92 protein-coding genes and 2 tRNA genes (2 of these 94 only partly in view) are annotated in these 115,343 nt (G+C 42.6%); 71 read left to right on the top strand and 23 right to left on the bottom strand.

Annotation, left to right across the window (positions count from 1 at the left end; genetic code table 11):
• From QK890_RS04090 to QK890_RS04070, 5 genes are all read left to right on the top strand, one after another.
• Positions 1 to 1,861 carry the 3' portion of a family 20 glycosylhydrolase gene (locus QK890_RS04090; protein WP_044299626.1) on the top strand. The gene continues 212 nt to the left of window position 1, outside the view, so only the last 1,861 of its 2,073 coding nucleotides appear in the window; its start codon lies beyond the left edge, outside the window; its stop codon occupies positions 1,859 to 1,861.
• Positions 1,862 to 1,923: 62 nt separating this feature from the next.
• Positions 1,924 to 4,173 carry a GH92 family glycosyl hydrolase gene (locus QK890_RS04085; RefSeq protein WP_005819547.1) on the top strand — a complete coding sequence of 750 codons (2,250 nt, stop codon included), beginning with the start codon at positions 1,924 to 1,926 and terminating at the stop codon, positions 4,171 to 4,173.
• A gap of 13 nt (positions 4,174 to 4,186) precedes the next feature.
• On the top strand, positions 4,187 to 6,688 hold the full coding sequence (gene galB, locus QK890_RS04080) for a beta-galactosidase GalB (protein WP_122296355.1): 2,502 nt from the start codon (positions 4,187 to 4,189) through the stop codon (positions 6,686 to 6,688).
• Between the two features lie 95 nt (positions 6,689 to 6,783).
• A complete protein-coding gene (locus QK890_RS04075) occupies positions 6,784 to 9,528 on the top strand; it encodes a SusC/RagA family TonB-linked outer membrane protein (RefSeq protein ID WP_220575862.1) in 2,745 nt (914 codons plus the stop codon).
• Between the two features lie 15 nt (positions 9,529 to 9,543).
• Positions 9,544 to 11,175, top strand: coding sequence for a RagB/SusD family nutrient uptake outer membrane protein (locus QK890_RS04070; RefSeq protein WP_032530392.1), 1,632 nt, complete (start codon positions 9,544 to 9,546; stop codon positions 11,173 to 11,175).
• Between the two features lie 735 nt (positions 11,176 to 11,910).
• Here the strand turns inward: QK890_RS04070 and dnaJ are convergent.
• Entirely contained in the window at positions 11,911 to 13,095 is a 1,185-nt protein-coding gene (gene dnaJ / locus QK890_RS04065; RefSeq protein ID WP_367627207.1) for a molecular chaperone DnaJ, read from the bottom strand.
• A 50-nt stretch (positions 13,096 to 13,145) separates the two neighbouring features.
• Positions 13,146 to 13,733 (bottom strand): nucleotide exchange factor GrpE, encoded by a 588-nt coding sequence (locus QK890_RS04060; RefSeq protein WP_005776532.1) that lies wholly within the window; start codon positions 13,731 to 13,733, stop codon positions 13,146 to 13,148.
• A 234-nt stretch (positions 13,734 to 13,967) separates the two neighbouring features.
• Between QK890_RS04060 and QK890_RS04055 the strand changes: the two genes are divergently transcribed.
• The 4 genes from QK890_RS04055 (at position 13,968) to QK890_RS04040 (ending at position 17,848) form a co-directional block, all read left to right on the top strand.
• A complete protein-coding gene (locus tag QK890_RS04055; protein WP_005776533.1) occupies positions 13,968 to 15,581 on the top strand; it encodes an ABC-F family ATP-binding cassette domain-containing protein in 1,614 nt (537 codons plus the stop codon).
• Positions 15,582 to 15,777: 196 nt separating this feature from the next.
• On the top strand, positions 15,778 to 16,341 hold the full coding sequence (locus tag QK890_RS04050) for an RNA polymerase sigma factor (protein ID WP_005776534.1): 564 nt from the start codon (positions 15,778 to 15,780) through the stop codon (positions 16,339 to 16,341).
• Complete coding sequence (locus QK890_RS04045) at positions 16,338 to 16,760, top strand: hypothetical protein (protein ID WP_005808978.1); 423 nt, start codon at positions 16,338 to 16,340, stop codon at positions 16,758 to 16,760. Before QK890_RS04050 ends, QK890_RS04045 begins: the two co-directional genes overlap by 4 nt.
• Positions 16,761 to 16,780: 20 nt before the next feature.
• Positions 16,781 to 17,848: a hypothetical protein gene (locus QK890_RS04040; RefSeq protein ID WP_032544027.1), complete on the top strand. Its 1,068-nt coding sequence runs from the start codon at positions 16,781 to 16,783 to the stop codon at positions 17,846 to 17,848.
• Between the two features lie 137 nt (positions 17,849 to 17,985).
• Here the strand turns inward: QK890_RS04040 and QK890_RS04035 are convergent, their stop codons facing one another.
• Complete coding sequence (locus QK890_RS04035; RefSeq protein WP_005808974.1) at positions 17,986 to 19,032, bottom strand: leucine-rich repeat protein; 1,047 nt, start codon at positions 19,030 to 19,032, stop codon at positions 17,986 to 17,988.
• Between the two features lie 104 nt (positions 19,033 to 19,136).
• On the opposite strand from QK890_RS04035, the gene QK890_RS04030 reads away from it, so the two are divergent.
• Entirely contained in the window at positions 19,137 to 19,988 is an 852-nt protein-coding gene (locus QK890_RS04030; protein ID WP_122200316.1) for a CPBP family intramembrane glutamic endopeptidase, read from the top strand.
• Positions 19,989 to 20,233: 245 nt separating this feature from the next.
• Here the strand turns inward: QK890_RS04030 and QK890_RS04025 are convergent, their stop codons facing one another.
• The 4 genes from QK890_RS04025 to QK890_RS04010 form a co-directional block, all read right to left on the bottom strand.
• On the bottom strand, positions 20,234 to 21,400 hold the full coding sequence (locus QK890_RS04025; RefSeq protein WP_032536352.1) for a hypothetical protein: 1,167 nt from the start codon (positions 21,398 to 21,400) through the stop codon (positions 20,234 to 20,236).
• Positions 21,401 to 21,405: 5 nt separating this feature from the next.
• Complete coding sequence (locus QK890_RS04020) at positions 21,406 to 23,535, bottom strand: hypothetical protein (protein WP_367627206.1); 2,130 nt, start codon at positions 23,533 to 23,535, stop codon at positions 21,406 to 21,408.
• Positions 23,536 to 23,545: 10 nt separating this feature from the next.
• Positions 23,546 to 24,151 carry a DUF3575 domain-containing protein gene (locus QK890_RS04015; protein ID WP_005808963.1) on the bottom strand — a complete coding sequence of 202 codons (606 nt, stop codon included), beginning with the start codon at positions 24,149 to 24,151 and terminating at the stop codon, positions 23,546 to 23,548.
• 83 nt (positions 24,152 to 24,234) lie between these two features.
• Positions 24,235 to 25,086 (bottom strand): LuxR C-terminal-related transcriptional regulator, encoded by an 852-nt coding sequence (locus QK890_RS04010; protein ID WP_005808961.1) that lies wholly within the window; start codon positions 25,084 to 25,086, stop codon positions 24,235 to 24,237.
• A gap of 1,655 nt (positions 25,087 to 26,741) precedes the next feature.
• Here QK890_RS04010 and QK890_RS04005 point away from each other — a divergent pair.
• The 25 genes from QK890_RS04005 (at position 26,742) to QK890_RS03885 (ending at position 56,117) form a co-directional block, all read left to right on the top strand.
• Positions 26,742 to 27,956, top strand: coding sequence for a site-specific integrase (locus tag QK890_RS04005; protein WP_005808960.1), 1,215 nt, complete (start codon positions 26,742 to 26,744; stop codon positions 27,954 to 27,956).
• A 623-nt stretch (positions 27,957 to 28,579) separates the two neighbouring features.
• Positions 28,580 to 29,146, top strand: a complete 567-nt coding sequence (locus QK890_RS04000) for a DUF3575 domain-containing protein (RefSeq protein WP_005808958.1) — start codon at positions 28,580 to 28,582, stop codon at positions 29,144 to 29,146.
• A 14-nt stretch (positions 29,147 to 29,160) separates the two neighbouring features.
• Entirely contained in the window at positions 29,161 to 30,273 is a 1,113-nt protein-coding gene (locus QK890_RS03995; protein ID WP_367627205.1) for a DUF3868 domain-containing protein, read from the top strand.
• Between the two features lie 4 nt (positions 30,274 to 30,277).
• The gene (locus tag QK890_RS03990; RefSeq protein WP_336377466.1) at positions 30,278 to 31,414 is read left to right on the top strand and encodes a clostripain-related cysteine peptidase; all 1,137 of its coding nucleotides are present in this window, start codon (positions 30,278 to 30,280) and stop codon (positions 31,412 to 31,414) included.
• A 234-nt stretch (positions 31,415 to 31,648) separates the two neighbouring features.
• Entirely contained in the window at positions 31,649 to 33,298 is a 1,650-nt protein-coding gene (locus QK890_RS03985; protein WP_367627204.1) for a DUF5029 domain-containing protein, read from the top strand.
• A 96-nt stretch (positions 33,299 to 33,394) separates the two neighbouring features.
• On the top strand, positions 33,395 to 34,318 hold the full coding sequence (locus tag QK890_RS03980) for a FimB/Mfa2 family fimbrial subunit (RefSeq protein WP_005808954.1): 924 nt from the start codon (positions 33,395 to 33,397) through the stop codon (positions 34,316 to 34,318).
• A gap of 26 nt (positions 34,319 to 34,344) precedes the next feature.
• Complete coding sequence (locus QK890_RS03975) at positions 34,345 to 35,916, top strand: fimbrial protein (protein ID WP_367627203.1); 1,572 nt, start codon at positions 34,345 to 34,347, stop codon at positions 35,914 to 35,916.
• Positions 35,917 to 35,934: 18 nt separating this feature from the next.
• Positions 35,935 to 37,047, top strand: a complete 1,113-nt coding sequence (locus QK890_RS03970) for a hypothetical protein (RefSeq protein ID WP_234191070.1) — start codon at positions 35,935 to 35,937, stop codon at positions 37,045 to 37,047.
• A 26-nt stretch (positions 37,048 to 37,073) separates the two neighbouring features.
• Positions 37,074 to 38,042 carry a fimbrillin family protein gene (locus QK890_RS03965; RefSeq protein WP_367627202.1) on the top strand — a complete coding sequence of 323 codons (969 nt, stop codon included), beginning with the start codon at positions 37,074 to 37,076 and terminating at the stop codon, positions 38,040 to 38,042.
• 20 nt (positions 38,043 to 38,062) lie between these two features.
• Complete coding sequence (locus QK890_RS03960; protein ID WP_367627201.1) at positions 38,063 to 39,040, top strand: fimbrillin family protein; 978 nt, start codon at positions 38,063 to 38,065, stop codon at positions 39,038 to 39,040.
• 27 nt (positions 39,041 to 39,067) lie between these two features.
• A complete protein-coding gene (locus QK890_RS03955) occupies positions 39,068 to 40,006 on the top strand; it encodes a fimbrillin family protein (RefSeq protein ID WP_330221817.1) in 939 nt (312 codons plus the stop codon).
• A 16-nt stretch (positions 40,007 to 40,022) separates the two neighbouring features.
• On the top strand, positions 40,023 to 41,024 hold the full coding sequence (locus tag QK890_RS03950; RefSeq protein WP_367627200.1) for a fimbrillin family protein: 1,002 nt from the start codon (positions 40,023 to 40,025) through the stop codon (positions 41,022 to 41,024).
• A 12-nt stretch (positions 41,025 to 41,036) separates the two neighbouring features.
• Positions 41,037 to 41,996: a fimbrillin family protein gene (locus QK890_RS03945; RefSeq protein WP_234191072.1), complete on the top strand. Its 960-nt coding sequence runs from the start codon at positions 41,037 to 41,039 to the stop codon at positions 41,994 to 41,996.
• Between the two features lie 24 nt (positions 41,997 to 42,020).
• The gene (locus QK890_RS03940; protein ID WP_223129504.1) at positions 42,021 to 43,013 is read left to right on the top strand and encodes a fimbrillin family protein; all 993 of its coding nucleotides are present in this window, start codon (positions 42,021 to 42,023) and stop codon (positions 43,011 to 43,013) included.
• 22 nt (positions 43,014 to 43,035) lie between these two features.
• Positions 43,036 to 44,091, top strand: a complete 1,056-nt coding sequence (locus tag QK890_RS03935; protein WP_223129503.1) for a fimbrillin family protein — start codon at positions 43,036 to 43,038, stop codon at positions 44,089 to 44,091.
• Between the two features lie 15 nt (positions 44,092 to 44,106).
• Positions 44,107 to 45,036: a fimbrillin family protein gene (locus tag QK890_RS03930; protein ID WP_367627199.1), complete on the top strand. Its 930-nt coding sequence runs from the start codon at positions 44,107 to 44,109 to the stop codon at positions 45,034 to 45,036.
• Positions 45,037 to 45,054: 18 nt separating this feature from the next.
• The gene (locus QK890_RS03925) at positions 45,055 to 46,626 is read left to right on the top strand and encodes a hypothetical protein (protein ID WP_367627198.1); all 1,572 of its coding nucleotides are present in this window, start codon (positions 45,055 to 45,057) and stop codon (positions 46,624 to 46,626) included.
• A 43-nt stretch (positions 46,627 to 46,669) separates the two neighbouring features.
• A complete protein-coding gene (locus QK890_RS03920; RefSeq protein ID WP_223129500.1) occupies positions 46,670 to 47,737 on the top strand; it encodes a fimbrillin family protein in 1,068 nt (355 codons plus the stop codon).
• Complete coding sequence (locus QK890_RS03915) at positions 47,734 to 48,690, top strand: fimbrillin family protein (RefSeq protein WP_032543979.1); 957 nt, start codon at positions 47,734 to 47,736, stop codon at positions 48,688 to 48,690. The genes QK890_RS03920 and QK890_RS03915 overlap by 4 nt, the downstream gene beginning before the upstream one ends.
• Before the next feature lie 40 nt (positions 48,691 to 48,730).
• Positions 48,731 to 50,263 (top strand): hypothetical protein, encoded by a 1,533-nt coding sequence (locus QK890_RS03910; protein WP_182423880.1) that lies wholly within the window; start codon positions 48,731 to 48,733, stop codon positions 50,261 to 50,263.
• Between the two features lie 12 nt (positions 50,264 to 50,275).
• Complete coding sequence (locus tag QK890_RS03905) at positions 50,276 to 51,211, top strand: fimbrillin family protein (protein ID WP_223129499.1); 936 nt, start codon at positions 50,276 to 50,278, stop codon at positions 51,209 to 51,211.
• 87 nt (positions 51,212 to 51,298) lie between these two features.
• Complete coding sequence (locus tag QK890_RS03900; protein WP_220575857.1) at positions 51,299 to 52,483, top strand: hypothetical protein; 1,185 nt, start codon at positions 51,299 to 51,301, stop codon at positions 52,481 to 52,483.
• Between the two features lie 146 nt (positions 52,484 to 52,629).
• A complete protein-coding gene (locus tag QK890_RS03895; RefSeq protein ID WP_032544024.1) occupies positions 52,630 to 54,603 on the top strand; it encodes a BACON domain-containing protein in 1,974 nt (657 codons plus the stop codon).
• Between the two features lie 19 nt (positions 54,604 to 54,622).
• Positions 54,623 to 54,991: a hypothetical protein gene (locus tag QK890_RS03890; RefSeq protein WP_005808921.1), complete on the top strand. Its 369-nt coding sequence runs from the start codon at positions 54,623 to 54,625 to the stop codon at positions 54,989 to 54,991.
• A gap of 118 nt (positions 54,992 to 55,109) precedes the next feature.
• Positions 55,110 to 56,117 carry a DUF5106 domain-containing protein gene (locus QK890_RS03885; RefSeq protein WP_223129617.1) on the top strand — a complete coding sequence of 336 codons (1,008 nt, stop codon included), beginning with the start codon at positions 55,110 to 55,112 and terminating at the stop codon, positions 56,115 to 56,117.
• Positions 56,118 to 56,262: 145 nt separating this feature from the next.
• Here QK890_RS03885 and QK890_RS03880 read toward each other — a convergent pair whose 3' ends face one another.
• Entirely contained in the window at positions 56,263 to 58,386 is a 2,124-nt protein-coding gene (locus QK890_RS03880; protein WP_220575855.1) for a Tex family protein, read from the bottom strand.
• Between the two features lie 115 nt (positions 58,387 to 58,501).
• Here QK890_RS03880 and QK890_RS03875 point away from each other — a divergent pair, with 115 nt between their 5' ends.
• The 6 genes from QK890_RS03875 to QK890_RS03850 all read left to right on the top strand — a co-directional run bounded on the left by QK890_RS03875 (position 58,502) and on the right by QK890_RS03850 (position 66,400).
• A complete protein-coding gene (locus QK890_RS03875) occupies positions 58,502 to 60,415 on the top strand; it encodes an ATP-binding protein (RefSeq protein WP_367627263.1) in 1,914 nt (637 codons plus the stop codon).
• A gap of 96 nt (positions 60,416 to 60,511) precedes the next feature.
• A complete protein-coding gene (locus tag QK890_RS03870) occupies positions 60,512 to 62,251 on the top strand; it encodes a bifunctional UDP-sugar hydrolase/5'-nucleotidase (protein ID WP_005808913.1) in 1,740 nt (579 codons plus the stop codon).
• A 6-nt stretch (positions 62,252 to 62,257) separates the two neighbouring features.
• Positions 62,258 to 62,725 carry a GAF domain-containing protein gene (locus tag QK890_RS03865; RefSeq protein WP_005776577.1) on the top strand — a complete coding sequence of 156 codons (468 nt, stop codon included), beginning with the start codon at positions 62,258 to 62,260 and terminating at the stop codon, positions 62,723 to 62,725.
• Between the two features lie 44 nt (positions 62,726 to 62,769).
• Positions 62,770 to 63,108: a hypothetical protein gene (locus tag QK890_RS03860; RefSeq protein WP_005776578.1), complete on the top strand. Its 339-nt coding sequence runs from the start codon at positions 62,770 to 62,772 to the stop codon at positions 63,106 to 63,108.
• 68 nt (positions 63,109 to 63,176) lie between these two features.
• A complete protein-coding gene (locus tag QK890_RS03855; protein WP_005776579.1) occupies positions 63,177 to 65,468 on the top strand; it encodes a TonB-dependent receptor in 2,292 nt (763 codons plus the stop codon).
• A 170-nt stretch (positions 65,469 to 65,638) separates the two neighbouring features.
• Complete coding sequence (locus QK890_RS03850; RefSeq protein WP_005776580.1) at positions 65,639 to 66,400, top strand: creatininase family protein; 762 nt, start codon at positions 65,639 to 65,641, stop codon at positions 66,398 to 66,400.
• Between the two features lie 175 nt (positions 66,401 to 66,575).
• Here the strand turns inward: QK890_RS03850 and QK890_RS03845 are convergent, their stop codons facing one another.
• Entirely contained in the window at positions 66,576 to 67,157 is a 582-nt protein-coding gene (locus QK890_RS03845) for a Crp/Fnr family transcriptional regulator (RefSeq protein ID WP_032530433.1), read from the bottom strand.
• A gap of 277 nt (positions 67,158 to 67,434) precedes the next feature.
• On the opposite strand from QK890_RS03845, the gene QK890_RS03840 reads away from it, so the two are divergent.
• The 3 genes from QK890_RS03840 to QK890_RS03830 all read left to right on the top strand — a co-directional run bounded on the left by QK890_RS03840 (position 67,435) and on the right by QK890_RS03830 (position 69,087).
• Positions 67,435 to 67,521, top strand: a tRNA-Ser gene (locus tag QK890_RS03840).
• 78 nt (positions 67,522 to 67,599) lie between these two features.
• Positions 67,600 to 67,671 (top strand) — tRNA-Glu (locus tag QK890_RS03835).
• A 57-nt stretch (positions 67,672 to 67,728) separates the two neighbouring features.
• A complete protein-coding gene (locus tag QK890_RS03830) occupies positions 67,729 to 69,087 on the top strand; it encodes an MATE family efflux transporter (RefSeq protein WP_005776582.1) in 1,359 nt (452 codons plus the stop codon).
• Here the strand turns inward: QK890_RS03830 and QK890_RS03825 are convergent, their stop codons facing one another.
• The 7 genes from QK890_RS03825 to QK890_RS03795 form a co-directional block, all read right to left on the bottom strand.
• Entirely contained in the window at positions 69,088 to 69,975 is an 888-nt protein-coding gene (locus QK890_RS03825) for a hypothetical protein (protein ID WP_233484001.1), read from the bottom strand. It abuts the gene before it with no gap.
• Between the two features lie 27 nt (positions 69,976 to 70,002).
• Positions 70,003 to 70,716, bottom strand: a complete 714-nt coding sequence (locus QK890_RS03820) for an HmuY family protein (protein ID WP_186993286.1) — start codon at positions 70,714 to 70,716, stop codon at positions 70,003 to 70,005.
• The gene (locus QK890_RS03815; protein ID WP_186993285.1) at positions 70,713 to 73,067 is read right to left on the bottom strand and encodes a TonB-dependent receptor; all 2,355 of its coding nucleotides are present in this window, start codon (positions 73,065 to 73,067) and stop codon (positions 70,713 to 70,715) included. Before QK890_RS03815 ends, QK890_RS03820 begins: the two co-directional genes overlap by 4 nt.
• Positions 73,068 to 73,095: 28 nt before the next feature.
• Complete coding sequence (locus QK890_RS03810) at positions 73,096 to 73,731, bottom strand: DUF4903 domain-containing protein (RefSeq protein ID WP_044299639.1); 636 nt, start codon at positions 73,729 to 73,731, stop codon at positions 73,096 to 73,098.
• A 162-nt stretch (positions 73,732 to 73,893) separates the two neighbouring features.
• Positions 73,894 to 74,388: a calycin-like domain-containing protein gene (locus tag QK890_RS03805; protein WP_005776588.1), complete on the bottom strand. Its 495-nt coding sequence runs from the start codon at positions 74,386 to 74,388 to the stop codon at positions 73,894 to 73,896.
• A 57-nt stretch (positions 74,389 to 74,445) separates the two neighbouring features.
• Positions 74,446 to 75,846 carry a hypothetical protein gene (locus QK890_RS03800; RefSeq protein WP_186993284.1) on the bottom strand — a complete coding sequence of 467 codons (1,401 nt, stop codon included), beginning with the start codon at positions 75,844 to 75,846 and terminating at the stop codon, positions 74,446 to 74,448.
• A 214-nt stretch (positions 75,847 to 76,060) separates the two neighbouring features.
• Positions 76,061 to 78,832 (bottom strand): outer membrane beta-barrel protein, encoded by a 2,772-nt coding sequence (locus tag QK890_RS03795; protein WP_234164710.1) that lies wholly within the window; start codon positions 78,830 to 78,832, stop codon positions 76,061 to 76,063.
• A gap of 479 nt (positions 78,833 to 79,311) precedes the next feature.
• On the opposite strand from QK890_RS03795, the gene QK890_RS03790 reads away from it, so the two are divergent.
• The 4 genes from QK890_RS03790 (at position 79,312) to QK890_RS03775 (ending at position 85,014) form a co-directional block, all read left to right on the top strand.
• A complete protein-coding gene (locus tag QK890_RS03790; protein ID WP_005776592.1) occupies positions 79,312 to 79,758 on the top strand; it encodes a hypothetical protein in 447 nt (148 codons plus the stop codon).
• A gap of 112 nt (positions 79,759 to 79,870) precedes the next feature.
• Positions 79,871 to 81,223 carry an MATE family efflux transporter gene (locus QK890_RS03785; RefSeq protein ID WP_005776593.1) on the top strand — a complete coding sequence of 451 codons (1,353 nt, stop codon included), beginning with the start codon at positions 79,871 to 79,873 and terminating at the stop codon, positions 81,221 to 81,223.
• Between the two features lie 85 nt (positions 81,224 to 81,308).
• Entirely contained in the window at positions 81,309 to 82,970 is a 1,662-nt protein-coding gene (locus QK890_RS03780) for a putative transporter (protein ID WP_005776594.1), read from the top strand.
• Between the two features lie 49 nt (positions 82,971 to 83,019).
• Positions 83,020 to 85,014: a fructose-bisphosphatase class III gene (locus QK890_RS03775; RefSeq protein ID WP_005776595.1), complete on the top strand. Its 1,995-nt coding sequence runs from the start codon at positions 83,020 to 83,022 to the stop codon at positions 85,012 to 85,014.
• Positions 85,015 to 85,085: 71 nt separating this feature from the next.
• On the opposite strand, the gene QK890_RS03770 is transcribed toward QK890_RS03775, so the two are convergent.
• The 4 genes from QK890_RS03770 to gmd all read right to left on the bottom strand — a co-directional run bounded on the left by QK890_RS03770 (position 85,086) and on the right by gmd (position 90,349).
• The gene (locus QK890_RS03770; protein WP_193683701.1) at positions 85,086 to 86,243 is read right to left on the bottom strand and encodes a hypothetical protein; all 1,158 of its coding nucleotides are present in this window, start codon (positions 86,241 to 86,243) and stop codon (positions 85,086 to 85,088) included.
• A 108-nt stretch (positions 86,244 to 86,351) separates the two neighbouring features.
• Entirely contained in the window at positions 86,352 to 88,010 is a 1,659-nt protein-coding gene (locus QK890_RS03765; protein WP_367627197.1) for an AMP-binding protein, read from the bottom strand.
• A gap of 190 nt (positions 88,011 to 88,200) precedes the next feature.
• Positions 88,201 to 89,271, bottom strand: coding sequence for a GDP-L-fucose synthase (locus QK890_RS03760; protein WP_032539465.1), 1,071 nt, complete (start codon positions 89,269 to 89,271; stop codon positions 88,201 to 88,203).
• Positions 89,272 to 89,275: 4 nt separating this feature from the next.
• Complete coding sequence (gene gmd, locus QK890_RS03755) at positions 89,276 to 90,349, bottom strand: GDP-mannose 4,6-dehydratase (protein WP_005786803.1); 1,074 nt, start codon at positions 90,347 to 90,349, stop codon at positions 89,276 to 89,278.
• 213 nt (positions 90,350 to 90,562) lie between these two features.
• Here gmd and QK890_RS03750 point away from each other — a divergent pair, with 213 nt between their 5' ends.
• Positions 90,563 to 91,834, top strand: coding sequence for an ATP-binding protein (locus QK890_RS03750; protein WP_032543969.1), 1,272 nt, complete (start codon positions 90,563 to 90,565; stop codon positions 91,832 to 91,834).
• Between the two features lie 298 nt (positions 91,835 to 92,132).
• Here QK890_RS03750 and QK890_RS03745 read toward each other — a convergent pair whose 3' ends face one another.
• The 3 genes from QK890_RS03745 to QK890_RS03735 form a co-directional block, all read right to left on the bottom strand.
• Positions 92,133 to 92,936: a DUF4373 domain-containing protein gene (locus QK890_RS03745; RefSeq protein WP_032536259.1), complete on the bottom strand. Its 804-nt coding sequence runs from the start codon at positions 92,934 to 92,936 to the stop codon at positions 92,133 to 92,135.
• A 49-nt stretch (positions 92,937 to 92,985) separates the two neighbouring features.
• Positions 92,986 to 93,333, bottom strand: coding sequence for an SH3 beta-barrel fold-containing protein (locus QK890_RS03740; RefSeq protein WP_032536258.1), 348 nt, complete (start codon positions 93,331 to 93,333; stop codon positions 92,986 to 92,988).
• Between the two features lie 140 nt (positions 93,334 to 93,473).
• On the bottom strand, positions 93,474 to 93,812 hold the full coding sequence (locus QK890_RS03735) for a hypothetical protein (RefSeq protein WP_032536257.1): 339 nt from the start codon (positions 93,810 to 93,812) through the stop codon (positions 93,474 to 93,476).
• A gap of 520 nt (positions 93,813 to 94,332) precedes the next feature.
• On the opposite strand from QK890_RS03735, the gene upbY reads away from it, so the two are divergent.
• The 22 genes from upbY to QK890_RS03625 all read left to right on the top strand — a co-directional run.
• The gene (gene upbY / locus QK890_RS03730) at positions 94,333 to 94,857 is read left to right on the top strand and encodes a capsular polysaccharide transcription antiterminator UpbY (protein WP_005786813.1); all 525 of its coding nucleotides are present in this window, start codon (positions 94,333 to 94,335) and stop codon (positions 94,855 to 94,857) included.
• A 3-nt stretch (positions 94,858 to 94,860) separates the two neighbouring features.
• On the top strand, positions 94,861 to 95,343 hold the full coding sequence (locus QK890_RS03725) for a UpxZ family transcription anti-terminator antagonist (RefSeq protein ID WP_234164707.1): 483 nt from the start codon (positions 94,861 to 94,863) through the stop codon (positions 95,341 to 95,343).
• A gap of 153 nt (positions 95,344 to 95,496) precedes the next feature.
• Positions 95,497 to 96,216, top strand: coding sequence for a phosphocholine cytidylyltransferase family protein (locus tag QK890_RS03720; protein ID WP_234190779.1), 720 nt, complete (start codon positions 95,497 to 95,499; stop codon positions 96,214 to 96,216).
• 19 nt (positions 96,217 to 96,235) lie between these two features.
• Complete coding sequence (gene aepX, locus QK890_RS03715) at positions 96,236 to 97,537, top strand: phosphoenolpyruvate mutase (RefSeq protein ID WP_032541233.1); 1,302 nt, start codon at positions 96,236 to 96,238, stop codon at positions 97,535 to 97,537.
• 11 nt (positions 97,538 to 97,548) lie between these two features.
• Positions 97,549 to 98,679: a phosphonopyruvate decarboxylase gene (gene aepY, locus QK890_RS03710; protein ID WP_269096757.1), complete on the top strand. Its 1,131-nt coding sequence runs from the start codon at positions 97,549 to 97,551 to the stop codon at positions 98,677 to 98,679.
• Positions 98,672 to 99,406, top strand: coding sequence for a metallophosphoesterase family protein (locus QK890_RS03705; RefSeq protein ID WP_234165293.1), 735 nt, complete (start codon positions 98,672 to 98,674; stop codon positions 99,404 to 99,406). The genes aepY and QK890_RS03705 overlap by 8 nt, the downstream gene beginning before the upstream one ends.
• A 13-nt stretch (positions 99,407 to 99,419) precedes the next feature.
• The gene (locus tag QK890_RS03700) at positions 99,420 to 100,412 is read left to right on the top strand and encodes an NAD(P)-dependent oxidoreductase (protein ID WP_234190780.1); all 993 of its coding nucleotides are present in this window, start codon (positions 99,420 to 99,422) and stop codon (positions 100,410 to 100,412) included.
• Positions 100,409 to 101,158: a DUF6564 domain-containing protein gene (locus tag QK890_RS03695; RefSeq protein ID WP_234165295.1), complete on the top strand. Its 750-nt coding sequence runs from the start codon at positions 100,409 to 100,411 to the stop codon at positions 101,156 to 101,158. Before QK890_RS03700 ends, QK890_RS03695 begins: the two co-directional genes overlap by 4 nt.
• The gene (locus QK890_RS03690; RefSeq protein ID WP_234165297.1) at positions 101,155 to 102,336 is read left to right on the top strand and encodes a saccharopine dehydrogenase NADP-binding domain-containing protein; all 1,182 of its coding nucleotides are present in this window, start codon (positions 101,155 to 101,157) and stop codon (positions 102,334 to 102,336) included. Before QK890_RS03695 ends, QK890_RS03690 begins: the two co-directional genes overlap by 4 nt.
• Positions 102,337 to 102,363: 27 nt before the next feature.
• A complete protein-coding gene (gene rfbA, locus QK890_RS03685; RefSeq protein ID WP_234059091.1) occupies positions 102,364 to 103,251 on the top strand; it encodes a glucose-1-phosphate thymidylyltransferase RfbA in 888 nt (295 codons plus the stop codon).
• Positions 103,248 to 103,658 (top strand): FdtA/QdtA family cupin domain-containing protein, encoded by a 411-nt coding sequence (locus tag QK890_RS03680; protein WP_234059090.1) that lies wholly within the window; start codon positions 103,248 to 103,250, stop codon positions 103,656 to 103,658. The genes rfbA and QK890_RS03680 overlap by 4 nt, the downstream gene beginning before the upstream one ends.
• A gap of 66 nt (positions 103,659 to 103,724) precedes the next feature.
• Positions 103,725 to 104,141, top strand: a complete 417-nt coding sequence (locus QK890_RS03675) for an FdtA/QdtA family cupin domain-containing protein (protein ID WP_146352946.1) — start codon at positions 103,725 to 103,727, stop codon at positions 104,139 to 104,141.
• Positions 104,134 to 104,655: an acyltransferase gene (locus QK890_RS03670; protein ID WP_146352948.1), complete on the top strand. Its 522-nt coding sequence runs from the start codon at positions 104,134 to 104,136 to the stop codon at positions 104,653 to 104,655. The genes QK890_RS03675 and QK890_RS03670 overlap by 8 nt, the downstream gene beginning before the upstream one ends.
• Positions 104,656 to 104,659: 4 nt before the next feature.
• Complete coding sequence (locus QK890_RS03665; protein WP_234059089.1) at positions 104,660 to 105,757, top strand: DegT/DnrJ/EryC1/StrS family aminotransferase; 1,098 nt, start codon at positions 104,660 to 104,662, stop codon at positions 105,755 to 105,757.
• Positions 105,758 to 105,897: 140 nt separating this feature from the next.
• Complete coding sequence (locus QK890_RS03660) at positions 105,898 to 107,061, top strand: CDP-glycerol glycerophosphotransferase family protein (protein ID WP_234165300.1); 1,164 nt, start codon at positions 105,898 to 105,900, stop codon at positions 107,059 to 107,061.
• Between the two features lie 15 nt (positions 107,062 to 107,076).
• Positions 107,077 to 108,504, top strand: a complete 1,428-nt coding sequence (locus tag QK890_RS03655; RefSeq protein WP_234165302.1) for a lipopolysaccharide biosynthesis protein — start codon at positions 107,077 to 107,079, stop codon at positions 108,502 to 108,504.
• A gap of 35 nt (positions 108,505 to 108,539) precedes the next feature.
• Positions 108,540 to 109,457: a glycosyltransferase family 2 protein gene (locus tag QK890_RS03650; RefSeq protein ID WP_234165306.1), complete on the top strand. Its 918-nt coding sequence runs from the start codon at positions 108,540 to 108,542 to the stop codon at positions 109,455 to 109,457.
• 34 nt (positions 109,458 to 109,491) lie between these two features.
• Positions 109,492 to 110,691, top strand: coding sequence for a glycosyltransferase (locus QK890_RS03645; protein ID WP_234165308.1), 1,200 nt, complete (start codon positions 109,492 to 109,494; stop codon positions 110,689 to 110,691).
• Between the two features lie 327 nt (positions 110,692 to 111,018).
• Positions 111,019 to 112,032, top strand: a complete 1,014-nt coding sequence (locus QK890_RS03640; protein WP_269096194.1) for a hypothetical protein — start codon at positions 111,019 to 111,021, stop codon at positions 112,030 to 112,032.
• Positions 112,033 to 112,036: 4 nt separating this feature from the next.
• Positions 112,037 to 112,930, top strand: a complete 894-nt coding sequence (locus QK890_RS03635) for an acyltransferase family protein (protein ID WP_234060511.1) — start codon at positions 112,037 to 112,039, stop codon at positions 112,928 to 112,930.
• A 38-nt stretch (positions 112,931 to 112,968) separates the two neighbouring features.
• Positions 112,969 to 114,246 (top strand): nucleotide sugar dehydrogenase, encoded by a 1,278-nt coding sequence (locus tag QK890_RS03630; protein WP_234165315.1) that lies wholly within the window; start codon positions 112,969 to 112,971, stop codon positions 114,244 to 114,246.
• Positions 114,233 to 115,343 carry the 5' portion of a glycosyltransferase gene (locus tag QK890_RS03625; protein WP_367627196.1) on the top strand. 23 nt of this gene lie beyond the right edge of the window, so 1,111 of the gene's 1,134 nt are visible here — the first part of the coding sequence; it begins with the start codon at positions 114,233 to 114,235; its stop codon lies off the right edge, out of view. The genes QK890_RS03630 and QK890_RS03625 overlap by 14 nt, the downstream gene beginning before the upstream one ends.

Here is a 115,343-nt window from a genome sequence, read left to right as displayed (position 1 = left end):
TATCCATTTCAAAAACGGTAAAAAGCAAACGAAAGATAACGTGGTCTCTCTTATGATAACGAAGGCTAATCCTCAGTTATCTTCTCCCGAGAGCTATACACTGGAGGTAACTCCGCATAAAATAACAGTGCAGGCTACTTCCGGTGCCGGATTATTCTATGGTGTTCAGACTCTTTTGCAAATGGCTCAACCTGCAATGGAGGGTGCCTGGTCAGTTCAGGCTACAACGATTCAGGATTCGCCACGTTTCGAATACCGTGGGCTGATGCTCGATGTTTCACGGCATTTTCGCTCTAAGGAGTTTGTGAAAAAGCAGATAGACGCTTTAGCCTATTATAAACTCAATCGCCTGCATTTGCATCTTACCGATGCTGCCGGTTGGCGTATCGAGATTAAGAAATATCCTTTATTGACGGAACTTGCTGCCTGGCGTCCGGAAGCCAACTGGAAAAGATGGTGGAATGAAGGTGGGCGGAAATATTGTCGTTTTGATGCTCCCGGTGCTTCCGGAGGTTATTATACGCAGGATGATATTCGTGAATTGGTCAATTATGCCCGTGAACGTCATATTACTATTATTCCTGAGATAGAGATGCCTGCCCATTCGGAAGAGGTTCTGACTGCCTATCCGGAACTGTCTTGTTCAGGAGAGCCTTATAAGAATGCCGATTTTTGTGTCGGAAACGAGAAAACCTTTACTTTTCTTGAAGATGTGTTGACGGAAGTTATGGAGCTTTTCCCTTCCCAATACATTCATGTTGGAGGTGATGAGGCCGGAAAAGCTGCTTGGAAAACCTGCCCTAAATGCCAAAAACGCATGAAGGATGAGCAACTGGATAATGTAGATGAGTTACAGAGTTATCTGATTCATCGTGTGGAGGTATTCCTCAATGCCCATGGCCGCAAGTTACTGGGATGGGATGAAATTCTGCAAGGTGGATTGGCACCTAATGCCACTGTAATGTCATGGCGTGGTGAACAAGGTGGTATCGATGCCGTAAAATCCGGTCATCAGGCGATTATGACTCCCGGTTCGCACTGTTATATAGATAGTTATCAGGATGCTCCTTATTCTCAGCCCGAAGCCATCGGAGGATATCTGCCATTGGAAAAAGTATACTCTTACAATCCGATTCCCGCTTCGCTTACACCCGATGAAGCAAAATTGATTTATGGTGTTCAAGCCAATCTTTGGGCAGAATATATTCAGACTGACGAGCATTGTGAATACATGATTTATCCTCGTATTCTTGCGTTGGCCGAAGTGGCTTGGTCTGCACCTGAACGGAAATCATGGACTGATTTTCGTCCCCGTGCTTTAAAGGCTGTAGGATATTTACAATCCAAAGGATATCATCCGTTCGATTTGAAAAAGGAGATCGGCAATCGGCCGGAAGCAGCGCAACCGGTTCAGCATCTTGCATTGGGCAAGACCGTAAAATATAATGCTCCCTACAATTCGTCTTATCCGGCACAAGGTGATAAAACCCTGACTGATGGAATCCGTGGGAGTTGGACCTATAGCGACGGGGCATGGCAGGGATTTATTTCCCGCGATCGTTTGGACGTAACTATCGATATGGGAGAATCGACAGATCTGCATTTGATTGGTGCTGATTTTATGCAGGTAGTGGGTCCTGAAGTATTTCTGCCTGTCGAAGTGATAATTTCTGTCTCGGAAGATGGAGAAAACTTCACTGAGCTGAGCCGTCAGACGCATGAAGTGGTTAAATCGGATGCTGTAGTATTTAAGAACTATGCATGGAACGGAAATGCCAAAGGACGTTATGTCCGTTACCAGGCTCGTGCCGGAGAGGAATTCGGGGGATGGGTGTTTACAGACGAAATCGTTGTAAAGTAACTCTTTCCGCAGGTCCGGTAAAACCGAACGTATAAATTAGATAAATATAGAGTATTGAAAGAATGAAGAAACTACCTTATTTAGTATCACTTGCAGCCGTTTGGCTGTCCATAGCAGTAGCTTCTGCGCAAGAGAGTCCGGTGGATTATGTGAACCCGTTTATCGGAACAACGAATTACGGAACAACGAATCCCGGAGCCATCTGTCCTCAAGGCATGATGTCGGTTGTCCCTTTCAATGTGATGGGAGGAAAGTCCGTTGGTAATAAAATAGATAAAGACAGCCAATGGTGGTCTACTCCTTATGAACATACCAATGCTTATTTTACCGGATTTTCACACGTCAATCTGAGTGGAGTGGGATGTCCGGAGTTGGGCTCTCTACTGTTGATGCCTACAACCGGAAAGCTGAACGTCGATTATTTACAGTACGGAAGTGCTTATAAAGACGAAAAGGCCACGCCCGGTTATTACTCGAATATCCTGACTAAATACGGAATCAAGAATGAGGTTTCGGCCACTTTACGTACCGGAATCACTCGTTTCACTTTTCCTAAAGGAGAAAGTAATATTTTGCTGAATCTTGGCGAAGGGTTGACTAATGAAACGGGAGCTACCGTCCGTTTTGTCAATGAGCGTGAGATAGAGGGGACTAAACTGCTGGGTACTTTTTGCTACAATCCGCAAGCTGTGTTTCCCATTTATTTTGTAATGCGTATCAATAAGGTCCCTCGTGCCCGTGGCTATTGGAAAAAGATGCGTCCGATGACAGTAGAAGCCCAGTGGGACAATACGTCCGGCAAGAATAAATTGTATACTGCTTATACCAAGGAGATGAGTGGCGATGACATTGGTACATGGTTTACTTTCGATACCGAAGAAGGCGAAACCATCGAGGTAAGCATGGGAGTGTCCTTTGTCAGCATAGCCAATGCCCGTCTTAATCTGGATAAGGAACAGGCTGGTAAAGGATTTGATCAGATTCGTGCCGAAGCACGTTCCATGTGGGAGGACGATCTCTCGCGTATCCTCGTTGAAGGTGGCACGAAAGAGCAGAAGACAGTATTCTATACCGCTATGTATCACTTGCTGATCCATCCGAATATTTTGCAGGATGTGAACGGACAATATCCGGCTATGGAAGGCAGTGAGATCCTTACAACAAAGGGAAATCGTTATACCGTGTTTTCTCTTTGGGATACCTATCGTAATGTACATCAGCTGATGACCCTGCTTTTCCCTGATCGCCAACTGGATATGGTTCGCACGATGGTCGATATGTATAAAGAACACGGCTGGCTGCCCAAATGGGAACTTTACGGCCGTGAAACGCTTACTATGGAGGGTGATCCGAGTATTCCTGTTATCGTAGATACCTGGATGAAAGGCTTACGTGACTTTGATGTACAGGCAGCTTATGAAGCCATGTATAAGTCCGCTACGACTCCGGGTAAAGATAATCTGATGCGTCCCGATATCGATGATTACATTGCTAAAGGATATGTACCTTTGACAGAGCAGTATGACAATTCTGTTTCGCATGCACTTGAATATTATATTGCCGATTATGCCTTGTCTCGTTTTGCTCAGGCTTTAGGAAAGAAAGAAGATGCAAAATTGTTCTATGACCGTTCATTGGGCTATAAACATTATTACAGCAAAGAATTTGGTACATTGCGTCCTATTTTACCCGATGGAACATTTTACTCTCCGTTCGACCCGATGGAGGGTGCCAATTTTGCTCCCAGTCCCGGTTTTCATGAAGGCAATTCCTGGAACTACACTTTTTATGTTCCCCATGACATTGCAGGTTTAACCCGTCTGATGGGAGGTAAGAAGAAGTTTGTGGATAAATTGCAGAAAGTCTTTGATGAGGGGCTATACGATCCGGCTAATGAACCGGATATTGCCTATCCTTATTTGTTCAGCTACTTCAAGGGAGAAGAGTGGCGTACTCAGAAACAGGTGAAACGGCTGCTTGCTGAATATTTCACTGACCAGCCTAATGGTATTCCCGGTAATGATGACACCGGAACTATGTCGGCATGGGCCATTTTCAGTATGATAGGCCTTTATCCCGACTGTCCGGGAATGCCCGACTATACACTGACTACACCTACTTTCGACAAAGTGACTATTCGGCTTGACCCGAAGTATTACAAAGAAAAAGAATTGGTTATTACGGCAGTACGTCCCGGAAATGATGCCGATTTGATCAAAGAGGTGAAGTTGAATGGAAAGAAACATGCAGGCTATCGTATCAGCCATGATGAGTTGGTACATGCCGGAACGATGGAATTTATATTAAAATAAAAACAGATCAATCATGAACAAGAAAATCAAAATTGCATTTGTTTCGATGCTCGCTGTGCCACTGTTGGTATGTGCACAGGTCCGTACGGAACAAACCTTTGAAAAAGGGTGGAAGTTTACCCGTGAAGACAGTAAGGACTTCAGTAATTCCACTTATGATGATGCAAAGTGGCAGTCGGTAACGGTACCCCATGATTGGGCTATTTACGGGCCATTCAGCATTAATAACGATAAGCAGAATGTGGCTATTTCGCAAGATGGACAAAAAGAGGCGATGGAGCATGCCGGACGTACCGGTGGGCTTCCTTTTGTAGGTGTAGGATGGTATCGTCTCGATTTTGAGGCTCCTTCATTCAGTAAAGGTAAGAAGGCTACTTTGGTTTTTGATGGTGCTATGAGCCATGCTCATGTCTATATCAACGGACAAGAGGCCGGTTACTGGCCTTACGGTTACAATAGTTTTTATGTGGATGCCACCCCTTATTTGAAGCCGGGTGAAAAGAATACACTGGCTGTCCGTCTTGAAAACGAAAACGAATCTTCACGCTGGTACCCCGGTGCGGGATTGTATCGCAATGTACATCTGGTAGTGAATGAAGACGCTCATATTCCTACTTGGGGTACTCAGTTGACCACTCCGGTAGTGAAGGACGAATTTGCTAAGGTCAATCTGAAGACAAAACTCGATATACCTGCAGGCAAAACATTTGAAGGATACCGTATTGTCACCGAATTGAAGGATAAGAATGGTAAGGTTGTGGCAACTAATGAAAAGCAGGGCAGTCAGTTCGACGGCAATGTTTTTGAACAGGATTTTGTTGTTACTGCTCCGGCTTTGTGGACTCCCGATACTCCTAACCTTTACAATGCGGTTTCAAAAGTGTACGAAGGCAACACTTTGAAGGATGAATATACTACTCCGTTCGGTATCCGTTCCATTGAGATCATTCCGAACAAAGGCTTTTTCCTCAATGGAAAGAAAACCATGTTCAAGGGTGTTTGCAATCATCATGACCTCGGTCCGTTGGGAGGTATCGCCAATGAAGCCGGTATTCGCCGTCAGATCCGTATCCTAAAGGATATGGGGTGTAACGCCATCCGTACTTCACACAATATGCCCGCTCCTGAGTTGATTAAGGCTTGTGATGAGATGGGTATGATGATTATGGCGGAATCATTCGATGAATGGAAAGCGGCCAAAGTGCAGAACGGTTATCATAAAGTTTTTGATGAATGGGCAGAAAAAGATCTGGTGAATCTGATTCATCAGTATCGTAACAATCCAAGTGTGGTTATGTGGTGTATCGGTAATGAAGTGCCGGATCAGTGGAACGGCGATCGTGGACCGAAGCTTTCACGTTTCCTGCAAGACATCTGCCATCGTGAAGACCCTACACGTCCCGTTACTCAGGGTATGGATGCGCCTGATGCTGTGGTTAATAACAACATGGCTGCCGTGATGGATGTAGCCGGTTTCAATTACCGCCCTCACAAATATCAGGAAAATTACAAGAAACTTCCGCAACAGATTATTTTGGGTAGCGAAACTGCTTCTACTGTCAGTTCACGTGGGGTTTACAAGTTCCCGGTGGTACGTCGTGCCATGCAGAAATATGACGACCACCAGTCTTCATCGTATGATGTAGAACACTGTGGTTGGTCCAATCTTCCTGAAGATGATTTTATCCAGCATGAAGATCTGCCTTATTGCATTGGTGAATTTGTATGGACCGGATTCGATTATTTAGGTGAGCCTACTCCGTATTATACTGATTGGCCCAGTCACTCTTCATTGTTTGGGATTATCGACCTTGCCGGACTTCCGAAAGACCGTTATTACCTCTACCGCAGCCACTGGAATAAAGATGCGGAAACCTTGCACATCCTGCCTCACTGGAATTGGGAAGGACGTGAAGGTGAAGTGACCCCTGTATTTGTATATACCAACTATCCTTCGGCCGAGCTGTTTATCAACGGTAAGAGCCAGGGTAAACGCACAAAAGACCTTTCGGTTACGGTACATAATAGTGGTGATTCTGCTTCTGTCGCCAATTTCAAACGTCAGCAGCGTTATCGTCTGATGTGGATGGATACGAAGTATGAACCGGGTACCGTGAAAGTAGTCGCTTATGACAAGGATGGTAAGGCCGTTGCGGAAAAAGAAATTCATACTGCCGGCAAGCCCGATCATATTGAGTTGGTGGCAGACCGCAGTGTGATCGATGCTAATGGTAAGGACCTCTCGTTTGTAACGGTTAAGGTGGTTGATAAAGATGGTAATCTTTGCCCGTTGGCCGACAATGAAATCAGCTTCAAGGTGAAAGGGGCAGGTACCTATCGTGCAGGAGCCAATGGTAATCCGGCTTCACTCGAGTCATTCCAGACTCCGAAGATGAAAGTGTTCAGTGGCATGATGACAGCTATTGTGCAATCTACCGAGAAAGCAGGAAAGATTACACTCGAGGCTGCCGCGAAGGGCCTGAAAAAAGGTACATTGGTGATCGAGAGTAAATAATCCGTTCAGATAAAGATAAGAAAGGAGGGGATCCGGGCAACCAGATACCCTCTTTTTTTGTTATATTTTATATGCAAACCTTAAATAATGATAGTATGAAACAATACCGGATCATTCACATACCAACATTCGTCTTAGCTTTATTTTTGATGTTTACCAGCTCTGTTTTGCAAGCACAGGATAAGCCTGTTTGGCTGGCAGATTCTCTTATTACTGTAGGATACGCCACCGGGAATAAAAAGAATATTTCCGGTTCGGTAGAAAAAATTACGGGGTTAGGAATGAATAAGGACCAGATTACCAATCCTCTGGAGGCTATCCGTGGACGTGTTCCCGGACTCACCATAGAAAAAGGAACCAATGGTCCGGCTGCTTTGGATGCCGTACGTTTGCGGGGAACCACTTCACTGACCAGTGGTAACGACCCTCTGATTATTGTTGACGGTGTGTTTGGTGATCTCAGTATGTTGACTTCTATATATCCTACCGATATAGAAAGCTTTACTATCTTGAAAGATGCTTCGGAGACAGCACAATATGGTTCCCGTGGTGCTTCAGGTGTTATCGAGATCACTACCAAGAAGGGAATTCGGGGCAAAACCAGAGTCAGCTATAACGGTAGTTTCGGCATATCCTCCGTATACAAAAATCTGGAGATGCTTTCCGGCAGTGAGTTTCGCAATCTGGCGCAGCAACAGGGCATTTCAATACTTGATAAAGGGAATGAAACCAATTTTTTGAAGGAGATAGAGCAAACAGGTCTGCAACAGAATCATCATGTTGCATTTTATGGTGGGACGGATGCTTCAAGCTATCGTGTTTCGTTGGGCTTTATGGATCGTCAGGGCATTATATTGAACGAGGATATGAAGAACTTCACTTCGAATATGAACATGACCCAGCATGTTTTTGATGATTTCTTGGTGTGCGAGTTAGGTATGTTTGGCTCTATCCAAAAGAACCATAATTTGTTTGACCTTCAAAAAACATTCTATTCGGCTGCAACTTTTAATCCTACATATCCCAATCACCGTAATCCGGAAACCAGTTCCTGGGATCAGATTACCAATGCCAGCCAGATCACTAACCCTTTGGCCTGGATGGAAGTGAAAGATCATGATGCGACTTCACATATCAGTACTCATGCCCGGCTGACCTTTAACTTACTGCGCGAGCTTAAACTAATTCTTTTTGGTTCTTATACTTATAATATTGTTGAAAATTCCCAGTATCTGCCTACATCTGTATGGGCACACGGACAAGCATATAAAGGTACCCGGAAAATGGAATCACTGCTTGGCAATCTGATGTTGACCTATAAAAAGAACCGGAATAAACATTATTTTGATGTGCTGGCCCTGGCGGAACTTCAAAAAGAGACTTATAGCGGTTTTTACACCACTGTGACCAATTTCAATTCCGATCAGTTTGGTTATAACAACCTTCAGGCAGGTGCCATTCGCCTTTGGGAAGGAACGAACTCTTATTTTGAACAGCCGCGGTTGGCATCTTTTCTCGGTCGCTTCAATTATACGTTTGACGATCGGTACATCCTTACGGTGAATGCCCGTACCGATGCTTCTTCCAAGTTTGGTGCCAATCATAAATGGGGCTTTTTTCCATCCGTGTCGGCTGCCTGGGTTGTCAGTGAAGAGAAGTTTATGAAACGTATTTCATTGGTGGATAATCTGAAATTCCGTATCGGTTACGGGCTGGCCGGCAATCAGAGTGGCATCGACTCTTATACGACGCTTAATCTGGTAAAGCCTAACGGAGTTGTTCCTGTTGGTAGTTCACAGGTGGTTACTTTGGGTAATATGCGTAATACCAATCCCGATTTGAAATGGGAAGTAAAGCGTACTTTTAATGCAGGTGCGGATCTTGGTATGTTTGGCAACCGGTTACTCTTTTCTTTGAACTACTATAATTCCAAGACCTCTGATATGCTTTATCTTTATAATGTCAGTGTGCCGCCTTTTACCTATAACACTCTTTTGGCAAATATAGGTTCCATGCGCAACAGCGGTACGGAGATTGCTGTCGGCATCACTCCTTTGAAGACCCGCGACATGGAATTGAACATTAATGTTAATGTCACTTTCCAGCAAAATAAATTGCTTTCATTAAGTGGAATGTATGGTGGAGAGAATATTTCGGCACCTGAGTATAAAAGCCTGGCAAGTCTGGACGGAGCCGGATTTCATGGTGGATATAATCATATTGTGTATCAGATGATAGGACAACCCTTAGGGGTATTCTACCTGCCTCATTGCAAAGGGCTTATTTCCGATGGCAATGGTGGGTATACGTATGACATTGCCGATTTGAACGGAGGAGGGGTGAGCCTTGAAGATGGAGAAGACCGCTATGTGGCAGGTCAGGCGGTGCCCAAGACTTTGCTTGGCTCCAATATCAGTTTTCGCTATAAGCGTTTCGATCTCTCAGTACAGATAAACGGGGCGTTCGGTCATAAAATCTATAACGGTACTTCACTGACCTACATGAATATGAATATTTTCCCTGATTACAATGTAATGAAGAAAGCTCCCGGACGTAATATCAAAGACCAGACCGCTACGGACTATTGGCTGGAGAAAGGTGATTATGTAAACTTCGATTATGTTACGATAGGCTGGAATGTTCCTGTGTCGAAGTGGAAAAAATACGTCCAGTCCCTCCGTCTCGCACTGACTGTCAATAATCTGGCTACTATTACCGGATATTCCGGTCTGTCACCTATGATCAACAGTTCTACCGTTAATTCTACTTTGGGAGTGGATGACAAACGGGGATATCCTTTAACACGTACCTATACGCTTGGTTTGAGTATTAACTTTTAATTTGGAGGATTAATTATGAAAAGGCACTATATATATTCCTTTGTCTGTATCCTGATGTTTAGTCTGCTGTTTTCATGCGATGACTTTCTGAATGAAAATCCTAAAGACAAGATTCCCGAAGAGGATGCTTACAAGAGTCTCACCGATTTGTATTATAATGCAGTGGCTTCCTTATACAATAACATAGGAGGTTATAGTGATAGTCAGGGGTTGCAGGGCACCGGCAGGGGAATTTACGATCTGAATACCTTTACCACCGATGAGGCTATTATGCCTACCCGTGGAGGTGACTGGTATGATGGAGGATTCTGGCAGGGACTTTTTCTTCATCGTTGGGGAGTCGATAATGATGCTATTCAGGCTACGTGGGAATATTTATATAAGGTTATAGGTCTTTGCAATCAGTCACTTGAACGAATCGATACTTATCAGGAGACTCACCATGACACGGAACTTCCTGCTTACCGGGCAGAGGTTCGTGCTTTCCGTGCTTTGTATTACTATCATTTAATGGACTTGTTCGGACGTGTTCCTCTAATTCTCTCATCTGCTATACCTTTGAAAGAGGTGAAACAAAACAACCGTAAAGAAGTTTTTGATTTTATTGTGAAGGAGTTACAGGAGTCTGCCCCTTTATTGGCGCAAACATATAGCAATCGTTCCGGCAGTTATTATGGGCGGATTACCCGTCCTGTAGTCCATTTCTTGCTTGCCAAACTTGTCTTGAATGCTGAGATATATGCGGATGATAACTGGACCGATACACAATATCCCGATGGAAGAGACATCTATTTTGAAGTAGATGGCAACCGGCTCAATGCTTGGCAAACGGTGGAGGCATATTGTGATTCCATTACTGCGGCGGGATATCGTCTGGAAGATAACTATGAAGCAAACTTTGCTGTTTACAATGAATCTTCTGCCGAGAATATTTTTACCATTCCAATGAGTAAGACTTTATATACTAACCAGATGCAATATCTTTTCCGTTCCCGTCACTATAATCATGCCAAGGCCTACGGATTGGGAGGAGAGAATGGTTCAAGCGCTACTGTGGAAGTACTTCGAACCTTTGGGTATGATACCCAAACTGTCGATCCCCGTTTTGATAAATGTTATTTTGCAGGTGTTGTTTACGATTTGAAGGGAAAGGTCATCACACTCGATGACGGTACTTTGCTGGAGTATTTTCCTTGGAAGGTGGATGTCGATATCTCTAATACCTCCTATGAAAAGACCGCAGGCGCACGGATGAAAAAGTATGAGATTGATGAAACCGCCACAAAAGATGGTAAACTGATGGAAAATGATATTGTACTCTATCGTTATGCCGATGTTTTATTAATGAAGAGTGAGGCCAAAGTCCGTAACGGAGAAAATGGAGATGTAGAACTGAATCTTGTTCGCGCCCGTGTGAATGCTCCTTTCCGGACAGCTACATTAGAAAGTTTGCTTTCGGAACGTCAATTAGAGTTTGCCTGGGAGGGTTGGCGCAGGCAAGATTTGGTTCGTTTTCGCCAATATACCCGTGCTTATACAAGCAGGCCCCGGCTTCCGGGTGAGGAAAGTGGATATACCACAGTATTTCCTATTCCGGAGAAAATCCGTTTGATGAATCCCAATCTGACACAGAATCCGGGGTATTAAAATTGCAAAACACACAAACGGTTTCTGACATTTTGCCAAAATGATATTTCAACTTCTCCTGGATTGCTCTTTTTCGGCCCATTCTTAAACAGTGTGGCTAAAAACGTCTCCCAAGGAAATCAGTGATTTTACTTCTGTCATCTGAATGGAGAAACAAGTAGATAAAATCACGTTACTTTCGGTGAAAGTCAGAACCTATAGACAGTAATTATCCCGAATATCCGCTTATTTGTCATTTTTGCTTTGTTCGTTTCGGAGTAGCAACCAGGGAAATTTTCGTCACTTTTCGGCTTTCGACTGTGAAGAATATGGGTAATATGGAAAAACATGGGGAGATTTTTCTGAAAGAAGTAGGCATTTGTCCCGAAAGAAGTAAGCGTTTTGTGAAAATGCTTACTTCTTTTTCCGGAAAGCCCGGCGCTATTCTCTCAAAATCCCGGCTTTCGAAGCCTTCAATCCCGGCTTTTCGGCTTGCAAAGTCCCCTTGAGGGAACTTCCTTCTCCCAGATGTGTCTCAAAAAAGAAATGTGGCGTTTTTCAAACAGCATGTTTTATGTCTTTTTGAAGCCGGGATGTAATAAAGGGTGGCAGATTGATAAATCATCGGGATACTATCCAACTATCCGGTATTCTGTTTTATATAAATTTGCCCGGGCTTACATCTTTCGACGTATACCCGGGCAGATTTTATGAGATATTCTCTGTGTAGATCAGTGTGATCGGTGGTGAAACTTCTTAGTCGAAAAGACTTCTGAACTTCTTGAATATCTTTTCTTTAATTGAAGTACTTGGCTTGAAGTTCTTCGATTCTTCCAGCTTTTCCAAAGTACTTTTTTCGTCTTTACTCAGTGTCTCCGGCACATATACACTTACGTTAACCAGCAGGTCTCCTGTGCCGTAACCGTTTACACTTGGCAACCCTTTACCGCGGAGTCGGAGCACTTTTCCCGGTTGTGTACCTGCTTCGATTTTTACCTTCACTTTTCCGTCGATGGTTGGAATTTCTACCGCACCTCCGATAGCTGCTGTAGGGAAACTCAGCAATAAGTTGTATACCAGATCGTTTTCATCACGAATCAGCTCCGGATGTGGCTCTTCTTCCACCAAAATCAATAGGTCGCCCGGGATACCGTTATGTTTTCCGGCATTTCCTTTGCCGCCCATAGAGAGTTGCATGCCTTCTGCTACTCCGGCAGGAATTTTTACTGTTACTACTTCCTCACCGTATTCGATACCTTCTCCACCACAAATCTTACACTTGTCTTTAATGATTTTTCCCTCGCCATTACAAGTAGGACACGTAGTACGTGTCTGCATGGTTCCTAAGATGGTTTGCTGGTTACGGATTACCGAACCGCTGCCTTTACAGGTCGGACAAGTTTCAGAACCGCCATTACCTTCTGCCCCTGTTCCGTGACAGTGCGAACAAGGTACATATTTTTTTAGTTTGAATTTCTTTTCAACTCCTGTAGAGATCTCTTTCAAATTCAGCTTCACCTTCACCCGGAGGTCTGAGCCACGGAATTTTCTCTGTTGAGAACCTCCGCCTCCAAATCCGCCGAAGCCTCCGAAACCACCACCGAATCCGCCGCCGCTATGGCCGCCGAAAATATCACCGAACATAGAGAAGATGTCGTCCATAGACATTCCGCCACCGAATCCTCCGAACGGTCCGCCGTTTCCGGCTGCTCCACTCATTCCTGCATGACCAAACTGGTCGTAGCGGGCACGTTTATCCGGATTGCTCAGTACGTCATACGCTTCGGCTGCTTCTTTAAACTTTTCTTCTGCTTCCTTGTCACCCGGGTTTTTGTCCGGGTGATATTGGATGGCTTTTTTCCGGTATGCTTTCTTTATTTCTTCGACTGTTGCCTCTTTCGTGACTTCCAGCACTTCGTAATAATCTCTTTTTTCTGCCATATTTTAGTTTCGTTGATTTTAATTATGTTAGCAAGTTTGTCGTGTTCCGGTTATTCACCCACAACTACTTTTGCATGGCGGATTACTTTGCCGTTAAGGGTATATCCGGTCTGTACACAATCCAGTATTTTACCTTTCTGTTCTTCTGTCGGAGCAGGGATCACAGCGATGGCTTCGTGATAATCCGTATCCAGCGGTTGGTCTTTGGTTTCGATAACCTTTACTCCATCCTGCGACAGGATAGACAGGAACTTATTATATATCAACTCAACACCCTCTTTTACGGCAGCTACGTCCGTAGCCGTTTCCATAGTTGTCAGTGCACGTTCCATGTCGTCGATTACCGGCAGAATACTTTTGATGCTCTTCTCACCACCGTTCAGAATCAACTCTGCTTTTTCTTTGATGGTCCGTTTACGGTAGTTATCGAATTCAGCCGAAAGACGGAGATATTTGTCCTTCTGATCTTCGATCTGGCTATGGGCTTCTTCCAGTTCTTTTTCCAGTTTCTCCTCTGCGGTCAGCGGTGTGCTTTCCTCAGTGGTTTCTTCGTTTTGCGACTGTCCTTCAACGGTATCCTGAATATCGTCTACTGTCAACTCTTCTTCTTTCTTGGTTTTTTTTTCTTTTGGGTCCATATCTATTCTGTTTTTATTCTTGTTAAACGGATTTAGTTTCATGTCAATACGGCATTTTAATGTATTGGCTTTGCAGCAAAAACTTTGCCAGTTTGTTTGTTTTGCCAAAAAACGCAGCAAAGGTAATACTTTTATGTCAGATTGACACATTACTGATAGTTCGTTATTCACTAAAAATGTCTACCTTTGTCACCGCATTATTTGATAATAAATAAATTAAGGAATAATAATAGAATGATTACAGTTTCAAACGTTTCGGTACAGTTTGGTAAAAGGGTATTGTTTAATGATGTAAATCTGAAGTTTACAAGTGGAAATTGTTATGGTATTATCGGTGCCAATGGCGCCGGCAAGTCAACTTTTCTCCGTACGATATACGGTGACCTCGACCCGACTACCGGAAACATTACGTTAGGTCCGGGCGAACGCCTTTCGGTATTGAGCCAGGACCACTTTAAGTGGGACGCTTATACGGTAATGGATACCGTAATGATGGGTCACACCGTGTTGTGGGATATTATGAAGCAGCGCGAAGCCCTTTATGCCAAAGAAGATTTTACTGATGAAGACGGTCTGAAGGTTTCCGAACTGGAAGAGAAGTTTGCCGAACTTGACGGATGGAATGCTGAAAGTGACGCAGCTATGTTGTTGAGCGGTTTAGGTGTGAAAGAAGATAAACATTATACATTGATGGGTGAATTGAGCGGTAAGGAAAAAGTGCGTGTGATGCTGGCACAGGCATTATACGGAAATCCGGATAACCTGTTGCTTGACGAGCCTACCAATGACCTGGATATGGAGACTGTTACCTGGTTGGAAGAGTATCTCTCTAATTTCGAACATACCGTGTTGGTTGTAAGTCATGACCGTCACTTCCTCGATTCTGTCTGTACACATACGGTCGATATCGATTACGGAAAAATCAATCTTTTTGCCGGTAACTACAGTTTCTGGTATGAATCCAGTCAATTGGCCCTCCGTCAGCAGCAGAACCAGAAGGCCAAAGCTGAGGAGAAAAAGAAAGAACTGGAAGAATTTATCCGCCGTTTCAGTGCCAATGTTGCCAAGAGCAAGCAGACTACCAGTCGTAAGAAAATGCTCGAAAAGTTGAATGTTGAAGAAATCAAACCCTCCTCCCGTAAATATCCGGGTATCATCTTTACTCCGGAGCGTGAGCCGGGCAATCAGATATTGGAAGTTTCCGGTTTGAGCAAGAAGACCGAAGAAGGGGTTGTATTGTTCAACGACGTGAACTTCAATGTGGAGAAAGGTGACAAGATTGTGTTCATTTCCCGTAATCCGCGTGCGATGACTGCTTTCTTTGAGATCATCAACGGTCATATGAAGCCTGATGCAGGACATTTCAACTGGGGGGTAACAATTACAACTGCTTATCTTCCTTTGGATAATACCGAATATTTCAATACTGATTTGAATCTGGTCGACTGGTTGAGCCAATACGGCGAGGGTAATGAAGTTTATATGAAAGGTTTCCTGGGACGTATGCTTTTCTCCGGTGAAGAAGTACTGAAGAAAGTGAGTGTACTTTCGGGAGGTGAGAAAATGCGTTGTATGATTGCCCGTATGCAGTTGCGCAATGCCAACTGTCTGATTCTCGATACTCCGACCAATCATCTCGACTTGGAGTCTATTCAGGCATTCAACAACAACCTGAAAACCTATAAAGGCAATATCCTTTTCTCTTCACATGACCACGAATTTATTCAGACCGTTGCCAATCGCGTGATTGAGCTGACTCCGAACGGTATTATCGATAAGATGATGGAATACGACGAATACATTACTTCCGATCACATCAAAGAGCTGAGAGCCAAGATGTACAAGTAATGATGTACGGTTTTGAACGATGAACGATTAACGATGAACAGGTTGTGCCTGAATGGGCGCCTGTTCATCGTTTTTTTGTTCGCATTCACTTTATTTATCGTTTACTGTTGTTCATCGTTCATAGTTTATCATTCATCGTTATTTTACCTTTCTCCATTTATTACGTATCATATATAAACAACATATACCGTGGCTTATGGAACAAAAGGAAATACAGGCATTAGTAGAAAGGAGCAGGAAGCAAGATGCAAGTGCATTTGCTTTGCTTGTGGCAGAGTATCAGACTTTTGTTTTTCGCCTGGCATTCCGCTTGTTGTGTAATGAAGAGGAAGCGCGGGATATGGTACAGGAGACTTTCCTGCGTGTCTGGCTTTCGTTGGACAAATACCGTCCTGAATTTCGCTTTGCGACCTGGCTTTACAGGGTTGCGTGTAATATTTGTTATGATCGTTTGCGGGTTTTACAACACTCGCCGGCCGGAGCGCTTTCCGATATTGCGTTTTCCGAGTTGCCCATTCTTTCCGATGATAACGTCGAAGCAGTGTTAGTCAACCGGGAGTTGAAAGCACATATCCTGTACTTTATGCAACAACTGACTCCTAAGCAGAAGCTGGTATTTACATTGCGCGATATAGAAGAGTTGGAAATCAAAGAGATCGAGATTATTACCGGACTTACATCGATCCAGATCAAAACAAACCTCTATCTCGCTCGGAAGAGTATCCGTAAGAAGTTGAATGAAATAAATAAAGAAAGATGAAAAAGGAAGAAATTAATTATGAAAGGTGGTTGGGACAGTTAAAAAAGACACCCCCCATTCTGGAAAATCCGGAGGCATTGACCGAAGATATTATGCGTGCTGTCAAGGCGGCTTCTTTCAGAAGTCCGGCCAAGCGCAGACCGAATCTTGTTGCCTGGTGTTCGGGCATTGCTGCAACTTTGCTCTTGGCGATATGGGTAGCAGAAACGATGTCTGTTGATTCATTTCCCTCGTCTGAAGTAATCATCATACCGGAGCCCTATCAATCGAATACTTTCACAGGCAGTCTGGAGCATAGAGGTTTGACGATAGGAGAGAAGCAGGAACTTTTCTTTACCGCATCCCGTAATCGGAAAAGGGAAATGCTTAAACGAGAACGGCTTTATACTCAGTATAAACAGATAATGAAGAGTGAGTGATCTTTAAAAAATAGATGCGTATGAAAACAAAAAATCTTTTACCGATATTGTTGCTGGCCGTTTCAATGGTGTCCTGCACCACCTATTATCAAGTGAAAACCCAGGTTTTTCCTGATGGATCGGCTCGTAGGGAGGTTTATGCCTTTGGCGATTCTGCATTCATGGCCGGAAATCGGGCACAAAATCCTTTTATGTTCTCATTGGATTCCGGTTGGACGGTGATGCGTTTTGATTCTGTCCGGATGCATAATTATTTTGGAGAGAAGGAAAAGATAAACGTGTGTGCCAGCAGGGAGCAGGCTTCTGTCGACTTATTTTCGGAGCAGGTCCGGCCTAAAGATCCGATGTTTCGTCCTTTGGTGACTCCGCGGGAAACACTGACCAAACATTTCCGTTGGTTCTATACGTATTATACCTATAACGGTGTTTATCCCGAACTGACAGAAAAAGGGCCTGTACCTCTGAAAAACTATCTGAACGAGTCGGAACAGAAACTTTGGTTTCAGGGCGACGACACTGCGTATCGGGGAATGAACGGATTGGAGATGAAAGAAGTGCTCGATCGTTTGGAAGGACAATTTGTTCAATGGTACAACCGTAGTCTCTATGAATTAAGTCTTGAAGTGATGCGGCCTTTTATAGCTGACCTGAAGCAGGGTGACTATCTTTCACGCCTGAATGCGGCTAAGGATTCATTGTATCAGGCATATCGGCCTCAGAATGATGATCCGGACTTCTCTCCGGCACTCGTTTGTCAATTACTCGATACTCACTTTCATACTGATTGCTTTTCGCTTCTCTATAAAGAAAAACAGCAGGAAGTGGATCAAAAATTTGATGAGGAAACACGTTCCGTTGAGTTATTTGGAGTGGTGATTCAATATGAACTCAATATGCCCGGACAAATGCTTTCGGCAAATACAACCTTTAGGGAGGATGGTCATTGGGTCTGGAAAGTAGATGCCTATCGTCTTTTGGCAGGCGAATATCTTTTGACTGCCGAGTCGCGCGTACCCAACATCTGGGCCTTTATCCTCACCGGCTTGCTAATTCTTTTGGGTATAGTCTATTGGATAAAAAAGCGATGAACAAGAAGGAGTGAAGTTGTGTCAAAGGTCCTTTCACCACAGATTGCACTGATTTCCACAGATTATTCGTGTCGTTAAAATTCCTTCTGTGTTCCTCTGTGCCCTCTGTGGTGAGTTTTTTGATATGCTCCCGTTTTTTATCGTTTATAAATCAACTTATTTTTCCCTTCCCCGAATAAATTGTCTCCTATGGTTGTGATTTTATCTCCTTTGGCAACTACGTAGCGTAGCCTGTCACATCCCATGAAAGCACCATATTCGATGGCTGTAATGCTTTCCGGCAATTCCACGGTTCCACACAGACGTCCGCAATTGCTGAAAGCCCGCTGTCCAATGCTTTTCAGTCCATGAGGTAAACGAACGCGGAGCAGGTATTTTTTTTGTGAGAAAGTGAAGTCCGGGATAGCTGTCGCATTGGTCTTTTCGATGTCTACGGCAACCAGATTCGGCATATAATCCCGTATCAGTTTAAAATCGGCTGCATCCAGTTTACCTTCGATGGTCAGGAAGTTGATCTCTTTCGGTTGTAGCCCTGCTTTTTGTATTTCACTTTCCAGTGTGCTCAAAGCACCTACCTCTATTTTAGCTTCCAATGGTTCGCCTTCAATGAACGCAAAGTTATCCCAACGATTTTTCAGCCGGTATTCATCACTTGCTCCCAGTGGTACGAAGATTGCAGTGATGCTGTCAGCCAAAGCTCCCGGCAGCAGGTTGGGAGGAGTTTTCTTTTTGATCTGGCAGATGTTCAGGTTCTCGCATCCCATAAAGGCTGCATCTTCAATGTTCTTGATTTTTTCCGAAAGAACCACTTTCTTTAGGGTCGGTTTCCCTTTGGCAATGCCGTTTTCCATCTTGCAGAAAGCATAGGCCGGAACAAAGTTTGGCATGTAAATATAGAATTTATCCGGATACGTACCTTCTTTTCCCGAATACATACTGATACTTGCATTCGCTATATCGAGCACTTGCAGATTTTTGAATTCATCGCGCAGATGCTTGAAGTCCACTGCGTTGATCTTTCCTGTCAGAGTGAGGTGAGTCACCTGATTTGCTTCTTCTTCCGTCATCATCGAAATAAGAGTTCCCGGTTTGCTGACGAAATATGTTTTCTTAACTTCTTGTGCTGTAGCTGCAAATAGATTGGCAGCAAGGGCTATTCCTATAAACAGATGTTTTATTTTCATATTTATGATAAATGTTTAGACAAATATAGCGAATCATACTTTATCTCGTTGAGAGTTTTAGGAAAATATAGTTATTTTTGTCCTTCAACTAATAAATTAACAAAATGGAACAACAAGAAAAAGAGAACAGTCCGATCCCCTCTTCGGGAGGAATTCCGGCATTTGCAAGTATTGCATTATTTCTGGTGGGTTTCTATATTCTTATACCTCTGTTTGGGATTATCCTGAGTTCTATCCCTGTATTAAAAGAGTGGAGAATGGGGGCTTTCTTTATTGGGGAGGGAGCTATGTTGCTGAGCGTGTTTGTTGTTACTTTCCTGATGATGCAATTTCTGGATCATCGTCCCTTCTCCGATTTAGGATTCAGTCTGAAAGGACGTGGTAAAGACATCTTATACGGCTTTTTGATGGCAGTGCTTATCTATACCATTGGCTTTGCTGTTTGTTTGCTGACCGGTCAGATTGAGGTTGTCGGTGTTCATTTTCATTGGAGCGATCTGTTCTTGAGCGGGCTGTTTTTCGCTATGGTTGCCATTGTCGAAGAAACTATGATGCGCGGATATATTCTGGGGCGCTTATTGCGTACGCGACTCAATAAATTTATTTCTCTTTTCATCTCTTCCTTTTTGTTTGCGTTGCTCCATCTGATGAATCCCAATGTGGCTTTTTTGCCTATGCTTAATCTGGTGTTGGGAGGATTATTACTGGGAGCTGCCTATCTTTATACCCGTAACCTTTGGTTTCCAATTTCGCTTCATTTCTTTTGGAACTGGATTCAAGGGCCCGTGCTTGGATTTGAAGTCAGTGGCAATCGTTTCTGTGAAACCTTGTTTTCACTTCGCCTGCCCGCAAATAATCTGATCAACGGAGGAGCATTTGGTTTTGAAGGTTCGCTGGTTTGCACGGCATTGGCAACGCTCTTTACACTGCTCATAATCTGGTGGTTTGAACAATAAAAAAATGTCCCATGTTCCGCTGAACTCTGGGACATTGATAAAACAAACACCACATTTACTTCACAGTAAGTCAGAGTGGAAAAGCAAGGACGCATTTACTTCGCAGTAAGTTTGTTGCGCACTATTAAACACAAACAAAACAAAATAAAAGCTGTACAACAGCCATTATAACACTTGCATCAATGTAGGTTTATATTAATTTGTCCATAAGAGAGAGCATAAAGTATGTGGGGGTGAATCTTATTCTAAAATTTATACGTTGTTCCCACCATTAACCCCACTGTTCCCCTTATGGGTTCCTGAAGGTCAGCCCGATAACTTCTGTCTTTAAATATATTGATTCGGGGTTCCAGCCAAAGCCCGGTATGCGCCGACAACCTGATTTCTCCCTGTAGTCCGATGCGGCCGTTCAGGATGATGGAAGATGATGATTCCGTTCCGGGAAAATAGCTCCCGATGCCACCTGCCACTGTCAGGTTGAACACGTGGCTGTCCCGGTCGGAAAAAAGCCTTGTGAGGTTGCACAGATAGTCGATGTTGAGGCTGATATTAAAATCGCGGTTGCTTCCGCTTTCTTCATTATCTAAAAAGGCGGTACTACTGCCGGCACTGATCCGCATTCCGTTAATTTTGTCGAACCATTTACCTAAAGCGAATTCCGTGTCGAACAATACATTTCCGGTGTTTCCCGTGCCGGCCGCCAGTGAGGCAAAACCTCCTTTAAGGAAGGTCAGGGTAGTGTATCCTGCCGGTTTGTAAGTAATACCTGCCATTAGTGATCCTGCCAGGTTATATCTTTTCCACGATGGCTGGTTGTCCACCCGGTCCGGATAAAGTGCCAGTTGTGGCTCGATAAACAGGTTAAAAGCAGACGATACATTCAGTTTCCCTTGTAATCCTGCCCTCAATCCGTATGAATGGATTGTTTTTTGGTCTTTTATGATAGTGGCCTGATAACTGAGTCCGAGAGCGCCGATCACTTCGAATACCCGCTTCGGGTTGTATCTGGCGGCAAATGCACTGATATTGATCAGGTAGTCTACATTGGCTCCTGCCAGATGCATATCCGTATTTCCTTGTTTCCACTGTGTATATTCCCCTCCGGCCCGTAATCCTATGACGGGAGTCAGCCAATTGCCTGCCATGAATGATGCCCGTGGTCCGTGAGCGGTTTGTCCGCCTCCTACGTTAAACAGATAACCGATGCCCGATCCGACAGAGAAAAACAGATGTTCCGCCCCTCTCTTCGAATGGAACTTTTCCGCTCCCTTTCTTTTGGGTATCAAATATTCTGAGGCCTCTATATTGTTTTTTCCCGCTGTTGAATCTTGCTTTTGCTCTTGTGCTGCCAGAGTTCCGCATAAGCCGAAACCGACTCCTAACAGCAGGATTCTTTTATAGCTCTTTCTCATATTCTTCATTGCTTTATCGTTCTTTCTTCATTCAAGCCGTTCTCTTCCGTTTCGGTGTCTTCCGTTTCGGTTTTTTCTTTTGTTTTCTCCGCTTTTTCCTTCTGTTCTTTCTTTTCCTCTTCCAACTGTTGCAGTAGGTCGGTTACGTCTCCGTCTATCTGCGCAATCTCTTTCAGTGACGGATCTTCGTTCAGGGCCCGTTTTATGAAAGCATATGCTTCGCTCACTTTGTCCAACCTGTTGGCACATGCCGCCCTTAGATAATAGCTGAGTGGTTCATCCGGTAGTTCTTGTGCCTTTTCCCACGCTTCTTCATTTTGCTTCATGGCCATTAATAATACCACTTCATTTATGCCGCCTTGTGTTCCGAACCGTTCATAAGCATCCTCAAAATGCCCGTTGTAAGCTCCAACGATGGCTCTTACGTCTTGTGTCATGTCGTTGTCCGGCAAAAAGTCTATAATGGAGTCCGCCCGGTTATAAGCTCTTTCGTCCATTAAGGCGATTACCTGATTACAGAGTAGTTCTGTGGGAGCCGATCTGCTGACAAACGGTTCCAGCAATTTGCTGTCTGCTTTCTTTTGTTCTATCAGTAATGCAGCCAATTCGTTGGCCATAATCATAAATTTAGGATATTGTTCCAGTGCTTGTCGGCAGATTACTTCGCGTGTAGAGTCATTATCGGCATTCAGGTATATCCGCCAAAATTCATAGGGTACCAATTTTTTATAGTCCTGTTTATACATTATGCGTATTTCTTCATCGTTCAGTAATCTCATCACCGAATAGTTGAAACTATATTCCACCCGGCGCAGCCGTGGTAAGTAAGTCGTTAGAATGACATTCCGGTATTCCGGTAGTCGTAGGATCCGGCTGTATTGCGAGGCCATGTTGTCCGGATAGTAATTGATGATTTCCCGTAACTTGTCTGTAGGCAGTGAGTCGTGTTCCATCGATTCTGCTACCTCTTCCCATGAGGCCACCACTCCCTCTGTATATGTACTGTCTTTTATCGCGTCTATAGTACCTCCGTTCAGAAAACCAAAGATACGTTTCAGCGTACTGTCCGTGCGTTTTTGTGCCAGTTTCAGATTCGACTGATACGGACCTTCTGGCGACGATACTCCTTTGACGGAAAACGACAGGAATTCCGAGTTCGGATCGTTTTCTATTTCCTGCAGGCGCAAGCGCATTTTCTCCAGTTCTCTTTGGTTGTTCGGATCCTTTTCGTCTATCGTTGCCGAGTTGATCAGAAAGTTCAGCTTCACTTCTCCTCTGTCGCCTCTTTGTTGTTTTTGAGGTTTAGGGATGTATTTTTCATCTCTGATTTTCATGCCATCCGCTTGGTACGTAAAGAAACGCATCGGATTTACCGTACCTTTGGCTATCACTACTGTATCTTTGTATGCCAGTTTTTTATATTCTACCAGATACATGTAGATGTCACACCGGCATTCATCGTCCGGGTTATCCATATAGAGGGAGTCTACGTAGGCAATCACTTCATTTTTATCAATCTTTTGCGTTTTCTCCTGAAAAGGTGCTAACGGGTCTCTGCTCAGGTCGAATTCCATCATTCGTTCCAATGTGATGGCATACTCCTTTCCGGTCACCACTGCCGGGCGGAACAGGCTCTGTGTTTTACGGGTAATATTCACCAACATCGGTTGCACTACGATACGTGTGTTCGGCTTATACATTTCTTTGGGAATTTTTACTTTTGGGTGGATGATGTATTGATTTCCGATGATCTCGATGTCGGTTGGTTCCGGTAGCAGTTTGTCCACCACTTTTTTGGCGGTGATCACCACTTCGTCAATCATCGATGCTTCGTACGAGATCACTACGTTTATCGTTGTCTTTCCTTTAAGTTTTACTGTTTTTGATGCGTAGGCAAAGCCCGAGAAATGGAGGGTCGTACTGGGATCTGCCATGATCTTGAACTTTCCGTCCAGGTCTGTGATGCCGTATACATCTCCCTTTTCATTCTGGTCTCTGATTACGATAGAGATGGCAGGCTCTCCCTCGTCATCGATTACGCTTCCGCGTATTTCTACTTTCTGGGCTTGTCCCCATGCCGGAATAATGGCGTATAGGGTCACTATCCCCAATAGCAAAAATCTTTTGATATTCATTAGGGTTATTTTATTTGGCTATATAGATAAAAGATACACTTAGTTTAACCGGTATGGGGGCCCATCCCGATTCATTCGGTTCACCGTGAGTGCTTCCCGGTTGGTAACGCACCAACCTGTAGCGTGCCACACCCACACCGCCTGAAACCTCAAGGTTCCAGCGGCGTGACAGAATCCAGTTGTATCCATACGTGACACCTGCAGCTACGGCATCTCCATAATATGCCCTGGGGGTTATTCCTACGTCGAACATGGAATAGAATCCTGTGATACCGATGTAATGGCGCGCCAGCAGGTTCCGAAGCCAATATTTAGCTTCAGCTTGTACGCGCCCATGACGGTAGAAAAGTTTATCTGTAATCTTCCAGGGATTAGCCGATGCCGAAATTTCGGCTGTCATCCAATCGTTTAACGGGAATTCCACTCCCAGATTGGGGGATGCCGCTAACCATTCCAGCGTATTAGTCTTGATGGCCATACGTTGGGCGGATACTTGGAAAGATATTGCTATGAAAATAAAGAGTATAGCCCGTTTCCCGAATAGAGACGGGAAATTATATCCGGCTATCTCCCACAACAAGTTGGGGAAATTTAGTTTTAAATTAAATGTATTCATAAACGCGCTCACTTCTGTCTAAAGCGTGCTGTCGTTTATTCTTGTCGGTGACAAATATAGAGGTTTTAATTTACATTTTTCAACTAATCGAAATCTTTTTTTATTAATTCTGATAAATATTCCTGTAAATCAGTCTCTTGCCCTATCTGTAATTTTTGTCGGAGCCGGCTCCGGTTGCTTCTCACAGTCGAAGGGGCTATATATTGAAGTTCAGCTATCTCTTCGGTTGTTTTGTTCTCCAATATCAGGCAGCAGAATTGTATTTCTTTGTTGCTGGGTTGAAGGTGCAGGGCGTTGAAAGCCGCCCATAGCTTTAGTTCGGAAGTCATCCTTTTTTTTTGCCGGTGCATGCTTCGCAATATTTCCTGTAACTTGGCGAGCATTACCGGAGGAAAAATATAAGCTACCGTCAGGCTGGGAAAATTCATAAGGTAGAGGTCGGACGATGTATAGAGTCCGATGCCCAGGTAGAGCAAAACCGGTGAGAGGGATAGGATTATGACCGTGTGGCGTTTTACGGAAATGGAAGCCAGTCCGCAGGTCACCATTCCGATAATCAGGTCCTGCGACAAAAAGAATCCGGCTTCTTCCGGCGGTAGGTAGATACGGTTGTACATCGAGATCAGTATATTGCCTTGTATCGTATAGAAAACACTGTTTAGTAGAGATACGATCCGGGCTTTTTTCCGAATCAGTAAATAAGTGAATAACGCAAATAATCCCAGGGAGAGTATATTGCATATTGCCAGCAATAAGTTATTTCGCATGAGGTAGACGCAAAGGTCGGCCAGGATTCCGATACTGAAGCAGACCACTGTACTATAATAGATGTAATAGATCGTTTGTTGTTCCGCACTTTCTATATTCTTGAACTGGTGGTATTTTCTTTGCAGATACTCGTTTCTTTTATGAAAAGGAAGGCTTTTAAGATTCATATTTATGTTTGGTTTCAATGTCAGATGTTGGTTATGTCCTATTCGCACAATGTTTGCGAGTCCCGTGGACAAAACTCTCACAGCGTCCTTTTTCCCCCATAATAAATGTGAATAATTTCAAAATCAATTCAAACATATATATATTAAAAAGACGTAGTGCGCCCGCCATACGTCATCAAGGCTCACCACAAGCCTGCTTACTCAATGGCAGTGCACCACGTCCTGAGACGGTACAGTTACCCCAATGAGTAAGTCTATTATAGCCTTTCTTTGGTTATCGGAGGTGGTGATTCTGATGACGATTAGGCTATCGTTTATGTTGCTAAAACCGATTTGTTTCTCCGGCCGCATATAATTGGGGCAAAGATACAGATAAAAAATGAAAACTTTCAGAAATGTTTTTGATAAGTAGAACTCCTGATTTGCTTAAATATGAATTGGCTGGTGGATTCTATTCTGAGAGTGTGTAGAGGACGTATTGATTTTCCTTCAAATTCTAACTATTTGCTTTGATATTTCCTTTTTTGCTGACGCGTGCAATGCTCCGTTTTCTTGGAATAGGGGCTTTGCGGGGATATAAAGACAGATGAAAAGAGAGTTTGGTAGTAAAAAAGAACCGGATATTCACTTTTTTATCTATAGGAAGTTAACTTTGTAATTGCACAAAGTTAATTCTTTGTCGGCAGAAAGTTAGCTTTGTGCCGGCAGGAAGTTAACATCTAACCGGTGGCAAGTTGCTTTGCAGCCGATAACTCTCTTTTTTCTTTCGGAAAAGGGGCATAAAACACTGCATATTTTTCTGGTTGCTTCTCGTCTATGACTTCTCTGAATATATGAAAATGATCTGTAATTGAATTTATATTTATCTTTTATATTGCAATCGGTTACGTATGCCGATTTTGTGGATTGCGTATTGCCTTATTTGCTTTCTTTTCGATTTACTCTGATACGGATTCTTGAGCTTCTTTTGATTAACCTTGGAACTTGGACGGAAAAAATGAATTCTATAAGCTATAGAAAATACAAAATGACAATTTTCAGATTCTATTGCCAAATAAGTGATTCGATTGATCTACGAGAGCAAACATTACGCTTTGCAGTGCAAAGATAAGTGCTGCTTCTGCGCTTTTTCAATGAAAGGAAAGCATTCTGAGTGTTATTTATAGTTGAAGTCTCGATAACTTCTGATTAACAAATAGCAGGTAATATGGGGTTCATGTTTTCTTATCGTGTATATACTTTTCATATATATCGCGTATATGGCGTAGGTTATTGTTTGTTGTGCTAATCGGGTAGTCGAAAGTTTAGATCATATGATACCCCATAATATCCATGCCTTTTTTATCCGGACAGATTTTTTTCTCTTCCCCGTGAAATAAAGAAAATCATGCAGGTAGTTCAAAAATAGCCCATTTCATCGATGGAAATCCGGTGTTGCATATTTGCGACACCCTGAAAAAGAGAGGTGTTGCAAAAATGCAACGGCTATTTTTAGGTCGTTTCCGGGGGGTGGGCTACATTTGCTCCTCTCTTCATGGAGGGGAGTACAAACAAAATGTATAAGATTTTTTAAGATAGTGAAGTCAAAAAGCTGCCAACATATTGATAGTGGACGTTGTTATACTTTTGCAAAATTTTCAAAAGTAAAAAAGAAGATGACCTCCATCACTCCACGGCTCAATCGCTCGCGCGAGGGTCGTGATGGCAGCTATCCACTCGTGATACAGATCATACGCCATCGAAAGAAAAGAGAGATTTATACGCCTTACCGATTTTGGGAGGCAGAGTTCAACACCCGTTTAGAAATGGTAGAGAATACCGGTGGCAATCGCCGTCGCCTGCTCACTGTTCGCGAAGCCAACGAATACCTTATATATATAAGGAAGGAGTTGACAGCTATTTGCGAATCGCTGGAAGCGGAGAAGGGGAGTGCTTATACGGTGGACGACATTGTACGCGTCTACAACTATCACAATGATTTGACCCAGGTACTGGTCTACGCCGACTCCGTGATAGCCGGTCTGGAAAATAAAGGGCGTCAGGGCACAGCCGCCAATTACCGTAGTGCCCGCCGGGCGTTCGAGTTGTTTGTGGGTGACCGTCCTTTCTCGTTCGAAGAACTGACCCCCGAAGTAATCGACCGCTTTGCCGACTTCCTCCGCAACCGGGGCAATCAGCCAAACACCATTTCGTTTTACCTCCGCCAGTGGCGTGCCATCTACAATCGCGCCTGTGCCGACCACTTGGTTTATACTGATCAGAAACCTTTCCGGAGGCTGAACCTTAAAGAAGAGGTGACTGCCAAGCGTGCCATTTCCCGCGAGAAGATTGCACGGATCGAGCAAGTCGATTTGACTGCTTCCCGTGCCGATATGCAGTTGGCTCGTGATCTGTTCCTGTTCAGTTTCTATACGCGTGGAATGTCTTTTGTAGATATGTGCTATATTAATAAAGAAAATCTGCAAGGAGACTACCTTTGCTATAAACGGCAGAAGACGGGACAAGAGTTGCGGATACGAGTTGAAAACGGTTTGCGTGAGTTGATTGACCGCTATGCCGATTCTTCATCGGATTATCTGCTCCCGATGCTCCGCCGTGGTGACAGCTATCAGGATTACCGCCGACAGCAACGCAAGCTTAATAAACAGATCCGCGAATTGGGTGACAGGCTTCGGTTGGAGGTGCCGCTTACGTTTTATGTGGCCCGCCACTCCTGGGCGACCCTTGCTCATGCGAACGATATACCTGTCTCGGTCATCAGTGACTGCATGGGACACACATCGGAGAAGACTACACGCATCTATTTGGATCGTATAGATACTACGCGGCTTGACAGGGCCAATCGGTTAGTGATAAACTGTCTTCGGTAAAGAGGGGGTGAGAAAAGGACAAAAAAAACTCTTTCTTATAATGAAAGAGCCAACCGTGAGATACCCTCTGATCTCAAATAACTTTTGCAAAGATACATATTAAATTATTAATAAAGCAAATCTTTTTTTAGTTTTTTTTGTTTTTGCTGTCAATTATTTATTTTCTCTTTCCATATAGAAAAAAACATCCTCCTGTACACCTTCTTTTTGTCTACAGACTCTTCTAAGAAAGCATACACCGGTTTCTCGCTATTTCTTTTCCAACGGTTTTCATCTGCCCGTCCCCACTGCTTCAGGCACATGCCGTTATTTATTCACAAGGATGATTAATCTGTTTATAATCAGATATATGCAGGTTGTACATCATCCTTCGTGTTGCTCTTTTACGGCCCTTTCCATCTATGTTTCTGAAATCGTTTCTGAGTCAATATCAAGCAATGCTCTATGAATCAGTGCTTTACTTTCATACTTCCTGCAATTGTTTCTGAAAATAAAAAAAATCAGAAACATTTCCGGATCGGTACTCTTTTATTTTTCTGTCTTACAGGTGATTATGTTGGTAATTCTGAAGCTTTCCCTTTCATTATAAGAAAGAGCCCCTAATTATCAAACAAACCATAAATATGAAAAAGGTACTATGCACATTGGGGGTGGTTGTTGCTTTGCTTTTAGCGTTTCCTTGTATGGGGCGCGCTCAGCAATGGGGCTTGACTACCAATGGTCTTTACTGGGCCACGGCTACTCCGAATGTAGGAGTCGAATATGCTTTTAGTTCAAAGATGAGTGTAGCCGGTCTTATTCAATATAATCCTTTTACTTACGCTAAAAACCGGAAAATGAAACATTTGGTCGGGCAGGTAGAATACCGTTACTGGCTGAGTGAAGTTTTCAAGGGGCATTATCTGGGCGTGCATGCTACGGGAGGTATCTTCAACTTCGGTAACCTTCCTTTTGGCATCCTGAAGGATTATCGGCTTGAAGGTCAGTTGTATGGTGGAGGGGTTACTTATGGTTATCAGTGGATTATCAGTAACCGGGTGAATATCGGAGTCGATATCGGTTTGGGATATCTTCAAGTTGATTATGATAAGTTTTATTGTCCTACCTGCGGTGAGCGTGTCGATCATTACCGGACCGGTTATGTAGGCCCTACCAAGGTTGGTGTGTCCATTATCTATCTTTTAAAGTAGGGGAGGGGTAAGACATGAATATCAGGCAAGCTTTTTTCATAAGTTTCTCATTTTTCATCTCTCTATCAGTGTTAGCGGCAGATAGATCTACGCAGCCTGTCCGTACAGAGGTGTATCGTTTGGAACGCCGGGACTCTGTCTTGTTGGTCGATCTGGCTGTCGACCTGACCAGCGTCCATCTGGCGCCGGACTGTACGGTCTATCTGTTTCCGCTACTCTCTTCGGGCAATGCCGCCGATTCGTTGTCGCTGCCTCCCATTGTGCTCAATGGGCCTCAAAGCGATTTGATGTATCGCCGACGCCGGGCCTTGGGCACTACTTCGGGATTGGAGAAGATTCCTCCTTATACTGTGCTTCGTGAGGGAGATCACGCCTTGCCTTACATCCATTATCGAATCGAAGTTCCTTATGCGGCATGGATGGAAGATGTGAAAGTGTGGATGCGGGATACCAATTGCAATTGTGATGCCCGTTTGGTACCTTTTGCCATGCAGACAGAGCAGATACCCCCATTGATTGTAGAGCGGGTGGATACTATTGTGATTCGTGACACCGTCTGGGTAGTTCCGGATGTATCTGAACAGCCACCTGTGATTGCGGATGCCTCTTCCCATAGGAAGGTGGTTCCTATTCAGGCGGGCTATGAAGCTGATATTTATTTCCCTACTAACGAAATGCGCATTCTTCCCGATCATGAGTTGAACCGTGCCTCTTGGATGCATTTCGTTAATCAGGTGGACTCTATTGAGCGGGATAACCGGAATTCCATATCGGGAGTCACTGTTACCGGCTACTCTTCCCCGGAAGGATATGCCTTGAATAACGAACGTCTGGCCGAGAAGCGTGCCAAAGCTCTTCAGGAGTTTCTTGAAAATAAATATGGTGAACGCATGGAGATCGCGGTTGAGTGGGTAGGCGAAGATTGGGAACAGTTTGAGAAAGATATAGAACTTTCCGACCTTCCGGAGCGTGATGAAATTCTTTCAATCCTGCGTACCGTAAAAGATAACAATCAACGGAAAAAATCTTTGAAAACGCTGAATAAAGGGAAAACATTCGGAGTCTTGCTGCGGGAATATTTTCCGAAGCTCCGGCGAGTGTCATGTCGTATTAGATACGTAAAATAAGAATATGAAAAGAATGTATTACATAGGATATATGCTTTGCTTGTTGCTTGCCGGTTGTGTAGTCGGTGAGAAAGCGGATGGGCTGTTGGAGCAACGTCTGTCTGATCGTACCCTTTTGGTTTATATGGGAGGGGATAATGATTTAGCCGATGAGACCGACGAAAAATTGTCAGCATTAGCAGAGGCATGGGACAGGTTTCCGGGGCATCTATTGATTTATCAGGATAAAAAAGGAGCGGATAGTACCCGCTTGTTAGAGGTTTGTTTTGATGAACAGGGAGAAAAGGTAACAAAAATATTGGCTAAGTATAAGCAGGAGAATTCAGCCAGTGCCTCCGTATTTGCACGGGTTGTCAATGAGGCTATGGCCCGGTATCCTTCCGTTGATCCGGGATTGATCGTATTTTCTCATACCAGCGGATGGCTGCCGGTAGGTACGGCAGTGGTTCCGGGCGGTATGACCCGTTCGGTTGTCAAGGATAATCATTCTGAAATGACTTTACAGGATTTTGCATCAGCCATCCCGGATGGCCAGTTCAATTTCATCCTTTTCGAAGGTTGTTTCATGGCCGGACTCGAGGTAGCCTATGAACTGAAAGATAAAACACAATATGTGGTCGGGTCATCGGCCGAGATGCTTTCACCGGGTTTCACTCCGGTATACAAACAAATGTTTCCGTTGCTTTATAAAAAGGAAGCGGATCTGTCGGCAGTGGCTGCCGCCTATTATGATTATTATAACAATCTGGAAGGGGATTACCGTTCGGCTACCATCAGTGTGATCCGGACTAACGGCTTGGAAATGTTGAAGTCGCAACTTCGTGCAGCCGAGAGCCGGGTGGAACGTTGGGAGTGGATAGACCGTAGCGGCTTACAGAGTTTTGATCGTTTGCCGGATGGACAACATCTCTTTTATGACGCTTCGGCCTATGTGGAAAGGATTGGAAGCGCAGAAGAGTCTGCCGCTTTTGATGAGGCCTTGGAGAAAGCGATAATCTATAAAGCGGCTACGGAGAACTTTATGTCACAGAGCCGGGGCGGATTTTCGATTGGCGATCATTGCGGCATGACGCTGTATATACCTGATGCCACCGCTCCCGCATTGCTGACCGAAAGAAAGAAGCTGAAGTTAATGCAATAATATATAGTTCAAATTAATTAGTGAATGGTAATAATAGAATTAAAAAGTGATGGAAAGGAATTTTTGATTAACGAAACAGACAGTGACAGTTAACAGAACGATGGAACAGGGAGTATCCGCATTTTTTCTCTCTGCCTTTCACCCTTCGCGATTCGGAAGGGAGAAAGGAATATCCAAAGCGGATAAGAGTATAAAATATTCGAACTTATATCTATAATTAAATTTTTTAGTAACATGAAATTAAACAAATTATTTACGTTTACATTGGCGGCTCTTGCAATGGCTGCATGTAGTAATGATGATGAACCGGGAATTGACAATGGTGGTCAAAAAGGTGAATTGATTGATGCTATCAGCATTGCTTTTACCAATTCTACAGCTCCTGCCACCCGTGCGGATAAGGGTGAAATAGAAGGAGTAGGTACTGAAAATAACGTGTATGTGGCCTATCTGTTTGCCAAAGAAAATGATCCGCAGCATGAAGGCGCGAAAGTAGGTGACTGGACTGTGAAGCGTGTGGCAGGTGACAGTAATGCGGAAGACACTGATGTGGCAGACGCAATTGGTGAGGGCGATGTTGCGACTCCCGGAACGAAGAAAAATATGTGTACGTTTAACGGCGTACGTCAGGGAGATAGCGTTTATGTCATTGTGAATGATCCTCAGATGACCCTTGCTACCGCTCAGACACTGGCACACCAGGCTGACAAATCGGAAGCCGCTATCCGTGCCTATATTTCTAATCTGTCTAAGAGCTACCTGAATGATCTGACCGTTGCTAAAGACGGAACGCAGACTAAGAAGTATATCATGGCAGGTGTATCGGCTATTCCTACCAACCCGAATATCCCGAACGGATCTACCGTTAAAGTTTCGATTCCTCTGAATCGTGAATTAGCGAAGGTATTCTTTAATGCCTCTGTTACTACCAATCCCGTATACGAGGCTTATGGTAAGATGGCAATCAAAGATGCAGATTGGGAAAATCCGGTAAGTACTAAAGATCCCGATGGTATTGTCGTAGTGCGTATTCCGAGACGTGTTTCTCCGTTCACAGCACAGACTCGTGACTGGTATTTCCCGCAGAGTGCGGATGCAACTGCTAAAGACTGGGATGTGGAAGGCTGGTTGAAAGCATTTGCAGGTGAGAAAGAATCTGCGCCTACTATTGCGGAGGTTCCTGGAACGACTCCTGCATTGAATAAGGGAGAATACAATGCTGACGCGAAAGAATATCGTCTGACATGGGTTGTTGGTGAAAAGGCGCTGGCTGATGGAGGTACTCCTGCAGCTGCTTCGATGGTATACGTTAAGAGTGACAAGTTATATTCTCCTTATTTTTATGTAACTCCTAACTATGCCGATAATGCCGGTTGTGCTACTGTGGTAGTTACCCAGGCTACTTATATCGGTACACATACCCTGCTTGAACCGACTATTACGGAGCAAATGTTGAAAGAAGCTTTGGCAGATGGCACTTTCCAAGGTGTTACTTCTACTGACGGAACTGTCACCTATGATAAATTGGCTGCTGATTTCTGGGATAAGGCTGATAATGTAACAGCATTGGTTGCGTTCCTGGAAACGAATGAGACGTATAAACTTGCGTTGAGAGGTGAAACGGAACAAGCTAAGAAAGAAGCTGCTATTACGATTAAACCTAACGACAAACGTTACTATCGTGCTGATGTTGCCAACTATAGCGATGACGAAACAACCTCAATGAAGATTACCGAACGCAACACATTCTATCATATTACAGGTACTATTACTACTTTGGGTGCCAAGAGTATTGAAGATGCTATCAATTCGGATAATATTGACATGCTTGTACAGGTAGTTGTTAAGCCATGGAAATATGTTGTTAACAATATAAATATGTAATCAGAATCTCTTTTTTTATATGATCCGGGGCGGATGGAAAATCCGCTCCGGTTTATATCTCTTTCTTTTTCGGAAAGAGAAGAATACAAAACTAAAATGAAGAAACTGCTACCGATACTTCTGGGGGTTGCCCTATTGCTGAATTCATGTATTAAAGATGATATGGATGCTTGTGCCGGATATATGCACATCTATTTCAGCTATATTTATGGTGGAGCCAATCGTTTTTTCGAAACGGTTTCTACTCCTACGCAACTTCATTTTTATAAACAGAAGCATAAATATCGGGAACTGGAAATAGGTTTGGATGAAGTAGGATTGACCGAACCTTATCGATTCTTGAAAACCTTTGATGATATAGACAGTCTGGAACTGATAGCCTGGACATATGATGAGGCAATTGATTATGTAGATACTCCTGATACTCCCATAGGAGAGGGGTATGTGAAATTAAAAGAAATTACCGACGGCAGCGGAATCTGCCGGCCTGTAGACGATCTGTTGTACGGACGCATTGCCATAGATGCCGGCCTGCGTGAAAACCGCAATATTGTGACTATTCCGTTTGTGCGTGCCGTATGCCGTACGCGTATAACAATGATTCCTCAGACAGTAGAGGATCAGGTCGTTGAAGAAGGAGGAGCAACACGTGCCGCAAGCAGTATTATTCCTTCCCCCGAAGATTTTAAGTTCCACCTTTACGGTACGCGTAGTGGTGTAGATTATAATAATAAAGCAAATACGGACGAAGTGATACTTGAACCTGAATGTTACTACGAAGAAAGTACCGGAAATGTACTGACTCCCTGGTTCGGTTCTTTTTCTTCGGAAGGAAAGTTCCTGAGAGTAGACGTGTTTATTCGTGATGAACAGGTCGCTTCGTTTGATTGTGCTCCTATTGAGTTGACTTCTGTTCCGGGCAATTATATTGACTTGGTGATTGACGGACATTATGTGAAGCCCGTTATGCAAGTTCGTGTCAACGGATGGAAAGTGGCGGCAATAGAAAGTAATATGTAAGTAAGCTGATAAAAGGAGAGTATAGCATGAAAAGAATTCTGATATGTCAACTGATGGTATTTCTGGCCGTGGCTTTGGTTTCGTGTTCGGAGGATACTTCCGAAAGTATCTCTCAGAACCCGGATAAAGACATGTACCTCCGTGTGAATGTTCCCCGCACTTATGCTTCCGGAGCCGATGGGACGGATAACAAAGAGACGGTGATCAATGGCATTGACGTATTGGTATTTGCTCCGGGAGTGTCCGACCGGAACCGGCTGTATCTGAAATCAGCATCCGAAGGAACTCCGGTTGCCGGTAAAAATACGTTTCAGGTGACTATGCCTGTGGGAGAAGGATTGGAAGTGCATGTATTTACGAATAGCCATGCAGAGTTGGTGCGTAGCGGTGCCTATAAAGGTTTAGGGATGGAGATGAATGCATTATTGGAAAAAATGGTATCCAAAGTGGAGAATAATCCGTCCGGGATAGACTGTTTGCCTATGCATGGTTTTTTGTCAGGAGTGACTGTTTCGAAAGAGTCGGTAGGACAAACGCTTAGTGTACCGGTGCTGCGTTCGGTAGCCGCTGTACAGGCAAAAGTGGATGACGCGCATACGGGAAATCCGGGTGAGTTGTTGGATAGCGATGGTAAGGTGATTTTTAAGTTGCGTGAGTTTTATGCTTATTTCCCGGCGGATAGCGGTAGGTTGGCTCCGTTAAAGGAGGCCTATGAAGTGGTTACCGCAGGTTCAGAAGACGAGAAAAAGACCCGTAATGTGGTTAAAACGACTTTACCCGCCAAATTAGGGGTTCGCCCGATAGGTGACAAGCTTTTTTTGAAGAGTGAGTCTTCTTTGCCCCTTGCCGGACCGCTCTATCTATACGAAAACACTTATTACTCGGATAACGGCTTTGATCAGCCCGGATATATTGCCGGCAACGACAAAGTGGCTACCACTCGTTTGGTGGTAGGCGGAATTTATGGAGACGATGCGGATGTCACTTATTACCGGATTGATCTGACGGATCCGGACGATCCGAAAAAACTGGTTGAACTATTGCGCAATCATAAGTACACTTTTCAGATTATGAATGTCTCGGGTCCGGGGTATGACAATCCTGACGATGCGGCTACGGGGGTACCGATGAATATCTATGTGAAAGTGATTGACTGGATAGACGTAAATACCGAAATTGACTTTGACCGTGAGAACTGGTTCTCTTCGGGTACAAAGAAGCTCGTTTTATCCGGTTACGCAGGTTCGCTGAAATCCATTCCCATAGAAAGCGATGTCGCATTCGGTCCTTTCTGGGAGTTGAGTTTTGATGCGTCGAGTCCGGTTAACGGTAATGCGACGGTTGCACCTGTAAAGGTATCTGACGGTGCAGTGTCGGCCGTAATCTTTAATGAACGCTATGAGATAACCGTCACTGCGGGTACGCTTACCGTAAAGGCCAAAAAGTCTTATGGAGACCTTGCCACCGGTGAGGCTTATGACGATGACTTCTATATAAAAGTAAAGAATTTGACAGTGCATTATAAACTGACTCAGGTAGACCGTTCTCCCGATGATTGGGGAAACGGAGGAAGCCAGGAAGATGAACTGCATAATTAAACATAGATTAGTTGGCTTATGAAACGATTTAAAAGAAATATACGGCAAGGATGTATGCTTTTGAGCGTATTTTGCTTGATGGGGGTTACAGCCTGCTCAGGTGAAGAGGGGCGTGATATGCAGCCTGTCAAGCCTGTCGCTTTCACGCTGAACTATACCATCCCCGATGCTGATGATCCGGAAACAAGGGCAGCCGATACAGGAGGGAAAATACCTGTGGCCCGTCCGGAGGAAAGTGTGATAAATGATGTAAAGCTCTTATTTTTCATTTACGATGAACATGGCAACGGGTTGTATGCCGGTTCCTTGCAGGGAACCGTCGATGGCAATCATCTGGCTAAGACAGGGAAAATATCGGTGATTATACCGGAAAGCGGAAGCATCGACAATCATACGGATTATAATGTATTGGTGCTTGCCAATGCTTCTGCTTATTTTCCCGGAATGGATTTTGATACTTATTGTTCCGGACAGACTGAAAACTCAGTGCGGGTGCAACTTCGGGGAGATATGCCGTTGCAGTCAATAACGGACAGAACATATACCGTTACGGATAACAGTTTACTTATGAGCGGAACAACATTTAAGGAAGCAGGGAAGGATATGAGTGTACAGCTACTGCGTGCCGCCGTACGCATAGATGTCCGGGTGGCTGAGGATAAAAAGGGAACGGTTCTCTTGAAATCGGCTATGCTTCGTAATGTTTCACCGGTAATACCTGTATTTAATGATCCGCAGGATATGGCTTTCCTGCCGCTGACCTATGCAAATGAAAAAAATGCACCGGAGCAATTCAGCATCATAGGCGGTTTGTATGCCACTGAGGTGTTGCGTACCCTTCATACTCCCTATCTGCTACAGACGCAGGCGGTATGTCTGCTGCTGCAATGTGAAAAGTCTCCTTATAAGGGATGGTATCGGGTGAATATTAATATCGATAAAAATGATGTGCAGTATTTACGACGTAACAATGCTTATACGGTGATTATTAAAGATGTTTTGAGTCAGGGGGCTGACACTCCCGATGAGGCATACGGAGCGGGTAGTTTTGGTATAAAAACGGTTACTGTCCCTACCGATTGGAAAGTCCCCGATGGGATAGTAACTCCACCGGATGTAGAAGTGAATTGAATGATTTCATAAAAATAATAAGAACGATGATAATAAGGAAGTGTAAAATAGATTGTTTTCAGAAGTCCTGCATTCTTCTGTGTGTTGCGCTCTTCTCCTGTTCGCAGTATGACTGCGCTGTTCCGGATGACGGAAGGACAGGAGAAGGAGAGCGCACTTCTTTATGCATAGGAGGAGTTGCAACAGGGCGGTTAGAGGTACTTACGCGTTCGGCTGCTGAGCTTACTACAGCAACCGATGCTATCGGGATTTTTCAGAAAAAAGATATCGCGAATGGCTACGAGGCCATTCATAACAGAAAATATACATATGGAACTCCATATTGGAAGACGGATGGGGAAGAACTGGTGTTGATCGATGGGCCGGCGGACCTGATGGCTTACTATCCTTATAAAGAGGATCGGACAAGTAGTGTGGTGATGAACAGTGAGCTCTATACGGCTTCAAAAGAGATCTATTATTGCCCTTTTAAGGCTTCGAATACAACAGGTGCCGTAACGTTGAATTTACGCAGAGCCTATTCGCTCTTGAGATTCAATTTTATCAGGGGAGTAACGGATGTAGCTCTGAATAAAGGAGAGTATACCGGGAACGGTGAGATCAGTTCATTTACATTTTCTGCGACTTTACGGATCACCGGAACACTGGATCTGTTTACCGGGATCGTTGAAGGAGGAGTGCAGGGGGTAATGTTCAGCTATACCGTTCCGATAACTATCGGAACCGCTGCAGCTCCTGCCGTCCTGGATTATATGGTGGTGCCTGCTGACTTTACCGGGGATCTTTCTTTTACACTAATGGTAGATGGAAAGGAGATGAAAGGTAAGATTGGCGCTGCCGAGCTTTGTGGTACGAACAAGAAAATGGTGGAAGGGACAAAGTATGAGATAGATGTCATTATTCGTCCCACTGAAGTAGAGATAGGAACTGTGGATGTGGAAGAATGGATAGAAGAGGTAATCAAAGACTCCGGTGATCCGTTTGTGCCGCAATAAAGAGACAGAAAGGAATAAATATGTTTTTAAGAAAGCAGAGAAAGATGAAACACATTCTGGCAAATATCGGGATGGCAATAGTATTGATTGCCTGTAGCAACGGAGGGATGGATCCGGTGGATACCGGCGGGGAAGACGAGTATGTTCCTGTCAGAGTGGAAACCGTTGCGGATAATGGCGTTGAAACACGTGCGGTTGCTTTGTCAAATGCCAGTATAGGAATATTTCGTACGGCACCTTACACTGCTACGTTTCCGCAACAATATGATGTACAGTGCACTCACGACGGAACCGGATGGAGTTTGGCAGATAAACTATATGTTGGCGGTACGGACGCCTCTTTGCATGTCTATTATCCGTATGGTAAGGTCACTTTTAATGGTGATAATAGTACGGTTACTGCTTTGACAGTGAAAGATAATACGGCGGATAATGATTTTTGTTATGCCGATGCTCCTTTAGCGGCAGTCAATAACCGCAATCCGGTTGCTTCCTTTTTGCTGAAGCATGCTTATGCCGGTGTGAAGTTCAGCATTGCTTGTCATTCGACTTATCCGTTGAAGTGCAAGTTAACCAAGATTGTGATGAAACCCGCAACGAGCGGAAAGAGGTTTTATGTGGAACGTAGCATGGATATCAGTAAATCCGCTGCGGATGCGGGACAGTTGGGAGGGAGCACAGCTTCCGGTTGGACGCTGGATACATCTGCGCTTGCTATGGGGACAGCAGGGATAGCTCAAGGGAGTACGGATGTAAGTATCAGCAAATTGTTTCCTCCACAGGATTTTGAGGACGATACCCAACTGATATTGACAATTGATGGAAGTGAATATTCGGTAACGATTCCATACGAGACTTTGAAAGCTCTGAAAGCCGGGTATTTATCTACCATTTTCCTGGAGGTCAAGGGTACGGGAGTAGATATTTCGGGAGTGAAAGTATACCCATGGGATACCTCTGTTGTACCCGGTGGTGATAACGATGCGACTTTAGATTAATAACTGATTGTAACAGAAAGGATAGTAATGAAAACCAAGTCTGATATGAAACCAATTATAATAGCCACTTTATCGCTGATTTTACTGGCGGGCTGTGGTAATGATGATTTTCCGGTAGAAGAACAAAAAGTTCCTTTAGAGATTGCTTCTGCATTTGTAACAGGTGACGTGCAGACACGTGCCGTCACGCCACAATTACTTACATCAGGTTCGATCGGAGTTTTTCTGGAAGGCGAATCCGGAACCAGTTATGTAAAAAAAGACAATATACAGTATGACTATAACTCCGGCTGGAAACCCAACACGGAAACAATTTATCTGGGTGGAGAGAATGCCAATGTGTGTGCTTATAAGAAAACAACGAAATTAGATTTGGCAACTAAAGAAGCTGTTTCTTTGATTTCTCAGATTTTTGACGCCGAACTTGATTTGGTATATGCAGGTAAGAAAACAGTGAATGGTACTTCTGCCGCTAAGAGCGTTGAGTTTATCATGGGACATGCTTATTCGCAAATCGAATTTGTCTTTAGCCGGGAGAATTATCCTAATACATGCAGAGTAACTAAAATAGCCATAAAGAACGCGAATATAATTGAGAATGCTACGCTGAACCTGGCAACAGCGGTTTATACATCGACTAAAATCAATGCTGCGTTCAGTTATTGGACAAATGTGGCAAAGCAGGCAGATGGCATTGTGGTTCCTGAATCGGGGACTATAAAAAGTAATGTACTGATGATTCCCTGTACATTGGCCAACAATGGAGATACAGGAGTGACACTGGAGTTGACGGTGGACGGTCAACTGATGACAGTTCCGGTTGCGTATACTAAATTGGGCGCATTAACCAAAGGCATTATTCATCAGATCAGCCTGAAACTGAAAGGTACTGCACTTGAACTGAGTGTGAAAGATACTCCGTGGGATAATCAACCGGTAGATGGTGAATATAATCCGGAACCATAAAAAGGAAGGATGAATCATGAAACGACTTTATACGCATAATCCGGATTCTCACTTGGCAAGACGCTTGTGGCTGATGTGGCTTTTAATAGTAGGCTGGAGCTCTTGTTCACAAGTAGAGGTTGCAGACTCTGTAGGGGGTGAGAACGGAGAGATACCTCTTGAAATCCGGGCTACAACCGGTGCAGAGGTCGACACTCGTGCTGTTACTGCTGTAGAAATGACTGAAGGAACATTAGGAATTTTCCGTTTACCCGAGACGGATTATACGGCATTGGAAAATATTCGTTATAACCGTGTTGCGGGAGAAAACTGGAAGCCGGCTTCTACTGTGATATATGTTGGTGCCACTTACGCCAGGCTATGTGCTTATGCTCCCTATAACTCTGTAGAGTTTAAAAATAGTTCGTTGAAAACAGAAGCCGGTCTGACAATGCAGACTTATGCGGCGGAGAAAGATATGCGTTTTGCTGTCAGTGGGGGAGATGAAGTCTGGAAAAAGACTCCTACTGCGAATTTTGAATTGAAGCATGCGTATGCCCGTTTGGTATTGTCTGTGGTACGGGATGCCACGTATCCGAACACGTGTAAGATAACGAAAGCAAAAATAAAGGCTTCTGCCGGAAATATAATCACAGCCAATACGGTTGACATCAGTACCGGAACCGAAGGAAGCGGAACACAAACACCTCAATATATTCACACTGTGACGACCGGTTTAAAAGACGGATTTGCAATAGGGGTTACAGATGATACGAGTTTTGACTGGCTGCTGCCCCAACAAACTTTTTCCGAAGGCGTAGTCTTGACACTTACGGTGGATGGCATGGATTATTCCGTCACTATTCCGGTCGATAAACTGAGCACATTTGTAAGAGGTACTAAATATACTGTGTCATTGGTTGTCAAAGGTGGAAAGTTAACTTTGCTGAGTAACAAAATCTTGATTGACAGGGATTGGACAGAGGTGCAGACAGGGACCGGAGGCAGTGGCAGTGATTATGATACCAGTTTTAATTAGAATATGAAGATTATGAAACGTTTATTATTGATCCTGGTGGGAGGTATTTTATTGAGTAGCTGTTCTGATGACAGTGAGATGGATGACGGGAGATGGAAAGCATCTGCACTTCGAGTACCGCTCGAGGTATCTTCGGCAGTCATTAAGCAGGAGGTGGTTACACGTTTAGCTCCCGATCCGGTAGCTCTGACGAAGGGGGCCATAGGGATTTTTCTGTCGGGCACAGAACCTGAAAGCGGATATAAAGTTATTGACAACCGTAAATACGTTTACAGCGAAGGTCATTGGGGACCTCCGACGGCTAATGATACAATTTATTTAGTGGGTAACGATGCTGATGTCTGCGCTTACTACCCTTATAAAGATTCGTATGCGGATAAGACGGTCATTCCATTACAATCACAGGATTATGTGGATACTGAAGATATCTATTATGCATTGAATACAATGATAAATGGTTTTACTCCTGCGATTACTTTTGATATGGTGCATGCTTATTCTTTGGTGGAGCTAAAGATCAGTCGTGAGAACTACTTCATGCCTTGTGAAATTAGTAAAATAACCTTGATGAATTCTGCTTTAATAAAAAAAGGCACTATTAACATTGCTGTTGACGGAAGCATACAGGCTTCGGAAACAGGGAATTATGATTTGACAACAGTAACTGCGGCTTCACCTTATACATTGGCTGTTGGCGGATCTTATGTACGCCGTGTATTGATGATTCCGGTTCCGCTTAAAATTGAGCGGACAGATGCGGAAGGAGGACAATTCGGGCTGTCTGTCAGCCTTGTGGTAGATGGACAACAGATGCTCGTGGAGATCCCGTATTCCGAACTTGGAGAGTTCAGGCAGGGAGAGAAGTATGTTATCGGATTAAAGATCAAAGGAACAGAAATCGTGCCTACCGTCAAAGCATTGGAATGGGAAGATGATAAGGTCAATGGCGGGGATAAATATCCTGTTGAATAAAATCATATTTAAAACTGAGCTACTATGAAAGGAGTACTATACATAAGTTTTTTAGTTTGCATGTTACTGGGGTGCAGCGATGGTGATAGCTTACCGGATTGGAAAAAAGACAAAACAGCCCGTACTGAGTTGGAGATTGCGTCTGCTTCCATTGTGGAAGGCAATCTACAGACCCGTGCCGATGCAGCTTTTACGCCCGGAAGTTCCATTGCTTTGTTTTGTCATGGGCAGGCTGCCGAAACGAGTTATACGCCTGTGAATAACAGAAAATATACGCTAAATGCCGGTGAGAGTCAATGGACAGCCGAGTCGGAGGCGAGTACCATTTATTTAGGTAGCGAGAAGGCGGATGTGTGCGGGTATTATCCCTATACGGAAGAAACAGTGGATAAGCTTTATAAGGACCGTACTAAAATTCCTATGGAGACACAAAACTATGACGTTTTAAAAGAACTGTATTATGTGACTAACCAGGTAGTTGATGCTAAGGAATATTTTGTAAATATGCGTTTTAAGCATGCTTATTCACGTTTAGTATTGAATATAGGGGTCGAAGATGCTTATCCGGCTACATGTAGTATTAATTCGGTGGCTTTGGCAAACGACTCATTGTTTCGAAAAGCGGTGATAGATATTACGAGTGGTACTGTTGGCATCCATCCGGATGATACGGAGAAACAATTCAGGGGTGGATATAACATTACAAAAGACCTTCCTTATGTTTTAGACAGTCCTACTAAAAAATACCAGGCTGATCTGCTTATGATTCCTACAAAATTATTGCCTGACCCTTTTGAACCGACTAAAGGGCTTAGCATTATAGTGAATGTAAGCGGATTTCCGGCAACGGTGATCATTCCGATAGACGATCTCTCTGATTTCGAGAGTGGTAAAAAATACGTTGTCTCTTTGAAATTGAGAGGGATTGCAATTAAATCGGTGACCGTAACCACTACTGACTGGGATGAGAAAATACTGAATGAAGGTATAGATTACGAACCGCTTCCCCGACCTTAATGATTATACAAAAATGAACAGCATGATTATGAAACTCAATATGAATATAAATACTTCTGTGGCTGCCATATATGCAATGATGTTATTATTGGTTGCCTGTTCGCAGGAAAGAACTTTATTTCCGACAGAAAAAACGGACAGTGTGCCTTTAAGCGTATTCACTTCGTTCAAGGCGGATGTGACTACAAGAGCTACCGCTCAACCCTTGCCTGAAGGGAGCAGTATCGGAGTTTTTTTGATAGCGGATGCTAACTATGTTATCCCTCAGAGTAATGTGAAATACACTTATCAGCCTGATGACGAATGGACGTCAGAGACCCCTGTTTGGGTGGGCGGGGCAAGAGCCGGTCTGTGTGCTTATTATCCATATGGTAGAGTTACTTTTTCCGCAGTTACACAGACCACATTAAAAAACCAAGCTTACACGGAGGATGCGGATTGGTGGTATGCCAAAGACAATGCGGCTGTCACAGTCAATAATCTGTCACCACAGATAGAATTTTTATTAGAGAAACCTTATTCTCAGCTCTCTTTGGAGATGATTCGTAACGGAAGGTATCCGTTGCAGTGTAAAATAACCAATGTACGTATAGAATTGGATAACGGAGACCCGATGGTTGACACCGGGACGTTCGATATAAAAGACGGGAGCCTGCAAAACACAACGGATGTTACTTCTTATTCATATCCAACCTCCGGACCTATGCATGACACGGGATTGGGGGTAGGAGAAGCGGCGAGAGATACCACTTGTAACTATCTGTTTGTTCCGCAGGTTCTTGCGTCCGGGTTGAAACTGACTTTGACCATCGATGAACGTGAGTTCAGTGTGATTGTGCCACAGGCGGATCTTGCCGAACTGGTAGCAGGAAAGCGCCACGTAGTCCGGTTGGATATCAGAGGGGGAATACCGATTAATATAGTGGAGGTTACCACGAAAGAGTGGCAATCAACAGAATTTGACGGTGGTGATGCCACTACTATTAAAGATACAACAGAGATCATTATTGATGGTGGTAAAGTGGGAACAGAAGATTGGGCGTCGGATCCTACAGAAAATGGATCAGGAGCACTGTAATTTAATATTAAACGTATGAAGACAAACCTATTATTTTTTATTTGCATCCTATTTGCATTAGTCTCTTGTGAACAAGAAGACAAGGTGTCCGGAGAGAAGGCACTGGCTGTAGTGTCCGCTTCTTCTGACGATAGGCCCTCAACACGCGGAATTATAAACGATGATACATACGCTTTAGGGGTTTTTCGGACCAATGCCGGTACTTATACGCCTTTATTCAATGTGAAGCATATTTATTCAGGAGGAGGAGAGTGGGGATCTGATGATGTAATCAAGGTAGATTATCGGAATGCTTCTTTTTTTGCCTATTATCCTTATCATACAGCGACCGGAAATTATGCCGGACTGGCAGATGGCACTACCTTGACCCTGCAAGCACAGTTGTTCAATGCTGGAGAGGACATTTGCTATGGAGCAGGTGGAGCCTTGGGTGAAGGTCCGGTTAGTGTATACAATCCGTTTGTTGAGTTTCTGAATATGAAACACGCGTATACCCGGTTGAGGTTGACACTGACCCGCGGGGAAAAATTTGATAAGACTAAGAAATGTAATATACAGAATATTACTTTCAAATCGAATAATGCCAATTTTTACCTGACACGTAGCCTCGATATTACCTCAACTGCCGGAGCTACCGGAGGAAGCGCTGTGACTACCGGGTATGTTCATAATCCTAACGTTAATATTGCCGCCGGTAAAAGCGTGACATACGAGTATATGTTTCCTCCGCAACCACTTGCCGGTAGTAAATTGACTATTCTTGTCACTGTCGACGGGGTGACTCGGAGTTGTGACATTTCAACATTAGGCAGTTCTTTGGATTCGGGGAAATATTATGGAGTATCGCTGACATTTACGGATGTGGGAATCATCCTGTCATCGGCGGCTGTTACTGTCAATGATTTTGGCGGACAAGGAAATAGTCAGGTAGATACGGATTTATAACATAAACGGAGAATAAAGATGATACAACTGAAAGATAAACTAAAAGTAAATGGCGGAATGAGACGGTACATGGAAATGGTTTGTTTGAGCCTGTCGTTTTCTCTTTTCGTAATGAGTTGCAGTCAGGAAAGCGATACGTTTTATCCATCGATTCCGGATGAAGAACAGCCCGCTGTGGATGAAAGCCGGATGGTTCCGATACAATTGAGTGTGGACGGGGTTGATCAATTTTACGGAGGGGCAGTGACGCGTTCTGGAGAAACTGTTGCTCGTTTAGTGCAGCCTTTGGATTCTACTTATGATACCGGATATGATGTGGAGACAACAGTGGAGTCGGTTCCATTGGAGAATAGTGTGTCGACCCGTGCCAACTTGGGTAATGTACAGTTTCGTGTAGTGGCTTACAGAACAAATGCTTCGTCTGCCGCTAATTATGCGGGGACAGCTGTTTACAAGACAAATGGTTCGGGAGTCGCGGCTATTGTAGCCAAGACAGCTACTCCTGTCAATAGTGCCGGACAATGGATATTGGGGCCGGGCACATATACTTTTGTGTGCTATTCTTATGGAGTGAATAGTACACCGGCAATGCTGTCCGGTAATTGGTCCGCAACCGTTTCGCACAATCAGGATTTTATGCTTTGCCGGAAAGAAGGAGTTGTAGTAGCTCCCGATGATAGGGGAGAGTTTACATTGGGAGGAATCAGCTTTACACGTCAGTGCGCTCTACTCCAACTGGCTGTCACGGCCAATGATTTTTCTAATAATACGGTTCAACAATGTGCAGCCACTGTATCCAACTTGAATAGCAATAACATAACCTGGAATGCCGGTCAGGCAGCCCTTTCAACAGGCGGCACAGGAGGAACTGTAAACTTTTCCTGGAGCAGCTTGAATGCGGCTACGGTTCATAGTAATGTATATAAGGTGCTCCCTCAGAGCAGCCGTACGTTAACCATTAAGTTCACGACTTTGAGAATTGGCAATATACAATACAACAACCGAGTGACGGTTAATGTCACCGGACGTCAATTTGTGGCAGGAGGTAATTATAAGATAACTGTTAAGATAACCGGAAACGGTATTACTGTGGGAGGAGCTACGTGGGCGAAAGGGAACGTTTACAGGAGTGGGAGTAATTTTTATTTAGAGTCTTCACAAAGTGGTTATCACAGTGGTACAGAAGGTGGATCTTTTTTCGGCTGGAATACGCTCTCTTCCAGTAATAATACGTATGGAGGAAGCTCTTTTTCTTCCAATAATGATCCTTGCTATCAGGTTCTTCCCCAAGGAACATGGTGTACTCCGACTGCCAACCAGTTACAGAATCTGGGAAATAGTGGCTATAGGTCTGGAAGTATGAATGGTAAGAGCGGAGGATTTTTTGGCGGTGATAAAGTTTTTCTGCCTGCAATGGGAAACAGAGGTAAAAATAATGTAAACTATTGGCCTACAACGGGGTATTACAGAAGCAGTACGGGCGCCAGTAATAAGCGTTGCTATTATCTGGAGTTTAATCAGAGTTATGCTGTTAAAAATAACTATTATTGGTATTGGGATGCATTCCCGATAAGATGCGTCAAAAGATGAAAATTCTGAAAATGGTGAAGTGTAATGTCGTAAAAAATGAATAATGAATAATTTAAATGATCTGATCAGGATTTGGTGTCTGCTACTGGTTTTGGTCGCCTGCAGCCAGGATGACAATATGGATGGTATACCCGATGATGCCACCGTACCTTGCACTGTCAATAGCGTGAGTGTAATCGAACCGCATAAGGTCAATACTCGTGCCGCACTTAATGACGGAGAATCCATCGGGGTCTTTTTGACTGACGATGTGTTGAAGAATGCAGGTAACAGCCGGAAATATTCGGACAGGAATAATTGTAAATATACCAAGCTATCAGGAACGTGGACTCCGATTGACGATGAAAACACAGTATCACTGGCTGAAGGTGTATATGCAAACCTTTGGGCAATCTATCCTTATCATGCCGATAAGGAAAACGGATTGGATTATACGGATCGGACGGCCATTCCTCTAAAGTCAAAACTGTATTCGGCTGAGAAAGATTTGTGTTATGGGCCGGGAACCGGGGCAACCGATGAGACCAGTTTTACTCAGCCTGCAAAAAGTAAAACTCCTGTAGATATTTCTTTTTTAAATATGGAGCATGCTTATAGCTGGGTCGTTTTTCAGGTCAACAGACATAAGTATACCAAAGATGCTAAGCTGTCAAAAATAAAGGTATCCAATGTGTTGACATACACTACTCTGGATATTACAAACGGAACTTATGCCGCCTCTGAAGCCACTCCGGAGCCGGGAATCGCAGAGAAAGTGGACGAAACGATTCCGGAACAGGAAAGTGATTATGTAGAGGTGGGCTTCCTTATCGCGCCTTGCACATTAGGATCGATCGGAACCATTCTGGGAGTAGCTGACTGTGGCATGAAAGTAGACCTTACAGTAGATGGTGATGTATATACATTGGGGATTCCGCTTACTAAATTGTCTCAATTGGAAGCCGGGAAAAAATATTTGATTGAGATTACCGTACAGGGGGCGCATGGAATCGTCATTGGGGCGAATGGAGTTTCTACTGTTGACTGGCCTACGCCCCAAGAGGCTTCGGGAGACTTGATAGGTGAGGCTACTATACATACAAATTCTGTTTTAAACTGTTTTTGGTCATGAAAATTAATAATATGTTTTTTATTGCCATGTGCGGATTGTTTATATCATGCGGGGCAGAGATTACAACGGATACTTCATCCGAAGTATTATCCGACAGGCAGATTCCTATAGGAATATCGACTGTTGCTGTTCCTGAATACGGTGCGGAGACTACGCGTGGGCTGATTGCTAACGCCACTTATCGATTGGGACTGTTTCGTACCGGTGACAAAGGTTACCCTCCTCAGTATGATGCGCCTTATACGTATACAGCAACCGGATGGACGGCTTCTACAGAAGTGAAGGTGGATCATCGCGGGGTGAGTTTGTATGCTTATTATCCTTATCAATCCGTTTCCTTTGTAGATAATACGACAACAGCCGTCCTGAATGCGCAACTTTACAGTGCGGACAAAGATATGTGTTATGGGAAGGGGCTACCTGTGGGGAGTGCAAGCCTGATTAATAATGATGCTCCGGAAGTGGACTTTACAGCTATGAAACACGCTTATGCCCGGCTCAAACTGACATTGCTGCGCGGAACGAATTATGATAAGAGTAAGGCATGTAATATCAAAAATATTACTTTGAAATCTAATAATACAAGTTTTTATCTGCAACGTCATTTGAATATCGCTACGGTAGCCGGCGCAACCGAAGGAACTGCCGTCGCAACAGGCTATGTTTATAATCCAAATGTGGATATAGCGATCGGGGGGCAATTGAGCTATGACTTCCTGCTGCCTCCACAGCCACTTGCCGGCAATACATTAACAGTTCTTGTGACGGTGGACGGTGAAGTGCGTTTTTTGAATATTACGGGATTCGGCAGTTCGTTGGATGCCGGATCATACTACAATGTATCTCTGACGATTACAGATATACAGATGGTACCTACGAATGCTTTGACAGTGAATGATTACGGGACTCAAGGGAATACTAATTTTGATTATAAATATGAGATGCATAATTGACAGGACGCAAACGGGAATACTTAGAAGTATGATTCGCCTAATGGCTCGTTCATGTTCTTTGTTCTTGATTTTGCTTGCAGTGACAGGATGTGACAGGGAGGAAGATGAAAGATTTCCTTCGGGACATCATGATCCGATAGAGGGAGATGGGGAGATGGTATCTATCAACGTAAAAGTAGATGGGGTAGATGAGTTTTTAGGTGGTGCGGTTACCCGTTCCGGAGAGATTTTGACAAAGATAGTGCAGCCTTTGGACAGTACTTATGATTCGGGCTATGATGTAGAAACGACAATTGAATCTTTACTTCCCGTTAATCCGGTGCAGACGCGTAGCAATATGGCCAATATGCAGTTTCGGGTTGTAGCCTATAAAAACAATTCCATAACGGCTGCTAATTATGCGGGTACAGCGGTTTATAGTACCAATGCTTCCGGCATTGCCTCGATTGTAGCGAATACAGCCACTCCCGCAGGTGTTTCCGGACAGTGGGTGTTAAGGCCCGGGACGTATGCATTTGTCTTCTATTCATACGGAACCAATACAGCTCCGGCCGCTTTGTCCGGTAATTGGTCGACAACAGTGACGCATAACCAGGATTTCATGTTGTGTCAGAAGACCGGGGTAAATGTTACGGCCAATGCAAGCGGGCAATGCCTGTTGAGCGGCATTAGTTTTTCAAGGCAGTGTGCCCAACTTCAGTTGTGTGTAGTGGCTAAAGAGTTTAATAATAATACGGTTCAGCAGTGTGCGGCAACTATCTCGGGACTTAGCAACAGCCCTGTGACCTGGAATGCGAGCCAGACAACTCTTCCTGTAACAGGGACAAGCGGGACGTTGAACGTGGCATGGACCAATCCGAATGCTACCACAGTGAATAGTAATGTGTATAAGATACTCCCTCAAAGTAACCGTACACTTACAATTAAGTTTACTACTTTAAAAATCGGTAATGGACAAATGAATAACGCCATTACGGTTAGTGCTACAAACCGTTTATTCAGTGCAGCCGGTAATTATAAGATAACGGTTAGCATTGTGCCAAATTATATATCAGTGAGGAGCTATAAATGGGCAAGGGGAAATCTTTATAAAAGCGGATCTAATTTTTACTTTGAGGCTTCTCAGACAAATTATCATGGTGGTGCGACAGAAGGAGGATTCATCGGATGGAATACTCTTGATATTGGTGTAGCTAAATATAATAGTGGAAATTACTCTACAGCCAATGATCCCTGTTACCAAGTAGTCCCTCCCGGTACTTGGGAAACACCTTCTGATGAACAATTACAAGATCTGATTAATGCGGGAGTCACCTATAGCAGTTCTCCTAAAGGTTTCTGGTTTGGAGGGAACAATGGTGTATTCTTGCTTGCTCTGGGAAGCCGAAATCAGTCATCTACTACAATAAACAACCCTATATCAGCAAGCGATTCTTGGGCATTTTATTGGTCCCGGATCCCTTCAGGAGCAACAGCTAAAGGGCTTAATGCCTCTCAAGGCTCGAATAGTGCCTTTATAAACACAAGCTGGGCGCGGGCTGATGGCAGAACGATAAGATGTGTTAAACGATAAATTGTATGTCCAATGAAACAGGTATTAGAATGTTGTTTGCTTTCATTAAGTCTATTCCTCTTTTTCTCCTGCGGGAAGGAGGAAGAAGGATCTATCCCAACCGATAGACAAGTGCCTATCGGGGTTACAGAAGCTTCTTTAAGTACGAGAGTGTCCACGCGTGGAGTCATCAATACTGCTGCTTATAAATTAGGTCTTTTCCGTACGAATGCTAACGGATATCCACCTCAGTATGATGCTCCCTATACTTATAGCGCAGCCGGTTGGACCGCATTCACAGAAATACTGGTGGATCACCGTTCGGTGGGTCTATACGCATATTACCCTTACCAGTCTGTATCATTTGTCGATAACACGACGACTGCGACGTTAGTTGCTCAAATTTATGATGTAGCTAAAGATGTGTGTTACGGTACCGCTGCGGCTACAGATGGATCGCCGAAGATAAATAATGATCATAAAGCAGTGCAATTTCTTAATATGAAACATGCGTATGCCCGGTTGAAACTTACATTTGTCCGAGGGACGAATGTGATGTCAGGCCGTAAATGTAAAATTGAAAACATAGTGTTGAAGAATAATTCAACCAATTTTTATCTTCAGCGGCAAGTCGATATAACTACCGGCACGATTACTGGAGGGACCCCTGCGGCGGGGGGATATGTATACAATCCGAATGTAGAAATTCCATCCGGGAACCGGGTTTATGAATATTTACTTCCTCCGCAACCTTTGACCGATAGTAAATTGACCATTTCGGTAACGGTAGATGGTGAAGTCCGTACGGTCACGGTTACTGCGTTTGGCGGTGCATTGAATGCAGGAGGATACTATCATGTTACATTGACAATCAATGATGTGCAGATTGTTCCGAATGCGAATGTAATCGACAATGGGTATACGACGGATGATACTACCATTCAGAATAACACTCCAAGTGTGGTTTAAAATGACTGATAATAAGTGATGGGAGAGGCTCGGTAAATGTGAGCGGACTATCCACACCTTTTAATAAATTGATTTTAAATAGATAAGATGAAAAGAGAACTGAGCATAGTCTTGTGTCTGCTGCTGCTTCCGGGAATGACAGGAGTGAAGGCCAGTGCCGACTCACCGGAGAAAAAAACGGCGTCGGCAATGAACAATAAACAAAACGTACGACAGAAAATAACCCCGGTGGGTACTCGAAAGTCTACTTCGGTACGCCCCTTGTCCGTATGCGAGGTGAAAGTTAACTTACCTACGGACAGCATGTTGCTCTCGTGGGTAGACTTTTTGTCACCTTCGGTTACGGAGGCACCGAAGGTTGAGGAAGTACGGCAGACAGTGCGTGGCAGCATCGTGTTGGATTACAGTCGCGGGCAGAAGACGAAATATGATGAGCGTAATTTTGTAGAAGCTGTTTACAAACTTTTGGCTGTGACACGTCCGCTTAAAGAAACACCGGGTGTGAGTCTGGAAGGTATTCGTTTGACAGGTTATACGGCTCCGGACGGTGACTATCGGGCAAACGAACGTCTGGGCTTACAACGCGCACTGGCATTGAAAGATTATATTCGGCGGGAGAAAAGCTTCGGTACAGTACCTTTTGAGGTGAACTGGATAGCGGAGGATTGGAAAGGACTGACCGATCTGATAGTTGGGTCGGAGATGGCATTCAAAGAGTCTGTACTCGACATTATCCGTACAGTGGATGTGGTGGACGGGCGAGAACGAATGCTGATGGATTTGGCGGGTGGGACTGCCTATCACTATTTGTCGTCAGCTTTTTTCGGGAGGTTACGTCGCATAGAGTACGAGGTAACCTACGTGGACGGAAGCTTGGCGGCACAGCCATCGATAAGCATGACAGAAGGGGTGTCGGTTGTTACTTCGGGCAAACCGGAAGCATTCTCGGTGGCGGACTTCTGCCGCTTGGCAGAAGCACATGCCGTAGGTTCGGCTGAATTCAATGACTTGATGGACTTGGCGGGACGTCTTTATCCGGACAGTCCGGTGGCGTGCATCAACGCTGCCGGAGTAGCCTTGTTGCGTCGCGATACGGAGCGTGCCCGGAGATATCTGCAACGCTTTGCCACCCTGCCTGAAGCCGGGTGTAACATGGGTATTCTCTGTCTGCTTGAAGGTGACCGGGGAAAGGCGGAAGTTTACCTGAGCCTGGCACAGGCAGGAGGAAGCGTGCCGGCAGGGAGGGCACTGCGCTTCGTGCAAAGTAAGTAAAGGCTCACCACAGAATACGCAGATTCACACGGAGTCGTTTTTTCTCTCCGTGTGGTTGCATTTAGTAAAGTATGAATAAAGAATCTGTGAAAATCTGTGTAATCTGTGGTGAAAAGAAAAATGGAAAACACAAACTGACGAAAGTTATGGATATAGCGGAAATAGCAACAATGGCATTTATCGCTTCGGGGATGACATACAACGCCGTGAAGTATTGGCGGGTAAACCGAAAGGTGCACATTGCCCGTGAGTGGCCGGTGAGTCTGATTCTGAAACGTATGGATTATTTGTCGGAAGAGTGCCGGAGAGCGGTCTTGTTGGTCTTTGACCGACGAGGATATCTGGTGCGCAAGTACCCTGAGGCGGATGTGCTGAAACGGAAAAAGAAATGGCGGCTGCGTTGCACTGTACAGGAGGGGATGTTGAACTTCTGTGTGCTATTCACCCCCCATGCGCTTTGCCTGAGCGGGATACATCATCGTGATGATGTGGATCGCCTGTTTGCCGGTCATGCCGGCATCTGTATTGCCGAAACTGGATTACAGGAGATTGTTCATGGCGCGTCGTTGGAGTTGATAGCTGCCGGTACGGAAACAGACGAGGAAAATGAGAAGACCGATTCTGCCACATTGGATGCATTGCTTCCGGGAGAATTGGTTACGGACGCAATGGCAAAGGATCTTCCGGTAGAGTTGAAGGGGTGTAGCGAACAATGGTATACGGGAAGCGTGCATTATGCGAAAGGTGAACCGGATAACTGGCTTGCCGTGCGCCGTGAGGGGGACCGGCTGTTGATGCAGTTTCGTACCAACTTTTCTGCCGTGGAACGGGAGGCAACCATTGAGATAGGGAATGGCGAGGGAGTACACTTGCTTAAGGTGCGTCAGCAGGTGATGGGTATTCATCCCACGTTGACGGTCAGTCGTCGGCTCTATGTCAGTGCCGGGCGGAAGAACGAGGCGGTGACGCTAACCGTTATCCCTGACAATGAACAGGCATGTTGGTGCGTGAAGAGTGCTAACGCTAACGACGGTGGATGTTGGTATTCGGTCTATCCGCCTGTGGGCCTGCAACAGAAAGGGAGTCAGAACTTGAAAGTACATCTTGAAGCGAAACCAGCCAATGTGCGCTCGCGCTCGCTGGCTCTGACGTTGGAGACGGGTACATATCCTTTCAGCCAGACGACAGATCTGTTATTGATGCAGGGTGTCTGCTTTGATTATTATATAGAGTATCCGCCGGAAGATCCTTGTGCACGACATAGCGGGGTGATAGAGATGCCACCGGGTTACAGGGAGGAGGTGAGGACATACAGTGTGTGTGTGGACAGTAACCAGTCGTGGCGTATCGTGAGCGATGAGGCGGCGGCCTGGGTGGAGGTGAGCGAACCTGAACTGTTGCAGGGACATTATGACGGACGGTTCACGGTGAAGGTACATTCTAATGCAGGATACCGGGTACGTGGTGGATTTCCGGCAGCGCGTCACACGGTGCTCTCGTTGGTGAATGATACGGGCGTGGTACGCGATATCCTTATTTATCAAGGTGGATACGTACGTATCCGGGGTAAATATTGGCTGGACCGTAATCTGGCGGCAGGCGGGAAATTAGCACAGGTAGCCATCCCGTTGGGGTTGGAAGTGGGTACCACACTTAATCAGGGTACGTATTTTCAGTTTGGCTGTCCTACTGATCGATGGGAGGAGAATTTTACGCCCTGTCGCGGCAGTTGGTACGATGGCACGGCAGAGAGTCCTGCACGGATTAATGAGTTGGACCCTTCACCGGAGGGGTGGAGGCTACCATCGCGTATTGAAATGGAGGCATTGATGAACAGTCCCGCTGCTCCGATGGAGCTTCAACGGGAGGAGGACCGGACGAATATCTGCCTTCTGAGTGACGACGGAGTACCAGTATACCTGCCGCTGTGCGGACACCGGAGCCATATCAACGGCTGCCGGATTGTGGTTCCGCACGGTCATCGTTACTGGACGGGGAGTAGTCAAAGTCCGGTATATGGCTATTCGCTTTGCGTAGAACCCAGTCGACAGATGTATTTGATGCACGATATGAAGAAATATGGGTTTCCGGTAAGAAGCGTGATGAATGATGAACTATAAACGATTAACCAGGAAGGGTATGATAGAAATAAGGAAGATTGAAGAGGTACGGAGAGGTGTGGATATTCCGGAGATTACGGGTATTTATGATCCGCTGAGCGGAAAGAAAGACGGGACGATCACACCAATGGCACCGTTGGTGGTTTGGGGACGTAATTTGAGACATTATGCGCTGGAGGATTTTAAATTGTGTCTGGTGGCACAGAGGAAACCGGTGGAGGTAATCGAGATCAAACTTGTGTATACATATTCGGATAAGAAGGTGATTGCGGCTATTCCGGAACTCAAACCGGGAGAATATCGTCCTGCGGTACGATTGAAGGATGATGAAGGAAAGGTGTATGTGTTGCCTGCGGTGTGGGTGGTGAGGGGAAGATGGAGAAGATGAGGGACAATAAACGGATTTACCACGATAGATATATAGTAACACAAAGTTTCTTAATATATGGAATTAAGTACTATATGTCTTTGTGAGACTCTGTGGCGAAATAATAAGCATGAACAAAATGAATATAAAGAAGAAGTTGGTGGCATTTGTATCGACGGTAGTGTTGATGGCCCTGGTGGTGGTTTGTCTGGGTCTGCTGCTGGTAAAAGTTTGTTCGGGGACGGATGAATGGAAAGAGGTAAGAATAGAACCGGTGGTTGGATCTGCGGCGAAAGATTCAGTACATGTAGTGCATTACACACGGCCGGAGATACCACAGGTGATGACTGAGCCGGCGGATCGGGCGGCATATTACGTGAAACATTATTGGGATGACTACTTGGTGGATGATACGGCGTGGGTGAACGGCATGGATACGGAGCAACTGTATGCCGACTTCATCGACGCGCTGAAGTATGCCGAGCCGGAGGCAAATTTGAAGGCGTTGTATACCATGATGGTGAGGATGGAGGCAGACAGTACGGCGTACAAGCGTTTCTGCCTGCTGGGTGAGAAGTATCTTTACGAACCGAACTCGCCGATGCGCAACGAGGATTATTACATCGCTGTGTTGGAACAAATGGTGGCATCCGGGCGGCTCACGGAGTGGGAGAAGATACGCCCCGCGGATCGCTTGAAACAGGCGCGCAAGAACCGGCCGGGGATGAAGGCAGCAGATTTTGCGTACGTCACCCCGAAGGGTGAGAGCGGGCGGATGAGCGGATTGAAGGCAGAGTATACGTTGCTGTTTTTCTATGATCCGGACTGCTCAAACTGCCGGAAATTTGAGAAGGTATTTGAGGAGATGCCCGCTTTTGTAGAGATGGTGGAACAAGGGACGCTGCGCGTGCTGGCTGTCTATCCGGATGAGAACGAAGAAGAATGGCTGGTGAAGTCGGCACACATGCCGCGGGGATGGATTGTAGGCTGGAATAAGGCGGGGGATATCCGCAGCCGGCAGCTGTATGACATTCATGCCACGCCGAGCCTCTATTTGCTGGACCGCCGGAAGCGGGTGATCCTGAAGGACGCATCGATGGACCAGTTAATCGGTTATATGGCGACACGGGACGCAAAGAAGAAATAAAGACATTGAAGATCTGTCTGACCCCGGTTACCTCTTTCTATAAGAGCATGTACAACAGTGGTTGTCGTTTATTCTTGTTAGGGGCTAATTGAAGGAGGTACCGGGGTTTTATTCACCTCTGCGGTGAAATTTTTGTTTGAAGCCATTATTCGACATTCATCGTCAACTGTATCCGTTTCCGTTCGAAGTCAATGCTCAGTACTTTCACCGTGACGTGCTGATGGATGGAGACCACTTCGGTGGGATCGGTGATGAATCGGTTGGCAAGTTGGGAGAGATGGACAAGTCCGTTTTCCTTGATGCCTATGTCCACGAAAGCACCGAAATTGGTGATATTGCTGACGATACCGGGAAGCACCATGCCTTCGCGGAGGTCATTGATGGTGCGAACGTTCCGGTCGAATTCAAAAACCTGTATCGTGTCGCGCGGGTCACGTCCCGGTTTATCAAGCTCTTGGAGAATATCTTTCAGAGTGGGGAGCCCTACAGTGGGGGTGATATACTTTTCTACTTCGATACGATTGCGCAGGGCTTTGTCGGCAATTAATTGGGGTACGGTACACGAAAGATCCTTCGCCATTTGATTGACGATGCCATAACTCTCGGGGTGTACGGCGGTGTTGTCCAGTGGGTTCTCACCTTCGGCGATGCGAAGGAACCCTGCGCACTGTTCAAAAGCTTTGGCTCCCATGCGGGGCACTTTCATCAACTCTTTGCGAGAAGAGAAGGCGCCGTTGGCGGCACGGTAGGAGACGATGTTCTGTGCCAGTTGCGGACCCAGCCCGGAGATGTAGGTGAGCAGATGACTACTGGCAGTATTGAGGTTGACGCCTACCTGGTTGACACAGTTCTCAACCGTCTGGTCGAGCGATTTCTTCAGCTTCGTCTGGTCTACATCATGTTGGTACTGACCTACACCAATGGATTTGGGGTCGATTTTTACCAGTTCCGCCAACGGGTCCATCAGGCGGCGGGCAATGGATACGGCGCCGCGGACGGTGACATCATAATCGGGGAACTCGTCGCGGGCTATCTTGGAAGCGGAGTAGATGGAAGCACCCTGCTCACTGACGACAAATACCTGTACGGGACGGTCGAACTGCTGGTGGGTGACAAAGGTTTCTGTCTCGCGGCTGGCAGTCCCATTGCCGATGGCGATAGCTTCTATCTTGTAGGCTTCTATCATTTTCCGGAGTTTGGATGCGGCTTCGGCTTTTTTGTCTACCGGGGGATGCGGGTAGATATTTTCGTTGTGTACCAGATTACCTTGCGCGTCGAGACAGACTACCTTGCAGCCGGTACGGAATCCGGGGTCGATGCCCATGACACGTTTTTGCCCCAGAGGCGGAGCAAGGAGCAGTTGGCGCAGGTTTTCGGCGAAAACACGGATGGCTTCATCGTCGGCTCTCTCTTTACTGAGGGCGGCAAACTCAGTTTCAATGGAAGGCTTCAGCAGGCGGCGGTAGGCATCCTGCACGGCTTCGGATACATGGCGTCCGCATTCGTTGGTGCTGCGTACGAACTGGCGATAGAGTCGTTCGAGGCATTCATTGTCGTCAGGGGTGATACTGACCTTCAGCAAACCTTCGGCCTCGGCACGGCGGATGGCGAGCAGGCGGTGTGAAGTGCAGCGTTTCAGGGGAGAAGAGAAGTCGAAATAGTCGCGGTATTTGGCAGCTTCTTCATCTTTTCCTTTTACTACTTTGGCAGTGATAACAGCTTGACGGGCAAAGAGGTTACGCACGGCATTGCGGGCACGTTCGTCTTCGCTGACTTGCTCGGCAATGATGTCCCGGGCGCCTTTCAGGGCATCATCGGCATCTTTGACATCGCCTTTCACGAAGGCGGAAACCCGGGCGTTGAGGTTGTTCTCCCGCTGCATCATTATCAATAGGGCGAGGGGCTCGAGCCCTTTCTGACGGGCGGCTTCCGCACGGGTCTTGCGTTTAGGCTTGTAGGGCAGGTAGATATCTTCAAGGGCAGTGGCATCCCAGGTCGCATCGATGCGTTGCTGCAATTCGGGTGTCAGTTTGCCCTGTTCACTGATGGTGCCGAAAATGGTCTCTTTACGCTTGGCGAGGTCGGAGAGTTTATCGTACTGCGTTTTGATAGCTTCTATCTGCACTTCGTCCAGGCCGCCCGTGATTTCTTTACGATAGCGGCTGATGAAAGGGATAGTGGCTCCCTCGGCCAATAGCCTGAGGGTATTGCTGATTTGCTTTTCCGGCAGGTTGAGCGCTGCCGAAATCATTTTGTGAAAGATTTCCATAAACTATTTTTAGGACATTGAGCGACAAATGTACGCAATAATCTACTATAACCATCAACTTTTAGTATCTTTGCGGGCATAAAAAACGGATACACACACTCTAAAACAGATGAATATGCCGGTGTCGCTTAAATATATTCTTTTTTTGCTTCTGGTAGTTATGGGTTTCTGCCGTCCCCTGACGGGATATGCCGCTACCGGAGAGAAACCTATCCTTATGATCTGTTCGTATAATCCGGGAGCGTATCCTACTTCAGCCAATGTTTCCGATTTTATGGATGAATATGAGAGATTAGGAGGCAAACGGGGAGTGGTCATTGAAAATATGAACTGTAAGAGCTTCTCTGATTTTCCTCGCTGGAAAGGGGTGATGAGAGACATTTTAGATAAATACCGGGGGAATCAGGAGCCGGCGTTGATTATTCTGTTCGGACAGGAGGCATGGGCCTCTTATTTGTCACTGAACGATTCAGTGACAGGGGAAGTGCCCGTGTTGTGCGCACTGACCAGCCGGAATGTGGTACTACTTCCGGATGATGAAAAAGATTTGGTACACTGGATGCCGGAATCATCCGATTTTTATGAAGATAATCTGAAACGGCAGGTACGTGGCGGATTTATGTACGAATATGACATTGCATCGGACATCCGCATGATCCGGGCTATCTATCCGGATACAAAGAATATCGCTTTTATATCGGACAATACTTATGGGGGTGTCACTTTGCAGGCGCATGTGCGGAGGGAGATGAAACAGTTTCCTGAACTGAACCTGATTCTGCTGGACGGGCGCGAACACACCATTTATACCATTGTGGACGAACTTCGGAAACTGCCGAAACATACGGCTGTACTAATAGGCACGTGGAGGGTGGACAAGAACGAAGGCTATTTTATGAGGAATGCCACGTATTCGATGATGGAAGCGATTCCGGACATACCGACATTTACAGCTACTTCCATCGGACTGGGTTATTGGGCTGTCGGAGGGGTAGTGCCTGCTTTCCGGACATTTGGTAAAGAGCTGGCGGCGGAAACAGCCCGGTTGTTGGAAAATCCCGGAGATACGACACTACGGGTGGAAGTGGTAGGCACGGAAGCACTACTGGATAGTAAAAAAGTGAAGGAACAGAAGATAAACGTGGCTGCATTGCCTATGGCGGTAAAGCTGGTAAACGAATCACCTTCTTTCTATCGGCAATACCGGTATCAGATCTGGGGTGGAGTAGGCGTTCTGTGTGTCCTGGTTATGGGACTGCTGATTTCTATCTATTTCTATCTGCGGACGAAACGGCTGAAGGATGATTTGGAACGTTCGCAGGCGGATTTGTATGAAGCGAAAGACCGGGCGGAAGAATCGAATCGGTTGAAAAGTGCTTTCCTTGCTAATATGAGCCATGAGATACGGACACCATTGAACGCGATCGTGGGCTTTTCGGACGTGTTGGCTTCGGGTGGAAGCTCGGACGAGGATCAGCGGAATTATTTCAGAATTATCCAGTCGAACTCCGATTTGTTGTTACGGCTGATTAATGATATACTCGATCTTTCGAGGTTGGAGGCAGATAAAGTGACGCTGACTCCGGAGGACTGTGACGTGGTTCAGCTATGCAGGCAGGCGTTGTCGTCGGTAGAGATGTCGCGCCGGGAATCGGGTAACCGGTTTGTTTTTGAAACCAAGATCGACTCTTTTGTTTTACAGGTAGATGTTCAGCGTTTGCAGCAGGTGCTTATCAATTTGCTGACGAATGCGGCGAAGTTTACCAAAAACGGTACAATCACATTGCAGTTTGAAGTAGACAGGGAGAAGAAGCGGGTATTGTTTGCTGTGGCGGATACGGGCTGCGGCATTCCGAAAGAGAAACAGAAGCAGGTGTTCGAACGGTTTGAGAAGCTGAACGAATATGCTCAGGGGACCGGATTAGGACTTTCGATCTGTAAGCTGACAGTGGATAAATGGGGTGGCAGTATCTGGATTGATCCTGACTATGAAAGAGGGGCGAGGTTTGTTGTTTCGCATCCGTTATAAGAAAAAGAGACTATCACGGGGTCACACAGAGTTTATTCTCTATTTAAATCCTTTCAGTGAGACTCTGTGGTGAATCAAATTTAAACCATTATTATGATGAAAAGATTGATTTGTATTTGTGCTTTCTTGCTTTGTCTGGTGTGTGTATTGCCGGCACAAGAGAGAGAGGTGAAACTGAAGATTGTGCAGACAAGCGATGTGCATGGTAATTACTTTCCTTATAATTTTATCACTCAGAAGGAGTGGGGCGGAAGCCTTGCACGCGTGTATGCGTTGGTGCAAAAGAATCGGGAAGTTTATAAAGAGAACCTTATTTTGCTGGATAACGGAGATATTCTGCAAGGACAGCCTTCGGCTTACTACTATAATTATATAGATACAGTAGCACCACATGTGTGTGCCGAAATGATGAACTTTATGGGATACGATGCCGGAAACATGGGAAATCATGATGTAGAAACGGGTCGCCCTGTATTCGATCGTTGGATCGGTGAGTGTAAATTTCCGGTGCTGGGGGCTAATATTATCGAAACGGCTACGGGCAAGACCCATCTTCCTCCCTATCAAGTGTTGGAACGTGACGGGGTGAAGATTGTGGTACTGGGCATGATTACACCGGCTATTCCTGCCTGGTTGTCGGAGAATCTGTGGCAGGGGCTACGGTTTGACGATATGGAGGAGACAGCACGGAAGTGGATGAAAGTGATCCGTGAGAAAGAAAAACCGGATTTGGTGATCGGGCTGTTTCATGCAGGTCAGGATGCTTTTGTCATGTCGGGTAAGTATAACGAGAATGCATCGTTGAATGTGGCGAAGAATGTGCCGGGATTCGATATGGTACTGATGGGGCATGACCATGCCAAGGAGTGCAAAAAGATAGTGAACGTTGCGGGTGACTCCGTGCTGGTGATTGATCCGGCAAGTAACGGGATTGTAGTGTCGGACATTGATGTGACACTGAAACTGAAAGATGGCAGAGTGGTGAGCAAACAAATAGACGGGGTATTGACGGATACAAAAGAATATGGTGTAAGTGAAGCCTTTATGAGACATTTCGCAGTGCAATATGGTGCGGTAGAGAAGTTTGTTTCGAAGAAAATCGGTGTGTTTACGGAAGATCTGTCTACTCGTCCGGCCTATTTCGGCTCGTCGGCGTTTATCGATTTTATCCATTCGCTGCAACTCGACATTTCGGGGGCAGACATTTCGTTTGCCGCTCCGCTATCGTTTGATGCTGAGATAAAGAAAGGAGATATCCGCGTGAGCGATATGTTCAACCTGTATAAATATGAAAATATGCTTTATGTAATGAAGCTATCGGGAAAAGAGATTAAAGATTTTCTGGAGGAATCCTATTATATGTGGACGAATCAGATGAAGTCGCCGGAAGATCATTTGCTGTGGTTGAAGGAGAAACGTACGGCGGGTGCCGAAGACCGGGCCTCGTTCCAGAATTTCAGCTTTAACTTCGATTCGGCTGCCGGAATCATTTATACAGTGGATGTGACTAAACCGAAAGGAGAGAAAGTGACCATCGTCAGCATGGCAGACGGTGCTCCGTTCCGAATGGATCATATATATAAGGTAGCACTGAACTCTTACCGTGGCAACGGCGGTGGAGAACTACTGACAAAGGGATCGGGAATTCCACAAGAAAAGCTGAAAGAGCGTATCATATTCTCAACGGATAAAGATCTCCGTTTTTATCTGATGCAGTATATCGAAAAGAAAGGCACACTGAATCCCCGTGCGCTGAACCAGTGGAAATTTATTCCCGAAGAGTGGGTGAAGCCCGCTGCAGAGAGGGATTATGAATATCTGTTTGGAACTAAATAATAGAATATGGCTGAAGAACTTACATTTATATCGGGCAGCAAAGAGGAACAATATCTCTCTTTGTTGCCTCAGGTAAAGGCTCTGATAGAGGGGGAAGAGGACCTGGTTGCCAATTTGGCTAATGTAGCTGCTGTCTTGAAGGAAGCTTTCGATTTTTTCTGGGTAGGTTTTTATTTGGTGAAGCAGGACCGGCTGGTACTGGGACCGTTTCAGGGACCGGTGGCCTGTACGCGCATTCGAAAAGGTAAAGGAGTTTGCGGCACGGCCTGGGAGGAAGCTAAAACCCAGTTGGTTCCGGATGTGGAAGCTTTCCCGGGACATATTGCTTGCAGCTCGCTTTCCAGATCGGAAATTGTGGTTCCACTGATAAAGGAAGGTAGGGTATGGGGAGTGTTGGACATAGACAGTGATCTCCTGAATTTCTTTGATGAAACCGACCGGAAATATCTGGAAGAAATGTGTAGATACTTATGAAAATAATAACTATCTTTGCCGACTTAAAAATAAGAGTGCAATAGGTGGGATACATCAAAAGAGTTCTATTATCGTTTCTGTTGTTGACGCTGTTCGTGACGTACCAGGTGAGCATTACGATGTTTACCCATGTGCATTACGTAAACGGTGTAATGATTGCGCACTCTCACCCCTATAAAGGTACTCACTCACATTCTACATCTAATATTGTTGTTATTGCCCATTTTGCTACATTCCATTCGCTGGAAGCCCATGTGCAATATGATTTTACACCCGAACGGCCGGTGCTGTTTACGGTAGAGATACCTGAGAGTATACCGGTGACAACAGAAACACATTTACGGGTAATTTCTTTGCGTGCCCCTCCGGCCGAACAGGCTTAAACTAAATTTAGGGGAGAGCCCCTTTCCGTTTCTTTTACTCTTTTATATATCATAGCTAATAACAAACAATGAAAAATTATATAGTTATGCTTGTGCTTGCGTGTGTAAGCATGAGTTTGTATGCAGTCAATCCGATTAAAGAAGGTAATATGATTGCCGGACACGTTATTGTGAAAGGCACTGAAGAAAGCATTCCGTTCGCAACGGTAATGATATTGGGGACCAACCGTGGTGCGGTATCCAATGAAGAAGGGCAGTTTGAATTTCGTAAGTTGGCTGCCGGGAAATATACACTCCGTGTACAGGTAATGGGGTATAAAACACAGGAAAAAACAATCACGGTCAGTGCAGAGGCCACATCGGTGGTTCATTTCCAGATGGAAGAAGAAAGTTTTATGACAGATGAAGTGGTTGTCTCGGCCAACCGGAATGAGGTGAGCCGGAAGGCGGCGCCGGTGGTGGTGAACGTGATGAGCGCCAAGCTTTTTGAAACGGTGAATTCTACCGACCTGGCGAAGTCGCTTAATTTTCAATCAGGGCTGCGGGTAGAGAACAATTGTCAGAACTGCGGTTTTCCGCAAGTACGTATCAATGGATTGGAAGGTCCTTACTCGCAAATTCTGATTAATAGCCGTCCTATCATCAGCGCATTGTCGGGAGTGTATGGGCTGGAACAGATTCCGGTAAATATGATCGAACGTGTGGAAGTGGTGCGCGGAGGTGGATCGGCTCTGTTTGGGGCCAATGCTGTGGGAGGTACAATCAATATTATTACAAAAGATCCGATAAACAATTCTTTTCAGGTGGCAAGCACGATGTCTAATATGAATGGTAAGTCGTGGGAGCAATATATGGGAGGAAACGTTTCTCTGGTTGCGAAAGATAATTCGTACGGTATCGCTTTGTATGAGACATACCGAAATCGTAATCCTTATGATGCGGACGGGGATGGTTTTTCGGAACTGGGCAAATTGAATATGAATACTTTCGGGATGCGTGCATACTATCGTCCCAACTATTTCAGCCGCATCAATGTGGAGTATCACACAACAAATGAATTTCGCCGGGGTGGCAATAAATTCAATTTACAACCTCACGAATCGGATATTACCGAACAAACAAAACATATTATCAATAGCGGAGGATTAAGTTATGACCGTTATTGGGGAGAGAAGCATAAGATGTCTGTATATGGATCTATCCAGCATACGGATCGCAACAGCTATTACGGTGCTCAACAGGATATGAATGCGTATGGTAAAACAAACGATCTGACTTGGGTAGTGGGAGGTATGTATGTGGGAAATATGGACCGTTGTCTTTTTGCCCCTGCTACATTTACAGGTGGTGTAGAGTATCAGAATAACTCTCTGCACGATGTGATGACCGGGTATCACCGTGACATGCAGCAGGATGTCCGTATTGCCGGAGGATTTGTACAGAACGAATGGCGCTTGAACCGCTGGACCATGCTCGTGGGAGCACGTCTGGACAAGCATAACCTGATCGATCATCCGATCTTTAGCCCGCGTGTGAATTTTCTATATAAGCCGAGCGATAATTTGCAGGCACGTCTGACATACTCTACCGGCTTCCGGGCCCCGCAGGCTTACGATGAAGACCTGCATGTGACAGCTGTGGGAGGTGAAGGGGTGCAGATCCGACTGGCTGAGGGGTTACGTGAAGAACGTTCCAACAGCTTTAGTGGTTCGGTGGATTGGTCGTTCCCAATGGGACACTGGCAGTCTAATATTCTTCTGGAAGGTTTTTATACTGATCTGCATCATGTATTTGTGCTCGAGGATATCGGTCTGGACGAGAATGGAGATAAGATAAAGGAGCGCCGGAATGGTAGCGGGGCGAAAGTATATGGTGTCAATCTGGATGCGAAGGTAGCTCACGGGCGTGAGGCACAGTTGCAATTGGGATTTACAGTGCAACGCAGCAGATACAACCGGGCAGAGATATGGACCAGTGAAGGGGAAGAGGAACAGACAACGAAACGGATGCCTCGTACACCGGATTATTACGGTTATTTCACTTTCACGTCGGCACCGTTGAAGAGCTTTGACTTTTCACTTTCCGGTACTTATACCGGTAAGATGATTGTGCCGCATATGGCGGGATACATCGAGAAGTCGCGTATGGAGCACACCCCGCAGTTTGTGGACCTTAATCTGAAACTGAACTATACTTTTGTGCTGAAAGATCATATCAAGATGCAGGTGAACGGTGGAATACAAAATATATTCAATAGTTTCCAAAAGGACTTGGATAAAGGAGAGTTCCGGGATGCAGGTTACTTTTATGGACCGACTCAGCCACGGACTTATTTTGTGGGAATAAAGATAATGAATTAAATCCCGGGTTCACCACAGAGCCTCACAGAGTTTTATCGAGAAGAAATAGGAAAAACTCTGTGGGGCTCTGTCTATTTTATGGTGAACTCGTTTTTGCCTATCAGGTATTCATCGGAATGTTTTTATTCATATCTTTGCGATGTTACATTTGAATTAAAAAAAAGAAGACCATGAATAAAGAAGTAGATCTTTCAGTATCCTGCCTTGGAAAGGTGAAAGGGCTGAAATATGACGTTATCATCTTACCGTGGGGAGCTACGGAACCCCATAATCTGCATTTACCGTATCTTACCGATTGTATTCTTCCTCACGATATTGCCGTAGAGGCAGCCGAAATGGCACTTGCACGTTCGGGAGTACGTTGTATGGTGATGCCGCCCGTACCTTTTGGAGCGCATAATCCGGGACAACGTGAATTGCCGTTTTGTATTCATACCCGTTATGCTACTCAACAGGCTATTCTGGAAGATATCGTATCTTCTCTTTATGTGCAGGGATTCCGGAAACTGGTCATCCTGTGTGGACACGGAGGAAACAATTTTAAGGGGATGATTCGTGATCTTGCCTTTGAATATCCCGATTTTCTGATTGCTGCCGCAAACTGGTTTGAAGTGGTTTCTCCCAAAGGGTATTTTGAAGCGGAGGTTGACGATCATGCTGGAGAGTCGGAAACTGCTGTGATGATGCATTATCATCCGGAATTGGTGAATCTGGCTGAAGCCGGTGACGGAAAGTCGAAACCGTTTGCCATCGCTTCGTTGAATGAGAAAGTAGCCTGGGTGCCCCGCCATTGGGATAAAGCGACAGCAGACAGTGGAGTGGGAGATCCCAGAAAAGCTACTGCTGAAAAAGGTGAACGCTATGTGAAACCGATCGTGGAGAAGCTCGCCAGACTTTTCGAAGAGATGGTGAAACACGACCTTTATGAATGATGGGGAAGGTATACTTATAAAAAACAGGCAGTGGCGGATTTCCGACACTGCCTGTTTTTTTAATTGTTACCTAAAAACTAATCTTTATTCCTATAAAAAACAACCTATTTATTAACTGCTGCAAAAATACAGCATGTAATTGGATTACGTTTTGATATAAATCAAAAAATATTTTTTACAGTACTCCCGAACGTACACGACTGAGTGTTTCCGGGGTCATCAGCAAGTAGGAAGCAATGTGTGATAACGGTGCCCGCTTGATAATCTCCGGATGGTGATGTAAAAGCAGGTTATAACGTTCACGTGCCGTTTCAAAACGCCATGAATCAGCTTTTATTTGTGATACAATGAGTGAATATTCCAGCACTCTGCGATAGAAAGCATTGATCTCTTTGGACTGTTCCAGTAACTTTTGCAGGATGTCGTAGGGAAGCATGTATATCACTGCCGGTTCCAACGCTTCGGCCATCAAGTGGGTGGGTTCTTGTTTCAATAAACTTTCGATGCACATCAGAATACATCCTTCGTATGAGAAGTGTTCGGTGACATCTTTCCCGTTCTTATAATAGAATTGCCGTAACATTCCTTTTCCGACGAAAACCATGTGACGGCTTATTTGTCCTTCGTTCAACAACATTTCACCCTTTTCCAGTTCTTTACGTATCAAGACCTGTGCCAGTAGTTCCCGTCCCTCTTTGTTCATCTCCGGATATCTGGAGTTTACAACAGCATCCACTGTCTCTTTCAGGTTTTCCATCATGTATATATTGATAAGTTATTATAGATTGCGGAGACAAAAATACGAAAATCAGTTGATATAAATCAATTTTTCAAAGTAAAAAGATTCCTTCTACTCCAATGACTGCCCTGGAGAGCGAGAGTATGAAAAAAAAGTTCTCTCCTTTAACATTTGAAACTTAGCTGGTTAACTTATTTCGCATAAAATCCGTGAAAAAAATGTTGTAGAAAGATTTGCGTAGTTCAAAAGTTCCCTCTATCTTTGCATCGCATTTGAGAGGAAATGCGGTTAAAAAGGAAGTTTGGGTGAGTGGCTGAAACCACCAGTTTGCTAAACTGACGTACGGGTAACCGTACCGGGGGTTCGAATCCCCCAGCTTCCGCACCAAATCTCAACTTTAAGATGACAAGGGAAGAGCCGAGTTTATTGCTTGGCTCTTTTTTGAATCTAATTTTCAGTCGGTGGGTTCGTCTAACGGTTAGGACACATGCCTCTCACGCATGTAATACGAGTTCGATTCTCGTACCCACTACAAATTATAATCAGCCTTTTACGATAACGTAAAGGGCTTTTTTATTGCTTTTGGGTTATGAATGATAAATATGAAGAGAGGCTTGGTACTGACCGTATGTTGCCGCTTGTATTCAGGATGGCACTTCCTGCAGTAATTGCACAAATTGTAAATCTACTCTACAATATTGTAGACCGAGTCTATATCGGACACATTCCCGGAATTGGTACACAGGCGCTTGCTGGTATCGGTGTGGCAGGTTCTCTAATTATTTTGATTTCCGCCTTCTCTGCTATTGTGGCGGGGGGAGGTGCACCCCTTGCAGCCATAGCTTTAGGGCAGGGCAATCGCTCACATGCAGGAAAAATATTGGGGAACGGTTTTGTGCTATTATTACTTTTTACGCTCCTGACATCTGCCTTATCTTATCTTTTTATGGAGCCGGTACTTTTGTTTACAGGTGCGTCCAATCAGACTCTCGGATATGCTACGGATTATCTTTCGATCTACTTGATCGGTACTCTGTTTGTAGAGGTTTCTGTAGGGCTGAATACCTTTATTAATACTCAGGGCCGTCCCGGTATCGCTATGTTGTCGATTGTTATCGGAGCGCTACTCAATATCCTACTCGATCCTCTGTTTATTTTTGTTTTTGGATGGGGAGTGAAAGGGGCGGCGCTTGCTACTATCATTTCGCAAGCTTGCAGTGCTGCTTGGGTATTGGTTTTTCTGACATCCGGCCGTGCTTCTTTGCGGCTTGAATCCCGATATATGAAGTTGGATAGGAAAGTAGTGGGTGCTATACTGGCATTGGGCGCTTCACCGTTTATTATGGCGAGTACCGAAAGTCTGGTTGGCTTTGTCTTGAACGGGTCTCTGAAAACATTTGGTGATATCTACGTGAGCGCATTGACGATCATGCAGAGTGCCATGCTTTTTGTCAGCGTTCCGCTTTCCGGATTTGCATTGGGATTTGTACCTATTGTGAGCTATAATTACGGGCATGGGAACCGGGAGAGGGTTAAAGAATGCTTTAAGATAGTGATGACCTTTATGTTCTTGTTCAATTTTATTTTGATTCTGCTGATGATCCTGTTTCCGTCTGTCATCGCTTCAGCCTTTACGTCCGATGAAAAACTGATAGAAACCGTAGTGCGGGTGATGCCCGTATTTCTGGCAGGAATGACGATTTTCGGATTGCAGCGGGCATGCCAGAATATGTTTGTCGCACTGGGACAGGCAAAAGTTTCCATTTTCATAGCATTGCTCCGTAAGGTGATTTTGTTGGTTCCGTTGGCTCTGATACTTCCGCATCTGATGGGCGTAGTAGGAGTTTATGCTGCCGAAGGCATATCGGATGCTACGGCAGCTATTTGTTGCACAGCCATCTTCGCTGTTCAGTTCCCGAAGATTATGAATAAATTGGCGATGCGTTGATTACCGAGAGGATTGATGTGCCGCTTTTTGTTTCTTCTTAGAGGCTATATACCATAAATAGATAGCCAATATGACAAAAACAGCCAGAATCGTGATCATCTCTGTTGGATGCCCTAACGGATCAACCCATATTTCGCTGAAGAAATCCATTCGTCCCAATATTTCCACCGGTGTCCAGAATACGATTACCGTGGCTATTGCCATGCGGATGTTTGCTCCCCAAGAGGCAAGTCGTAACTGTCGGCGAAACATGAACACTGAACCGACCAGGCAACCCATACCTATCAACATAGTCACCGGATGATGGTCCCCAAGGAAGTTACTGTCGTAACAGAACATTAGTAATAGGTAGCAACTCCATAACATCATGTTAAGTTCCATGAAGGTAACGATAGATGTATGACGGGTCATGGGGCGTGCCACGATTTCACTTTTCTTACTTCGGAACAATGCCGCCTGACACCAATTGATAAAGTTACAGCCTGTTTTTACACTAAATAGATAGAGCACCATGAACATAGCCCAGAATCCGAATGAGGTCGGCATAATCAGATATTCTGGTCGTGTTACTACTTCTCCATTTAGCATTTCGGGCTGTACTCCGTATCGGTTGGCATAGTACATAAATAAAAACTCTACCCAGCCTGTCCAAAAAAGCAGGCCACCGAACAGTCCCCAAAGCGTTTGTTTCGTGTCGTTTCGTGCGAAGACACCGATGATAACCATAAGCAATCCTACTCCTCCCATGGCAAATGCCGTATAATGGAGTGCAGTAGGAATGATCAGATGCTCCATCATAATCATTAGGGCATGTCCCAAAGGCATGGTAAATAGAACTAAAAGAAAAGAAGCAATTGTTTTCCACCAATATCTGGTTTGATTTTTCATTGTTGTTTGTCTCATTTTGGGTTATACTTAATTTAATTCATCACAATAGTAACTGATTTGTCCGCCACTGTCGCCTATCTCCGAATCGGCATTATACCAACTGATGATTTGTATCTTGAAATATCGTTTACCATCGGCGGTACGTACCACATAGGTGTGATAAGAGGGCGTGTAAACCGGAGGGGGGCCGGCGAAACTCATGGCTTCAGCCAATATCGGATTGGCGCTGGTCAATGTTTTAGCCGGACCGGTATTGGGGTCGAACCACGGATTCTCATTAAAATCCAGCCCATGCTCTATCAGATATTTGTTCCAGTCGTTTTGCGACATTGTGACGTATACTTCAGTATCATTGTCTACCGTCCATTTCAAATCAGCGGGTAGTTGCGAAACAGTTTTCCATTTGTCATAGCTTCCATATCCCAGATCAGCGGCAGCACCCTGACCGATGCCACTGGTACCACTGTTGGTGCGCAGGCGATATCCGCAGAATGCGAGATCCCAATCTGTGCGCTCTTTCTGTTCTCCTTCAGTAATATCCTGATTGGGTGAAAGGGTATTAAACCGCTCTCCGGTACGTAAGTTGAAATAAATCCAATCGTTCGTAACACCGGTGGAATAACCGCATGTGCGGGGCAGTGTCTTACCGGTAAACGGTTCGGCATCATATTTTACACACGAAGTTATTATAATGCAGCAGAATGACAAGCATAAAGCTTTAAAAACATTCATTTCTCTCATTTCTTTTTCTTTAATGCATTTATTACGTCGTCTATCATAAACTCAATCTGTACGTGTCCGCGGGCACCGGGGGTGGCGGGTACATTGAACATGGTCACTCCCGAACCCAATGTTTTGGGCTTATAGTTTAAAAGGTTGTCGACGCCCAGTGTCACTTTTACTTTGTTGTAGAAGGTTTGTGAAACGGACAGATTACACAGCACATATGCCGGAAGATCGCAACGGAAGTAGGCATCCTTGCTGGTATTCTCCTCCTCAATCCATACACGATCCTGCACATCGAATTTCTTGTTACCCATAAATGATGCGCTGAATATGGCACCCAACCGATAGTTTTTGCGATTGTACTTATAGTCCAAACTGGCTGTAGCTGCGTGAGGAGAGGTGGTGTTAACCTGTACACCTTTAAGTTTGCTCACATTGACAAAACTGTAGGTGGCATTCAGCGTCAGGAAGTCAAACATGCGCCAACGTCCCAGTGCCTCCAGGCCCAGTAAGCGCTGTTTGCTGAGATTAGTGTATTCAAAATTGTATTGCATGTCATAGATTCTCCAGACTCCTTCTATTTTATCTTTAAAGTAGTTTCCGTAAACCGTACCGGACAAAAATAGCCGGTCGTTGGTGTATTCGGCTCCAACTGACATGTAGTTGTTTTTCTCCGGTTGCAGGTATTCGTTGCCTTTTATCTGAAACATGCCCAGATGGTCCCAGTTGAAGAAAAGCTCTTTGATACTGGGTGAACGGTAACCCATTGAATAGTTGGCACGGAAACTCCATTGGTCGTTGGGTGAAAACTTGGCTGCGATTTTGGGCATTCCCATGAATCCGAAAGCATGGGAAAAGTTAGTACGCAACCCGGCGGAAATCATCCATTGTTTAGACACTTCCCATTCGTCCTGCAGAAAATATTCCGTTTCTTTCAGTGACCGTGTAGTCATTTTGCGATTCACAAAACGGTCGCTTGTCAGGTCATCCGAAATATGTTCCACTCCAAAGATCAGATGGTGGGCTTTAAAGTAATTGCTGGTGATGGTCAGTCGTGGTTGCAAGATTCGGCTTTCATATACCTTCTGCCGTTCATTCCGGCGTTCGTGTCGTTTAAAGCGGTCATAAAAATCGCTATGTAAACTTCCGGTTACAGAAAACCAGTCCTTCACATGGTAAGTGGCTTTGATTCCTCCCGTCCAGTCACGTGCCTGGCTAAAAGTCAGATCTTGTATCAGGTCGTATGTATTCATGAAGAATGCGCTGCCATAGAGCAAAACCGATAAATCTTTGTTCGGATCGTAATAAACCTTTTGTGAAGCTGAAATATGTTCGGTTCCTTCGATTCCCATAGGCGGACGCGCTGTAGCACTGGTTACAATGATATCGTGAGGTAGGAAGGGATTGGCTTCCTGTGTATATATCTTCTTGTCATTTTCCGCCTGATAAAGATAGAAAGCATCACTTTCGCTGTACCATACATCTGTTTGCGAGGTAAATGCTCCCTGCTTAAAACCTGCGGAGACCCAACTTTGCAGATTTGGCCGGTCAGCATTCTTTTCGAACATGTAGAGGAAGTCACTCTTTGATGGATTTTTATAATTACGTTCGTTCATTTGCCCGTAACGCACTCCGGCATCGATACTAAGAGGTTTGTTCGTCTTTTTAGTTATCAGATTGATAACGGCTCCTGCCGCACGCGAACCATACAGAGTACTACTGGCACCTTTCACAATTTCGATGCGGTCTATGGCATGCAGATTGAAACGTTCGTAATCCAGGTTTCCGGCCATGTCTCCGGTCAGTCGTTCTCCATCCATCAGGAATAACACATGGCGTGCATCCAGTCCCTGCATGCTTATTTCATTGCCAAAGCCTACTTTCTGTATGTTCAATCCCGGTGTTTCCTGTTGCAGAGCCTGCTGCAAGTTTCCATATCCGGCGTCTACCAGTGCTTTTCCTCCCAACACCTGCGTGGTCACCGGAGAAAGTTTGATGGGACGTGCCGTGCGTGAACCCGTTATCACTACTTCGTTCAGTCCCATTACATCTTCCGTCATGTGAAGGGTCAGGTTTCGGGTTGCTTGTGTTATTTTTCCTTTCAGGGGTATGTAGCCTACGGAAGTGATGTGATAATGGTATGTACCGGGACGAGGGAGCTTCAAGATGGCATTGCCATTCAGGTCAGTGATGGCATACAACGTCTTTTCCGGATTATCATTTTCTGCAAATGCTATATTTGCCGCTATTATCGGTTGCTCGGTCTTTGCTTCCAGTATTGTGAGTTGCACTTTTGTTTGGCCCATAGAGGCGGTACATATAAACAGAAGCAGACATGTGATCGTTACAAATTCTCTTTTTTTCATTTTTCTAAAAGGGTGTGTGATTCACAGTTTATGATAACCCATGTTCCTTCTTATACTCTTCCAAGTCTTTTTCAAATTGTGCGAACTCCTTTTCATAGTTGTTGATGCGCGTCTTGTCTATTGTTTGCAGGAAACACTCCGAGCGAACGTTCATCATGTTGTAGTCCACAATAAAATTAATCTGGTGAGTGTCGGTATTATAATAGCCTTTTACACTACTTCCTTTAGCATTGGCCGGAGTGCCGTCTTTTTCTTCCCCCCAAGTAGAGCCGTCCTCACCATAGAATTTGATCCAGCCTGCACCCGGATATTCGTCTTTTTCCCATGTGTTGAGTTGCATGGTTTGTACGTCACATTTAAAGTTGATGATCATCCCCATTTTGCCTACGGTGAAATTAAGAAGAGACACACTGAAAGTATTTGTATCTGTATTACTCCAGTCAAACTTAAATTTGGTGGGGCATCCTTTTTCAAGCAATGTTTTATTGACGCCATTCAGGGTGGCATGGGTATTCAATACGATTTCTCCGGTCAGAAAATCTTTTGCTTTCTTTACGAGCTCTTCCGAAGCTCCTCCTTTGGTTATTTCTTCGTCGGATGAACAGGATGCCAAAAATAAACAGATACTGCAAAGAATGATATAGGATAATTTTATTGTTTTCATCTTGAAAAATAGTTTTTTATGGTTTATATAATGAATATTCGGTTATTGTTTTTTTATATGAATGAAAGGTTGTTTTCTTGTCACAACAACAAGAAAACAACCTATGGTACATTAGTTTATTTTGTGGAGAATATTATAAAAAACTTTATGCTTCACTAAAATTCACTTTGTTCCTTCAAATGTAACAATTGCTTCGAATAGTGAACCTGAATATTGAGTATTTACGGTAACTGTAAACTTCAGGTAGTTTCCGGTAATTTCTCCTTCCACTAAAGCATCATAGGATAGGGGGAGTATACCGATCTTGAGTTTTACGGCACTTTCACAGGTCTGGCTGAAGTTTCCTCCGGATGCAGGGACAGTGATGTCCATCGCGTCGACCGTAATCGATCCCGGCATCGAACCTATTTTGAATGAATCAATATGAATATTGACCGTTCCGTCTCCATTATCGGTTACATTGGCAACCTTTCCATAAACCGGATTTTTTTCTCCATTCATGTAAACTCGGATCAGGTTACCCTGATAGTTACCTTCCAGACTTTCGGCAACAGTTGCTACTGAATATACGTCACTTGCTGCACTTGCAGAAACATTACTTGAAATAGCTGTCATTCCGAATAAAGCTATTCCCCAGATAAAAACTTTTTTCAACATAAGATTGGTTTTAAAATTAAAATAAAAAATAACACATATATATATGCTTGTTAGCTGTTAAATCTTCTTTGTCCAACGGAAAGCACCATAATCACTGTAGTCTCTGTATCCGGAGTCATTTAGATTTTTTTTGTAAGTACTAAGGAATGTTTTACATGCCTCTTGCTTGAATTCATTTTCTGAAATAAGGATTGTGGCTTTCTGTGCGTCAGCCAGTGGCTTTAGTGTTTCGTACGCTGCACTATAGACATACTGGAAATTGGGATAAGTGATGGTACAATTCTCGAGTTGCAATAATATGACAGCCTGAAAACCGCGGAGAAAGCTTAAATCCATTTTTTTCAATGAAGGCAGGCTGGCCAGTTCTAATTGAGAGACAAGCCCTTTGCTCTGTTCCGGAAATTTGATTTCTTTTAAATTCTCACAATCGAATACATGTAGTACATTAGAGACTGTTTTATCAAAGTCGGTTGCTTCCTGATTGGTGACAAGTGTTTTTGATAGATCCAGTTCTGTCAAATATTTGTTGTTGCTTGAACCGAAACTTGCCAACTTGGCAGATTGTGAAAGATCAATGCCCTCAGGGGTATCTGCATTCAGAATGAAAAGGGCTTTAAGGTTGTCACGAGGCATAAGATAAGCAACCGAACAATGATTCATGCACTCAACTTGCACATAGAATGGTTTGTAGAAAGGATTATTGATAAAATATTCTAATCCTTCAATTGAATGTATATTTTCATTATCCGCATACCAGGCATCTATGTTAATGCCGCTGCCTTGTTCGGTCAGGACCATTGGCTTACTAATGTCAATCTGGTTTCCATCTTTTGTAAACAGGCTTGCAAACTTCGATTTCAGATAAGTGCGGAAGTATTCATCGGGAATGTCACGCAAGGTGGTATAGGCTTGCAGGGTTCCGTTTGCATTTTGCATCTGCATGTCGGTGGCTGCACTGGCGGCATGGAATGGAACCAGATCCTCTATATTGTATTTGGCCGTTTCCGGTAAATAAAATTTAGTGAGTGGATGTAAGACAGTAGTGCTCATTTCATCATTTACCATTTTCACATCTACCAAACCTTTAAAATCATATATTTTATTACCTGATAAATCAATCGCAGTAATGTTTTTGGGCAATGCGGAGAAGTCGAAAACGGGGCCATACTCATTGTTCGATAGATTAATTTCAGCAAGGTTAGGCAATACTTCCAGTCCCGATAGATTAGCAATTTTGGTGCCCGATAGATCAAGCGAAGTTGTACTTTTTACTTTATCATCCTGTACCAGTTTGCCTTCTGCATTAAAGGTATATCCTTTTTGTTGCAAGATAGTTCTTAGTTCAGTATTTGTCACTTCCACTCCATTCCAATCAATGTTGTTATCGTTAGTACATGAAGTAAAACATATACCGGAAACTGCTATAAACGTGCTAATATACGTTTGAATTTTGTTCATTGTTTAATGATGGGTTTTTTGATAATTAATATTTGTTTTAATCCGGTTACAAAGTTATATGCGGTTTAAAATATGTACAATACCCATTTATGGGTATTCTGCTGTTGAAGTTTAATAGTAAACTTTTTAATATAAATATATTTTATTGGTTGTTGTAGTTTGTATTTTATAAGATGACTTTTTATAGAAGATATTTATGTTAAGAATCGTGCTATTACTGCTTGTGTAGAGGACGGTTAAAGCGGTATTTCATTGAGATTATAAAATAACTTCCTATTTGTTGGGTGTGGTGTTCGGAAAAACCACTCGATGTCGTACTTCGGCTGTAGTTTTTCTTTTGATTCAGCATGTCTGCCCAATAGACTGATAATTCGGCCTGCTTTTTTTTCAGGAAGCGCCAGGTGATACCTGTATTCCATACTATCTGGTCGTCTTCTCCCTGTCGGATATTTGTACCATTACGAAAAGTATGGGTCGCGTCGGTTTTTAATTGTATGTTGCCGGGTAAATCGGCATAGGCATTGAATCCCAGAGAATAGTTACGGGTGTACGTATTTGTCTGCCGTAATGAATTGGAAGAGTGTTGAAAGCGCCAGTTCCCATTCAGGTCGATACTTCCCCATTTAGGGAAGTATCCCAGTCGTAAATTTGCGCTCAGTCCGGTGTTATGGGTAGTACTGTAGTCCGGTTGTTCACTTTCCCCTTCATTGATGAGACCGACATTTTGGATAAAAGATCCTCCTCCGACGGCCGAAATATTAAAACTACGGATGCGTTTCTGGTAACGTAGTGTTCCATGGATGTTCCAGTTACCATTTATGTTTACCGGATAACTCTCTCGCCCTCCCGTTTGCCGGTTATAAGTAATGGTACGGGTCTGGCTGTTTACCTCGTTTTGCCAGTTCAATGTAGCGAATATACCTTTTCGGATGTTTTGTGCTTCCAAACGGACAGATTGGCTATATGAGGGCTTCAGGTCAGGATTGCCGCGTGTGATATTTAGCGGGTCGCTATTGTCGGTCAGTGAAAGCAAGTCGGGTAGGGAAGGTTGTCGGGTATCTCCCCGATAGTTCAAGCGTATCAGACTTTTCCCTTTTTTCCACAGAATGGTGAATGTCGGTCGGAATCCGACTGAATACATGGTAGTATCAGCTTGTCTCAGCCCTGTCTTCTGATCCAGACTGCGTTGCTCAGGCTGAATCGATAGTCCGGTAACAATGTTCCATACCCGGGTGGAGTAGTTTATATGGAAAGAGACTTCGTGTCCGAGTGTGTGACTGTGGCTTCGGTTACTAAGGCTGTCGGTATATCCGGTTTCATACTGCGGAGGCAGATAGCCGGGAGGATCTGTTGTTTCATCCGTCAGACCGGATAGGTTATAAGTGTTACGGTCGCTCTGCTGTTTGCTATAGTTCAAATTGTAAGAGAGCTGCATTTGAACTTTTTTTGTAAAAGGGTGAGTGAATATCAGTCCGATATTCTGATTCCGGTTTCCGTTAGGGCTTCGCTGATATTGATTCCGATAGAGAACCGAGTCATTCCCTAAGCTATTTTCCAATCGGTAATAGGTGGTTGACGAAATAGTGAAACTTTCATTTTTACCTTTGCTGTCACTATATTGTGCCATCAGGCTGAGGCTGCTTCCTTTTCGGTTTATTTGGCGCGTGATGTTGGCATTGAAAGTATATTGGAGGCGCTTGTCTGTAGATAATGAATTCATTGTTATATCGTTGAGCCGCATATCATCGGGGATATTACCGATATTGCCGAAAGGGTCTGATGTTTCGAGATTGGGATTCTCGTCGAATGCGGCTTGCCGGCTGTTATTGGTGTTGTTCCCTCTGCCTGAGTTCAGATTGCCGGAGAAGCTCACAAAGGTCTTTTCGTTTATTTGCCAACGCAGGGCAAGCATAGAGTTTATGGTATGGTTTCGGTTTGTACTTTCACCGGCAGAATATTGGTATTTATTTCCCGTACTCAGGTATTGTTCATAGTATCCGGCCGATTTATTACCGTTATTGTTATGATTATAAGTCGTATTACCATTAATGGTCAAATTTTTGCCGAATCTTTTTACAAAGTTAAGTGCTATGTTATCCTGTATATTGTCCTTGTAACTGGTTGTCATGTTACGGTTACCCGAACGGACGATCAGTGAAAGGTTCTCACCGCCTTTTTTAAAGTAGTTACCTAATAATTCGAGGTCCTTCTTATTATAGTTGCCCAGTCCGGCTTTACCCGATGCCAGCAAAGTGCTGTTGAATTCTTTTTTGGTTTGCAGGTCTAAGACATAATTTTCTTTTCCGCTACTGACTCCTGTCATTTTTTCCAGATCACTTTTTTTATCGTATACCTTTATTTTATTGATCAGTTCTACCGGTAAATTTTCCAATGCCAGACTGTTATTTCCGGAAAAAAAGGCTTCACTGTTAACGTTGATTTCAGTAATGGGCAGACCATTATAGACCAGAGTTTTATCTTTGCTGTTGTATTCCAACCCGGGAATACGTTTTACGAGATCTTCCAGATAACTACCTTCCGGTGTTTTATAAGCAGACGCATTGATTATGGTAGTATCGCCTATCTGCTCTATTTCACGTACTTGTGCGGTAACTGTTACTTCATCCAGTTCGATACCCTCTTTCAGTACAATGTTTTCCAGATGAATGTCAGGAACATTTTCTGTTAACTTATGGAATACTGGTTGCATTCCTGTATAAGAAACTTTCAATAAATAGCGTTTATCTTTGTACGCAGGATACCGGAGGCTAAACTTCCCATTTGCGTTGCTTGTCGTGCCTTTAACAAGCGTAGAATCTTTTTCGTTGATGACGAGAACGCTGGCGTAAGGTAAGGACTCTTTTTCTTTTGCGTCTGCTGCCATGCTCCATATTTGTCCGCTGACTCTTTGGGACTGTTGGGCATATAGCTCAATAGCCATTCCGGAAATTAAAAGCAATAAGATACAGGTTTTACGCACGTCCATTTCGTATGTTTAGTATGAATGGTTGCAAAATTAGCGAGTTTCAGGTTTGCGTTCAATACCTTTTATTAGGTATAATAATCAGATTTATGAGTCATAGTTCTCAATGCATGTAACCGGAATTATATATAAAGGGTGGGAGTGCAGATTATCGGATATAAAAAAAGGCTACTCTCACGAGCAACCAATCTTTGTTAACCTTAAATCTAATACTATGAAAAACACATTGCAAATGTACGGATTTGGATTATATCTGCAAATTATTCGGATATAAATCTTCATTTTGTAACGTTATTTAGCGAATTGTCGTTTTCTGTTAACGTTTGATATGTCCTTTTTAGAGCTTTCGGTCTTCTTACTCCTGTTTCCCTCTTTTAATTAGGCGATTCCCTCCGAAGATGTAGGTTTTTTCTTTTTCCTGAGATCATTTGTTTCCCTACTTTTGTTCACATCAAACTGATATAACTAAAAAACTATACGATATGAAAACTTTAGCTTTCAAATATTTAAAATTGTTTCTGCTGGCAGTGGCAATGGTAAATCTTACTTCATGTGAGATAGAGATAGATGACTTTTATGACGATGATAACATTGGCGGTTCCTATTATAACAAGTCCCTCGATCTGTGCAGTCGTACCTGGGCAGATACGTTTTATGATGCTGACGGAAACTATTGTTATCAGGAGTTGAATTTTTATCTGGACCGTCATGGTGAAGATTATATTCGTGTGGAATATCCCAATGGACGTTATTCCGAATCGGTGTACTCTTTTACCTGGAATTGGGAAGACCGTTCTCAATATTCTCTCCGGATGGTCTATGGTCCCGGTGATGTTTCCTATCTGGATGATGTCTGGATCAGGGGGAATGTACTGAGCGGGTACTTGGACGGACATGATAATTATGTTGACTTTACAGGAGTGAGATAACCCGAACCTTTATTGAAATAATTGTAGGCGGATTGATATATTCTTGATATATGTCAATCCGCTTTTTCAGTGTTTTTAAATACCTTTGCAGCCCGAAAAGGATTAAGGTAAAATGACACACAGAATTCAACAGGAGAGCATAAAGAGGCGCTTGGCAAAACTGGCCGCTCCGATTTTTATTGAAACATTACTGATAATGATGCTGGGAGCGGTCGACACCATTATGCTGAGCCGCCATTCTGATAACAGTGTAGCTGCGGTCGGAGTTGTCAATCAGATTATCATGCTGACTTTCCTGGTGTTTGAAGTGATCAATTTGGGTACGTCCGTGCTCTGTTCGCAGTATCTTGGTGCGAGGCTCGAAAAGAAAGTGGTACAGGTGGTAGGTGTGTCGTTACTTGTTAATTTATTGGTTGGAGGGATTATCAGTGTGCTTCTGTTTACGATGGCCCGCACCATTCTGCAATGGATGGGGTTGGGACCCGAACTGATGGCTGACGGTATGGATTATATGCGTATCGTGGGTGCTTTCGCCTTTTTTCAGGCCATTTCTCTTACACTTTCAGCTTCTTTACGCAGTGCCAATAAGGCTATATATCCGATGTTGGTAACAGTGGTAATCAATATTCTTAATATCATCGGTAACTATTCGCTGATTTTTGGTAAGTTCGGTTTTCCCGAACTCGGGGTAGAAGGGGCTGCAATCTCTACTGCTTTCAGCAGGGGAGTGTCTATGGTTATTCTGTTTATTATTCTGTTCCGCAAACATATCCATCGTTTCCCTTTGGCTTATTTCCGGCCTTTCCCTTTTGTAGAGCTGAAAAATTTGATGCGGGTTGGTCTGCCCTCTGCAGGTGAGCAACTTTCATACAGTTCATCGCAGGTAGTCATTACTTTTTTCATTAACATGCTTGGAGTTGAAGCGTTGGCTACCCGCACCTATTGTGTCAATATCATTATGTTTGTCTATTTATTCAGTATATCCATGGCACAGGGAGGTGCTATCTGTATCGGACATCTGATAGGGGAGAAGAAACCCCATGCAGCATTTCTGCTTGGGAAATATGTGATGAAGAAGTCGGTAATGATTACTTTGATTCTTTCATGTATTATTGCGGCTTCAGGCCACACTCTATTGAGTTGGCTGACTTCCAATCCCGAAATTATCCGTATGGGAGTGATTGTATTGCTGATTGATGTGGTACTTGAAATAGGCCGTCCCATTAATATTTTTGCGACGAATGCCCTGCGTGCAGCGGGTGATGTGAATTATCCTTTTTATGTCGGGTTGATTGTGATGTGGAGTGTTGCTGTCGGTGTCGGTTATTTATTTGGAATTTACTGGGCCTGGGGCATTTGCGGTATGTGGGTTGCTTTTGCTCTCGACGAGAACATTCGAGGAATTATTTTTGTCCGTCGCTGGTATGGGATGAAGTGGGTTAATAAAAGCTTTGTGAGGTCGTAAATAGTTGCTATCTTTGCGGACGCTAATGTATCCTTATGCGTTTCACGGATACATTGGCTTATGGATACATTGGTAAATTATTCACATGGAGTGGTTATATAGTCTCTTTATCGAACATTCTGCTTTGCAGGCAGTTGTCGTTCTTTCCCTGATTTCCGCCATTGGGCTTGGATTGGGCAAAATTCATGTTTGTGGCATTTCACTTGGCGTTACTTTTGTCTTTTTTGCCGGCATTCTGGCCGGACATTTCGGATTGTCCATAGATCCGCAGATGCTGAACTACGCCGAGAGTTTCGGACTTATTATTTTTGTATATGCCTTGGGGTTACAGGTTGGTCCAGGATTCTTTAGTTCATTCCGTAAGGGAGGAGTTACCCTCAATATGCTTGCTATTGCCGTGGTGATTCTGGGCACTCTTCTTACGGTTGTTTGCAGTTATACCACAGAAGTTTCATTGCCCAATATGGTTGGTATCCTGTGCGGTGCCACGACCAATACCCCGGCTTTGGGTGCAGCCCAGCAGACACTGAAACAGATGGGGCTTGAAAGCAGTACACCTGCTCTGGGATGTGCAGTGGCCTATCCTCTTGGAGTGATCGGAGTCATTCTGGCTGTTCTGTTGATCCGTAAACTGTTAGTGCGTCGTGAAGACCTTGAAGTGAAGGAGAAAGATGATGCCAACAAAACCTATATTGCCGCTTTCCAGGTACACAACCCCGCTATTTTTGATAAAAGCATTAAAGATATCGCTCACATGAGCTATCCCAAATTTGTTATCTCCCGCTTGTGGAGAGACGGCAATGTCAGTATTCCCACATCCGAAAAGATCATAAAAGAGGGTGACCGCCTGTTGGTTGTTACTTCCGAAAAAGATGCGTTAGCGCTTACCGTGTTGTTTGGCGAGCAAGAGAATACGGATTGGAATAAAGAAGATATCGACTGGAATGCCATCGACAGCCAGTTGATTTCACAACGCATTGTCGTTACCCGTCCAGAATTGAACGGGAAGAAGTTGGGAGCTCTTCGTCTTCGTAATCATTACGGAATCAATATCAGCCGTGTATACCGTTCGGGTGTGCAGTTGTTGGCTACTCCCGAACTGACATTGCAGTTGGGTGACCGCCTGACAGTAGTCGGTGAAGCAGCTGCTATTCAGAATGTGGAAAAGGTACTTGGAAATGCTGTTAAAAGCTTGAAAGAACCCAATCTTGTGGCTGTGTTTGTAGGTATTATCCTGGGATTGGCTCTGGGTGCCGTGCCGTTTTCAATTCCCGGTATCAGTACACCTATTCGCCTCGGATTGGCGGGCGGACCTATCATTGTGGGTATCCTGATCGGAACTTTCGGTCCCCGTTTGCATATGATTACTTATACCACCCGTAGTGCCAATCTGATGCTGCGTGCTTTGGGATTGTCACTTTACCTTGCCTGCCTGGGATTGGATGCAGGTGCCCATTTTTTCGATACGGTTTTTCGTCCCGAAGGTCTTTTGTGGATCGGCCTTGGCTTCGGTCTGACCGTTGTGCCTACTGTGCTTGTGGGTTTCTTTGCTTTTAAGATTATGAAGATCGACTTTGGTAGCGTTTCCGGCATGTTATGTGGCAGTATGGCCAATCCGATGGCGCTGAACTATGCCAATGATACCATTCCCGGGGATAATCCGTCGGTAGCTTATGCTACGGTTTATCCGTTGAGTATGTTCCTCCGCGTCATTATAGCCCAGGTGTTGCTCATGTTTCTTCTGTAATCATTTTAGGGTGAATTTTAAAATTGTAAATCGTTAAATCGTAAATCATATGACTGCTCAAAGTAATATAACCCCCGAAAGTATCGTTGCCGATCTGCGTTATCTGCAACTGCTTTCACGCAGCTTCCCGACCATTGCCGCCGCCAGTACCGAAATTATCAATCTTGAAGCTATTTTGAATCTCCCTAAAGGAACCGAACACTTTCTGACTGATATACATGGCGAATATGAAGCTTTCCAGCATGTGCTGAAGAACGCTTCGGGAGCCGTAAAGCGGAAAGTAAACGAGATCTTCGGCCACACTCTCCGTGAAATTGAGAAGAAAGAGCTTTGTACCCTTATTTATTATCCGGAAGAGAAACTGCAGTTGATAAAAGCTACCGAAACAGATATTGACGATTGGTATCTGATCACGCTCAATCAGCTGGTGAAGGTGTGCCAGAATGTATCTTCCAAATATACCCGTTCGAAGGTTCGCAAATCATTGCCGGCCGAGTTCTCCTATATCATCCAGGAGTTACTTCACGAATCGACTATCGAGCCCAATAAGCATGCTTATATCAATGTGATTATCAGTACTATCATTTCAACCCGTCGTGCCGACGATTTTATCATAGCCATGTGCAATCTGATACAGCGTCTTACGATCGATTCACTCCATATCGTTGGCGATATCTACGACCGTGGTCCGGGTGCCCATATCATTATGGATACTTTGTGCGATTATCACAATTTCGATATCCAATGGGGGAATCACGATATTCTCTGGATGGGAGCGGCATCGGGAAATGAAGCGTGCATGGCCAATGTCATTCGCCTTTCCATGCGATATGGTAATCTCGGGACATTGGAAGACGGTTATGGCATTAATCTTTTGCCGCTTGCTACTTTTGCGATGGATACTTACGCAGATGATCCCTGCACTATTTTTGCGCCTAAGACCAATTTTGCCGATTCTACTTATAATGAAAAGACTCTGAGGTTGATTACCCAGATGCATAAAGCCATCACTATCATTCAGTTTAAGCTGGAGGCAGGCATCATCAATCGTCGTCCGGAATTTGGTATGGAAGGCCGCAAACTACTTGAGAAAATCGATTTTGAACGGGGGGTATTTGTTTATGAGGGCAAAGAATATTCGTTGCGTGACACAAACTTCCCCACGGTCGATCCGGCAGACCCTTATCGCCTGAGTGATGAAGAACAGGAGTTGATCGAAAAGATACACTATTCGTTTATGAATAGTGAGAAGTTGAAGAAGCATATGCGTTGTCTCTTTACCTATGGAGGTATGTATCTGGTGTGCAATTCCAATCTGCTTTATCATGCCTCTGTGCCTCTCAACGAAGATGGAAGTTTCAAACATGTGAATATCTGCGGAAAAGAATATTGGGGAAAGAATTTGCTGGATAAGATCGATCAGCTAATCCGTACGGCTTATTTTGATGAAGATGACGAAGAGGAGAAACGCTTTGCGATGGATTATATCTGGTATCTGTGGTGCGGTCCGGATGCTCCCTCGTTCGATAAAGATAAGATGGCTACTTTTGAACGTTATTTCATTGCGGACAAAAGTTTGCATAAAGAGACGAAAGGATATTATTATGCGTTGCGTAATAAAGAAGAAATCTGTGACCGTATTCTTGAAGAATTCGGAGTGACGGGACAGCATACTCATATTATCAACGGGCATGTGCCGGTAAAAACCATAAAAGGGGAACAACCCATGAAAGCAGGTGGAAAATTATTGGTGATCGATGGCGGTTTTTCAAAAGCCTATCAACCGGAGACCGGTATTGCCGGATATACGCTGGTATATCATTCGCATGGGCTGCAGTTGGTCCAGCATGAACCTTTCCAGTCTACTCAGAAGGCAATAGAGGAGGGGCAGGACATTAAGTCGACTACTTTTGTTATTGAATTCAATTCACAGCGGATGATGGTGAAAGATACCGATAAGGGGAAAGAGCTGGTAACGCAAATTCAAGATTTAAAGAAGTTATTGGTAGCTTATCGGATCGGGTTGATCAAGGAGAAGGTCTGATCAGGTTCACCACAGAGTCCCACAGAGGAATAATTTAAATATAAACTCTGTGAGACTCTGTGGTAAATCAATTAGAACAGAACCACTCCCGCTTCAGCGATCAGTCCCTTGTCATAAGTTTTGGCTTTATTATAGTAACGGCTGCCACCATAACCGCCGGTTACGAATAAACCGAATTTATCCGTAAACCGATATTCCAGATTGAGGCGTGCCTGTAAGGCATAGAGACGCGCCGGAATACCCTCTACTTTTTTATTCCGGAAAGTTTCGATGTGCTGAAAGCCTAAATCGCCACTTACAAACAGATTTTTGTAGAGAAGAAGTTCGAGACCTGCCCGGTAGAATAAAGCTGCAGAAAATTTGTCATTGAAGTCGAGATAATGTGTACCTCCACCGAGTATAGTGTAGAAGAGTTTGTTCTTAAAGCGGGCACCTACATTGATTTTGGTTCTGTTGCCTCCAAATACCATTAATTGTACTTTGGTTTGCGGATTTGCATTGACCAGTCCCAATTGGAGCCCTTTCATGTCATCTTTATAATAATTGAAAAGTCCGATTTGCAATCCTTTCGCTTTCGACGCAAAATTGAACAACCCCAATTGTGCTCCGTTCATTTGGCCGCCGGTCACGTTGGCGAGTGCGGAGAGCTGCAACCCATTCATTTTTTCTCCCACTACATTCAGCAGTCCCGACATCATAAGTCCGTCATATTCCTCACCGGTTACGTTGGCAAGACCTGCCAGTTGTACACCTGCGGCTTTATCACCTGTGATGTTCATGATACCACTGATCATTAATCCGCGTGTATTGTCTCCGGCGATATTGCTTAAGCCGGTAATCAATACGCCTTTCGCTTTATTTCCCGTAATATTTACGAGTCCCGAGACGGACAATCCTGCCAGGTCGTTACCATTTACGTTACTGATACCTCCAATTTGTACGCCACGCATACTTCCTCCGGCAAGATTGGCGAGCCCGGAGATTTGAACACCGTTCATATCGTTTTGCACCATACTGCCGAAAGCATTGATACCTACACCATGTAACTTATGCATAGCCGAGAAAAGTCCCAGGTTGACATAAGTAGTCTGTGTACTGTCAAGTGGTTGCGTACATGCTTTTTTCCATAAAGAAAGATTAATTCCACCACTTTTATTTCCGCCTTTATTCTGTGCAGGCAGACAGACTGCAGCCGAAAGAAGAGCTGCAACAAGAATGATTTTCTTCATAAGCTAAGTTTTTAAAACGCAAATTACGCAGATTTGCACGGATTATCCTATTAAAATCTATGCAAATCTGCGTAATCGATGTCTTTTTAATGAAAATAGAAATTATTTTTAACCTTTGGCTTCCTGATACAAGAAGCGTTTGATACTTTTTTTCGGAGTCTTTTCAAACTCTTCCGGATAGATTTTCATTTTCGAAATCTGGCTATAAGCCGGGAGCATTTCATTCAGGGTAATCCGGTTTTCCTCCATTACCCGTTCCATATCTTCATTCTTCAAGCCATGCGCGAAGGCTTCGTCAAAATCCGGATAAACCAATCCTACCAATTTGTCGTTTTGTTGTACGATAATACTTTCGGCCACGTATGGCAGGTTGTTCAGTTTATCTTCTATTTCCTCCGGATAGATATTTTGTCCGCTGGCACTGAGCAACATGTTTTTGCTACGTCCCTTGATTATGATGTTTCCTTCGGCATCTTCCAAAGCGAGGTCACCGGTATGCAGCCAGCCGTCTTTGTCGATTACCTGGGCGGTAGCCTCTTCATTTTTGTAGTAACCCAACATTACGTTCGGGCCTTTGCAAACAATTTCGCCTACCACATTCTCCGGGTCGGGCGAAAGGACTTTCACTTCCATGTTGAGTGCAGCTTTTCCACATGAACCCGGTTTGAAGCGTTTCCAGTCTTCGTAACAAATAATAGGACCACACTCGGTCATACCATAGCCCACTGTATAAGGGAAGTCGATCATTCTCAGGAATTGTTCCACCTCCTGGTTGAAGGCGGCTCCACCTACAATGACAGCTTCAAAGTTGCCGCCAAAGCCTTTTATCATCTCTTCGCGTACCGTTGCTTTAATCTTATCGTTGATAATCGGCACTTTAAGCAGCAGCTTCATGGTAGGAGTCTCCAACTTCGGAAGTACGCTCTTCTTGATGATTTTTTCGATAATCAGCGGAACAGCCACAATCAGGTTGGGTTTTACCTCGGCAAACGCCTGGAAGATAATCTTTGGGCTTGGCATACGGGTGAGGAAGTAGATCTGACACCCTACCGCAAATTCATACAGGAACTCAAAGGCCAGTCCGTACATGTGTGCCATCGGCAGCATGGATACGATCTTATCACCTGCTTTCAGTGGAAGTACCTCGAAAGCGAAAGTCGTATTCGACCATAAGCTGCGATAGGGGAGCATTACACCTTTTGAATAGCTGGTGGTTCCCGAGGTATAGTTGATAACAGCCAGTTCTTCAGGCTGATCCTTATGATATTCGATATGTTCCTTACGGAAATTTTTGGGGAATTTCTTCCCGAACATTTCGTTGAGGTGTTCACGTGCGTGAGTCAGTCGTTCGCTACGTGATACCAGTAACGTAAAATCGTTCATCATCAGGATACCTTCGAGCAACGGCATGGCAGACTCATTGAGGTTTTCCCAGACCACGTCTCCTACAAACAGGAGTTTGGCTTCCGAGTGATTGACGATATTGTGTACGTTATCTGCTTTGAATTCATGTAAGATGGGGACGATAACCGCTCCATAAGTGAGAGTCGCGAGGAAAGTAACTCCCCAATGGGAACTATTTCTTCCGCAAACGGCTATTTTGTCTCCTTTACGGATTCCGCTTTCTTCAAAGATGATGTGGAGCTTTTCTATTTTGCGGGCTACGTCTTTATACTGTAGGGTGGCACCCTTATAATCTGTCAGGGCATCCAGATCCCAATTGTTTTTGATACTGTTTTCAATGTAAGCTATAAAACTTTGTTCCATTGTTTTTTGCACATTTGATGATAAATTGTGCAAATATAGCCATTTAATTGAGATTTGAAAACTTAGAAGCTATTTAAATTTTTCTTTTGCAGCTTTCATTGTATTCATCACGGGATAACACGAAGGACATAGAGTTTTATTTTTTTCTATTTTAAAACTCTGTGTCCTCTGTGCCCTCTGTGGTGAATAATTATCCCAGATACCACTCGTATATTCTTTGTACCCCCTCTTCAATATCGATCTTATGATGCCATCCGAGGTTGTGCAATTTCGACGGGTCGGTAAGTTTTCGCATGGTTCCGTCCGGCTTACTGCTGTCGAAAGTCAGCTTTCCCTGATAGCCGACTGTGCTTACAATCAGTTCTGCCAGTTCGCGGATCGTTATTTCTTTTCCGGTACCTATGTTGATGTGGCAGTTGCGGATATCTTTTGTTCCGGCTTTGTAGGTATCCTTGAAGTCCACATGTTCCATTACGAATACGCTGGCATCGGCCATTTCTTCACTCCAAAGAAACTCGCGTAGCGGTGTCCCGGTTCCCCAAAGTGTCACTTCTTTTTCAGTAATACCATATTTCCGGAGGATTTGCAGGATCTCTTCGTTAGAGTTGGCACCACTGATGCCTTCCACCGGACGCAGGTTCATGTCTTTACGCACAGCTTCCCAATCTCCTTTTTTCAGGCAATGTGCCAAGTGAATTTTACGGATCATGGCAGGCAGCACATGACTGCGTTCCAAGTCAAAGTTATCGTTCGGCCCATACAGGTTGGTCGGCATCACGGCGATGTAATTCGTTCCATATTGCAGGTTGAAACTTTCGCACATTTTCAGTCCGGCTATTTTGGCTATGGCATAAGGTTCGTTGGTATATTCCAGCGGAGAAGTGAGCAACACGTTCTCTTTCATCGGCTGCTCGGCATCTCGTGGATAGATGCAGGTACTTCCCAGAAAAAGTAGCTTTTTCACTTGATGGCGGAAACTTTCTCCGATCACGTTCTGCTGTATCTGTAAGTTCTTGTAGATAAAGTCCGCACGGTAAATACTATTGGCCATGATCCCTCCTACAAAAGCGGCAGCCAGAAATACGTACTCCGGCATTTCCTCATCAAAAAACTGCTTTACGGCCGCACCGTCCAATAAGTCCAGTTCCTTATGTGTGCGTCCCACCAGATTCGTATATCCCTTTTCCTGCAGGTTTTTCCATATAGCCGAACCCACCAGTCCGTGGTGTCCGGCTACATAAATTTTTGCGTTTTTATCCATTCTGTCAATCATGTTTAGTCGCAATCATTCTTTTCACTTTGGCCATATCGTGGCGTACCATGATTTTTACCAGTTCCGGGAATGGTGTTTTGCATGGATTCCATCCCAATACGGTTCTGGCTTTGGTCGGGTTACCGAGCAATTGTTCCACTTCGGCAGGGCGGAAGTATTTCGGGTCGACCTCTACCAGTACTTTGCCGGTGGCCGTGTCGATTCCTTTCTCATTGACGCCTTCGCCTTCCCAACGCAGGTTGATGCCTATTTCGGCAAATGCCAGTGTACAGAATTCGCGGACGGTATGCATTTCGCCGGTAGCGATTACGAAATCTTCGGGTACGTCATGTTGCAGGATCAGCCACATACATTCTACATAATCTTTGGCATAGCCCCAGTCACGCTTGGCATCCAGGTTACCCAAATATAATTTATCCTGTTCGCCTTGTGCGATGCGTGCTGCTGCCAGCGTGATCTTACGGGTTACGAAAGTCTCGCCACGGCGTTCACTCTCGTGATTGAATAAGATACCGTTTACGGCAAACATTCCGTAACTTTCACGATAGTTCTTGGTGATCCAGAAACCGTATTGCTTGGCTACTCCATACGGAGAACGCGGATAGAACGGAGTCGTTTCGCTTTGCGGCACTTCCTGTACTTTTCCGTAGAGTTCGGAAGTGGAAGCCTGGTAGATGCGTGTCTGTTTTTCCAGTCCCAGGATGCGGACAGCTTCAAGCATACGCAATGTACCGAGTGCATCCGCCTCGGCGGTATATTCCGGTACGTCGAACGATACTTTTACGTGGCTTTGTGCCGCCAGGTTGTATATTTCGTCGGGTTGTACTTGCTGGATGATGCGGATCAGTGAACTTGAGTCGGTCATATCTCCGTAGTGCAGGTTGACTGTACGTTTCTGTTTCATATCGCGCACCCATTCATCAAAGTACAAGTGTTCGATCCGGCCTGTATTGAAAGAAGATGAACGGCGCAGGATGCCGTGTACTTCGTAACCTTTCTGAAGAAGAAACTCGGCGAGGAATGAACCATCCTGTCCGGTAATACCTGAAATAAGAGCTTTTTTCATGTCTATTGTTTTGAGTTTATAATCTTTTTGACGATGCAATATTCGGTATTTTCATAAGAACGGGCAATCTATCTGCTGAATTATTTTCTTTTTTCAACGGAAAAAACATATCTTTGCTGTAATTTATTAAAATAGAAATGAATATTATGCTTTTTAATATTAAAATATCTATTCTATTTTATATAATGAATTTTATTTTAAATAAATTCATATATGAATGATATATTTGATGAATTGGCATTATCCAACTACTGGAATGGAAAACTTCCGAAAGTGGAATTTGCCCGTAAAAGTTACACAAACCGTATATTCGGGTATGTAGGTAACCGCCTTGTAAAGGTCCTGACCGGACAGAGAGGGGTAGGTAAAGGATGCCTGTTGCGGCAGATCATTTATCAGTTGATTGCCGATGGTGTTTCATCACGGAACATTCTATATATAAGTAAGAAGTTTACAGATTCGGGCGTACTTTCCGGCTATCGTGATCTGGACGACTTGCTTTTTATCTATCGTGAGAAAATCCATCCGGTAGGTAAAGTCTATATTTTTATTGAAGAAATACAAAAAGTGGAGGGCTGGGAACATTTTGTCCATTCCCATTCACAGGATTTTGTAGATACTTGCGAGCTGTTTATCAGTGGTTCCAACCAGGATATGCTTTCGGGTGAAGCCGAGAAGCTTTTGGCCAGACATTACGTCAGTTTTGAGATATTTCCCTTTAGCTTTTCCGAGCACAGGATATTGGAGAGGGTAGAGGCTACCGGCAAAAATTACGCGGACTATATGGGTAAGGGGGCACTACCCATTCTTTTCAATCTTTCGGATGCGGAGGCCGGGTGGAAAGCCATTTCCGCTCTCCGCGATACGATTCTGTTTCGTGATATCATCCGTCGATATCGGATTAAGGATGCCCGCCTGCTCGAAGATGTGTTCGTCTATTTGTGCACCCATCTCGCTGAGTTGATTACCATCGGTCAGCTGGTCAGTCACTTTGCTACCCAGAACCGGAAGACGAGTTATGATACGGTCGCCAATTATATCTGCTATCTGGAAGACACCTCTCTGATTCATCGCGTGGAACGTTATCAGATCCGCAGCAAAGAGATTCTTCTGGGTAGTTGCAAATACTATATTAATGATTGGGCATTCATGCGCCATCTTTATCCTTTTTTTGCCGGTTCTCGAAAATCCTGCTTTGAGAATCAGGTTTATCTGGAACTGCGGCGTGCCGGATATACCGTTTTTGTAGGTGTGCTTCGAGGAGGCAAACTGGTCGATTTTGTTGGCAGGAAGAAAGACCGCATTGTGTATTTGCAATGTGCACCTCTGCTCAATGATGATTTTCAAGTGGAGCAAATGTACAATACGCTGGAGATGATACAAGACAATTATGAAAAGTGGGTCGTTTCTATGGACGATACCACATTGCCCTCCAAAGAAGGGATTCGTCACATACAAGTCTGGCAACTGTCTGAAATACTATAGTCTGACAATCTTTTTTGATAGCTTTGATGTCCGGATGATGCCGTTTACGAAGTTAACATCTTGTCGTTTACGAAGTTAATATCATAACATTATGAAGTTAAAATCGTATCTCTGGGAAGTTAACTTCCTGAAGTCACGATTTTAACTTCGTATTAGTGCTTTTTGAATCGCTTTTCAACCCCTTGAGAATCAGTGCTCGTTTCCGGAGGAAAACAGCTGCATTCTTTAATTGATTGCAAGCAAACAGCATTTTCCGGAATATAAAAACATACTGTTTGTCAGAAAAATTCTTCTTCTTTTAGGTTCCGCTTCTTTTCTTTGCCCGGTTCAACGCTGCGATCATGTATTTTCCTTTTGCTCCGATGTTACTCCAGTTCGTGCTGCAAATCAGTTTCCATACAGGGGTTCCTTTTCTCCCGTAATCCGACAGTCGCAGGATTGCTTCGATCTCTTTTTCGTCTGTTATTCCGAATCGTTCCAGGTTTCCCATTAATCCCACGTAGTTGTGTGTCATCGTATTAAATGCGTATCCGGGCATACTGACCGGCGTAGCATTGACTTCCTCTTCCTTCCCCCTTGGGGGAGCTGAGGGGGGAAATTCTTTGCTTTGCTTTACTTTACTTTGTTCGGTATTGCATGCATTTTTTGCATCAGAGCCTGCATCCTGCTCTACATTTTGCGTGCAGACGGTCTTTTCTTCATTACATGTCTCTTTCGGTTTTATCAGTAGATAAGGCATGGCTGTCCAGTTCCTCTTTCTTCGCTTGGTTGCCTCTATCCATACTTTTTGTATTGCTTCAGAGGTCAGTACTTTATGTTCCGCATAGCTTCCCCTGTCTATCATTCCTTTCTCGATCATTATCTCGATAATCCCCTGCACCTCTTCTGCGTCTGCCTCTTTTCCCGTCTTGTTGGCGAAAATAAGGCATTGTTCCTCACCCCACGGAATATAATATCCTTCTTTATATATTTTGCATAGGAGTTTCAGTACAATCGCGAGTCCTTTCATGCCATATTTTGCTTCTATTACCTCCATTGCGTTCTCTTCCATAAAATTTACAGCTATTGGAAAGTAATTTATTCCATCGTATGTTGTTGCCATAATTGTTAAGTTGTTATGTTGCTGATTAATTGGTCACTGAAAGATTCTCCTATACGATCGCTCTCCATTCCATGAAATTCTCTATTTTGAAGGTCATCCACCTTTGTTGCTCCACATCCCGGTAGACCACTGTGTTTTTTATTTCCATCGGGTCATACTGCTTTCCGAAATCTTTTTCGTATCCCACCAATGTTCCTTTCACCAGTTTGAATGTTCCGTCCTGTTTCATATAAGCTACGGCTGCATGTCCATATTGCATATATTCTATGAGGGCTTCCAGTCGTTCTGCCATCCATTCGGAGCACTGTTCTGTGTAGTCCTTTTCGAGCATGATTTGTCTTTTCCATTTTCCTTTCATCATTTCGTTTTTCGATACTGATTTCCTGTTCTTTTTCATAATTGATTTTTTTAAGTTTATTAATGAGTTATTGTCGGGCTTTTATTTTTACCCGTGGCAAAGTACGGTAATAAGTTTTGAATAGACTAATCCTGTAAAAGTACTTTAGAAAGGGACTTTTACAGGATTTTAACAATCGGTTATTTGCTTTCATTTCGCTTTTTCCGGAATGCTCTGGCATATTTTTTCAGCTCTGATAGAAAAGAACGTTTATTGGGCTCTGTAGCAATGCCTTTGCGCTGATATTCAAAGGTGAGATATTCTTTTATTGTTTCCTGTAGTTCTTCAATGGGTCTGTTTTCCATGTCGTTGATTCCGCCTTTGATAAAGCTTTCGGTAAGTGCCTCCATTAGCTTTCCTTTGCCTTTTGTGATGCGTAGTGGTTCTCTAACCTTTTGATTGAGGCTGAATTGCAAGTCGGCTTTACCCGCAAAGATTACTTTTCCATTTACTTCGATGGTTACTAAGTTATCATTCAATGAGATAACTACTTTTTTTCTTCCATAATGTTAGTTATTAAATGAATTTATGAAAGGATAAAGTTTGTATAAAAAAATATAAATATAAAAGAATATCGGAGTTTTTTTAGCTTAAAGGGAGAATCTTGAAGTGTAAGGGTCTTGTTATTAGTTATTTATCTTAAGATATAGGTGTTGTTTCAAAAAACGTTCGTTTGATTGAACAAAGGTAAGGAGTCTGTTTTAATGTACAAAATATTTAGTGGATAAAATTTTATCAAAGATTTTATATTGCTGATTCTCAAATATATATATAGCAAAAAAAGTTCTTTGTTCAGCTACTTTACAATATTCATTTTTTCATCGAAAAAAACTCAAAAATGCTGTTTCAAAAGACGAACGTTTTTTGAAACACATTCGTTCGTTCTCAACTTCTAAAAATGTTTCGTAAAATTTGACGGTTTGAAAGAGAAAATATGTCTCGTTCAAACCGCGAAGCGCACCCGAAACAAAGGAAAATTCCCTCAAGTATAAATCGTAAATGTCTGAACAACAGAAGTATTGGTTTGCCGCCCGTACCCGAGATAAACAAGAGTTTGCTATTCGTGACTCTCTTGAAAAATTGAAGACTGAACTTGATCTCAATTACTATCTTCCCACTCAATTTGTCATTCGGCAGTTGAAATATCGTCGAAAACGGGTGGAAGTCCCTGTTATTAAGAATCTTATCTTCATCCAAGCTACCAAGCAAGATGCTTGTGATATTTCTAATAAATACAATATCCAGCTTTTTTATATGAAAGACCTGCTTACCAGGGCTATGCTGATAGTTCCTGATAAACAGATGCAGGACTTCATATTTGTCATGGATTTAGATCCGAATGGCGTCAGTTTCGATAATGACCATTTATCTGTCGGTAGCAGGGTTCAAGTAGTTAAAGGTGATTTCTGTGGTGTCGAGGGCGAACTTGCCAGCGAGGCCAACAAAACTTATGTTGTTATTCGTATTGCCGGTGTATTGAGCGCCAGCGTCAAAGTTCCTAAAAGTTATTTACGTGTCATTTAAGTTATGAATACACTCACTTCTCAAATTGAACAATTACAGAGTCTCGCGCACGAGTTACTCTATTTAGGTGTGGATGGTGCTCCTATTTATACCGATCATTTCCGTCAGTTGAACAAAGAAGTTTTAGAACAATCCGATGCGTTGTATCCTCAGCGTGGTGCTACTCCCGAAGAGGAAGCAAACATCTGTCTGGCATTATTGATGGGTTACAATGCAACCATCTATAATCAGGGTGACAAGGAGGAGAAAAAGCAAGTTGTTCTCAATCGTTGTTGGGACGTGCTTGAGCAACTTCCTGCTACTTTATTGAAATGCCAATTGTTGACTTATTGTTATGGTGAGGTGTTTGAAGAGGAGTTGGCGAAAGAGGCGCATAATATCATAGCAAGTTGGAAAGATAAAGAACTTTCTGAAGATAAAAAAGAGGCAATCAATAATTTGAGAAATTTGGAAGAGAATCCATATCCTTATAGTGAAATGGAATAATCAAGAACTTCGTTTCTGCTGACATTTCCTGGACTGTCATGCTGATGCGTACTGCCCTTTTTTCAGGATTTGTTTCTGTCCTGTCGATTTTTGCGATTTACTGTTATTTCAAGCAACAATTGAATTCACTTATATTAATTCCCTCTGAAATTCATGATTAAAACAGCAATGATCATGGCTGCCGGTCTTGGTACCCGCTTCGGGCATTATACCGAGCTTGTGCCCAAAGGTTTTGTGGAGGTTGGTGGAAAACCTATGATTATCCGCTCTATCGAAACCCTTCTTTCCTGCGGTATCGAACGTATCATCCTCGGTACGGGTTATAAAAAAGAGTCTTATGAAGCCCTTCAGGCGGATTTCCCCCAGATAGAGACCTGTTTCAGTCCCCGTTATGCCGATACTAACAGTATGTACACTCTGTACAATACGCGTGACGTGATAGGCGATGACAGTTTCCTGCTGCTTGAATCGGACCTTGTTTTTGAACGCAAGGCCATCCTCTCGCTACTGGATGACGAATTCCCGGATGTGATGCTTGTCTCTTCTCTGACCAAGTTCCAGGATCAGTATTATGTGGAATATGACCGCAATCACATCCTTACTTCCTGTTCGGTAGACAAGAACGCCCTTGAGGCAAAAGGCGAGCTGGTCGGTATCCATAAACTTTCCAATACTTTCTACCGCCGGATGTGCGCCGATTATGCGACCATCCTGGAGTCCCAGCCTAAACTGGGTTACGAGTACGAACTGCTCCGCATGTCCCGTTCCTTTTCCCCTGTCCGTGTGCTCAGGGTGGAGGGTCTTAAATGGTATGAAATCGATGATGAAGCCGACCTTTCGTATGCCGAGGAGCACATCATCCGCTATTGTTAAAAACAAATCTTTTCCATATATGAACAAGAAAATCTATGTCGGTATGACCGCGGATATCATGCATCCGGGGCTGATCCATATTATTCATGAAGCTACTAAATACGGTGATGTCATCGTCGGTCTGCTGACGGACAAGGCCATCGCCGAACACAAACGCCTCCCTTACCTTACCTATGATCAGCGTAAGGAGGTTGTTGAGAATATCAAGGGGGTTTTTGAGGTTGTTCCCCAGGAGGACTGGAGCTATGTTCCGAATCTGGAAAAACTCAAGCCTGACTATATCATCCACGGAGACGACTGGAAAACGGGCCCGTTGCGCGAGGTGCGCGAACAGGTTTTTGAGGTGATGAACGCCCAGGGGGGCAAGGTAATCGAGATCCCTTATACCCGGGGCATCAACTCCTCCTCGCTCGACAAGGATATCAAGGCGATCGGGACTACCCCTGACGTACGTCTTAAGTCCCTCCGCCGCCTGATCCAGGCCAAGCCTGTGGTCCGTATCCTGGAGGCTCACGACGGTCTTTGCGGTCTGATTATTGAGAATCTTGAAGTCCAGAAGGGTGATAAGCGCGAGGTCTTTGACGGCATGTGGTCCAGCAGCCTGACCGACTCCACGAGTAAGGGTAAACCGGATATTGAAGCGGTCGACCTTACCACCCGTTTACAGGACCTGAACAATATCCTTGAATGCACCACCAAGCCTATTATTTTTGATGGAGACACGGGTGGCAAGATCGAGCACTTTGTCTTTACTGTGCGAACTCTGGAACGTCACGGCATTTCTGCGGTAATCATTGAAGATAAAGTCGGTCTGAAGAAGAATTCCCTTTTTGGTACTGACGCTATCCAGACTCAGGATAGTATCGAGGGTTTCTGCGATAAGATCAGAGCAGGGAAGAATGCCCAGGTCACCGGTGACTTTATGATCATTGCGCGTATCGAAAGCCTTATTGCCGGCAAACCCATGAGTGACGCCCTCGAACGTGCTTATGCCTATGTACAGGCGGGTGCGGACGGCATCATGATCCACAGCAAGGATAAGTCGGGTGAGGATATCCGTGAGTTCTGCCGGACTTTCCGCAAAGAATACGCCCATGTTCCCATTGTCGTTGTTCCGACGACTTATGACCATGTGCACGAATCCGAACTTCACGAATGGGGTGCCAACGTAGTCATTTACGCCAACCACCTTCTCCGTGCCGCTTACCCGGCCATGATGAACGTGGCCAGGACCATCCTTGAAAACGAGCGCGCCGAGGAGGTCCGTCCGCTTTGTATGCCTATCAAGGAAATTCTGGAATTGATTCCGGGCACTAAATAAATCAGACGGTTATGGTAAGTGTAGAAAAGATATACGATACGTTCCTTCATCACGGTGTTGACTTCTTTACGGGTGTTCCCGATTCCCTTTTGAAGAATATTTGCGCCTATATCACGGATCATGCTCCGCGTGGTAAGCATATCATCGCCGCCAATGAAGGTTCCGCGGTGGGCATTGCCTGCGGTTATTATATGGCTTCTGGCAACGTTCCTTTGGTTTATATGCAGAACTCCGGTCTGGGAAATACGGTGAATCCCCTCTTGTCCCTTGCGGACGAGAAAGTGTACAGCCTTCCTCTTCTTTTGCTGGTCGGCTGGCGCGGTGAGCCCGGCACGAAAGACGAACCCCAGCATAAGAAGCAGGGCGAGGTTACCCTTGATCTTCTGAAAGCCATGAAAATTCCTTTTGTAATTCTGGATACGGATGAAGACGAGGCCCTGGCGCAGATCCATGACGCGGTTGTCTCGGCTAAGAGCCGGTCGATTCCCCATGCGATTGTCATCCGTAAAGATACGTTTGGAAAATATAAATTGCGTCAGGAAGCCTTGAATGACTATCCTCTGTCCCGTGAGGAGGCGCTAATGCAGGTTGTCGACCACCTCGGGGACAATGACATTGTGGTTTCCACCACGGGCAAGCTCTCCCGTGAGCTTTTCGAGTACCGTGAATCGAAAGGGCAGGGGCACGCAAGGGATTTCCTAACTGTGGGTTCCATGGGTCACAGTTCTTCCATCGCCCTGGGGATTGCCCTTGAGAAGCCTGACCGCCGTGTCTACTGTCTTGACGGTGACGGTGCCTTTATCATGCATATGGGCGCTGTCAGCAATATCGGCGACCTTTCTCCCAAGAATTACAGGCACGTCCTTTTCAACAACGGTGCCCATGAATCTGTCGGCGGTCAACCCACGCTCGGTTTCCGTCTGGATATCGCCTCGATAGCGAAAGGTTGCGGTTATGCGCATGTACTGACTGCCTCCGACAAGGAAGGGCTTTCATGTGCGCTTGAGAAGCTGTCCGGCCTGTCCGGCCCGGTTCTTCTTGAAATTAAGGTCCGGATCGATTCACGTGATGATCTGGGGCGTCCTACGACTACTCCGGTAGAGAATAAAGAGCATTTTATGGACTTTATTACCAATGGATAAATTAATTATTCTTTCTGACATACATGCGAATTTAACTGCACTACTTGCTGTTTTAGATGATGCTTTCTCTAAATATCAGCCAGATGCGATTGTTTCATTGGGAGATATTGTTAATTACGGTATGCGTCCCAATGAAGTTATTAATGCATTAAATCAGATTTCGTGCCCTGTTATTGTAAACTTGATGGGAAATCATGAAAAAGCTTTATTAGATTTGGATTTGAGCCATTTTTCCACAGAGAGAGGTAAACGTTTGTTGGAATATACATCATCTGTGCTTTCAGATTCATCTTATTCCTATATTCGAAATAGAATGAATCAGAAAGGGTTCTTTTCTATGAATTTATCAGGGAAGAATATACTATTTCTACATGGTGATATTGTTGACCCCTATTGGGGTAAGTTACTGCCAGAGAAAATACATGATATTCGTTATAGTACTTATGATTATGTTTTTTCCGGGCATACACACCAGCCTCATTATCTGGAATCTTATTTTAATGTGGACCGTCCTGATCTTCGAAACAAAAAAAAGACAGTTTTTATAAATCCTGGTTCTGTGGGACAGCCTAGGAATCAGAATCCTCGTGCGCAATACGTATATATAGAGGTCGATAACGGCTTAGTACATTTTAATGCTGTGTCTTATGATATTAAGTCAGAGCGGAATTTGTATCCGGACGGCATTGATCCTTTTTATAAAGATAGAATATTAACAGGTATATAGATAATATATTAACATGAATAATTTATATGTGATTAGTGGTGTAACAGGTATGACGGGCAGTGAATTAGCTCGGCAGCTTCTGAAAGCAGGACATTCGGTAATCGGTTTTGATAATTTTTTTGCCAGTTCTTTGGATTCAGTACAAGACATTATGGAATCTTATCATTTTCATTTCTTTGAATATGATTTAAACAATGAAAAACAGATGTCACATGTTAAAGAAGAGATCTTGAGAGTGCGAAATGATTTTGCGCAAGTAATCTATATAAATTGTGCCGCAGTAGTACATACAGAACATTTCTATGAAGTGGAGCATACATTCCAAACAAATGTTTTGTCTATGCGGGATTTTCTTAACCAGGCAATAAGCCTTGATGCTGCTATTTTTATCAATTGTTCTACTTCTGAAGTTTATTCGATGCAATCGTGGAATGAAAATGGAGGTGTGAAAGAAGATGATTATCTTGTACTTGCCTCAGCGGAACATAGTCAGCGTACAAGCTATGCGGTGGGAAAGTTGCTGACGGAATTTTTTTTAAAAGATGCTGTTGATAAAGGTTATATTAGAGGTTGCTCCATTCGTTTTGCTAATGTTTATAGTAATCATGAACGTTTTGCTAAGCATATAATTCCCCATATTATTAATAGTTTATTGGAAGATAAAGAAGTAATCTTATTAGAGAATTCTAAAAAGAATAGGCGCTCTTTTTTACATAATATTGATAGTTGCCGTGCTGTACTTGCGCTGATGCAATCGGATATGGCGTTGGATGGAACTGTTTATAATGTTGCTACTGATGAAGAAATCTCAATATTAGACCTTGTTTCTATGATTGGTTCCAAATTAGACATCTATAATCCGACAATTCATTTTGAAGGATATCGTGCATCTGATCCTGAGCGTAGGATTTTGAATACAGATAAAATTCGTAAAAGAACTGATTGGGTACCGATCGTTTCGCTTTCTGAAGGATTGGATATATGTGTTAAAAGTTTGAAAAAATGAAAGTTCTGATTGTGACAGTTGCGGGAATATCAAGCCGTTTTAATCGTGATACCTCGAGAAACGTGTTAAAGTGTTTGTATTATGAGGATTCCCCTACACATTCTTTATTGTACCAGATTGTGTGTAAAGCACTTGATTTTGAGCGTGTTATCCTTGTTGGAGGGTATTTGTATGATGAATTGGTAATGTATGCCGAAAAATATTTGAGCAATCTTGGACCGCAAATAGAATTAGTATATAATGCTCATTATAAAGATTATGGGTCCGGATATAGCTTGATTAAAGGTGTTGAAAGAGTTCCTGAGGTTGCGAACGAAATTATTTTTGTTGAGGGGGATTTGTATTTTGATAATGAAAGTTTTTCTTTGGTAAAAAAATCATTGTATGATGTGATTACGGTTAATCATGAATTTATTACTTCTGAGAAAGCTGTGGCCTTATATGTTGATGAAATTGACAAAGTTCATTATATTTATGACACTAATCATAGTTTGTTATCTATTCCTTCTCCTATAAAAGCCATTTATAATTCTGGCCAAATTTGGAAATTTACTTCTTTAAGCAAATTGAACTCGGTTATCAGCCCATTGTCTCCCAAACAAATACAAGGTACTAATTTGGAAATAATTCAAGCTTATTTTGATAATATTCCTGTAAGCGATTTGAACTTTATTGCTTTGAACACTTGGTTTAATTGTAATACAGTTGCGGATTATCAGAAAGTAAATTCACTATTGACAAAATGAAAAATATAAATGAAAAATTAGCCTTATTGCAAGGCAAGATTGAAAATAATTCTCCAATAGTCATCACGATTATTGGTTTAGGTAGTGTAGGGTTGTATTTACTTGACTATTTATTAAGTCTGTCTGATCCTCAGTTACGCATTGTTGTAGTTGGTCGTAATTCGGAAAAGATGCTTAAGGATGTTAATATTGTGAAGACCGCTGCTACGATTAGGAAACAGTTACAGAGTAAAATTTTTATAGAATCAGAATGTGACCTTGATAGTATACAGACTATAAGTGAGATTTTGAAAAAACATCAACCGGATTTTATCATTAATAGTAGCCGTGTCTATTCGGGACTCAAGTATGGAAGTATATCTTGGAGTAAATTACGTGCGTACGGTGTATGGACACCCCTCTCTATGCGTTATGCGAAAAATATAATGGAGGCCTATGAACTGGCTGATTGTGATGCTATCACGATCAATACTTCTTATTCGGATGCAGTAATTCCTTGGTTGAAATCTGCGGGAAAAGCCTTTTTTGATTTTGGGAGCGGAAACCTCAATCACTTGATTCCGAGGATGAAATTTTATATTGCAGACAAAATGTGCATTGATAATTTGAATAATATTGATGTAACCTTAGCTGTCAGTCATTTTCATGATGTTGTTATCAGTAAAGAAGGGCATGCTGAGGGAGAAAACGTTTTATTAGACATTAGGTATCAAGGCAAAAAATGTAATTATGATACGAAAGATCTCCTGCGATCATGTATGATACCTATGCCTGTGGATCAGAAACGAAATATGATGAATGCTTCTAGTAATTTTGATATTATATATTCTATTTTAGATGCTATTCGTAATCATAAGAAGATCAAATTTCATTCTCCAGGTGCACAAGGTGAAATAGGAGGGTATCCTTATATTATTGATGGAACTAAACAAAAGGTTACTTCTTATTTTGATACTACTATTTTTTCGATGGAGGAAATGCGTGTAGCTAATAAATACTCTATTTATTTAGATGGCGTTGATCGAGTAGAAAATGGTTGTTTGTTTTATACCAAAGAATTGTTAGATAAGGTTTATAGAACATTTAGTGTGAGATTACCTCATAAAATAGAATATCAAGCAATAGAAACTGTTGGACGAATGATTATAGATCAAATTATTTACCCTAATATAAAATAATTTTAGGAATATTTATATTTTCTGTGTATGAAAGGTATTGTTTTAGCCGGTGGATCTGGTACACGTTTATATCCGATTACCAAAGGAGTCAGTAAGCAGTTACTTCCGATATTTGATAAGCCGATGATCTATTATCCTATCTCTGTACTCATGTTGGCAGGGATTCGTGAAATATTGATTATCTCCACTCCTTATGATTTACCCGGCTTTCAACGTTTGCTGGGTGACGGTTCTGACTTTGGAGTACGTTTCGAATATGCTGAGCAACCTTCTCCAGACGGTTTGGCACAGGCATTTATTATTGGTGAGAAGTTTATAGGCGATGATTCTGTATGCTTAGTTTTAGGAGATAATATTTTTTACGGGCAAGGTTTTACGCATATGTTACGTGAAGCGGTTCATTTTGCTGAGTCAGAAAACAAAGCCACTGTTTTTGGTTATTGGGTTGGTGATCCTGAACGTTATGGTGTAGCGGAGTTTGATAAGGATGGAAATGTGCTTAGTATTGAAGAAAAACCTCAAACTCCTAAGTCTAATTATGCCGTTGTGGGGCTTTATTTCTACCCTAACAAGGTCGTAGAAATAGCTAAAAATATTGAATTTTCTCCTCGTGGAGAGTTAGAAATAACTACAATTAATCAGCGATTTTTGTCAGCTAAGGAGTTAAAAGTTCAAATATTAGGACGAGGATTTGCTTGGTTGGATACAGGTACACATGATTCTTTATCTGAGGCAAGCACTTTTATTGAAGTGATTGAAAAACGACAAGGTTTAAAGATTGCTTGTTTAGAAGGTATTGCGTTGAGACAAGGTTGGATTTCTTGGAGAAAAATGAGATTATTGGCTAAACCAATGTTAAAAAATCAATATGGGCAATATTTACTAAAAGTGATTGAGGAGATTTCTAAGAAATGAAAATGGATGCTGTGAGAATAATACAACTTCCTAAAGTATTGGATAAACGAGGGAATTTGTCTATTATAGAGGAACTTAAAAATATTCCTTTTACGATAGAGCGAACTTATTGGATTTACGATGTTCCCGGTGGTGAGTCACGTGGTGGACATGCATATAGAGAAAATGAAGAGTTTATTGTCGCTTTATCTGGTAGCTTTGATGTAATTTTAGATGATGGTAATGAACGAAAAACGTTTTCTTTAAATCGTTCTTATTATGGACTTTATGTGCCGAAAGGTATATGGCGAGAGATAAATAATTTTTCTACAAATTCGTTAGCATTAATACTGTCTTCAACTGTTTATGAGGAGAGAGATTATATTCGGGACTATAATGATTTTTTAAAAATGAAAAGGAGGAGATAAAATGGGGTTTTATGGAAGAGAGCAGTTTTCTCCTCATTTTATTAAAATTAAAGAGGAGATGGTACGATGAAGAATACTTGCGTTTATGATTGTACAATAATTGAATTGGACAAGCATCATCATGAGAAAGGAAATATTACTGTAGTTGAAAATAGTTTTACGGTTCCTTTTGATATACAGCGTACTTATTATTTATATGATATTCCTGGGGGCGAGAGTCGTGGCGGACACGCTCATAAGGAACTACGCCAGTTGATTGTTGCTGCCAGTGGTAGTTTTACCGTTACTTTAGACGATGGAAAAGTAAGACGTTCCTTTGTGCTGAATCGTCCTTATCAAGGACTTTTAGTTGTTCCTGGTATTTGGAGAACCTTAGATGATTTTTCGTCTGGAGCTGTTTGTTTGGTATTGGCTTCCCATATTTATGATGAACATGATTATATAAGAGATTATCAAGATTTTATAAGGTATAAAAATGATTAGAATACATCCATCTTCCGAAGTTTTATCTCAACAAATAGGGAATGATACCCATATTTGGCAGTATTGTATAGTTTTACCCGGTGCAGAAATTGGTTCGAACTGTAATATTTGCGCCAATGTGCTAATTGAGAATGATGTTAAATTAGGCAATAATGTTACGGTAAAATCCGGTGTTCAGTTGTGGGACGGAGTAACCTTGGAAGATAATGTATTTATTGGGCCTAATGTAACTTTTACAAACGATAAAGTACCTCGCTCTAAAATGTATCCTGATTTATTTTTAAAAACTTTAGTTAAAAAAGGTGCATCAATCGGTGCTAATTCAACAATTATGGCGGGGCATACAATTGGTGAATATGCATTTATTGGTGCTGGTAGTGTCGTAACCAAAGACATTCCGGCCAATACTGTTTGGTATGGTAACCCGGCTGTTCATCATGGATATATTACTAATGAGGGAATCTTGTTAGATTTAGAAAAGAAAGATAAAAACGGATTGGAATATATAATATAAAGTGATGGTAAAATTCTTAGATTTACAAAAAATAACACAGAAATACTCACAGGAAATTCATGAGGCTGTTAACCGGGTTGTTGACAGTGGCTGGTATCTTCAGGGCAAAGAAAATGAAGAATTCGAAATGAATTACTCCAAGTACATAGGAACAAAATATACAGTGGGATGTGCTAATGGCTTAGATGCTTTGATTTGGATTTTTCGGGCTTATATTGAATTGGGAATTATGCAAGTAGGTGATGAAGTGATTGTGCCGGCTAATACCTATATTGCTTCTATTCTGGCCATTTCAGAAAACGGTTTAAAGCCTGTATTGGTAGAACCTTCCATTGAGACTTATCAAATTGATGATAATCGGATAGAAGCTGCAATTACTTCTAAAACACGAGCAATATTGATAGTACATTTATATGGCCAGTGTGCCTATACTGATAAGATTGATAAGATTTGTAAACAGTATAATCTAAAGTTGATTGAGGATAATGCACAAGCGCATGGCTGTTTGTATGATGGAAAAAAAACGGGTTCATTAGGCGATGCAGCCGGTCATAGCTTTTATCCGGGTAAGAATCTAGGTGCATTTGGTGATGCCGGAGCTGTAACTACTAATGATCAAGAATTGGCAAAGGTAATACGTGCCATTGCTAACTATGGTTCAACGGAGAAATATGTATTTAAATATATAGGTCGCAATAGCCGTTTGGATGAAATACAGGCAGCTGTATTGAATGTAAAATTGAAATATTTAGATGAAGACTTAGCTATTCGAAAAGAAGTAGCGAAATATTATATTGGGAATATTACGAATCCTAAAATAATTGTTCCAATAGTAAATGATTGGGATAGCCATGTTTTTCATATTTTTCCAATTCGTTGCAAACAACGCGATGAATTACAAAAATATTTGGTTACAAATGAAGTTCAGACTATAATTCATTATCCTATTCCTCCTCATAAGCAGGGGTGTTATAAAGAATGGAATAACTTAAGTTTTCCGATTACAGAACAAATTCATGCGGAAGAGTTAAGCTTGCCGATGAGTCCGGTTATGACTTCGGAAGAAATACAAAAAGTTGTTGGACTTATCTCTGCTTTTTAAAAATGTTAAGGTACTGTTTTTTATTTATAAATACGTTTTTAAAAAAAAGTAAATATGTCATCCGTAAATTACTTTTCGAACCTTATGTATTACTGAGATTCTTGCTTTTTCAATATCGTTATTATTGGATAAAAAAGAGATTGAAAAATAAGAAACGCATCAATGTAGTTTTTTTTATAATACACGCTTCTGTTTGGAAATTAGATGGATTATATAAAAAAATGTGCAAAAATAAACGGCTAAATCCAATTATTGTTATTTGTCCTTATATATCACAAGGGGAAGCCAATATGTTTGATGAAATGTGCGAGGTTGAAAAAATGTTGACTAATAAGAATTATCATTTTGTTAATGCTTATGATCGGCATAGAAAAGTTTGGCTTGATGTAAAAACAGAACTTTGTCCAGATATTGTTTTTTTTACAAATCCATATTTTGGGATAACGAAAAAAGAATATTATATTACTAATTACACTAATTCTTTAAATTGTTATGTTCCATATTCTTATACTTGTGATTGGTTATATGAGTTTCAATATAACCAGCCTTTGCAGAATTTTGTTTGGCGTTTCTTTTTAGAAAGTAACATAAGTAAAAAAATAGCGAAAAAACATTCTCTTGTACGAGCTAAGAATGTATTAGTTACTGGTTATCCCGGCCTTGATATTTTTTTTGATAAAGATTATCAGCCAATTAATGTTTGGAAAAATACACAGCAAATAAAATTGATATGGGCTCCACATCATACGATTGGAAATCTCGCAGAGGAAGCAATAACTTTTTCTACTTTTTTGCAATATTCAGATTATATGCTTGAAGTTGCAAAGAAATATAAAAATATATTACAGATTGCTTTTAAACCCCATCCTATTTTGAAACCTAAGTTGTATAAACATGCTTTGTGGGGAAAAGAGCGTACAGATGCTTATTATCATTGTTGGGAAACGATGGAGAATACTCAATTGGAAATGTCAGACTATATTGATCTTTTTATGACTTCTGATGCAATGATTTTTGATAGTGTATCATTCATTACTGAATATTTATATACTAAAAAACCGGCTTTGTTTTTATGTCGGGAAGGAATTGAAAAGCAATTAAACGAAATGGGAAAGATTTCATGGAATATACATTATAAGGCTAATTCAAAAGAGGATATTGATTTTTTCATTAATTTATTATTAGAAGGAAAAGATCCTTTACGTGAGGGTAGAGTAGCTTTTTATAAAGAGTATTTAATGCCTATAAACCGTCAGACAGCGACTGATAATATATATTCTGCTATTGAAAAATTATACATATAAATTTAGCTTAATATAGTGGGGGCGTTACGTGATAAGGCACTGATTGGCTTTGTATGGAGTTTTGTTGAAAAAGCCTCAGTGAGAGGGGTATCGTTCATAATAGGGTTATTGTTAGCTCGGTTATTATCCCCTAGTGATTATGGACTTATTGGTATGCTAGCCATATTAATGTCTGTTTCACAGATTTTTATAGAAAGTGGGTTTTCTAAAGCACTTGTTCAGAAACAAGATCGAAACGAAGTTGATTTTTCTACGGTTTTCTATTTTAATATTGGAGTAGCTATCTTATTTTATTTCGTTTTATTTTGTTTTGCACCTATTGTTGCTGATTTTTATGCTGAACCAAGTTTATGTACGATATTAAGAGTTTTAGCTATTAATGTAATTTTGGGCTCTTTTAATATTGTTCAACGCGCTAGATTATTAATCAAAATTGATTTTAAGACATTAGCTCAAGTTAACTTTATTAGTACTTTGATCAGTGGGTTAATAGGAGTTTTTTTGGCGTATTGTAATTATGGAGTATGGGCGTTAGTTTATCAAACTTTACTGTGTACTTGCTTGATTTCTGTATTGTTGTCTGCTTTTACACGTTGGTGTCCTCAATGGGTTTTTTCTTTTCGATCATTAAAAAGTATGTTCTCTTTTGGTGTAAATTTATTGTTCGCTGGAATTTATGCAGTGGTTTTAGATAATATTTATACCATCGCAATTGGAAAACGTTTTCATGCATCGGAATTGGGATATTATACACGTTCAACTCAAATAACAGATGTAGCAGTTGGAACGATTGGAGAGATATTAAACGCAGTGACATATCCTTTGTTTGCTTCAATACAATCTGACAGAAAACGTTTGACCACTGTTTATAGTAAGATGCTTTCAATGACAGCTTTTATTGTATTTCCTGTGATGACGCTGCTAGCTGTCTTAGCATTTCCTTTGGTGAGATTAGTATTGACTGATAAATGGTTATCAGCAGTTCCTTTAATACAGTGGTTGTGTTTTGCTAGGATATTAACTCCTATTAGTGTATTAAATATGAATATTTTAAATGCTATTGGTCGATCGGATTTATATCTTAAAGTTGATTTAATGAAGTTGCCTGTAATTGTGCTTACCATGATATTCACTATTCCATTAGGTGTTAAGGCTGTTGTTGTAGGAAATTTAGTTTCAACTATTATTTGTTATTTTATAAATACTTATTATCCAGGAAAATTATTTGGCTATGGAGGATTTAAACAATTAAAGGGGTGCATTAAGATCATACTGTCGACTGGATGCATGGTAATGGTATTAATTCCAGTACTAAATATTTGTACCTCTTGTTTAGAACAATTGATTGTTGGAGTACTCTTAGGTCCTTTGATATATATAGTTGTTGCATATTTGGGAAAAGTTGAGGATTTATCTGAAATAATAAAAGTTATAAAGCGATAGATGTTTTATTGATTTATTTATAAAAAATATAGAAAGTGAAGAGGAAAGATAATTTATTGGTTTCTGTTTGTGTTCTTGCTTATAATTCTTCAAAATATATCTTGGAAACATTAAATAGTATAAAGAATCAAACGTATGATACGATTGAATTAATTATCAGTGATGACTGCTCAACTGATGATACTGTTGCTCTTTGCACACAATGGATAAATCGAAATTTTGAGCGTTTTGTAAATGTGAAAATTATAACAAGTACTGTGAATTCTGGAATTTCAGCTAATTGCAATCGTGCTTACAATGCTGCAAATGGAAAATGGATAAAAGGAATAGCAGGCGATGATCTGTTATTATCTAATTGTATTACTGATAATGTAAACTATGTAAATGAACATGAAGAGATTCATGTTCTGCTTTCTGATACAGTTTATTTTAAAAATACTAAGACAGGAGTGAAATTATTGGAACATTATCACCAAAGTGCTGGTGGAGGGTTTTGGAATAAGACAGCTGCTGAACAGCATAAATTACTATATCAGAAAAATTATGCTGAAGCTCCTACTCTTTTTATAAAATCAGAGATATGTCGTATGTATCCTTTTAATGAAAAATATAAAATGATAGAAGATTATCCTTTTTGGCTAACTCTGACGGCAAATGGTATTAAATTATATCATATTAGTATAAAGACAGTTATGTATAGATTGGAAGATTCGGCAACTAGATCATCTAAATTGTTATATAGAGAAAAATATGAAGATTCTTTTCGTTTATTTTATCTTCTCGAATTGAAGGATACATTGTATTATCATCACCATGATATTTATAAAGAGTTTCAGATACATTTTTTATGTTATGATTTAGCTTTACTTCTTTTTAAGAATAGAAAAAATATTATAACAAAAACTGTTAATAAAACAATCCGTGTTATATTGAATTTTTTAGCTGTTGTGTGAATTTATATGTGACCTTTGTTATTAGTATATTGCTATGATTAATATTTTATTGATAGAGCCAGAAGGTAAAGGAACTATTGCGAGACTAACTAATAATTTGTATTTAGCTTTTTCAAAGAGAGAAGATGTTAATGTGTATATCGCAAATGTAAATTATCAAGATAATGATGATTTTATAGTCGATAGACAATTTAATTTTATGAATAAATATCATTTTCCATTAGGGAAATTAGTTTATTATGTTAGATGTGTCTTTTTTATAAAAAGACTAAAAAAAGATCTTACTCCATTAATAACAATTAGTACATCTGAAGCTTGCTCTACCTATAATGTACTGTCTAAAGGTAATGGCCGTAACATTGGCATATTTCATTCATCATTGGTATACAGTAAAAATAAGACAAACAATATATGGAAGTATTTGTTGCAATATTTTTCATTTTGTTTACTGTATAGATATCTTGATAAACTTTATTGTGTAAGTCCAGATGTAAAAGCTTTTATTCTTGAGAATTTTTCTTCTATTTCTCCTTTTAAAGTTTCAATCTTATATAATATTCATGACATACAACAGATTATAAAACTATCGAATGTTTCTATTGAAAATCTTCTTTTTTCATCAATGAATGAGTATATCGTTTTTGTTGGACGGCTAGATTATAATAAGTCTCCCGATAAAGTAATACGTGCTTTTGCTGAATTTAGTATGAAAAGAGAAGGTGTTGGACTATTGATAATAGGAGGGGATACCCATTGTTTGTTACATAAATTAAAGAATTTGTGTTCGGAGCTTGAAATCCTTCATAAAGTAATTTTTTTAGGAAACGTATCTAACCCTTATAAATATATAAAGAAAGCGAAGTTTTTGGTATTACCATCTAAATCAGAAGCTTTACCAGGGGTAATAATTGAATCTTTGATTTTGAATATCCCAGTAATAACGACTAATTCCTCCATGGGGATTTGGGATATAATGGATTGTACAGAAAGTTATGATAAAAATCTTTTAGGTACATTTATTGCTTCAAAAGGAATAATAACTTCTAATCTATGTAAAGAGAATTGTTTTATAAAGTCTGAACTGAATATAGATGAAATGAACTTGGTAGATTCTATGTCTACTTTATATGATAATGATATTATGTATCAGAATATGGCAAATGAAAGATCTCTTTTTTTAAGTAAAATAACAGAAGAGTTTGTATTGAATAAAATATTGTTAGAGAATGTTTGATTATTTGTTTATGTGTATAAGCATTGCTGTGTATTGAGTATGTGGATTGCTAAAATAGGTTTCTCAGATAAAAAAGTATTGATGCGTATTTTATTCACTATATGCTATGTACTTTTATATCAATTTATTTGGGTCGAATATTGTTGTGATAATTTTGATTACTACGGTTTTGCAATGATAGAATATGATTTTTATGAATATATTCCGACTTTATTTATGGCAATTTGTCCTATTCTATTTTATAATGGTTTGTTGAAAATATCAAGTATAATATCAATTATAATATATGTTTTTTGTTATATACCGATAATCTTATCTATTTTTTATATGCAGAATCAGAATATTAATAATTGTGTGTTTTTTACTCAGTTTCTAGTTTTTTTAGGAATGGTTTCTTTCTTTCTTTCTGACCGCTTGGTAATAAGGAATATGGAGTATTGCAGACGCATAAAAAAATATTCGTTTAAATCTTTGTTGTGGATAACTTTAGCCATTATTATTATACTAATAATTTTGTATAGTCCATATATGCGTTTGGTTTCTCTTAGTGATGTTTATGATTTAAGAGAAAATAGTGCCAATATTACAGGAATGGGGATCGTTGGGTATTTAGTTTTTTGGTCATCGAATGCTTTTGTTCCGTTTTTTTTTATATATGGTCTTTTGAAAAAAAAGACTCTATATGTTGTATTGGGGTTTGTTTGTTATGTATTACTCTTCATGATGACTGGGCAAAAAACTAATTTTTTTATGCCGCTTATCTTGTATGGTTTTATTGTTTTGTTGCGATATGAAAGGAAAGGTCTCCCTTTTTATTTATTGTTAATCTGTTCTTTAGTTTGTATTTCTATTTTGGTATTTAACCTTAGCGATGATTTTATGATCATTAAAGCTATTGTTTTTATGCGAACCTTATGTATTCCTGGATTATTATTTGTTAATTATTTAGATTTTTTCTTAACTCACGATTTAACTTATTATACCCATGTGTCAATCATACAGTTATTTACGGGCGCTTATCCATATAATGAGCCTTTGGGTTATGTTATAGGGGATATATATGGTGGGGGAAACGTTAATGCTAATTTTTGGACTACAGATGGTATTGCTGCAATGTTATTGCCTGGAATATTATTTATTAATATATTGTTTTTTATTTTTCTAGTATTTTTAAATAGTATTACAAAAAAAATTAATCGTGATTTTGTTTTTGTTTTATTTATACCATCAATCGTGTATCTTTTAAATGCTTCTTTTTTTACATTTTTACTTTCTTCTGGTGGTATTATATGTATATTAATATTGCTTTTCTTTGATATACCTTTGGATGAAGTGAATTGAGTTGATGAAAGAAAACGGATCTATGACGAATCTATTTCCTGTAGATAGAACAGTCGCAATGAGGGGAATAGCTATTTTTTTGATTATTTTGAGTCATATAATTGGGCTTTTTCAGATAAGATATGCGACCCCTTTAGGTGGTACTGGTGTAGCTATATTTTTAATTCTATCAGGATATGGATTAAGGGAATCTTTTTCAAAAAAAGGGCTTTTAGGTTTTTGGAAGAATAAATTTTTAAATGTATATATTCCATATTTTATAGTAGAGTTACTTTTATTAGGAGAAGGTGAAGATTTTAATATTCTATCTTTGTTACTATTACGACCTAGTGTATCGTATTTCTGGTATTTGAATTTTTTGTTACTTAATTATTGGATATTTTTCATTTTATATTCAAGAGCATGGCATAGGTATGATAACTATATTCTATTAATAATAAGTTGTTTGATCTTTTTTTATTGTGGAGAATTAAGAGCTGAACAATGTTTATCTTTCCCTTTAGGTGTTTTTTTGTCTAAATATAAGTATAGAGTATATCGCTATATTAATAAGTATACTATAATATGTTGTTTATTAATTGGCTTTTTAGCTTTGTTTATAAAACAATTTGATTGGTGTAGGGCTCATAATATTTTATTCGTATTTGTCCAGATATTAAATAAACTTCCATTAGCATTATCTATAATGTTTATGTTTTTATTTGTTAAAAAGAATGTTTTCTGGAATTGTTTAGGCAAATATTCTTATGAATTATATCTGACACATATATTGTTTATTCCCATGTTAATAGTAAATACGTCTTTAAGTATTATTCCTATATATATTATTTTATTTATTCTTTCTGCATTATTCATTTATAAAATAAAAGTATATGTAATATCCTTACTGAAAAAATGATTGTTAATAGGTGATAAAATTTTAGAATGTCAAAAAATATGGATAATATTAAGATTGCCGTAATAGGTCTTGGTTATGTTGGGCTACCTTTGGCCCGATTGTTTTCGACAAAATATGAATGTATTGGTTTTGATCTGAACCAGTCTCGTGTTGATGCTTTAAATTCCGGTCATGATATGACTTTAGAGGTTTCTGACGACTTACTTCGGAAAGCGATAGAAAATGGTTTCAAATGTACCAGTAATATTGACGAAATAAGGAATTGTAACTTTTATGTTGTAGCTGTACCAACCCCTGTGGATTTGAATAATCGCCCCGATCTTACACCCTTGATTGGTGCGAGTACTACAGTTGGAAAAGTTATTTCAAAAGGGGATATTGTTGTGTATGAATCTACTGTATATCCGGGAGTAACTGAGGAAGAATGTCTTCCGGTAGTCGAAAAAGTGTCAGGGTTAACATACAATGTGGATTTTTATGCAGGTTATTCACCAGAACGTATAAACCCGGGTGATAAAGAACATACTGTTGAAAAGATTAAGAAAGTAACTTCCGGTTCGACTCCTGAGATTGCTGACATTGTTGATTCTATATATAATTCAGTGTTGGTTAACGGTACTCATAAAGCCCCTTCTATTAAAGTGGCTGAAGCTTCTAAAATAATAGAGAACTCCCAGCGCGATGTGAATATTGCCTTCATGAATGAACTTTCAAAGATTTTCAATGCAATGGGCATTGATACCAATGATGTTATTGAGGCTGCATCTTCCAAATGGAATTTTATCAAGTTGAAGCCGGGCTTGGTCGGTGGACACTGTATAAGTGTTGATCCTTATTATCTTATTCAGAAGGCTCAGGTTTATGGGGTACTCCCACGAATCATGTCTGCAGCAAGGCGCTTGAATGATGGTATGGGAGACTATGTCGCCAATCAGGTGATTAGGTTAATGAATAAAAAAGGTATCCTTGTCAAAGATTCAAAGATTCTGCTTCTGGGTTTTACTTTTAAAGAAGACTGCCCTGATATTCGAAACACCAAGGTGATAGACATTTATTCTACCTTACATGAGTATACTTCTGACATTACCGTCTATGATGCTTGGGCTAATTCGGCTAAAGTGGCACATGAATATGGTATATCGATCCTGACTGCTGGTCTTGATAATTTGTTTGGACAGTTTGACGCTGTTGTATTGTGTGTTGGACATAAAGAGTTTCAACATATGAATATTCGCGATTTTCTCCGATCTGATGCGGGCGTTGTTTATGATGTTAAAGCGGTATTGAATAAAAATATAATAGATGGCAGATTATAATTCTTCTATTTGTTGTATTTTTAATATAGGGACTCACTATCGCAATCCCATATATTCAAAAATGTCTTCAGAGCTTCCCTGCGATTTTTATTTTGGTGATCGTCTATTGACACCAATAAAGAAAATGGATTATACCCAATTGAACTATTTTCGCTCAGAATTGCATAACAAATATTTATTTTCTCAGTTTTATTGGCAATCTAAATCTGTCCGGTTAGTCTTTAAACCCTATACTTGTTATGTATTGGATGGAGAACCTTATTGTTTGTCTTCATGGGTTATCCTTTTCTGGGCAAAACTTTTAAATAAGAAAACAGTAGCTTGGACTCATGGTTGGTATGGCAGAGAAAGTATTGTAAAGAAGGTTATAAAAAAGTTGTTTTATTCTTTGTTTTCTGAGTTGATGGTTTATGGCGAATATGCTATTTCCCTGATGTCAAAAGAAGGCTTTGATAAATCAAAGATGGTTTGTATTGCAAACTCTTTGGATTATGATAATCAGTTGAAGATCAGACGAAATTTGTCGCCTTCTTCTATTTATTCTACTCATTTTTCTAACTCCTATCCTGTATTATTCTATATCGGGCGTGTGCAAAAATCGAAGAAATTGGAATATATAATCCAAGCTATGGATATCTTGAAACAGAAAGGATTTCCGGTAAACCTTGTTGTTGTCGGTAAAGATGTGGATGGAGTTCATCTTGATAGTGTGGTAGATAAATATAATCTTGGCTCTCATGTCTGGTTATATGGACCTTGTTATGACGAGATGCGCATAGGAGAGATGTTCTATAATGCGGATGTTTGTGTGTCTCCTGGGAATGTTGGCTTGACTGCTATCCATTCTCTGACTTATGGTTGTCCTGTTATAACCCATAATAATTTTCCTTTTCAGGGTCCTGAATTTGAGTCTATAATTCAGGGGAAAACCGGTGATTTTTTTCAGGAAAATGATGTAAATAGTCTGGCTGATACTATTCAGAAATGGTTAAGTCAGAATTTGCATAGTCGAGAGGCTATTCGGCAGTTTGCCTATCAGACAATTGATACCAAATGGAACTTGTATTACCAGATGAATATTCTCAAACAAGTTTTTC

This window comes from Bacteroides sp. NGMCC 1.200775, from assembly GCF_040798045.1.
GTDB classification, from domain to species: Bacteria; Bacteroidota; Bacteroidia; order Bacteroidales; family Bacteroidaceae; genus Bacteroides; species Bacteroides hominis.
This window is presented reverse-complemented; position numbering and strand designations above follow the sequence as displayed.

Coding starts and splice junctions, on each gene's coding strand:
- QK890_RS03630 (WP_234165315.1), top strand. CDS start 112,969: ATGGATAATATTAAGATTGCCGTAATAGGTCTTGGTTATGTTGGGCTA.
- upbY (WP_005786813.1), top strand. CDS start 94,333: ATGTCTGAACAACAGAAGTATTGGTTTGCCGCCCGTACCCGAGATAAA.
- aepX (WP_032541233.1), top strand. CDS start 96,236: ATGAACAAGAAAATCTATGTCGGTATGACCGCGGATATCATGCATCCG.
- aepY (WP_269096757.1), top strand. CDS start 97,549: ATGGTAAGTGTAGAAAAGATATACGATACGTTCCTTCATCACGGTGTT.
- QK890_RS03750 (WP_032543969.1), top strand. CDS start 90,563: ATGAATGATATATTTGATGAATTGGCATTATCCAACTACTGGAATGGA.
- QK890_RS03880 (WP_220575855.1), bottom strand. CDS start 58,386: ATGGAAATCTTTCACAAAATGATTTCGGCAGCGCTCAACCTGCCGGAA.
- QK890_RS03980 (WP_005808954.1), top strand. CDS start 33,395: ATGAAGAAACTGCTACCGATACTTCTGGGGGTTGCCCTATTGCTGAAT.
- QK890_RS04045 (WP_005808978.1), top strand. CDS start 16,338: ATGAAAAAGGAAGAAATTAATTATGAAAGGTGGTTGGGACAGTTAAAA.
- QK890_RS03945 (WP_234191072.1), top strand. CDS start 41,037: ATGAAACGTTTATTATTGATCCTGGTGGGAGGTATTTTATTGAGTAGC.
- QK890_RS03785 (WP_005776593.1), top strand. CDS start 79,871: ATGACACACAGAATTCAACAGGAGAGCATAAAGAGGCGCTTGGCAAAA.
- QK890_RS04020 (WP_367627206.1), bottom strand. CDS start 23,535: ATGAATATCAAAAGATTTTTGCTATTGGGGATAGTGACCCTATACGCC.
- QK890_RS03695 (WP_234165295.1), top strand. CDS start 100,409: ATGAAAGTTCTGATTGTGACAGTTGCGGGAATATCAAGCCGTTTTAAT.
- QK890_RS03745 (WP_032536259.1), bottom strand. CDS start 92,936: ATGGCAACAACATACGATGGAATAAATTACTTTCCAATAGCTGTAAAT.
- QK890_RS03770 (WP_193683701.1), bottom strand. CDS start 86,243: ATGAAGAAAATCATTCTTGTTGCAGCTCTTCTTTCGGCTGCAGTCTGT.
- QK890_RS03845 (WP_032530433.1), bottom strand. CDS start 67,157: ATGGAAAACCTGAAAGAGACAGTGGATGCTGTTGTAAACTCCAGATAT.
- QK890_RS03900 (WP_220575857.1), top strand. CDS start 51,299: ATGAAAAGAGAACTGAGCATAGTCTTGTGTCTGCTGCTGCTTCCGGGA.
- QK890_RS03925 (WP_367627198.1), top strand. CDS start 45,055: ATGATACAACTGAAAGATAAACTAAAAGTAAATGGCGGAATGAGACGG.
- QK890_RS04085 (WP_005819547.1), top strand. CDS start 1,924: ATGAAGAAACTACCTTATTTAGTATCACTTGCAGCCGTTTGGCTGTCC.
- QK890_RS03725 (WP_234164707.1), top strand. CDS start 94,861: ATGAATACACTCACTTCTCAAATTGAACAATTACAGAGTCTCGCGCAC.
- QK890_RS04070 (WP_032530392.1), top strand. CDS start 9,544: ATGAAAAGGCACTATATATATTCCTTTGTCTGTATCCTGATGTTTAGT.
- QK890_RS03965 (WP_367627202.1), top strand. CDS start 37,074: ATGATAATAAGGAAGTGTAAAATAGATTGTTTTCAGAAGTCCTGCATT.
- QK890_RS03995 (WP_367627205.1), top strand. CDS start 29,161: ATGAATATCAGGCAAGCTTTTTTCATAAGTTTCTCATTTTTCATCTCT.
- QK890_RS04075 (WP_220575862.1), top strand. CDS start 6,784: ATGAAACAATACCGGATCATTCACATACCAACATTCGTCTTAGCTTTA.
- QK890_RS04025 (WP_032536352.1), bottom strand. CDS start 21,400: ATGAGAAAGAGCTATAAAAGAATCCTGCTGTTAGGAGTCGGTTTCGGC.
- QK890_RS03700 (WP_234190780.1), top strand. CDS start 99,420: ATGAATAATTTATATGTGATTAGTGGTGTAACAGGTATGACGGGCAGT.
- QK890_RS03935 (WP_223129503.1), top strand. CDS start 43,036: ATGATTATGAAACTCAATATGAATATAAATACTTCTGTGGCTGCCATA.
- QK890_RS03690 (WP_234165297.1), top strand. CDS start 101,155: ATGAAAAATATAAATGAAAAATTAGCCTTATTGCAAGGCAAGATTGAA.
- QK890_RS03810 (WP_044299639.1), bottom strand. CDS start 73,731: ATGAAAACAATAAAATTATCCTATATCATTCTTTGCAGTATCTGTTTA.
- QK890_RS03645 (WP_234165308.1), top strand. CDS start 109,492: ATGATTAATATTTTATTGATAGAGCCAGAAGGTAAAGGAACTATTGCG.
- QK890_RS03795 (WP_234164710.1), bottom strand. CDS start 78,832: ATGGACGTGCGTAAAACCTGTATCTTATTGCTTTTAATTTCCGGAATG.
- QK890_RS03805 (WP_005776588.1), bottom strand. CDS start 74,388: ATGTTGAAAAAAGTTTTTATCTGGGGAATAGCTTTATTCGGAATGACA.
- QK890_RS03790 (WP_005776592.1), top strand. CDS start 79,312: ATGAAAACTTTAGCTTTCAAATATTTAAAATTGTTTCTGCTGGCAGTG.
- QK890_RS04005 (WP_005808960.1), top strand. CDS start 26,742: ATGACCTCCATCACTCCACGGCTCAATCGCTCGCGCGAGGGTCGTGAT.
- QK890_RS03885 (WP_223129617.1), top strand. CDS start 55,110: ATGAATATAAAGAAGAAGTTGGTGGCATTTGTATCGACGGTAGTGTTG.
- QK890_RS03740 (WP_032536258.1), bottom strand. CDS start 93,333: ATGAAAAAGAACAGGAAATCAGTATCGAAAAACGAAATGATGAAAGGA.
- QK890_RS04000 (WP_005808958.1), top strand. CDS start 28,580: ATGAAAAAGGTACTATGCACATTGGGGGTGGTTGTTGCTTTGCTTTTA.
- QK890_RS03920 (WP_223129500.1), top strand. CDS start 46,670: ATGAATAATTTAAATGATCTGATCAGGATTTGGTGTCTGCTACTGGTT.
- gmd (WP_005786803.1), bottom strand. CDS start 90,349: ATGAAAAAAGCTCTTATTTCAGGTATTACCGGACAGGATGGTTCATTC.
- QK890_RS03895 (WP_032544024.1), top strand. CDS start 52,630: ATGGATATAGCGGAAATAGCAACAATGGCATTTATCGCTTCGGGGATG.
- QK890_RS04040 (WP_032544027.1), top strand. CDS start 16,781: ATGAAAACAAAAAATCTTTTACCGATATTGTTGCTGGCCGTTTCAATG.
- QK890_RS04010 (WP_005808961.1), bottom strand. CDS start 25,086: ATGAATCTTAAAAGCCTTCCTTTTCATAAAAGAAACGAGTATCTGCAA.
- QK890_RS03890 (WP_005808921.1), top strand. CDS start 54,623: ATGATAGAAATAAGGAAGATTGAAGAGGTACGGAGAGGTGTGGATATT.
- QK890_RS03865 (WP_005776577.1), top strand. CDS start 62,258: ATGGCTGAAGAACTTACATTTATATCGGGCAGCAAAGAGGAACAATAT.
- QK890_RS03855 (WP_005776579.1), top strand. CDS start 63,177: ATGAAAAATTATATAGTTATGCTTGTGCTTGCGTGTGTAAGCATGAGT.
- QK890_RS03960 (WP_367627201.1), top strand. CDS start 38,063: ATGTTTTTAAGAAAGCAGAGAAAGATGAAACACATTCTGGCAAATATC.
- QK890_RS03955 (WP_330221817.1), top strand. CDS start 39,068: ATGAAAACCAAGTCTGATATGAAACCAATTATAATAGCCACTTTATCG.
- QK890_RS03970 (WP_234191070.1), top strand. CDS start 35,935: ATGAAACGATTTAAAAGAAATATACGGCAAGGATGTATGCTTTTGAGC.
- QK890_RS04060 (WP_005776532.1), bottom strand. CDS start 13,733: ATGGACCCAAAAGAAAAAAAAACCAAGAAAGAAGAAGAGTTGACAGTA.
- QK890_RS03680 (WP_234059090.1), top strand. CDS start 103,248: ATGAAAATGGATGCTGTGAGAATAATACAACTTCCTAAAGTATTGGAT.
- QK890_RS03800 (WP_186993284.1), bottom strand. CDS start 75,846: ATGAACAAAATTCAAACGTATATTAGCACGTTTATAGCAGTTTCCGGT.
- QK890_RS03820 (WP_186993286.1), bottom strand. CDS start 70,716: ATGAGAGAAATGAATGTTTTTAAAGCTTTATGCTTGTCATTCTGCTGC.
- QK890_RS03905 (WP_223129499.1), top strand. CDS start 50,276: ATGAAACAGGTATTAGAATGTTGTTTGCTTTCATTAAGTCTATTCCTC.
- QK890_RS03975 (WP_367627203.1), top strand. CDS start 34,345: ATGAAAAGAATTCTGATATGTCAACTGATGGTATTTCTGGCCGTGGCT.
- QK890_RS03765 (WP_367627197.1), bottom strand. CDS start 88,010: ATGGAACAAAGTTTTATAGCTTACATTGAAAACAGTATCAAAAACAAT.
- QK890_RS03780 (WP_005776594.1), top strand. CDS start 81,309: ATGGAGTGGTTATATAGTCTCTTTATCGAACATTCTGCTTTGCAGGCA.
- QK890_RS03985 (WP_367627204.1), top strand. CDS start 31,649: ATGAAATTAAACAAATTATTTACGTTTACATTGGCGGCTCTTGCAATG.
- QK890_RS03990 (WP_336377466.1), top strand. CDS start 30,278: ATGAAAAGAATGTATTACATAGGATATATGCTTTGCTTGTTGCTTGCC.
- QK890_RS03940 (WP_223129504.1), top strand. CDS start 42,021: ATGAAAGGAGTACTATACATAAGTTTTTTAGTTTGCATGTTACTGGGG.
- QK890_RS03670 (WP_146352948.1), top strand. CDS start 104,134: ATGATTAGAATACATCCATCTTCCGAAGTTTTATCTCAACAAATAGGG.
- QK890_RS04015 (WP_005808963.1), bottom strand. CDS start 24,151: ATGAATACATTTAATTTAAAACTAAATTTCCCCAACTTGTTGTGGGAG.
- QK890_RS03830 (WP_005776582.1), top strand. CDS start 67,729: ATGAATGATAAATATGAAGAGAGGCTTGGTACTGACCGTATGTTGCCG.
- QK890_RS03675 (WP_146352946.1), top strand. CDS start 103,725: ATGAAGAATACTTGCGTTTATGATTGTACAATAATTGAATTGGACAAG.
- QK890_RS03825 (WP_233484001.1), bottom strand. CDS start 69,975: ATGAAAAATCAAACCAGATATTGGTGGAAAACAATTGCTTCTTTTCTT.
- QK890_RS04055 (WP_005776533.1), top strand. CDS start 13,968: ATGATTACAGTTTCAAACGTTTCGGTACAGTTTGGTAAAAGGGTATTG.
- QK890_RS03705 (WP_234165293.1), top strand. CDS start 98,672: ATGGATAAATTAATTATTCTTTCTGACATACATGCGAATTTAACTGCA.
- QK890_RS03870 (WP_005808913.1), top strand. CDS start 60,512: ATGAAAAGATTGATTTGTATTTGTGCTTTCTTGCTTTGTCTGGTGTGT.
- QK890_RS03635 (WP_234060511.1), top strand. CDS start 112,037: ATGAAAGAAAACGGATCTATGACGAATCTATTTCCTGTAGATAGAACA.
- QK890_RS03850 (WP_005776580.1), top strand. CDS start 65,639: ATGAATAAAGAAGTAGATCTTTCAGTATCCTGCCTTGGAAAGGTGAAA.
- QK890_RS03930 (WP_367627199.1), top strand. CDS start 44,107: ATGAAGACAAACCTATTATTTTTTATTTGCATCCTATTTGCATTAGTC.
- QK890_RS03915 (WP_032543979.1), top strand. CDS start 47,734: ATGAAAATTAATAATATGTTTTTTATTGCCATGTGCGGATTGTTTATA.
- QK890_RS03875 (WP_367627263.1), top strand. CDS start 58,502: ATGCCGGTGTCGCTTAAATATATTCTTTTTTTGCTTCTGGTAGTTATG.
- QK890_RS04050 (WP_005776534.1), top strand. CDS start 15,778: ATGGAACAAAAGGAAATACAGGCATTAGTAGAAAGGAGCAGGAAGCAA.
- rfbA (WP_234059091.1), top strand. CDS start 102,364: ATGAAAGGTATTGTTTTAGCCGGTGGATCTGGTACACGTTTATATCCG.
- QK890_RS04035 (WP_005808974.1), bottom strand. CDS start 19,032: ATGAAAATAAAACATCTGTTTATAGGAATAGCCCTTGCTGCCAATCTA.
- galB (WP_122296355.1), top strand. CDS start 4,187: ATGAACAAGAAAATCAAAATTGCATTTGTTTCGATGCTCGCTGTGCCA.
- QK890_RS03760 (WP_032539465.1), bottom strand. CDS start 89,271: ATGGATAAAAACGCAAAAATTTATGTAGCCGGACACCACGGACTGGTG.
- QK890_RS03910 (WP_182423880.1), top strand. CDS start 48,731: ATGGCTCGTTCATGTTCTTTGTTCTTGATTTTGCTTGCAGTGACAGGA.
- QK890_RS03775 (WP_005776595.1), top strand. CDS start 83,020: ATGACTGCTCAAAGTAATATAACCCCCGAAAGTATCGTTGCCGATCTG.
- QK890_RS03720 (WP_234190779.1), top strand. CDS start 95,497: ATGATTAAAACAGCAATGATCATGGCTGCCGGTCTTGGTACCCGCTTC.
- QK890_RS03815 (WP_186993285.1), bottom strand. CDS start 73,067: ATGAAAAAAAGAGAATTTGTAACGATCACATGTCTGCTTCTGTTTATA.
- QK890_RS03950 (WP_367627200.1), top strand. CDS start 40,023: ATGAAACGACTTTATACGCATAATCCGGATTCTCACTTGGCAAGACGC.
- QK890_RS03640 (WP_269096194.1), top strand. CDS start 111,019: ATGCAGAATCAGAATATTAATAATTGTGTGTTTTTTACTCAGTTTCTA.
- QK890_RS03665 (WP_234059089.1), top strand. CDS start 104,660: ATGGTAAAATTCTTAGATTTACAAAAAATAACACAGAAATACTCACAG.
- QK890_RS04030 (WP_122200316.1), top strand. CDS start 19,137: ATGGAACAACAAGAAAAAGAGAACAGTCCGATCCCCTCTTCGGGAGGA.
- dnaJ (WP_367627207.1), bottom strand. CDS start 13,095: ATGGCAGAAAAAAGAGATTATTACGAAGTGCTGGAAGTCACGAAAGAG.